Annotated in this window: 94 protein-coding genes and 2 tRNA genes (1 of these 96 running past the window's edge); 41 read left to right on the top strand and 55 right to left on the bottom strand. The window is 59.7% G+C overall.

Translation table 11 applies throughout. The features are described 5' to 3' along the window. Positions 1–114: 114 nt before the first annotated feature. The 7 genes from ACURWW_RS01405 to ACURWW_RS01435 form a co-directional block, all read right to left on the bottom strand. Positions 115–205 (bottom strand) — tRNA-Ser (locus ACURWW_RS01405). 286 nt (positions 206–491) lie between these two features. Continuing rightward, positions 492–689 (bottom strand): carbon storage regulator CsrA, encoded by a 198-nt coding sequence (csrA, locus tag ACURWW_RS01410; RefSeq protein WP_445615224.1) that lies wholly within the window; start codon positions 687–689, stop codon positions 492–494. Positions 690–934: 245 nt separating this feature from the next. Then, a complete protein-coding gene (locus ACURWW_RS01415; RefSeq protein ID WP_445615225.1) occupies positions 935–2,176 on the bottom strand; it encodes an aspartate kinase in 1,242 nt (413 codons plus the stop codon). A 270-nt stretch (positions 2,177–2,446) separates the two neighbouring features. Further along, positions 2,447–5,044 (bottom strand): alanine--tRNA ligase, encoded by a 2,598-nt coding sequence (alaS, locus tag ACURWW_RS01420; protein WP_445615226.1) that lies wholly within the window; start codon positions 5,042–5,044, stop codon positions 2,447–2,449. Between the two features lie 446 nt (positions 5,045–5,490). Beyond that, on the bottom strand, positions 5,491–5,841 hold the full coding sequence (locus tag ACURWW_RS01425) for a histidine triad nucleotide-binding protein (protein WP_445615227.1): 351 nt from the start codon (positions 5,839–5,841) through the stop codon (positions 5,491–5,493). A 14-nt stretch (positions 5,842–5,855) separates the two neighbouring features. Continuing rightward, positions 5,856–6,071, bottom strand: coding sequence for a Trm112 family protein (locus tag ACURWW_RS01430; RefSeq protein WP_445615228.1), 216 nt, complete (start codon positions 6,069–6,071; stop codon positions 5,856–5,858). Positions 6,072–6,165: 94 nt separating this feature from the next. Further along, entirely contained in the window at positions 6,166–7,008 is an 843-nt protein-coding gene (locus ACURWW_RS01435) for a M23 family metallopeptidase (RefSeq protein WP_445615229.1), read from the bottom strand. Positions 7,009–7,296: 288 nt separating this feature from the next. Here ACURWW_RS01435 and ACURWW_RS01440 point away from each other — a divergent pair, with 288 nt between their 5' ends. Next, positions 7,297–7,665 carry a SpoIIAA family protein gene (locus tag ACURWW_RS01440; protein ID WP_445615230.1) on the top strand — a complete coding sequence of 123 codons (369 nt, stop codon included), beginning with the start codon at positions 7,297–7,299 and terminating at the stop codon, positions 7,663–7,665. A 92-nt stretch (positions 7,666–7,757) separates the two neighbouring features. Here the strand turns inward: ACURWW_RS01440 and ACURWW_RS01445 are convergent, their stop codons facing one another. Beyond that, complete coding sequence (locus ACURWW_RS01445) at positions 7,758–7,985, bottom strand: ChaB family protein (protein ID WP_445615231.1); 228 nt, start codon at positions 7,983–7,985, stop codon at positions 7,758–7,760. Between the two features lie 205 nt (positions 7,986–8,190). Beyond that, the gene (locus ACURWW_RS01450) at positions 8,191–9,054 is read right to left on the bottom strand and encodes a PRC-barrel domain-containing protein (protein WP_445615232.1); all 864 of its coding nucleotides are present in this window, start codon (positions 9,052–9,054) and stop codon (positions 8,191–8,193) included. A 296-nt stretch (positions 9,055–9,350) separates the two neighbouring features. Between ACURWW_RS01450 and ACURWW_RS01455 the strand changes: the two genes are divergently transcribed. The 4 genes from ACURWW_RS01455 to ACURWW_RS01470 all read left to right on the top strand — a co-directional run bounded on the left by ACURWW_RS01455 (position 9,351) and on the right by ACURWW_RS01470 (position 14,160). Beyond that, positions 9,351–11,816 (top strand): NAD-dependent epimerase/dehydratase family protein, encoded by a 2,466-nt coding sequence (locus tag ACURWW_RS01455; RefSeq protein WP_445615233.1) that lies wholly within the window; start codon positions 9,351–9,353, stop codon positions 11,814–11,816. Between the two features lie 110 nt (positions 11,817–11,926). Beyond that, positions 11,927–12,145 (top strand): dodecin, encoded by a 219-nt coding sequence (locus ACURWW_RS01460; protein ID WP_445615234.1) that lies wholly within the window; start codon positions 11,927–11,929, stop codon positions 12,143–12,145. A gap of 13 nt (positions 12,146–12,158) precedes the next feature. After that, entirely contained in the window at positions 12,159–12,635 is a 477-nt protein-coding gene (locus ACURWW_RS01465; protein WP_445615235.1) for a hypothetical protein, read from the top strand. 154 nt (positions 12,636–12,789) lie between these two features. Next, complete coding sequence (locus tag ACURWW_RS01470) at positions 12,790–14,160, top strand: sigma-54-dependent transcriptional regulator (RefSeq protein WP_445615236.1); 1,371 nt, start codon at positions 12,790–12,792, stop codon at positions 14,158–14,160. Between the two features lie 325 nt (positions 14,161–14,485). Here the strand turns inward: ACURWW_RS01470 and ACURWW_RS01475 are convergent, their stop codons facing one another. Further along, positions 14,486–14,767, bottom strand: a complete 282-nt coding sequence (locus ACURWW_RS01475; RefSeq protein ID WP_445615237.1) for a PRC-barrel domain-containing protein — start codon at positions 14,765–14,767, stop codon at positions 14,486–14,488. A gap of 76 nt (positions 14,768–14,843) precedes the next feature. Here ACURWW_RS01475 and ACURWW_RS01480 point away from each other — a divergent pair, with 76 nt between their 5' ends. Genes ACURWW_RS01480 through ACURWW_RS01515 form a run of 8 tightly spaced genes read left to right on the top strand, consistent with a single transcriptional unit; the run spans position 14,844 to position 21,761 of the window. Then, on the top strand, positions 14,844–15,425 hold the full coding sequence (locus ACURWW_RS01480; RefSeq protein WP_445615238.1) for a Na+/H+ antiporter subunit E: 582 nt from the start codon (positions 14,844–14,846) through the stop codon (positions 15,423–15,425). After that, positions 15,422–15,673 carry a monovalent cation/H+ antiporter complex subunit F gene (locus ACURWW_RS01485; protein WP_445615239.1) on the top strand — a complete coding sequence of 84 codons (252 nt, stop codon included), beginning with the start codon at positions 15,422–15,424 and terminating at the stop codon, positions 15,671–15,673. Before ACURWW_RS01480 ends, ACURWW_RS01485 begins: the two co-directional genes overlap by 4 nt. Further along, positions 15,666–15,977 (top strand): cation:proton antiporter, encoded by a 312-nt coding sequence (locus ACURWW_RS01490; RefSeq protein WP_445615240.1) that lies wholly within the window; start codon positions 15,666–15,668, stop codon positions 15,975–15,977. The genes ACURWW_RS01485 and ACURWW_RS01490 overlap by 8 nt, the downstream gene beginning before the upstream one ends. Before the next feature lies 1 nt (position 15,978). Then, the gene (locus ACURWW_RS01495; RefSeq protein ID WP_445615241.1) at positions 15,979–16,869 is read left to right on the top strand and encodes a hydrogenase subunit MbhD domain-containing protein; all 891 of its coding nucleotides are present in this window, start codon (positions 15,979–15,981) and stop codon (positions 16,867–16,869) included. Continuing rightward, positions 16,866–17,192 carry an NADH-quinone oxidoreductase subunit K gene (locus tag ACURWW_RS01500; protein ID WP_445615242.1) on the top strand — a complete coding sequence of 109 codons (327 nt, stop codon included), beginning with the start codon at positions 16,866–16,868 and terminating at the stop codon, positions 17,190–17,192. Before ACURWW_RS01495 ends, ACURWW_RS01500 begins: the two co-directional genes overlap by 4 nt. Further along, positions 17,189–18,628, top strand: coding sequence for a complex I subunit 5 family protein (locus ACURWW_RS01505; protein ID WP_445615243.1), 1,440 nt, complete (start codon positions 17,189–17,191; stop codon positions 18,626–18,628). Before ACURWW_RS01500 ends, ACURWW_RS01505 begins: the two co-directional genes overlap by 4 nt. Next, positions 18,625–20,130, top strand: a complete 1,506-nt coding sequence (locus ACURWW_RS01510) for a complex I subunit 5 family protein (RefSeq protein ID WP_445615244.1) — start codon at positions 18,625–18,627, stop codon at positions 20,128–20,130. Before ACURWW_RS01505 ends, ACURWW_RS01510 begins: the two co-directional genes overlap by 4 nt. Continuing rightward, positions 20,127–21,761: a complex I subunit 5 family protein gene (locus ACURWW_RS01515; protein ID WP_445615245.1), complete on the top strand. Its 1,635-nt coding sequence runs from the start codon at positions 20,127–20,129 to the stop codon at positions 21,759–21,761. The genes ACURWW_RS01510 and ACURWW_RS01515 overlap by 4 nt, the downstream gene beginning before the upstream one ends. 37 nt (positions 21,762–21,798) lie before the next feature. Here the strand turns inward: ACURWW_RS01515 and ACURWW_RS01520 are convergent, their stop codons facing one another. Next, positions 21,799–23,250, bottom strand: coding sequence for an NAD-dependent succinate-semialdehyde dehydrogenase (locus tag ACURWW_RS01520; RefSeq protein WP_445615246.1), 1,452 nt, complete (start codon positions 23,248–23,250; stop codon positions 21,799–21,801). Between the two features lie 422 nt (positions 23,251–23,672). Between ACURWW_RS01520 and ACURWW_RS01525 the strand changes: the two genes are divergently transcribed. After that, the gene (locus ACURWW_RS01525) at positions 23,673–24,647 is read left to right on the top strand and encodes a lipid A deacylase LpxR family protein (RefSeq protein WP_445615247.1); all 975 of its coding nucleotides are present in this window, start codon (positions 23,673–23,675) and stop codon (positions 24,645–24,647) included. 20 nt (positions 24,648–24,667) lie between these two features. Here the strand turns inward: ACURWW_RS01525 and ACURWW_RS01530 are convergent, their stop codons facing one another. After that, positions 24,668–25,165 carry an MgtC/SapB family protein gene (locus tag ACURWW_RS01530; protein WP_445615248.1) on the bottom strand — a complete coding sequence of 166 codons (498 nt, stop codon included), beginning with the start codon at positions 25,163–25,165 and terminating at the stop codon, positions 24,668–24,670. A 223-nt stretch (positions 25,166–25,388) separates the two neighbouring features. Between ACURWW_RS01530 and ACURWW_RS01535 the strand changes: the two genes are divergently transcribed. Then, the gene (locus tag ACURWW_RS01535) at positions 25,389–25,556 is read left to right on the top strand and encodes a hypothetical protein (protein ID WP_445615249.1); all 168 of its coding nucleotides are present in this window, start codon (positions 25,389–25,391) and stop codon (positions 25,554–25,556) included. A gap of 97 nt (positions 25,557–25,653) precedes the next feature. On the opposite strand, the gene ACURWW_RS01540 is transcribed toward ACURWW_RS01535, so the two are convergent. After that, on the bottom strand, positions 25,654–26,583 hold the full coding sequence (locus tag ACURWW_RS01540; RefSeq protein WP_445615250.1) for a DUF4382 domain-containing protein: 930 nt from the start codon (positions 26,581–26,583) through the stop codon (positions 25,654–25,656). Between the two features lie 46 nt (positions 26,584–26,629). Continuing rightward, positions 26,630–27,283 carry a peptide-methionine (S)-S-oxide reductase MsrA gene (gene msrA, locus ACURWW_RS01545; RefSeq protein WP_445615251.1) on the bottom strand — a complete coding sequence of 218 codons (654 nt, stop codon included), beginning with the start codon at positions 27,281–27,283 and terminating at the stop codon, positions 26,630–26,632. A 155-nt stretch (positions 27,284–27,438) separates the two neighbouring features. Here msrA and ACURWW_RS01550 point away from each other — a divergent pair. Continuing rightward, a tRNA-Pro gene (locus ACURWW_RS01550) sits at positions 27,439–27,515 on the top strand. A 532-nt stretch (positions 27,516–28,047) separates the two neighbouring features. On the opposite strand, the gene ACURWW_RS01555 is transcribed toward ACURWW_RS01550, so the two are convergent. From ACURWW_RS01555 to ACURWW_RS01575, 5 genes are all read right to left on the bottom strand, one after another. Next, positions 28,048–29,049 (bottom strand): YhdH/YhfP family quinone oxidoreductase, encoded by a 1,002-nt coding sequence (locus tag ACURWW_RS01555; protein ID WP_445615252.1) that lies wholly within the window; start codon positions 29,047–29,049, stop codon positions 28,048–28,050. Positions 29,050–29,086: 37 nt separating this feature from the next. Then, complete coding sequence (sohB, locus tag ACURWW_RS01560; protein WP_445615253.1) at positions 29,087–30,157, bottom strand: protease SohB; 1,071 nt, start codon at positions 30,155–30,157, stop codon at positions 29,087–29,089. Between the two features lie 73 nt (positions 30,158–30,230). After that, positions 30,231–30,842, bottom strand: a complete 612-nt coding sequence (locus ACURWW_RS01565) for a cation/multidrug efflux pump (RefSeq protein ID WP_458618426.1) — start codon at positions 30,840–30,842, stop codon at positions 30,231–30,233. Positions 30,843–30,949: 107 nt separating this feature from the next. Then, positions 30,950–31,771, bottom strand: a complete 822-nt coding sequence (gene nudC / locus ACURWW_RS01570) for an NAD(+) diphosphatase (RefSeq protein ID WP_445615255.1) — start codon at positions 31,769–31,771, stop codon at positions 30,950–30,952. 9 nt (positions 31,772–31,780) lie between these two features. Then, positions 31,781–33,490 (bottom strand): pilus assembly protein, encoded by a 1,710-nt coding sequence (locus tag ACURWW_RS01575; protein ID WP_445615256.1) that lies wholly within the window; start codon positions 33,488–33,490, stop codon positions 31,781–31,783. A 351-nt stretch (positions 33,491–33,841) separates the two neighbouring features. Between ACURWW_RS01575 and nhaB the strand changes: the two genes are divergently transcribed. Further along, positions 33,842–35,338: a sodium/proton antiporter NhaB gene (gene nhaB / locus ACURWW_RS01580; RefSeq protein WP_445615257.1), complete on the top strand. Its 1,497-nt coding sequence runs from the start codon at positions 33,842–33,844 to the stop codon at positions 35,336–35,338. A gap of 30 nt (positions 35,339–35,368) precedes the next feature. Here the strand turns inward: nhaB and sthA are convergent, their stop codons facing one another. The 10 genes from sthA to ACURWW_RS01630 form a co-directional block, all read right to left on the bottom strand. Next, the gene (gene sthA / locus ACURWW_RS01585; RefSeq protein ID WP_445615258.1) at positions 35,369–36,757 is read right to left on the bottom strand and encodes a Si-specific NAD(P)(+) transhydrogenase; all 1,389 of its coding nucleotides are present in this window, start codon (positions 36,755–36,757) and stop codon (positions 35,369–35,371) included. Positions 36,758–36,848: 91 nt separating this feature from the next. Next, positions 36,849–37,106, bottom strand: coding sequence for a (Na+)-NQR maturation NqrM (gene nqrM, locus ACURWW_RS01590; protein WP_445615259.1), 258 nt, complete (start codon positions 37,104–37,106; stop codon positions 36,849–36,851). A gap of 63 nt (positions 37,107–37,169) precedes the next feature. Continuing rightward, positions 37,170–38,099, bottom strand: a complete 930-nt coding sequence (locus ACURWW_RS01595) for an FAD:protein FMN transferase (RefSeq protein WP_445615260.1) — start codon at positions 38,097–38,099, stop codon at positions 37,170–37,172. Between the two features lie 148 nt (positions 38,100–38,247). Next, the gene (gene nqrF, locus ACURWW_RS01600) at positions 38,248–39,468 is read right to left on the bottom strand and encodes an NADH:ubiquinone reductase (Na(+)-transporting) subunit F (protein WP_445615261.1); all 1,221 of its coding nucleotides are present in this window, start codon (positions 39,466–39,468) and stop codon (positions 38,248–38,250) included. Between the two features lie 76 nt (positions 39,469–39,544). After that, entirely contained in the window at positions 39,545–40,153 is a 609-nt protein-coding gene (gene nqrE, locus ACURWW_RS01605) for an NADH:ubiquinone reductase (Na(+)-transporting) subunit E (protein ID WP_445615262.1), read from the bottom strand. 3 nt (positions 40,154–40,156) lie between these two features. Further along, on the bottom strand, positions 40,157–40,813 hold the full coding sequence (locus tag ACURWW_RS01610; RefSeq protein WP_445615263.1) for an NADH:ubiquinone reductase (Na(+)-transporting) subunit D: 657 nt from the start codon (positions 40,811–40,813) through the stop codon (positions 40,157–40,159). Beyond that, positions 40,813–41,592: a Na(+)-translocating NADH-quinone reductase subunit C gene (locus tag ACURWW_RS01615; protein WP_445615264.1), complete on the bottom strand. Its 780-nt coding sequence runs from the start codon at positions 41,590–41,592 to the stop codon at positions 40,813–40,815. Before ACURWW_RS01615 ends, ACURWW_RS01610 begins: the two co-directional genes overlap by 1 nt. Further along, the gene (locus ACURWW_RS01620) at positions 41,585–42,787 is read right to left on the bottom strand and encodes an NADH:ubiquinone reductase (Na(+)-transporting) subunit B (protein WP_445615265.1); all 1,203 of its coding nucleotides are present in this window, start codon (positions 42,785–42,787) and stop codon (positions 41,585–41,587) included. The genes ACURWW_RS01615 and ACURWW_RS01620 overlap by 8 nt, the downstream gene beginning before the upstream one ends. 3 nt (positions 42,788–42,790) lie before the next feature. Continuing rightward, positions 42,791–44,134, bottom strand: a complete 1,344-nt coding sequence (locus ACURWW_RS01625) for a Na(+)-translocating NADH-quinone reductase subunit A (RefSeq protein ID WP_445615266.1) — start codon at positions 44,132–44,134, stop codon at positions 42,791–42,793. Positions 44,135–44,695: 561 nt separating this feature from the next. Next, the gene (locus ACURWW_RS01630) at positions 44,696–46,096 is read right to left on the bottom strand and encodes a glyceraldehyde-3-phosphate dehydrogenase (RefSeq protein WP_445615387.1); all 1,401 of its coding nucleotides are present in this window, start codon (positions 46,094–46,096) and stop codon (positions 44,696–44,698) included. A 384-nt stretch (positions 46,097–46,480) separates the two neighbouring features. Here ACURWW_RS01630 and mfd point away from each other — a divergent pair, with 384 nt between their 5' ends. Beyond that, complete coding sequence (mfd, locus tag ACURWW_RS01635; RefSeq protein ID WP_445615267.1) at positions 46,481–49,954, top strand: transcription-repair coupling factor; 3,474 nt, start codon at positions 46,481–46,483, stop codon at positions 49,952–49,954. Then, positions 49,955–50,833: a peptidoglycan binding protein CsiV gene (locus ACURWW_RS01640; protein WP_445615268.1), complete on the top strand. Its 879-nt coding sequence runs from the start codon at positions 49,955–49,957 to the stop codon at positions 50,831–50,833. It abuts the gene before it with no gap. Positions 50,834–50,882: 49 nt separating this feature from the next. On the opposite strand, the gene ACURWW_RS01645 is transcribed toward ACURWW_RS01640, so the two are convergent. From ACURWW_RS01645 to nagZ, 4 genes are all read right to left on the bottom strand, one after another. Then, a complete protein-coding gene (locus ACURWW_RS01645) occupies positions 50,883–51,095 on the bottom strand; it encodes a cold-shock protein (protein WP_445615269.1) in 213 nt (70 codons plus the stop codon). Positions 51,096–51,624: 529 nt separating this feature from the next. Beyond that, positions 51,625–52,395, bottom strand: a complete 771-nt coding sequence (locus ACURWW_RS01650) for an S-methyl-5'-thioinosine phosphorylase (protein WP_445615270.1) — start codon at positions 52,393–52,395, stop codon at positions 51,625–51,627. 47 nt (positions 52,396–52,442) lie between these two features. Continuing rightward, complete coding sequence (locus ACURWW_RS01655) at positions 52,443–53,000, bottom strand: hypoxanthine-guanine phosphoribosyltransferase (protein ID WP_445615271.1); 558 nt, start codon at positions 52,998–53,000, stop codon at positions 52,443–52,445. Positions 53,001–53,013: 13 nt separating this feature from the next. Further along, the gene (nagZ, locus tag ACURWW_RS01660) at positions 53,014–54,066 is read right to left on the bottom strand and encodes a beta-N-acetylhexosaminidase (RefSeq protein WP_445615272.1); all 1,053 of its coding nucleotides are present in this window, start codon (positions 54,064–54,066) and stop codon (positions 53,014–53,016) included. A gap of 253 nt (positions 54,067–54,319) precedes the next feature. Between nagZ and lexA the strand changes: the two genes are divergently transcribed. Then, the gene (lexA, locus tag ACURWW_RS01665; RefSeq protein WP_445615273.1) at positions 54,320–54,925 is read left to right on the top strand and encodes a transcriptional repressor LexA; all 606 of its coding nucleotides are present in this window, start codon (positions 54,320–54,322) and stop codon (positions 54,923–54,925) included. A 70-nt stretch (positions 54,926–54,995) separates the two neighbouring features. Here the strand turns inward: lexA and ACURWW_RS01670 are convergent, their stop codons facing one another. From ACURWW_RS01670 to ACURWW_RS01680, 3 genes are all read right to left on the bottom strand, one after another. Further along, entirely contained in the window at positions 54,996–55,520 is a 525-nt protein-coding gene (locus ACURWW_RS01670) for a DUF6586 family protein (protein ID WP_445615274.1), read from the bottom strand. A 30-nt stretch (positions 55,521–55,550) separates the two neighbouring features. Next, complete coding sequence (gene topA, locus ACURWW_RS01675; RefSeq protein WP_445615275.1) at positions 55,551–58,259, bottom strand: type I DNA topoisomerase; 2,709 nt, start codon at positions 58,257–58,259, stop codon at positions 55,551–55,553. A 426-nt stretch (positions 58,260–58,685) separates the two neighbouring features. Then, on the bottom strand, positions 58,686–59,207 hold the full coding sequence (locus ACURWW_RS01680; RefSeq protein WP_445615276.1) for a hypothetical protein: 522 nt from the start codon (positions 59,205–59,207) through the stop codon (positions 58,686–58,688). A 218-nt stretch (positions 59,208–59,425) separates the two neighbouring features. Between ACURWW_RS01680 and ACURWW_RS01685 the strand changes: the two genes are divergently transcribed. Together ACURWW_RS01685 and ACURWW_RS01690 are read left to right on the top strand one after the other, a co-directional pair. Beyond that, positions 59,426–59,860 carry a universal stress protein gene (locus tag ACURWW_RS01685; protein WP_445615277.1) on the top strand — a complete coding sequence of 145 codons (435 nt, stop codon included), beginning with the start codon at positions 59,426–59,428 and terminating at the stop codon, positions 59,858–59,860. A gap of 341 nt (positions 59,861–60,201) precedes the next feature. Then, on the top strand, positions 60,202–62,238 hold the full coding sequence (locus ACURWW_RS01690; protein WP_445615278.1) for a transglycosylase SLT domain-containing protein: 2,037 nt from the start codon (positions 60,202–60,204) through the stop codon (positions 62,236–62,238). Positions 62,239–62,241: 3 nt separating this feature from the next. On the opposite strand, the gene ACURWW_RS01695 is transcribed toward ACURWW_RS01690, so the two are convergent. Beyond that, positions 62,242–62,478: a glutaredoxin family protein gene (locus tag ACURWW_RS01695; RefSeq protein WP_445615279.1), complete on the bottom strand. Its 237-nt coding sequence runs from the start codon at positions 62,476–62,478 to the stop codon at positions 62,242–62,244. Positions 62,479–62,492: 14 nt separating this feature from the next. After that, positions 62,493–63,389, bottom strand: coding sequence for an FHA domain-containing protein (locus ACURWW_RS01700; protein ID WP_445615280.1), 897 nt, complete (start codon positions 63,387–63,389; stop codon positions 62,493–62,495). Between the two features lie 236 nt (positions 63,390–63,625). On the opposite strand from ACURWW_RS01700, the gene ACURWW_RS01705 reads away from it, so the two are divergent. Both ACURWW_RS01705 and ACURWW_RS01710 read left to right on the top strand, forming a co-directional pair. Then, positions 63,626–64,468: a PP2C family protein-serine/threonine phosphatase gene (locus ACURWW_RS01705; protein ID WP_445615281.1), complete on the top strand. Its 843-nt coding sequence runs from the start codon at positions 63,626–63,628 to the stop codon at positions 64,466–64,468. A gap of 7 nt (positions 64,469–64,475) precedes the next feature. Next, positions 64,476–66,812: an SUMF1/EgtB/PvdO family nonheme iron enzyme gene (locus ACURWW_RS01710; protein ID WP_445615282.1), complete on the top strand. Its 2,337-nt coding sequence runs from the start codon at positions 64,476–64,478 to the stop codon at positions 66,810–66,812. A gap of 21 nt (positions 66,813–66,833) precedes the next feature. Here ACURWW_RS01710 and ACURWW_RS01715 read toward each other — a convergent pair whose 3' ends face one another. The 3 genes from ACURWW_RS01715 to ACURWW_RS01725 all read right to left on the bottom strand — a co-directional run bounded on the left by ACURWW_RS01715 (position 66,834) and on the right by ACURWW_RS01725 (position 70,517). After that, positions 66,834–67,112, bottom strand: coding sequence for a hypothetical protein (locus tag ACURWW_RS01715; RefSeq protein ID WP_445615283.1), 279 nt, complete (start codon positions 67,110–67,112; stop codon positions 66,834–66,836). A gap of 124 nt (positions 67,113–67,236) precedes the next feature. Further along, on the bottom strand, positions 67,237–68,760 hold the full coding sequence (locus ACURWW_RS01720) for a GNAT family N-acetyltransferase (RefSeq protein WP_445615284.1): 1,524 nt from the start codon (positions 68,758–68,760) through the stop codon (positions 67,237–67,239). A 338-nt stretch (positions 68,761–69,098) separates the two neighbouring features. Then, positions 69,099–70,517: a DNA recombination protein RmuC gene (locus ACURWW_RS01725; RefSeq protein WP_445615285.1), complete on the bottom strand. Its 1,419-nt coding sequence runs from the start codon at positions 70,515–70,517 to the stop codon at positions 69,099–69,101. A 174-nt stretch (positions 70,518–70,691) separates the two neighbouring features. On the opposite strand from ACURWW_RS01725, the gene ACURWW_RS01730 reads away from it, so the two are divergent. The 7 genes from ACURWW_RS01730 to ACURWW_RS01760 all read left to right on the top strand — a co-directional run bounded on the left by ACURWW_RS01730 (position 70,692) and on the right by ACURWW_RS01760 (position 81,821). Then, positions 70,692–71,120: a tetratricopeptide repeat protein gene (locus ACURWW_RS01730; RefSeq protein WP_445615286.1), complete on the top strand. Its 429-nt coding sequence runs from the start codon at positions 70,692–70,694 to the stop codon at positions 71,118–71,120. Positions 71,121–71,152: 32 nt separating this feature from the next. Further along, positions 71,153–71,980 (top strand): glutamate racemase, encoded by an 828-nt coding sequence (murI, locus tag ACURWW_RS01735; RefSeq protein WP_445615287.1) that lies wholly within the window; start codon positions 71,153–71,155, stop codon positions 71,978–71,980. A 39-nt stretch (positions 71,981–72,019) separates the two neighbouring features. Beyond that, positions 72,020–74,761, top strand: coding sequence for a PD-(D/E)XK nuclease family protein (locus ACURWW_RS01740; protein ID WP_445615288.1), 2,742 nt, complete (start codon positions 72,020–72,022; stop codon positions 74,759–74,761). After that, entirely contained in the window at positions 74,758–78,207 is a 3,450-nt protein-coding gene (locus ACURWW_RS01745) for a UvrD-helicase domain-containing protein (RefSeq protein WP_445615289.1), read from the top strand. The genes ACURWW_RS01740 and ACURWW_RS01745 overlap by 4 nt, the downstream gene beginning before the upstream one ends. A gap of 198 nt (positions 78,208–78,405) precedes the next feature. After that, complete coding sequence (locus ACURWW_RS01750) at positions 78,406–79,470, top strand: 3-deoxy-7-phosphoheptulonate synthase (RefSeq protein ID WP_445615290.1); 1,065 nt, start codon at positions 78,406–78,408, stop codon at positions 79,468–79,470. A 229-nt stretch (positions 79,471–79,699) separates the two neighbouring features. Then, positions 79,700–80,401 (top strand): response regulator, encoded by a 702-nt coding sequence (locus ACURWW_RS01755; protein WP_445615291.1) that lies wholly within the window; start codon positions 79,700–79,702, stop codon positions 80,399–80,401. Then, on the top strand, positions 80,394–81,821 hold the full coding sequence (locus ACURWW_RS01760; RefSeq protein WP_445615292.1) for an ATP-binding protein: 1,428 nt from the start codon (positions 80,394–80,396) through the stop codon (positions 81,819–81,821). The genes ACURWW_RS01755 and ACURWW_RS01760 overlap by 8 nt, the downstream gene beginning before the upstream one ends. Positions 81,822–82,982: 1,161 nt before the next feature. On the opposite strand, the gene rluB is transcribed toward ACURWW_RS01760, so the two are convergent. The 4 genes from rluB to ACURWW_RS01780 form a co-directional block, all read right to left on the bottom strand. Beyond that, complete coding sequence (rluB, locus tag ACURWW_RS01765) at positions 82,983–83,798, bottom strand: 23S rRNA pseudouridine(2605) synthase RluB (RefSeq protein WP_445615388.1); 816 nt, start codon at positions 83,796–83,798, stop codon at positions 82,983–82,985. Positions 83,799–83,805: 7 nt separating this feature from the next. Further along, positions 83,806–84,807 carry an SMC-Scp complex subunit ScpB gene (scpB, locus tag ACURWW_RS01770; protein WP_445615293.1) on the bottom strand — a complete coding sequence of 334 codons (1,002 nt, stop codon included), beginning with the start codon at positions 84,805–84,807 and terminating at the stop codon, positions 83,806–83,808. 76 nt (positions 84,808–84,883) lie between these two features. Then, positions 84,884–85,768, bottom strand: a complete 885-nt coding sequence (locus ACURWW_RS01775; RefSeq protein ID WP_445615294.1) for a segregation and condensation protein A — start codon at positions 85,766–85,768, stop codon at positions 84,884–84,886. Positions 85,769–85,992: 224 nt separating this feature from the next. After that, complete coding sequence (locus tag ACURWW_RS01780) at positions 85,993–86,610, bottom strand: L-threonylcarbamoyladenylate synthase (RefSeq protein WP_445615295.1); 618 nt, start codon at positions 86,608–86,610, stop codon at positions 85,993–85,995. 401 nt (positions 86,611–87,011) lie between these two features. Between ACURWW_RS01780 and ACURWW_RS01785 the strand changes: the two genes are divergently transcribed. The 8 genes from ACURWW_RS01785 (at position 87,012) to ACURWW_RS01820 (ending at position 92,520) form a co-directional block, all read left to right on the top strand. Continuing rightward, complete coding sequence (locus ACURWW_RS01785) at positions 87,012–87,731, top strand: VC0807 family protein (protein ID WP_445615296.1); 720 nt, start codon at positions 87,012–87,014, stop codon at positions 87,729–87,731. Between the two features lie 15 nt (positions 87,732–87,746). Beyond that, on the top strand, positions 87,747–88,046 hold the full coding sequence (locus tag ACURWW_RS01790; RefSeq protein ID WP_445615297.1) for a YciI family protein: 300 nt from the start codon (positions 87,747–87,749) through the stop codon (positions 88,044–88,046). Positions 88,047–88,218: 172 nt separating this feature from the next. Next, on the top strand, positions 88,219–88,887 hold the full coding sequence (locus ACURWW_RS01795) for a TIGR04211 family SH3 domain-containing protein (protein WP_445615298.1): 669 nt from the start codon (positions 88,219–88,221) through the stop codon (positions 88,885–88,887). Positions 88,888–89,038: 151 nt separating this feature from the next. After that, positions 89,039–89,620: a peptidylprolyl isomerase gene (locus ACURWW_RS01800; RefSeq protein WP_445615299.1), complete on the top strand. Its 582-nt coding sequence runs from the start codon at positions 89,039–89,041 to the stop codon at positions 89,618–89,620. Beyond that, the gene (locus ACURWW_RS01805) at positions 89,617–90,381 is read left to right on the top strand and encodes a pyridoxine 5'-phosphate synthase (protein WP_445615300.1); all 765 of its coding nucleotides are present in this window, start codon (positions 89,617–89,619) and stop codon (positions 90,379–90,381) included. Before ACURWW_RS01800 ends, ACURWW_RS01805 begins: the two co-directional genes overlap by 4 nt. Then, the gene (locus tag ACURWW_RS01810) at positions 90,381–91,145 is read left to right on the top strand and encodes a TrmH family RNA methyltransferase (protein WP_445615301.1); all 765 of its coding nucleotides are present in this window, start codon (positions 90,381–90,383) and stop codon (positions 91,143–91,145) included. The genes ACURWW_RS01805 and ACURWW_RS01810 overlap by 1 nt, the downstream gene beginning before the upstream one ends. Before the next feature lie 290 nt (positions 91,146–91,435). Beyond that, on the top strand, positions 91,436–91,645 hold the full coding sequence (locus tag ACURWW_RS01815; protein WP_445615302.1) for a cold-shock protein: 210 nt from the start codon (positions 91,436–91,438) through the stop codon (positions 91,643–91,645). Positions 91,646–91,827: 182 nt separating this feature from the next. Further along, positions 91,828–92,520 (top strand): MgtC/SapB family protein, encoded by a 693-nt coding sequence (locus ACURWW_RS01820; protein ID WP_445615303.1) that lies wholly within the window; start codon positions 91,828–91,830, stop codon positions 92,518–92,520. Between the two features lie 49 nt (positions 92,521–92,569). On the opposite strand, the gene nfuA is transcribed toward ACURWW_RS01820, so the two are convergent. From nfuA to ACURWW_RS01845, 5 genes are all read right to left on the bottom strand, one after another. After that, positions 92,570–93,154: a Fe-S biogenesis protein NfuA gene (gene nfuA / locus ACURWW_RS01825; protein ID WP_445615304.1), complete on the bottom strand. Its 585-nt coding sequence runs from the start codon at positions 93,152–93,154 to the stop codon at positions 92,570–92,572. Between the two features lie 176 nt (positions 93,155–93,330). After that, complete coding sequence (gene asnB, locus ACURWW_RS01830; RefSeq protein ID WP_445615305.1) at positions 93,331–95,298, bottom strand: asparagine synthase (glutamine-hydrolyzing); 1,968 nt, start codon at positions 95,296–95,298, stop codon at positions 93,331–93,333. A gap of 3 nt (positions 95,299–95,301) precedes the next feature. Further along, entirely contained in the window at positions 95,302–96,354 is a 1,053-nt protein-coding gene (nadE, locus tag ACURWW_RS01835) for an NAD(+) synthase (protein ID WP_445615306.1), read from the bottom strand. A gap of 12 nt (positions 96,355–96,366) precedes the next feature. Continuing rightward, complete coding sequence (locus ACURWW_RS01840; protein ID WP_445615307.1) at positions 96,367–97,875, bottom strand: class I adenylate-forming enzyme family protein; 1,509 nt, start codon at positions 97,873–97,875, stop codon at positions 96,367–96,369. 205 nt (positions 97,876–98,080) lie between these two features. Further along, entirely contained in the window at positions 98,081–98,332 is a 252-nt protein-coding gene (locus tag ACURWW_RS01845; protein ID WP_445615308.1) for an acyl carrier protein, read from the bottom strand. A 690-nt stretch (positions 98,333–99,022) separates the two neighbouring features. Here ACURWW_RS01845 and ACURWW_RS01850 point away from each other — a divergent pair. Beyond that, the gene (locus tag ACURWW_RS01850) at positions 99,023–100,156 is read left to right on the top strand and encodes a hypothetical protein (protein ID WP_445615309.1); all 1,134 of its coding nucleotides are present in this window, start codon (positions 99,023–99,025) and stop codon (positions 100,154–100,156) included. A 43-nt stretch (positions 100,157–100,199) separates the two neighbouring features. Here ACURWW_RS01850 and ACURWW_RS01855 read toward each other — a convergent pair whose 3' ends face one another. The 5 genes from ACURWW_RS01855 to ACURWW_RS01875 all read right to left on the bottom strand — a co-directional run bounded on the left by ACURWW_RS01855 (position 100,200) and on the right by ACURWW_RS01875 (position 114,472). Further along, complete coding sequence (locus ACURWW_RS01855) at positions 100,200–101,048, bottom strand: alpha/beta fold hydrolase (RefSeq protein WP_445615310.1); 849 nt, start codon at positions 101,046–101,048, stop codon at positions 100,200–100,202. Positions 101,049–101,065: 17 nt separating this feature from the next. Continuing rightward, the gene (locus ACURWW_RS01860) at positions 101,066–101,836 is read right to left on the bottom strand and encodes an alpha/beta fold hydrolase (RefSeq protein ID WP_445615311.1); all 771 of its coding nucleotides are present in this window, start codon (positions 101,834–101,836) and stop codon (positions 101,066–101,068) included. Positions 101,837–101,866: 30 nt separating this feature from the next. Continuing rightward, positions 101,867–111,688, bottom strand: coding sequence for an amino acid adenylation domain-containing protein (locus ACURWW_RS01865; protein WP_445615312.1), 9,822 nt, complete (start codon positions 111,686–111,688; stop codon positions 101,867–101,869). 442 nt (positions 111,689–112,130) lie between these two features. After that, complete coding sequence (locus tag ACURWW_RS01870; protein WP_445615313.1) at positions 112,131–113,336, bottom strand: DegT/DnrJ/EryC1/StrS family aminotransferase; 1,206 nt, start codon at positions 113,334–113,336, stop codon at positions 112,131–112,133. Continuing rightward, a complete protein-coding gene (locus ACURWW_RS01875; protein WP_445615314.1) occupies positions 113,333–114,472 on the bottom strand; it encodes a glycosyltransferase family 2 protein in 1,140 nt (379 codons plus the stop codon). The genes ACURWW_RS01870 and ACURWW_RS01875 overlap by 4 nt, the downstream gene beginning before the upstream one ends. A 283-nt stretch (positions 114,473–114,755) precedes the next feature. Here ACURWW_RS01875 and ACURWW_RS01880 point away from each other — a divergent pair, with 283 nt between their 5' ends. After that, on the top strand, positions 114,756–115,343 hold the 5' portion of the coding sequence (locus tag ACURWW_RS01880; protein ID WP_445615315.1) for a glycosyltransferase. Its footprint extends 522 nt past the window's final position; the window shows 588 of its 1,110 coding nt (coding positions 1–588); it begins with the start codon at positions 114,756–114,758; the stop codon falls past the right edge of the window.

The following is a 115,343-nucleotide window of genomic DNA, read 5'->3' on the forward strand; positions in this document are numbered from 1 at the left end:
AATTCGTTCCCGACGAATTTGTCGAACCCTCTTGTCGGGTTCAAATCCCTCCCGCGGGGAGTTCAGTGGATTCTACGGAGATCGGATCGGCGAATAAGGGGAGTAGAACTGAAATGGCGGAGAGGGAGGGATTCGAACCCTCGATACCGGGTTAGGGTATACTCCCTTAGCAGGGGAGCGCCTTCAGCCACTCGGCCACCTCTCCGGGGTGCATGACGACGTGGAGTCTTCACGCAAAGGACTTTCTGTTTTAGCTGGCTCCGATGAGCATCCCGGGCCTGCTGGCGGCGTGGGAATCAGTGCTCTTCGAAAGGTGCGCGATAATAACAACATCTGCGCGAAATTCAAAGGTTCCGCTCGTTTTGATCTGTTTTCGGGTGAAATGTCGTTCAACTTTCAGCCGTGCTTGCCCCGCAGCGGCCTGAGCGGTGAGGATGTGGTTCGGCGGCCTCCTTCGGCGACCGCCCTCCGGACGGAGATCTAGCCAAAGATCAGCTGGATTGCTCTCCTGACTGTTCTTCCTGTTTTTCGCGCTGAATTCGTTGATAGATCTCTTCGCGGTGTACCGCGATTTCTTTCGGCGCGTTAACCCCGATGCGAACCTGGTTGCCCTTGACTCCGAGGACCGTGACAGTAACTTCGTCGCCAACCATCAAGGTTTCGCCAATGCGGCGGGTTAAAATCAACATTGCTAAATCTCCTTTGTTCATCCTGTGAGTACAGCATTGGCCCGTCACACCGATACTGTGCTTCCGCTTTCCGTTCCCTCTCAGCAAGCCCTAGTAAAGCATAGAACCTGCCTGCTTAACCAGAGGTCAGCCTTGGAGAGAGTAAAAGCAGTGCGGCTTGGTTTTGGATTGACTTGTTGTTATGCCGCTTCTCGTTATGGTAGTACTGATCCGTCATTGTGCAGAATTTTGGCGTTAAAATCCACTTATTCCGCTACTTCCGACGACTTCCTGTCCAGGTCAAAAGCGGTGTGCAGGCCTCTCACCGCCAGTTCCAGATAACGCTCATCAATGATCACTGAAATCTTGATCTCCGAGGTGGTGATCAACTGGATATTGATGTTGTCCGCCGCAAGTGCGGAAAACATGCGCGCCGCGACCCCCGCGTGAGAACGCATGCCCACCCCCACCAGCGAAACTTTTGCGATGTTGTCGGCGGTCAAAACCTCGCGGGCACCCACATCACTAAGAATGCTGTCCAGCACGGCCTTAGTCCGTGCCAGGTCATTGCGGTGGACGGTGAACGTCAAATCGTTGGTGTTGTTCGCCGCGGCGTTCTGCACAATCACATCCACTTCGATGTTGGCAGCGGCTACGGGGCCAAGCACCTTGGAGGCCATCCCAGGTTCGTCGGGGATTCCGACCAGAGTGATCTTGGCCTCGTCACGATTGTATGCAATGCCCGAAACCAAAGGCTGTTCCATAGATTCAACTTCCTCATCGAGAGTGATCAACGTGCCGGGACCGTCTTCAAAACTGGACAATACCCGCAGGGGAACTTTGTACTTGCCGGCAAATTCAACTGCGCGGATCTGTAACACCTTGGACCCCAGGCTGGCCATCTCCAGCATTTCTTCGAAGGTGATTTTCTCCAGGCGGGTTGCCTTGGGCACCATGCGCGGATCAGTCGTATAGACACCGTCCACATCCGTATAGATCTGGCATTCATCAGCTTTAAGTGCAGCCGCAAGCGCGACCCCGGTGGTATCAGAGCCACCGCGCCCAAGAGTGGTGATGTTGCCGTCTTTGTCCACACCCTGAAAACCCGCAACCACAATGACTCTTCGCGCGCTCAGGTCCGCCTGCATCCGATCCACATCGATATGCTGAATGCGCGCCTTGTTGAAGGCGCCGTCGGTCAACACACGAACCTGTGAGCCCGTGTAGGAGCGAGCGTCCAGTCCGCGTTTTTTGAGGGCCATGCTGAGCAGCGCGATGGTGACCTGTTCCCCGGTGGAAATCAGCACGTCCAATTCGCGGGGATCGGGATGGTCCTGAACTTCCTGGGCCAGCGCTATGAGCCGGTTGGTTTCTCCGCTCATCGCCGAAACCACGACAACCATGTCGTGCCCGTCCCGGTGGAAGCCTGCCACGCGGTCGGCGACGGCTTCGATCCGCTCAATTGAACCAACGGACGTGCCACCGTATTTCTGAACAAACAAGCTCATGTTCTGGCGTCTACTCTGAAGAGGTCGGAGAAATACGCCGGGCTTCCTTATTCCCAATTACTTCCATTCTGCCCCAGTTGGACGCAGATACTTATAGAAGCGAAAGGCTTTCACCCAAGCGCAAAAAGGCGGCCAATTTAACACTAAAAACTGACGCGTGTTAAGCATCCGCGCCGCAAATTTTGCCGCGCGGGGGGCTGACCAGAAAGGGGAAAAAGCGGCTTGGGGCGGCTCTGCGCCACCCCACACCGGTTCCTGCGGGAGAACAGATCAGCCGAGCTGGCTTTGCACCCAGCCCGGAACGGTTTTGAGGGCAGAAGGAAGCGCATCAACGTCGGTACCGCCACCCTGAGCCATGTCGGGCCGACCGCCGCCCTTGCCGCCGATGCGCTCGGCAACGGTGCGAACCAGATCGCCGGCTTTCACCTGGGCGGTGGCCTCCTTGCTGACGCCCGCCACAAGGCTGATTTTTCCGGAGTCCACCCCAGCCAGCAGCACCACGGCCCGGCCCAGCTTGTTTTTGAGCTGGTCAACCATGGAGCGCAGCGCCTTGTTGTCCAAACCGTCCACCTGAGCGGCGAGCACCTTGAGATCGCCAATCGAGCTGGCCTGTTGTAGCAGCTCTTCACTGGAAGAACTGCTCAGCTTGGCTTTGAGGGCGGTCACCTCCTTTTCCAGTTGGCGTTGACTCTCAACCAACTGTTCCACCTTGTCCACCACCCGATCGGGACCGGACTTGAGCAGGCGGGAGAGTTCCGCAATTTTCTCCTGCTGTTGATCGAACAGTCGCAGTGCCCCTTCACCGGTAACGGCTTCAATGCGGCGCACGCCGGCGGCAATACCGGATTCGGCAACAATGCGCATCAAGCCGATATCTCCGGTGCGACGCACGTGGGTTCCGCCACAGAGCTCCACCGAGAATCCCCCGCCCATGCTGAGCACGCGAACCTGGTCACCGTACTTCTCGCCGAACAGCATCATCGCGCCCTTTTCCCTGGCTGCGTCGATATCGAGAAGCTCTGTCTCCACGGCGGAATTGGCGAGTATCTGCTCGTTGACGAGCGCTTCGATCTCCTTCAACTCTTCGGGGGTCACCGCCTGCATATGAGAGAAGTCAAAGCGAAGGCGTTCGGAGTCCACCAGTGAGCCCTTCTGGGTGACGTGCTCACCTAGAACCTTGCGCAGCGCCGCATGCAGCAGATGAGTCGCCGAGTGGTTCAGGGCCGTGGCCTGGCGCACGTGAGTGTCCACAGTGAGCTGAACTTCATCGCCCTGGCGCAAGGTGCCGGACAGCAGCTTCCCGATATGCAGATGATGGTCGCCGCTCTTCTGGCAATCGCGCACCTCGAAGCGACCGCCTTTTCCTTCGATATAGCCGGTGTCCCCCACTTGCCCGCCAGACTCGCCGTAAAAGGGAGTCTGGTCCACAACGATAATGCACTCCTGCTCTTCGCGGACCTCCTCCACCACATCGTTGTCCACCAGCAACGCAAGCACACGTCCCTTGCCGTGCAACTCGTCGTATCCGCGGAACTCGGTTTTGCCGGCAATCTGCTGGGCACGGGTGTAATCCACGTTGAACTGGCCCGCGGCAGCGGACCGCTTGCGCTGCTCTTCCATGCAGCGCTCGAAACCGGCCAGGTCAAGGGTCAGATTGCGCTCCCGCGCAATATCATTGGTCAGATCGGTTGGAAAGCCGTAGGTATCGTGGAGCGTAAATACCAGTTCGCCCGGCAACTCGGTGCCGTTCAACTCCCCAAGCGCATTCTCCAGCACAGCCATGCCCTTCTCCAGGGTCTTGGCAAACTGCTGCTCCTCGGCCAGGAGCACCCGCTCAATATGAGCCTGCTGCTTGTGCAGTTCCGGATAGGCATCGCCCATTTCCGCCGCCAGTGCTCCCACCAGACGGTGGAAGAAGGTCTCGTTCTGGCCCAGCTTGTGACCGTGCCGAATGGCGCGGCGGACGATGCGGCGCAACACGTAGCCGCGCCCTTCATTGGACGGAATCACTCCGTCGGCCACGAGGAAGGCGCAGGAGCGGATATGGTCTGCGATCACCCGAAGGGATTTGTCCTCGAAATCCTGTGCACCGGTCACTTCCGCGACCGCTTTCAAAAGGTTCTGGAACAAATCGATTTCGTAATTGCTGTGAACCCCCTGCATCACAGCGGCGATCCGCTCCAGCCCCATACCTGTATCCACCGAAGGCCTGGGCAGGGGCTTCATGGTGCCGTCGGCAGAGCGCTCGTACTGCATGAACACCAGATTCCAGATCTCGATGTAGCGATCCAGGTCATCCCCTTCGCTGCCGGGCGGGCCGCCGGGCACCTCCGGGCCGTGGTCGTAGAAAATCTCCGAACAGGGGCCGCAGGGGCCTGTGTCCCCCATCTGCCAGAAATTATCCTCCTCCAGACGGGAGAATCGCTCCGGATCAACGCCGACCTTCTTGAGCCAGATGTCTGCAGCTTCGTCATCGCTTACATGAACCGTCACCCAGAGGCGTTCAGCGGGCAAGTTCAAGGTCCCGGTGAGAAACTCCCAGGCAAAGCGAATGGCGTCTTCCTTGAAGTAGTCGCCGAAACTGAAATTGCCCAGCATCTCGAAGAACGTATGGTGGCGGGCCGTGTAGCCCACATTCTCCAGATCATTGTGCTTGCCTCCGGCGCGCACGCAACGCTGGGAACTGGCAGCGCGACTGTAGGGACGCTGCTCCAGGCCGAGAAAAACGTCTTTGAACTGCACCATGCCCGCATTGGTAAACAGGAGGGTCGGGTCGTTCTCCGGGACCAGCGAACTGCTGGGTACTACGGTGTGGCCCTGGTTCTCGAAGTATTTCAGAAAGGCGTCCCGAATCTCGGCACTCTTCATAATCAATGTTCCACAAATTTGATCGGTTAAGGGGCTTGGGTAAAAGGCATGCAATGGTAGGGTTTAGCTCCATTGGACACAAGGGAGCCCCTGCAGGTCATGACCGTCCGCCAGAGCCATGTTCTGCAGAGCTTGACCGGAAAGGTTGCCTCACTTACTGTTGTGCTAGCAACCAATAGGTCTACCGGACCTTTCCGGTCCGGGTTCCACGCTTTCTCTCAGACAGCCATATGGCGGTCCGATCACAACAAAAACGATGTGGAGACGAGCTTATGAGTAGCCTGCAGCCCGGCGACGGGCAAACCCTGAAAACCCTCGGCATGATAATCGGCGCACTGCTGCTGGTGATGGGGCTGTGTATCGGCATCTCGCTGGCGATCTAGCAGCCTGCGATCCGCCCAACCCCTGCCCGGCCCTTACAGGGGATCGAAGGACCCGTGAATGGTTCAGAACCCCAGCTGCGCTTCGCTGAATTCCTTGTTACCCAGTATGTGCAGATGCAGGTGGAAGACCGTCTGACCGGCACCCTCGCCATTGTTGACGATAACTCGGAAGGCATCCTCGATGCCAAGCTGACGCGCGATTACGCCTACCCGGGTCATCAGGTGCCCGAGCAGTTCCTGGTCGGCCTCGCTGGCGTCGGCAAGCCGCGGAACGGGTTTGCGGGGAATCAGCAATACGTGGACTGGCGCTTTGGGGGCAATGTCTCTGATGCAGATGCAGAGGTCGTCTTCGTAGATCACGTCCGCGGGAATCTCCCCTTTCATGATCCTGGTGAACAAGGTCTCTTCGGCCATTCCGTCTCCTTAGACTATTGCTGAACGCGTTTCTGTCGCTGGCGGTGCGCCTCTCTCTCGGCCTCGGTGATCTGGCGCGCTTCACTCTCCATCATCACGGGGATTCCGTCGCGAATCGGGTACACCAGATTGCTGGACCAGCAGATCAGCTCCTGCTTTTCCCGATCGTACTCCAGGGGCGCCTTGCTCACGGGACACACCAGGATGCTGAGCAGTTTCTTGTCGATCATAAAGGTCCTTTGCCTGAGCCATACGCTGAAAAACGGGGACCGTGAATTCTACTGCATACGCGCAACAATTTTCAGGCCCGATCGGGACTTTGCCTCAGTCATCGAGCTCCGGCATGGGGCCGACCCGAAGCTGGGGGTCCAGCCGCTGGTTGAACCAGTTGATGCGCCAGTCCAGATGGGGGCCGGTGGCTCGCCCGGTGGCACCAACTTTCGCGATCAGGTCGCCCTGACGCACCTCCTGCCCTTCCTCGACCAGGATGCGGCTGAGGTGAATGAAGGTTGAGGAGACCCCGTGGCCGTGGTCAATGATGAGGGTGCCGCCCGAAAAGAACATATCGTCATAGGCCAGGGTAACCACGCCGTCCACCGGCGCCGCTACCGGGGTACCGTTCGGCGCCGCCACGTCCAGCCCGTAATGAGGCGTCCGTGGCTCCCCATTGTAGAAGCGCTGACTCCCGTACACTCCCGTAATCGGGCCCACCAGGGGCCACTGAAAGTCTTTCAGGAAATCCCGCCGTTCCAGGTCCTTGCTCCGTGCCGCGCGCGTCAGTGCGCTTTCCTTGCGGATGCGCGCAAGCTGCTCCGGCGGCGGGTTGACGGTCCGCGCGGGCACCCCTTCAACACGCTGGATATGATATTGGCGCTGCTGCACTGAAAATTCGTGACGCTGCTGCTTGCCTGCCGGATCCGTAACCAGCATGGCAACCTGCTCCGGCGCATCCCGGCCCAGCCCGAACACGAATGTACCGTCCGGATCCACCCGCAGAGTGCGGTCCAGAAACTCTACCCGGGAGCCCGGCGCCACTTTGCCTATCAGTAACTGCCCCTGGGTCCACTCTCCGGTGATTTCGAGGCTCATGGCCGGCGACGCGCCGAGGGCGGTGGCGAGCAGTGTGAATAACCAGATACATGCGGTGCGAAGGTGAATACTCATCATGGGAATCGTCGTTATCCGAGAACGGCGGGCAAAGGCCCGGAAAGTATGATCAATGCTAGCACAGGATGAGCATTCCGTCGGTCTCCGGCCTCACCGCCGGCGCCCCCCTGCTGTGACGGTTTTCGCATATACCCGCGCTTCAGCTGCAGATTGTCAGAAGCATTTCACTCACCGCCCGTGCTGAGTCGACGGCGGTCGATATCCCGAAGAGCTGATCAAGTCTGTCGGGGCAGCGAACCCGGCCACCGGTTAGCTGTCTCCTGAGTGCCGGTCCGCGTGGAGGTAGTCATGATTACTGTTGAAGTCGATCCCTCGATCAAAGTGGCCCTGATCAGACCGCAGGGGCTGATCAACAGCAATGACATGGAGACTGCGGTCGGGGTCGTGGAACCCTTTCTGGAACAGGAGGGCCACCTGGCAGGAATGCTGGTGGAAGCACCTCAGTTCCCCGGCTGGGATTCATTTCGCAAGGTTCTGCCCCGCCTGACGTTTTCGGGGGACGAGCACCACAGGATCAGGCGCGTTGCCGTGGCAACGGATACCGCCCTTCCCGGCGCGGAAGAGAGCCTGGGGGCGCATTTCAATCATGCCCAGGTGCGGATGTTTGGTTTCGCCGAGCGGGAAGCTGCGAAGCGCTGGGCGGCGGGCGAGCAGTAGCGAGCCGCACTGCGCTTCATCAACTGCGGACATATTCGCTCCACCGGAGCGGCCCGCGGCAGACCGTCAAGATGATGTCTTGAAACAGCGGGTTAGTCGGGAACCCACTGACCGTGTTCACTGCGGTGAAAGTCTGCTTCCAGGGAAGCGAGGGCCACCCGGTGGGCCGCCTCCTCCAGGCTGATCTTCCGGTCGCGATTGTCGGCCTTTGCATAAACCTGCCAGGCGGCATCGTAAGCTTTCTGATAGGTTTCCCGAGCCGGTACAGGAAGCGTTCTCAGCACGTTTTCCGGTAATTCCGCCATGCGGACGCTAGGCATAAATTTTCCTCCTAAAAATTTTCCCGACCAGAAAAAGATTCGGCAAGCCGCAGCTCACTGAATCGCCATGGAGAAATCGGATGCGGTGTCTTGGCGCTTGCTGCGCGGACTATTGTTGTTTGGGTCTCCTGTCTTTTTTATTTCAGCTGTTCAAGTTTTTCAGGTATTCAAATTTTTTAAGATGTTGAAGCCTGGTGGTGCCCAATCACTGGCTGTGCCCACCCGGCCGACGGTCCGCCTCATGTTGCTGCCGGGTGCCGGTGTGCCAATAAGGCTGACGGGAAAAATGACTGAATACCGCCAATTCATCATCGCGGCTAATCGGCATTTCAAATCGCGGTGCATCTTTGATGGCACTTCTGGCGACGTCCACGTACACCAGCTTTTCGTGCCACGACACCTTTTCTATCCATTGCGGCGCCAGCATGACACTCGGTCCCGGCAACCAGCGGCGGACATCGACCACCAGGTAGCGCACGGCCCAGTTCCTGGAATCCAGAACGAAATCCGCAACGTGCCCGATTTCGCCATCCGCCGCATGGATCCGGTAGCCGATGACCTCGTGCATGCTGCGCAGGTGCGATTCACGAATCTTGCGCTCGTCCGGGGGCTCCTGCCCGGGGCTTGCCTGCTGAAGGAGATCAGCGGGATAACCATGCAAGCCCCAGACATCGCCGCCAACCCAGTAGTAGGGATATCCGAAGTAGGCGTAGTATTCCCGCTCAAATCGCTCGGAGATGGGTTGGTCGGTCTCCGCACCGGGCGCATCTTCGATTTCCTTGCGAGACAGCTTGACGGGTATCTCGCGGGCTTCCACGTTCGGCTCTCCCATGGAAATGGGCGAAATCAGCACCCGTCGCCCCAGCACCCGAGCCGTGCTCGCTTCCATATACCGAAGGGTCCACTTCTCGTCATCGAACAGGAAGTCCTTGGACCGCCCCAGATCTCCGTCCCTGGCATGGAGAGTGAAGTTCTTCAATTCCGATTGCAGGAGCAACATCACCGCAGACCCATATGCAATTCCGACTTCGCTTCGGTTGATACGCGCGGACAGATCAATCGCTCCCATCTGGAAGCAATCAAGTCCCTAGCAATTAGCAACGGCTGTGTAGCAACGGCTGTGCCAGCAACAACGGCTGTGCCAGTGAAGCCGCCTGTCGGAGCCGGCGACAGAAGCACCTTCGGCAATACTGAGGAGCGAGAGACTGCGTGCAACAACTGACGTGAATGATCTTGCCCCCAGGACCTCGTAAGCTGACACGCCGACCTTGTAAGCTGACGCGCCGCTCCTGCAAAACTTACAACTCCCCACGCCTCACAGAGATTCCCGTCTTGGGACGGTATACTCCTTGCTCCACTCCAGAAATGGACAGGAACCCAACTTCAAGCAGGAAGCCCTATCTCCTCATTACCGGCTCAGGCGGGTTCATCGGCTCGGCTCTGGTCAACCACCTGGCCGGCCAGTACCACGTTATCGGCCTGGACCGAAGCGCCAATGAGTCCAACGAGCACTACACATCCCTGAGCTGCGATCTTACTGACGAGAATTCCATTCAGCAGGCACTGGACGAGGCGGCAGAACGGACGGACCATTTTGCCGCAGTCATTCATCTGGCAGCCTACTTCGATTTCAGTGGTGAAGAGCACCCTCTTTACCAGAAGCTCAATGTGAAAGGCACCCGCCTGCTGATCCGCCAGCTCCAGCGGTTCGAGGTCGAACGCTTCATCTATGCCAGTACCATACTGGTCCACCGCGGCGGCGAGCCCGGCGTTCCCATCGACGAGGATTCACCATTGGAACCCCGCTGGGCCTACCCCATCTCCAAACTGGCCGCCGAACAAGCCATCGAGCAGGAATGTGGGGACATGCCCTACGCCATCCTTCGGCTTGCGGGCCTGTATACGGAAGACTGTCAGTCCCCGATGCTCGCCCACCAGATCGACCGGATCTACCAGGACAAGATCACCGGCCATGTCTATGCCGGCGATCCCGACCGTGGCCAGAGTGCGTTACACATCGAGGACATGCTGAGCGCGCTTGCGGCTTGCATCGAAGCGCGTAACAGGTTGCCCAACCACTTCGTGGCGCTCATCGGCGAACCCCTGGTGAGCACCTACAGCGCCCTGCAAAATCGTATCGGAGATGAACTTCACGACGAGCCGGTCCATACCCTCAGTGTTCCCAAGCCGCTGGCAAAGATCGGCGCCTGGGCCCAGGAAAAAGCGGAGCCCCTGATTCCCGACGCCATCGACCAGGGGCAGAAGCCCTTCATCCGGCCGTTTATGATCGACCTGTCGGAAGATCATTATGAGCTGAATATCGCCCGTGCCCGCGAAGCATTGGGGTGGGAACCGCACCACTCTTTGCGCGACGAACTTCCGCACCTGATTGCCCGGTTCAAGGAAGACCCGAAACGCTGGTATCGGGTGAACAATATGACTCCACCCAACTGGCTGCAGGAAGCAACCGAGGCTGCAGAATCTCCGGACCAGGTCCAGGAGCGCCTGGACCGACTGGAAGAGCACCTCGAACACGAGCACCAGCAGTGGCTCTGGGCTTACGCTGTCTCCGCGGTACTAGGCGTGTGGCTGATCACCAGCCCTCCCACACTCGGTTACGCCGACACCCCCATGGCTATCAGTGACGTACTCAGTGGCGCCCTGATTCTGGTCTTCGCCCTGCTGTCGCTGTCACGGTACCTGGCCTGGGCGCGCTGGGGTGCAGCCGCGGTGGGCCTATGGGCGGCGTTTGCGCCCCTCGTATTCTGGACCCCGAGTGCGGCGGCTTACCTGAACGGTACCTTGGTGGGGTTTGCAGTTGCCGGCCTCTCCACCATTGCCAGGCCCACGCCCGGCATTGACCCGGCCGCGCGCCTGCACCGCGCCGCCGTCCCCCCGGGCTGGAGTTATGCCCCCTCCACCTGGCCCCAGCGCCTGCCCATTATCCTGCTGGCCGTGGTGGGCCTGTTACTGTCCCGCTACATGGCCGCCTATCAGCTTGGCCACATTCCCGCCGTGTGGGATCCGTTCTTCGGCGACGGCACTGAACGGATCATCACCTCTGAAGTGTCCGAGGCCTGGCCGGTACCGGACGCCGGACTGGGCGGGCTGGTGTATCTGGCCGAAATCCTCGCGGGAAGCATCGGCAGCCGCTACCGTTGGCACCAGATGCCCTGGCTCACCCTGCTCTTTGGTTTCCTGATTGTTCCCCTCGGCGCCGTCAGCATCTACTTCATCATTATTCAGCCCATCGTGATTGGCACCTGGTGTACAGCCTGCCTGATTGCCGCAGCCGCAATGGTGTTTCAAATCCCCTACTCCATCGACGAGATCGTGGCCACGGGTCAACTCCTGGTAAAGAGGGCCCGCCGCGGGGAACCCTGGCTGCGCATCCTTCTGTTTGGAACTCCGATGGACCGGGAATCAGCGGAATCACCGCTGACCCGCGAGCGCCTCACCACAGACCAGCCCCGCCGTGCCGCCGACGTGTCAGCACCCTGGACCTTGTGCGTGAGTGCCTTGATCGGAGTTCTGCTGATGTTCAGCCGGTTGACCGTGGGCGCCGAACCCGGGCTGGCCCACGCGGATCACCTGATCGGCGCCTTGGTGATTACCGTATCCGTTGCGAGTTTTGCCCAAAGCGCCCGCCCCCTGCGCTTCGTCAATGGTGTGCTGGGCGTGGCGCTGATTGCAGCTCCCTTCCTGTTCTCGGGCGGCAATCTGGCAGCGGGCATCCTGGATGTGGTCCTCGGGTTGGCCCTGATTGCACTGTGCATTCCGCGGGGCCGGATATCCAGCCGCTACGGCAGTTGGGACCGCTATCTGATCTGAGTTTGGCCGGCTTCTGCGGGCAAAAGCCGCTGGTCCGGATCTTGAATCGAATGCATCGCCCGCAGCGAACAACCGCCGCAGGCAGGGAGATCAGTACAAAGGAGCATCCAATGGAGCACACTTACAAACTACTGGAAGTCGCCGGCTCCTCACCCGACGGCCTCGAGCAAGCCATCAATAATGCGATTGAGCGTGTGGGAAAAACCATGCATGCCTTGCGCTGGTTCGAAGTCATCGAAATTCGTGGTGAACTGAGCGACCACGGGGTGAAGCACTGGCAGGTTCACTTGAAGGTGGGGTTGACTCTGGATGAACCCGGCGAATCCTGAGAGAGGTTCAGCAGTGACTAAAAGAGAGAACCGCGACAGCTATTTATCCGAAGAACAGGTAATGGGTCGCGTTATCGATACATGCGACAAAATCAGCCAGTTCCTTGCCACGTTGCGGGAACACTCGGACGATGCGCGCACCCAGCTCCACATCGACAACCTGATTCAATTGCAGGACGAGCTGACTGGCAGGATTGCCGAATACCGGCAGACCGCCCCCTCGAAAGTGAAGAACACCTACATGCAGTACGTGGACCCTGGCAGCGGCAAAGTGGACGAGATGATTGCGGAACACGGGGAGCAAACCTCCCTGGATGACGTGACCAACACGATTTTGGCGCTCAACGGGGAGTTGGCGCAAGAGCTGGAGCATGTCTCCATCAATGAGGGGATTGAGGAGTCGCGGGACGCTTTTGGTAACCTTCAGGCCCTGATCGAGGATACTTGCCACCGCATGTCTGTGTCCCGGAGCATGGCGGATGACATGTAGCATGGAGCTCAAGGGTTCCCACGGAGAAACTAAAATCCCGCCGGTTCGTCTATAACCCAGATTTCCGTTCTATATGAAGTGAAACCCGCTCCCTCGGCTCGGACCCGACCTACATTGCGCAGGCGACTGGAGAGAGTTCCGCTCTGGAGTTTCCATGGACAGACAACCTCTGGCCATACTCGTCGTTAACGGCGAGAACAGAATGGCGACCATTTCCGCCCAGCTTCGGGCCAGTGGATTTCGGTTACTCACGGCACGCTCGGTCGTCGAAGCCAATCGCCAGCTTGATCAGACACTGCCGGACCTGGCGCTGGTGGCTTTGCATCTTCCCGACGGCGAGGGTTTGAGCCTTCTCTCCCATCCCGCGCTCGAAAGCACGCGCAGTGTGATCCTGATCGCCGATGAAGACGACCCCGATCAGGTCCGCCGCGGCTTCCTCGCCGGGGCAGATTTCTTCTTTTGTCACCCGGCGGAAGAGCGCTACCTTGCCGCGCTTTTTGGCGACCTCGCAGCGGAGTACACCAATGACCACGTCACTCCCCTGCAGGGGGACCAACCGACGCTGGAGTCCTTCGCGTTACTGCGCGGCAGCTCGCCGGTCATGCACAGGCTCTACCGCATTCTGCGCAAGGCTGCCTCGAGCCAGGCAGGCGTTTTTCTGGTGGGAGAGCCCGGCACGGGCAAGAACCTGGTTGCGCAGAGCCTTCATTCCTTAAGCCCTCGCGCCAGTGGTCCCTTTGCAAGCCTCAACTGCGGGGCGTCCAATGGCGACAAGCTGGAGAAAGAACTCTTTGGCCAGGAAATTATCAATGGCGGCACGGAAGTTCGCGCTGGCTGTCTGGAGCGGGCCGACGGGGGTACGCTCTTTCTGGACGAAATCACCCGCATGCCCGAGGATCTGCAATTACAGCTGCTTCGGGTGCTGGAGACCGGACGTTTCTGCCGCGTCGGCGGCCGGCGCGAACAGACAACGGATCTGCGCATAGTGGCATCAAGCGCCCGTGATCCGGAAGCCGCCATTAAGGAAGGTGATCTGCGGCAAGACCTTTACTACCGGATCGCCGGTCTGTGCGTGCACGTTCCTCCCTTGCGTCTGCGCGGCAACGATATCCGCGGTCTCGCCGAACATTTTCTGGCCCTGTTCAATGAGGAAGCGGGTACAGCCAAACGTCTCACACCGGATTCGGCGGCATTACTGGATAGCTACGGGTGGCCGGGGAATGTGCGAGAGTTGCGCAGCATGATGCAACAGGCCTTCATCATGGCCGACGAGGAAATAACCCCTGAATATCTTCCTTCACTCCATACGGCAACAGCTGCCGGCGGCGACGTTCTCCAACTGAACATTGGCGATTCCGTGCAGGACGCCGAGAAGAAGCTGACCCTCGCCACCCTTTCCTTTTACAAAGGAGACAAACGCAAGGCCGCCCACACACTGGGCGTCAGCCTTAAAACCCTGTACAACCGCATCAACGCCTACCAGGCACCTACGGCCGATCATAAAAAACGCGCCTCCGCCGAGTAGCGCGCAGCCGCCGGTTGGATCAGCGGCGCTACAGTCCGCACTGTTGGGTTACGGCCTGCGGCCTAACCCAACCTACGCCAACCAACCAGACCCGTAGGTTGGGTTAGCGAAGCGTAACCCAACAAATCGCAGGTTGCAGTGAGCGTCTAATGGATCGCGTCCGGGCGACCGTTGAGGCCGGCCCGAATCAACAGGCGCTTGCCGGGGGCCACCACCAGCGTTGGGTTACGGCCTGCGGCCTAACCCAAGCTACGCCAAACCAACCAGACCCGTAGGTTGGGTTAGCGAAGCGTAACCCAACAAATCGCAGAGTTGCGTTGTGCGTCTAATGGATCGCGTCGGGGCCTCCGTTGAGGCCGGCTCGAATCAACAGGCGCTTCACTGCCGTACTGCCGGGGACCACCACCAGTCCCTGGGAGCGCTGATCCAATCTCATATCCCGCCAACTCAGGCGAACACAAATACTCCCCTCCTCCACATAGGGCCGAACTGAAACATAGTCCACGCGCCCACTGATCGGGTTCACGAGCATGTCATCCACGTGCCCGATCAACTCACCGCTGCCCGTGCAGACGGGTGCATGCATCAATTGACTCGCTGAGTTCACTGCCCCCTCGCTTCTGTTATCTAAATCGCCGGCAAGCCACCCCGGCTTTGCTTACAGGGAGGTGCAGGCAAGCAATATGCAGACCAGAGACACACCCCGCGAATCGGGCCCATGGTCTAACTCTTGCTTTTTCATGCACATGCCCCAGCAAACTTCGGCTACCCGCTCGTCTCCAGCGCCTCGTCGTTTCGGGTTCTGGGTCCTGGCTTACACACCGCTGTGGATTTTACTGGCGGCGGGAGGCGGCTGGATTTTCGGAGCGGCCAGCGTTCTGCTTGCCAGCGCCCTGGCAACCGCACTCGGTCTGCAACCCATGCGCATGCGCCTTGGCCGCTTACCCCTATTTGTGGGGTTTTTCCTGGCTTCTTCCGTCAGCGGCGCCATTGATGTGGCCCGCCGCGCGCTTTCACCCGCGCTGCCTATCGAACCTTCCTGGGAGCGGTACCAGTTCGCCTCGGGTGATCCGCGGATTTGCCTGTTGCTGTCGGCCGTGGTGGGACTTCTGCCCGGTACTCTGGCTGCAAAGGTGGAAGCCGGTGAAATGCACTTGCACGTATTGGATCGCCGCCAACCCTGGCGAGCGACCGTTGAGCAACTGGAGCTGCAATTGCGATCCCTGTTCGATGACCCGACCGGATCGAAGGAGCGCCCGCCATGAGCGCGGTTGCAGTTGTACTGCTGCTTTCCATCATCGCCGGAGTCTGGCGACTGCAACGCGGACCATCCGGTGCAGAGCGCATCCTCGGCGCGCAGATGATGAGCACTACGACCATCGCGCTGCTGTTGGTAACCGCGGAGTGGCAGCAGCAGGATGCACTGCGGGACGTAGCCCTGGTGCTCGCGTTGCTCGCGGCGGTGGTCATAGCCGCGCTTGTGCAACGGCTGCGAGGTACCGGCGATGAGTGAACTGTTGATATGGTTGAGCTGGCCTGCCCTCATCGCCGGGCTGTTCTTCTTCGTCTCCGGATCCGTCGGACTGCTGCGGTTCCCCGACCTGTTCACGCGTCTCCATGCAGTGACAAAGGCGGACACCATGGGGTTCGGCTTCGTGACGCTGGGCTTGATGCTCCGCGCCGACTCGTTGCGCGAAGTGCTTCTCCTGCTGCTCGTCTGGCTGCTGGTGATGGCTTCGGGGACCACCAATTGTCAGTTGCTCGCCCGCTACGGCGAGAGTGGCCACCCTCATATGGAAAACCACCGGAACGGTTGATATGGTCGACCTGATTATTGGCATTCTGTTGCTGGTCCTGGCAGCGGCCAGCGTTTACAGCCACAACCTGTTTGGCAGCCTGGCCCTGTTCGTGGCCTTCGGCATGCTGATGGCACTGGCCTGGGCTCGATTGGACGCCCCGGACCTGGCGCTGGCAGAAGCGGCAATTGGCGCCGGTCTGAGCGGGGCGCTGCTGTTTACAGCCCTGCAGAAGGTCCGACCGAGCGGCCGGCGGGACAGTCGGCCCCACCGGATCTCCGCCTCAGTTCTCGCGCTGCTGATTTTTGCTCTGCTGCTGTACGCTTTGACGCCGACACTGAACGGCCCATCCACTGTTCCGCAGCTAATCCGGGCTGAACTCCCCCGCAGTGGGGTCGACTACGAGGTAACCGCCGTACTGCTGAACTTTCGCGCCTGGGATACGGTGCTGGAAATGGCCGTGCTGCTCATGGCCGTGCTCGGGTTCAGAGCACTGCGACCGACCGGGACGGAAACACCGCCGCCGTGGCCCCTGCTGGCGGCCTGGAGCCGAGTACTCGCGCCAGTGGTTCTGCTCACCGGCGCCTACCTCTTGTGGCACGGAGCCTTCGCGCCGGGCGGAGCTTTTCAGGCGGGCGCGTTGATCGCTGCCGGGGCCGTGCTACTGCGCCTCGGCCACCTTCTTCCTCCTTTGCGCTGGTCCCTCGCTCCTGTCCGTGCAGCCCTGTACGCCTGTCTCATTCTCTTTCTTTCGGTTGCGGCCTGCACCGCCTGGCTGGGCGACGGCTGGCTGACCTACCCCGCGCCTTACGCGAAGGCGCTGATTACGGCGATCGAAGTCTCTGCCACCCTGTCCGTCGCTGCGGCGCTGACCTTGCTGGTGGTGGAAGAAGGCGACGAGTTGCAATCGTGAGCACGGAATTTCTTTATCTCGGCATTGGCGCGGCAATCTGGGCCATCGGGCTGCACGGACTGCTCATGGTGCACCACCTGCTGCGGCGGATTATTGCCTTCAATCTGATGGGCAGCGGTACGTTCCTCGTTCTGGTGGCGCTGGCCGCACGCACTGACCCGCCCGACCCGATGCTCCAGGCGCTGGTGGTCACCGGTCTGGTCGTTTCCATCAGCGCGACTGCCTTCGCCGTTCGCCTGGCCAATGCCCGTGCCCAACACGGATCCGAAGCCGCCCGCAAAGGCGCTGCAATGCAAAAAGGAAGGAGCCCTGATCAACGGTGAATTACGCGCTGCTCAGCCTCAGCCTGCCTTTTGCCGCGGCGCTGCTGCTGGGATTGCTGCAGGGTCTGCGCCCCTTGCCGCGCGCCGCTGGCTTGCTGGTTCTGATTGCCACCGTCCTCAGCCTGGGGGCCGCGGCTCTGGCATTGCAGTCCACCACGGGCGGCGAGGCCCGCCAGTTGCTCACCCTCGGGGGCTGGCCCAGCACCCTGGCCATTCGGTTGTTGCTTACTCCGCTCAAGGCCTTGATTCTGGTTTTCTTCGCGCTCGTTCACCTGCTGGTGGGTTTGTACGCACTGTGCTGCCGGCCTCCGCTTGCGGAGGCTTACTGGCCGCTTTCGGCGTTTCTCCACGCGGCGCTGGTTGCGCTTATCCTCTCCGCGGATTTGTTCAATGTGTACGTGGCCCTGGAGTTTCTCAGCCTGGCGGCCGTGGCCCTGGTAGGACTCAGCGGGCCCCGGGCCTATACGCCCGCACTGATCTACCTGCTGCTTTCGCTGGGCGCCTCCCTGTGTTACCTCATGGGCGTGGCAATTCTTTACGGCCGCTATGGTGTACTGGACATGTTCGTGCTCAGTGACAGCATCCGCGACGAAAGCTCCACCCGCATCGCTCTTTTGCTGATGACTGCCGGGCTGATGCTCAAGGGCGCCCTCTGGCCCCTGCACATGTGGCTGCCGCAAGCCCACACCCACGCCCCCACTCCGGTCAGTGCCCTGCTGTCGGGATTGGTGGTGAAGGGGCCGCTCTTCGTACTGTGGGAACTGTGGAGCAACGTCGCACCCGCGGAGCTGGGGCGGGACATCGGCCTGCTATTCGCGTTGGGAGGTGCAATCGCCCTGGTGGTTGGCGGCTGGTCCGCATGGCGGGCGCCCTTTATCAAGATGCTGGTGGCTTATTCCACCGTAGCGCAACTTGGCTACGCCATGATGGGGCTGGGCTTGCTGCTTTTTCTGCGTGACGGGCGGTACAACGTCGCGCTGTGGCTTTTTGTGCTCGCCCATGGTCTGGCCAAGGTATCCATGTTTCTTGCCGCCGGCGACCTGCAGGAGTCCCTCGGCAGCCGAAGAGTCACTGCCCTGCGCGGAGCCACCCAGACAAGCCCCCTGAGCATGACTGCGTTTGCGGTCGCCGGAACGAGTCTGATTGGCTTGCCGCCCACGGGAGGCTTTCTAGCCAAGTGGGTGCTGCTGGAGCCGATGTTCACCGAGCCCCGTCACTGGCCCTGGGCGTTCGGCGTCTTCCTGGGCACGTTTGTCTCCGCCGCCTATGTATTTCGGGCCGTGGGGCTGGGCTTCTCACGCGCGCCGGGATCTCGCCGGATCCGCCATACGGACCGTTCGGCCCAGTGGTTTGCATTATTGCCCGCCCTACTGGTCTGGGCCATGGCACTGATCGGCGAGGATCTGATTCGCTGGTTGTCGGGAGTCACCCTGTGAAGTGGACCAACGCGCTCCCCCTGCTGGTTGTCCTCAGTTCCCTGGTGCCGGGATTGCTGATCTTCGCTCTGCGCGAGTCCCAGCAAGCTTTGCGTACCACCTTGAACCTTGTGGGAGTGGCGGCCAAGCTGATCCTGGTGGGGATCATGTTGTGGGGCGTCAGCCAGGGCCTCGACTTCCAGTTCCAGCTCCCACTGGTTCCCGACGGTCCCCTGCGTTTGCACGGCGACGCCCTGTCCCTGCAATTTGTTGCCCTGTCGTCCGTCCTGTGGATGGCGACGACGGTCTACGCCATTGCCTATCTGCACTCGTCGCCTTTGCAATCGCGTTTTTTCGGTTATTTCAGTCTCTGCGTAAGCGCAACCGTGGGCGTCGCACTGGCCGGCAATCTGGTGACGTTTCTGTTTTTCTATGAACTCCTGACGCTCACCACCTACCCCCTTGTGGTCCATCGTGGCACCCCCGAGGCGCTGCAAGCCGGACGGGTCTACCTCGTCTACACAATCGGCGGAGGTACCCTGCTGCTGATGGGAACCGCTCTCCTGCATTCCCTGGTTGGCAGCCCGGACTTTGCCCCCGGCGGCTATCTGTACGGTTTGCTGGACTCAGCGCCCGGCACACTCATCGTGGCCTTTGCGCTGCTGGTTACCGGGCTCGGGGTGAAGGCAGCGCTCATCCCCCTGCACGGCTGGCTGCCGCGTGCGATGGTGGCGCCTGCGCCGGTCAGTGCGTTGTTGCATGCGGTGGCGGTGGTGAAGGCCGGTGCCTTTGGCATTGTGCGTATTATCCACGACGTCTTCGGCGCCGAGGTTCTGGTGGAGCTGAATCTGACCCAGTCTCTCATGGGTATTGCCGCTGCCACGATCCTCTTCGGTTCGCTGCGGGCCATGCAGCAGGGAGAAATCAAGAAGCGGCTGGCCTATTCCACTGTCAGCCAGGTGTCCTACATCATTCTCGGAGTGACTTTGCTCGGGCCGCTGGCCGCAGTGGGCGGTCTTGTCCATCTGGTACACCAGGGAGTCATGAAGATCACCCTGTTCTTCTGTGCCGGCGTGTTCTCGGAAACCCTGGGTGTTCACAGTATCCGGGAGATGAACGGCATCGGGCGACGCCTGCCGGTCACCATGTCGGCGTTTACGGTAGGGGCGCTGGGCATGATCGGCATTCCCCCCATCGCAGGTTTCATCAGCAAGTGGTATCTGAGCATGGGAGCGCTGGAAGTGGGGCAACCCTGGGTGGTGTGGTTGTTGGTGGTATCGGGGTTGTTGAACGCTGCTTATTTTCTGCCACTGATCTATCGCGGCTGGTTCGGCGCCGCCCCGGACCACTGGCCCGAGGATCGCTGGACCGGGCAACTTGAAAGCCACTGGATGCTGCTTTTCCCACTGGTTCTTACGGCCGCTCTGGCGTTGCTGATGGGGCTTTTGGCCGGCAGTGCCTTGAGCCCTTCGGGATGGAGCCGCTTCATCATCGAACAGGCTTTCGCTTCGGGGGCCCCATGATCGAGAGCCTCATTCTCATTTTCATACCGGGCGTCCCGGTACTGGCCGCAGCCCTCCTCCTGCTTGGCCCACGCATCATTCCCTGGCTGTGGCTGTCGGGCTTGCCGGCGGTGTTTGTGGCCCTTTTCGCACCGACCGCCTGGCAATTCGAGTACTTGTGGCAGGGCGCACACTGGCAGGCGGCACAAACACCGGAGCGAACCTGGCTGGCGTTTTCAGCGTTGCTGTGGATGGCGGCGGCCGTGTTCGCCATCCGCAGTACGGCAGCGGATGGCCACCGAATCCGGTTCTGGCTCTGCTGGCAACTGGCGCTTGCCGGCAATCTCCTCCTGATCATCGCTCAGGACGCGCTCAGCTTCTACGTGGGCTTTTCGGTCATGAGCCTCGCTGCCTATCCCTTGATCCTCCACTACGAGCGCCCGGAGGCTCGCCGCGCGGGGCGTTTGTATCTGCAGTTGGCCATACTCGGGGAAATGGCGCTACTCGGGGTATTGGCGATGAGAGCCCATGCCGCGGGAGGTGCAACCGCTTTTTCCGTATGGCAGAGCATCCCGGTCGATATCTCCACCACCTTGCTGCTGTTGTTCGCTTTCGGAATTAAGATCGGCTTCTGGCCCCTGCATTTCTGGCTCCCGCTTGCCCACCCGGCGGCACCATCACCGGCGAGCGCGGTCCTTTCGGGCGCCATGATTGAAGCCGGCATTTTCGGGCTCTGGCGCACGTTGCCGGGTGCCGATTCCCTGTTACAGGAGTCAGCCGGCTGGCTGGCGGCGCTGGCCCTGATCACGGCGTTCTACGGAGTGGCGCTGGGATTGTTGACGGACCGCGCCAAGGCGGTGCTCGCCTTCTCCTCGGTGAGCCAGATGGGCTATCTCCTGCTCATCGTGGCGCTCATGTGGCACTACCCGGAACAGGGGCCCGGCCTGGCCCTGCTGCTGGCATTGTTTGCTGCCCACCACGGAGCCGCCAAAGGAGCTCTGTTCCTGGCCGCTGGCCTGCCGCGCCTGCACACGGCGCACTGGATTCTGCTCGCCGTTCCCGCTCTCGCTATTTCCGGACTCCCGCTCACCAGTGGTGCCGCCGCCAAGGGCGAGCTGGAACACCTGCTCGCGCAAAGTCCGTTCGCCCTCGCGGAGGGACTGCTCCCCTTTGCCAGCACGGGCACGGCCCTGTTGCTGTTTCGAGCCCTCTGGCTGCTGCGGCGGGAAAAACAGGGGGGCGACGAGCCATCGATGATGCTTGTGCTCCCCTGGGCCCTGCTTTGTCTGACTCCTCTGGGCTTGCCGTGGCTGCCGCCATTCCAGTCAATGCTGATCCCCACCCTGGAGGCGGGAAAGATCTGGGAGCTGCTCTGGCCCCTGGGCCTTGCGGTTGTAGTGGTGGCACTGGCCCTGCGGCGGGGCTGGCAACGCCCCGCCGGTTACAACTGGACAACGCCGGCGCTGAACCTTTCATTGCGCCTCAAGCGATTGACTCAAAACCCTCCGGTCCCCTACTTCAGGCGCCGCCCCGACTGGCACTGGTGGCGTGACCAGGAGCGTTTATGGAACCACTTCATCAATCGCCGGGACATCGTGTCGGCCAGCCTCTGGCTGCTCTGTTTCGTACTGTTCCTGGGCTTTGTCTGGTAGGTTTTCAGTGCCAGGATTCTGGCAGCCGAACCGGAAATCAAAGGCTGATTGCCATGGTCTGAGTCTCGACGAACTCGTGCAGACCTTCAACGCCTCCCTCGCGGCCGAAGCCCGAGGTTTTCACTCCGCCGAACGGCGCTTCGGGCGTCGGCCCCGTGCCCGTATTGACGCCCACATGGCCGGCTCGAATGCGGCTGGCAACCCGCTCCGCTCGTGCGCTTTGCCCGGAAAATACGTAGGCCGCGAGACCGCGGTCGGTGTCGTTGGCCATGGCTACGGCCTGCTCCTCATCGAAGAAATCGGCGATCGCAATGAGAGGGCCAAAAATCTCCTCCCGACTGCAGGCCATCGCGCCAGTGACACCCCGGAGAACCATCGGCGGAAAGAACGGAGGCTGCGCTTCCGCCAATTCGCCCGGGTCCACGCCCGCTACAGGAATGGCACCCTTGTCCAGGGCATCCAACAGCAGGTTGCGCACCTTGCGGTAGGCCTCGGCATCGATAAGGGGACCCAGATCCACCCCATCGTCCATGCCATTGCCCACCGTGAGTCGTTCCACCTTCTTACCCAGCCGGAGGGCAAATTCCTCACTCACCGAGCTTTCCACAAGCACGCGATTGGCGCAGACGCAGGTTTGTCCCGCAGCACGAAATTTATTGGCAACCAGGTTTTCCACCGCATCGTCCAGATCGGCGTCGGCAAACACAACGAAAGGCGCATTGCCGCCCAACTCAAGTGCGAGGCGCTTCACCTGTGGCGCGGATTTTTCGATCAAGGAAGCCCCGACCTGGGTGGAGCCGGTAAAACTCAACATGGACACCTTGGGATTGCTGCATAGAGCATCACCAATAGGCCCGGCCCTGCCCAGAACAAGGTTGATCTTGCCGGCGGGGAGGGAAAGTTCGGTCTCGAGCAAGGAACACAAGGCAATCACAGTAAGCGGGGTTTTCACAGAGGGTTTGAGCACCGCGCTGCAATCGGCGGCCAGGGCAGCGGCAAGCTTTTTCGCCAGCATGGCGATGGGGAAGTTCCAGGGAGTGATCAGGGCCGCTACACCGACGGGCCGTGGGTAAATTTTCCAACGGCAACTCTTCGGCCGCTCGTGCAACTCCCTGCTTTCCAGCAGGTGCAGGTGCTCAGCGTAGTAGCGGAAAAACCCCGCTGCATACTCCACTTCCACCTGGGCCTCGGGCCAGGGCTTGCCCTGCTCAAGGGTGATGATGCGGCCAAGCTCCTTTTTGTTGTCGCGCAACAATTGGTCAATGCTGCTCAACCAGTGCGTCCGCTCCTTCAGGCTGCTGGATGCGGACAGTGCCGCGCGAGCGGCCTCCACCGCCCGATCCGTTTCCACTCTTCCCATGTTGGGCACCGCCGCGAGCAACTCACCGTCAGCAGGATTGTGGACTTGCACAAGCTCGCCGCTGTCGGCGCCAACCCAGCTTCCATCGACGAAACCTTTGAATTGAACAAGGAGGGGCGAATCAATCATCTGAGCCTCACGTCACTGTGTCTGCAAAGTAATTGCGTGCCATTCGCCAATGTGGTGGCCGCTGAGTCCACCACTCGGCACTTCTATTTTCCTTCAGTTTCAGTCAGGGATGGTATTTGCAAGGGCCACTCCCGTCTCTTCTTCAGAACTGCTCTGGCCTCGGCATGTTGCGAGCAGACGGTCGTCGTGCACGCGCGGGCACGCGCCCGGAATAGAGGGCGGCAACCCCAAGCCAAACGGAACGGTTTCTACAAATTGCCTGTGAATCTTACAGGGATTGTGTCTGGTAAACCGGCCAATCACTGCTGCACGAGGCGCACTTCCGTTCAGCTCTGATGCAGAGTTCAGACCGATGAAGCGCTTTTCGATCGGTCGCACCACCCGCTCAATCAATCTCACATCACGATTCCGGGGAACAATTGATGAAGTCGCGAGCATTGCTTGTTTTCACCTATTCCCTTTGCTGTGCCACACCGGCCCTGGCTGATGACGGTGTTTTCAACCTGGTGTTTGAAAACGACGCCTTCGCGAATACTGACCGCCACTACACGAGCGGAATCCTGTTCGACTACGTGGGGGCGCGGAACGACGCTTCGTCCCGAACCTCGCGATGGGCCCGGAGACTCCCCCAGGTGGAACAGGGTGACGACATCTACCTTGGGTTTCATCTCGGCCATCAAATTTTCACTCCCGACAATACGAGAACCACCGAGTTGATGGAGGACGAGCGGCCCTATGCCGGATACCTTTACGGCGGGTTCTCCCTGACGGCGGCCAACCCACGCGAGATGAATACGTGGAAGGTAAGCGTCGGTGTCGTGGGGCCGAAAGCCAGGGCGGAGGAGTTTCAAACCAGCATTCACAACCGGCTGGGCGTCAACGTGGCTCGGGGCTGGGACCACCAATTGGCGGATGAAACTGTCCTCCAGTTTGATTACCACAAAAGCTGGCGTCAGGTCTGGACCTATTCGCGCAACAACTTCGGCTTCGACCTCATGCCCTATAGCGGCTTTGCCCTCGGAAATGCATTCGTGCATGCCGACCTGGGATTCAGCTTGCGCTTCGGGCGCGGATTGGGGACGGACTTCGGGCCACCGCGCATGCAGCCCAGTCTCCCCGGGTCGAATTTTTTTCGCACCCACAATGGGGGCGGCTGGTATCTTTTCGCCGGCCTGGGTGGGCGCTACGTGGGGCGCAATATATTTCTGGACGGAAATACCCACGAACAGAGCCACAGCGTGGACAAAGTAGAATGGGTGGGAGATCTGCAGGCCGGGTTTGTTGTGAACTCGCCATCCTATCGACTGGCCTACACATTCGTCGCGCGCTCGCGGGAGTTCGAAGGACAGGAAGTCGGCGACAAGTTCGGGTCCATGACCCTGTCTTTCAAGTTCTGAGTCGCAGATGGCGCAAACAATCAGTCCTCCCGGGGCTCCTTGCGAAATCCGCGGACGTGCTTCAGCCGCGACATCAGGCGCAATGTGAGGAAGGTCATCAAACTGACCACCACCGCCACCTCGATCTGTTTCAGCGCCACCGCCATCCCCACAGCACCCGTACTCCACAAGCCGGCGGCGGTGGCCGTGCCGGTCACGATACCTTTGTCCTTCAGGATTGCTCCTCCACCGATGAAACCCATACCGGTTATGAGGCCCTGAATAACCCTCGCCTCGGCTTCTGAGGAGGTCAGTGCCTGAACCCCTGTAATGGTGTAGGCGCAGGCAGCAATCGCAACAAGGGGGAAGGTGCGCAGGCCGGCGGTCCGTTCACTGAGTTCCCGCTCCCAGGCAACCGGAAGCGCCAGCACGTAGGCGGTCAACAAATCAACAAGGTGAGCAATCGCAACAGGAAGGTCCAGATGAAAGATGGCGGCGTCCACGTAGTCAACTCCGGCGGCAGAATTTGGAATCCTCACTAGAGTTCCTGCAATTGCCTCGCCGGACAACGCCTTCCGTGTTGACGCAACTTGCTCCCGCGGCTTTGTTCCGGGCGCACCCATTGTGCGCGCATGTTCTCAGTCGGCCGCCTTCGCGGTCCGGGAACCGCTTCGCAGAAAGGGTACTGGCATGAGTTAAGCATAGCTCCACCTGAACCAGCGCCCTATGGGCGGAATCCACTCAGAATGAAGAGGAATGCTTATGAACCTGTTCAAATACCTTGTCCCCGCCTTTCTGACACTTTTCCTGTTTGGCTGCGACCAGGGCCCTGCGGAACAAGCGGGAGAGGACATCGATGAAGCTGTGGAAGATACCGGCGAGAGCCTTGAAGATGCCGGCGACGAAGCGGAAGATACGTTCAATCAGTAGCGAGGGTTTTCAGTCTGTTCGGCCCAGGCCTTCCGGACCGGAGCCCGGGCAGCGCGGAGAACGCTGCCATCCGGGCCCGGTGCGGCCTCAAAATCCCTCAAAATCCCTCAAAATCAATGGTCGTGGATTCTTCGGCGGTGATGTCGAACTCAATGACTTCGCTAAACAGCATGCTGACTTCATTGTCCAGTTCAGGGTCGTCCACCGAGCCATCGCAGGTAAAAACCGCGTTGTAGCGTCCGCGCGGCAGGAAAGGCGCGGTGAACTCCCATTGGCCGCTGGTTTCCCGCTGCACAAGAGCGGTCGAAACCGGGTCGCCCGAGTCCCCGCGCAGATCCTGGAAGGGAGCCGAGCCGCTGAAGATATAGACGGTGTTGCCTTCGTCATGGTTGACGCCATTCTCGCAGTCCGAGTCCCGAATCAGGCTTTCGTCCACGGTACCCGTCAGAGTGCCACTGCGCTCGGTGCGCACGATTCGCAGAACCGGGTGGAGCTCGTACGCATTATCTCCGCGGTAACGGAGGGATTTGCGCGCGTCGAAGTCGATGGTCAGGTCCAGGTCCGTGTCGTTGTCCACGTTCACATTGAATTCCACCTGTAACCCGTCCATCTCGTCATCCGGTATGGTCATCAGATGACGATCCCCCTCCACGTCTACAAAAAGGCGGGTTTCGTCGAGCAGCAGAGTCAGTGAATCGTAGTCGCCTTCGGGCAGCGAAATATCCAGGATCTCTTCCCGCATGTCGGGCTCTTCTATCAGGTCGAGAAGATCCACTTCCAGGGGACGATCCAGAGTCACCTCCAGGTCGTCAACATCCGCGCGCTGGAAGGAAACACCGGTGATCGTAATGTCCACGCTATCCACACCCGTTGCCGGTGCATCGGCGATCCACAAGCTCAGGTTGCCGTCGCCTCCGCCATCGCCGCTGGAAACGACCCCACGACAAGCGACCATTACCAGCAGACAGAGTGCCGCCAGCAAAATATTTCGTTTCCACGACACTTCCCGTGCAAATGATGCCCTCATGCTTCCATCCGTATGCCGTTGCAGAATGTGATTACGCTACCCGAAATCAGGCGGGCGGATAGCACACGCCAGTGCCACCCAGCCCGCAGTAACCCTGCGGGTTTTTGGCAAGATACTGCTGGTGATAGTCTTCGGCGTAGTAGAACTGCTCCAGGGGCCGAATCTCGGTAGTGACCGGCGAATAACCATTCGAGGCGAGTGCTTTCTGAAACGCCTCGCGACTCTCCTCGGCCTGGCGAGCCTGTTCAGCATTCAGAGTGTAGATGGCCGACCGGTACTGTGTTCCCCGATCGTTCCCCTGCCGCATCCCCTGGGTGGGATCATGGCTCTCCCAGAACGTTTTCAGCAGGTCCCGGTAAGTGATCTGCGCCGGGTCGAAGACCACCAACACCACTTCAGCGTGGCCGGTTCGGCCAGTACAGACCTCTTCGTAATGTGGGTTCGGTGTCAGTCCACCGGCGTAGCCGGCGGCCGTCGAAAACACCCCGGGAAGTTGCCAGAAGCGGCGCTCGGCGCCCCAGAAACACCCGAGCCCAAAGACCGCCTGTTGCAGGCCGGCAGGAAAAGGCGGTTGTATCGGATTGTCGTTGACCATGTGCCGGCTACTGACCCGCACGGGATCGGCCCGGCCCGGCAACGCCGCATCCGCACCTGGCAGTTGAGATTCATGGGAGTGCCACACAGGATACCTCCGTTCCATTAGCGACTCCGGGTGCGGCTCAAAATTCCGGTGGGCCCGGTGGTCTCACCCGAGAGCAAAGAAAATTTCGTCTGCGAATCTTAACACTGCCCTGCCATTTACAGTACAATGTGCGCCTCGCGAAAACAGCACAGCGTGTTCGCGATCTCAAATGTCGGAGCGTAGCGCAGTTTGGTAGCGCACCTCGTTCGGGACGAGGGGGTCGGAGGTTCAAATCCTCTCGCTCCGACCAATTTCCTTCCCGTGTCTTCCTTCCTTTTACCGCCCAACAGTTGCCTCAGAGCAGTGCTGCTGCCCGAGCTGGGGTCTTCCGGTCTGCGTGATACGACCGATTTTTCGACGAATTGAGCAGAATTCCAACCCAACTGCGGGGAATTTCAGCGATCCGTGTCGCCTCAACCTGCCTGAAACATTTTCCACAATAACTGTGGATAAGTTAGTGGATAGTTGTTGGGAAACAGGGCGGGAGGCCTGTAATTTCAGGCCTGTCTACAGATTGTATAAAATTTGTTCTTTATAAATTTATTCTTAAAAAACAATAGGTTAAGAATGTCAATCACCCGGGAGAAAAATCAGTCCCCACGGTTGCCGCCGGATCGCAGGACTTCGACCGATGTGTGCATAAAAAGTTAGTAGGCAGTAACCGTGGAACGGGCATAGCTACATTTCCGCGACACAGTCGCGGTTTTTCTGCCGCCCGGATGGAGCAGTGGAAGCACAATTTTCCATGCCAAAAGGTGGTGGGCGCAGGGGATTTCCGCGCCTCAGGCGCGGAGGTCAACCACGTAGCGGCCCACCGCGTGCCCATTGAGAATACGGGTAAGATGCTCCGGCACCTGATCCAGACTGATGCTCTCAGCCATCCTTTCAAGATTCGGGAGCCGGAAGGCTGTCGCGAGAAGCTGCCAGTTCTCCTCCTTCCGGGCCAGGGGCAGTTCCACGCAATCGACCCCCAGCAGATTCACGCCCCGGAGGATGAACGGGAGAACACTGGCGTGAAAGTCGGTCCCGCCGGTCAACCCGCACGCGGCGACGCTGCCTGAGTAATGCAGCGACTTGATGATATTGTTGAGAATCTCCCCGCCGACACAATCCACACCGTGAGCCCACAGGGGTTTTCCGAGTGGGCGCCGGGTGGCATCCGACAGAGTGCCGCGGTCCAGCACCTGATGAGCACCGAGACTGCTGAGCCATTCACTCTGCTCCAGTTTGCCGGTGAGAGCACAAACCTTGAATCCCAGGTGATTCAACAAGGCAACGCTAAAACTCCCGACCCCTCCGGTAGCACCGCTGACGATCACCGTGCCATCGCTGGCATCAGCACCCATATGCAGCAGCTTGCTCACGCAGAGAGCCGCCGTGAAGCCGGCCGTGCCGATGATCATGCTCTCCTTCAGGCTCAGGTTGTCCGGGCAGCGTACGGCCCAGCCGGCGGGAACCCGGATTCGCTGGCCCAGACCGCCAGCGGTATTCATCCCCAGGTCATAGCCAGAGACGATAACGGAGTCGCCCGGCTGGAAGCGGCCGCTTCGGTCCTCCAGGACCACGCCGGCTGCGTCGATTCCGGGCTGGTGAGGGTAGTCGCGCGTTACCCCCGGTCGACCGGCGGCGGACAGTGCATCCTTGAAGTTAAGAGACGAATAGTGCACATCCACCAGCAGTTCCCCCTCGGGAAGCTGGTCGGTGGTCCTTTGGACGATCCGTTGCTCGAACTGGTCTTTGCCGGTGGGTTCAACCCACAATGCCTTGAACTGCTGGTCGGACATGTCTGACTGGCCTCCTGGAAAAGGTACTGAATGCGGATCAGGAGAAGAAGCGGGTCGTCTGCAGTCGCCCCCACCAGGTGAGCAACAAGCGGTCCAGCGCCTGCTGGGAGGCCAGCCCGAAGCGCTCGGGCAGGGTTTTCCTGAACACATACTCCACTTCAAAAATATCCGCGTCGTCCACCTGAGCGGTCAGGTAGTCGTCGCTGGTTTGGACCTCGTCAATCAGTTGTTTTTCCACGGCTTCGCTGCCGTACCAGGTTTCACCGGTCGCCACGGCATCTACATCCAGTTTCGCGCGATTGTCGCGAATGAATGACTTGAAGAGCTGATGGGTGTCCTCGAGCTCCTCGGCAAACTTCTGCCGATCTTTGTCCGTATTTTCCGCAAACATGGTCAGCGTACGCTTGTACTCTCCCGCCGTTTCCATCTCATAGTCCACGGGGATGCGCTGCAACAAGCGATGGAAATTGGGAAGTTGCCCCACCACACCGATCGACCCGATGACCGCAAACGGGGCGGCCAGGATCCGGTCAGCCACACAAGCCATCATGTAGCCTCCGCTCGCAGCCACTTTGTCGACACAGACAGTCAGCGGGATTTTTCGACTTCGGATGCGACTGAGTTGGCTGGCTGCCAGGCCATAGCTGTGCACCAGACCGCCGGAGCTCTCAAGGCGCACTACAACTTCGTCCTCGGGGGTGGCAACGCTCAGGACCGTGGTGATTTCTTCGCGGAGATTGCTGGTGGCGCTGGCCTTCATATCGCCATCAAAGTTGAGAACGAACACCCGCTTGCGATCGGTCTTGTGGTCTCCAGAGGAGCGTTTTCTAAAGGCCTTTTTCTTTTCCGCTTGCTCTTTCTTTTCCCGCTGCTTGTCCAGTTTGCCTTGAAGTTTTACCAGGTGGGAGTCGAGCACGGCCTTGCGCAGGATATCCCCCATGTGCTTGTACCAATCATTGAGCTTGGTTACCTGGATGTGGCCGTGGTGCTCTCGTTTCCCGCCCCCCTTGTGAGTCAGGGCGCTGATCATGCTGACGATAACCACGATCGCGATAAGAATGGTTGCGGTCTTGGCCAAAAACAGGCCGTACTCAGTGATGAATTCCAAGAATGCTTTCCTTCTGTCTAAGTCAAACACCCGGCTCCAGGGAGCCGGGTGTCAGGCGTCAAAATCGATTCGTTTATTCCCAGTGTTGGAGTGCGGTCCGGGCCGGATCGTTCAATGGGCGGGCAAGGAGGCCCGAGTGCGAGAGCAGTATCTCGTAGAGCGCATCATCGGCCATAGGTACAAAGGTGGCGCTGCCGTACACCGCATCAATCAGGTTGAAGGCCCCGTTCTGGCGGTGAAAGAACTCCCACACGTCGACACCGGTGCGGTTATCGCTGAGGGCGTACACCGTCCTTTCCGCGCTGCGCTCCATCTCCAGAGAGTAATACCGTCCGCTGATGCGATCCAGGCGGAAGCCCGGCTTGATTCCGAGGGCGGCCAGGCTATCCGGCCACTTGATCAGGCGCGCATCCAGTTGCCATTGATCACCCGCCAGTTCGTAGCGGTTTTCCCGGCCATCGCTGTCCACGAGCAGAGCGCTGAATCGTTGGGGCCCAAGTTGTTCGAAACTGATGGTTGCCACGGATTTTTCCGCGACGATTTGCTTGTAGCTGTACAGGTCCAGGGCTGCCATGGTCAGCACGATGCCGACGGCCACCAAGGCCAGTCCGGACATCCCCCGCAACCAGCCAAACAGCCAGCCGGGACGCACGAGAATCTTCAGTGAGAAACCGACAACGATCAAGCCAACTATGATTATTGCTATGGCCAAAACGCTGTAGAACATATAGATGGGCCTCGATCTTCGCCGGGAAATCTGACGAACCCGTCAACAGCAAAGCCCGGGCTGTATCACCGGTTCCGGCTGTCCACAAAGTGTTTTATTAACATGCCGGACAGCGTACCCGCCGGCGGAATCAAGGGCAAGTTTTCGTAATGATACCAGCGAGCGTCGGCAATTTCCTCGTCATCCACGGCAATATCGCCGTGATCATATTCCGCATGGAACCCCAACATCAGCTGGCCCGGAAAGGGCCAGGTCTGGCTCCCGAAATATTGAAGCTCGCGCACCTGCAAGGCCACCTCTTCCGCCACTTCGCGGCGCAGGGCGGCCTCCACCGATTCTCCCGGCTCCACGAAGCCCGCCAATGCGGTGTAGAAGTTCCCCCTCGATTGTTTGTGCCGGGCCAGCAGGCATTCATTCCCCCGGGTAATCAGCACGATCACGCAGGGCGAAATGCGCGGATAGTAATGAAGCGCGCAGCGTTCACACACGCGTGCCCGTTCGCCCAGGTGAGCTACGGTGGGGCTGCCGCACTGCCCACAGTACTGGTGACTGCGGTCCCAGTTGAATACCTGGAGGGCACAGCCGACCATGTCGAATTCCGGGGCGCCGATGGCGCCGTTGCCGATCAGTGCCCGCAGGGGCACCCAGTGAAGGGAGGGAGGTGGCACCGCGTCCGGCGCTACGTCTACAGCGTAGACCGGTCGGCTGCCAAACAGACCGATGTAATGTTGCTCCCGGGGAACGAGCCCGGCGAAGCGCCAGGCGGCCTGGTCGAGGGGCCGCCACATGGGATCATCTCCCATGAGCAGCCGCCCCTCACTCACAACCACGTAGCAGGGCTCGTCCACATCGGCAGGAGGGGAAAATCCGGGAACGAAATCGCTCATGTGCCTGCCCTAGGGTTTGACCGCATGACCGAGCGCCGCGAGGCTTTCTTCGGCGATTTCCAGGATGGAATCCCCCGCGTTTCGGTCGCTTTTTACCGCGTCCAGATAGTACTCCAGACCAATGACCGCATCAGCAAAGGTTTCCAGCAGATGCTGCAGCGCGGCGGGCTGATCGTTGTGCAGCAAGGTATCGCTGACAAATTCCACACAGGCGGACACCACCTGGCTGGCGCGGGCCAGACTCAAAACAGCCATTCCGCCCCGAACGCTCGTCAGGGTCGCCGCAACATTCTTGATGTGCCCCCGATCGTAATTGGATTCAGCGAAAGCGTTCAGAGCCCGTTTCACCAAAGCCAGTCCACTCTCCGCCTCCTGCAGAACGATCAGTTCCGCTTCCGCCAGCTGGCTTGAAGCGATGACCTCCTGGCGGGCAATGGAGTTGGCCTGAGCCAGTTTCTCGTCGGAAAGATTGGAGATCTCCAGGCTGGAGATGGTGCTCTCGATATACAGAACCACATCCGCCACGTCGATCATGGTCTGGGGATCCGCCTCGCCCGGCGAGTCCCGCCAGGCTTCCACCTTGGCCATCTCCTCTTTCAGGGCATTGCTCGGCGAGATCAGGCCAACCACACTGAGGATCTCAGCCACTTTGCCCATCATACCCAGCAGCTCGTCGAAGTCGGAGATCGCGTCCACGCCGCTTTGAGATGCGCGCTCCAGAACATCCTTGATCTTGTTGAGTTCCTCGCGCATGACAGCGGCCACCGAGTGCACGGTGGTGGCGCTGGGCCCCAGGAGAACTTCCCCCTGGCGGCTGAGTTCCCGATCCAGGATGCCCGGAGGGTCGTGGGGGAAAGCCTCGAGGATTTCGGTGGCGCTCTTGGTACTGGCCCCGGAGATCGATACCAGGTACACGCAATCCTTGATCAAAGTGGCCGGAACGTCCTGATCCAGTGCCGCCCTGCCCTTGGTCTGAAGGGCTTTAATCTGCCGATCGATGGCGCCGAACAGCAACTTGCGACCGCGGTTGATCTCCATCTGTTCGGTCGCCATGACCTCAAGCGCAGTGGCAGCAACCCGCCACAAGGTGCCCATTGGCCGATCACCGGACACCGCTGCCAGGCGCTGCATGGCTCGCTGCATCATACCCAGGGAAGGCTTCACCAGCCGCCCCTGCAGCACATTGACCAGCCCGGCCTGATACATGTGGCGCAAGCGCCGCACCAGGGCGGTCAGATCTTCCCCCAGCGCCGCGCTTGTTTGCCCCGGCAAGGGCCTGGCCCGCTGCAGGTCGAGGGGGAAGAAGTAGCTTTCTTCCAATAGCGCCGCTCCACGAGCCTGGCGCAGATCATTGATAGTGGGAATCAGCAAAACGGGCAGCGCGCGGCGGGTCTGCAAGGTATACTCGATGTACCGGGGTATGACGAAGAACGCGTCGGTGAGCGCGCCCAGCCGCCGCTCCAGTTTTTCGTCGCCTACCGTGATCTCCGTCGCCAGAGCCAATGCTTCTTGCGCGAGCAGGTCAGCTCCCTTGAGCTGTACCAGACTCAGAGTGCCGGTGATCTGCTGCAGCCCTTCGATGCAACTCTGCAATAGCTCACTGCTATCCATGTCGGCAACGAACTGCTCGAGTTTCCCGGCAGACTGCTCGATGGTCGCCACCAGTTCGTCATGAACCAGACCAAGGGAACTCAGATTGATGCTAGCGCTTTGGCTCACCGGGTTTTCCTTTCAGTAATGCAATGCGTAAATGCTTAAGCTCATTCTCCCCGCTTGGCGCCAGGTATCTCACTCTGGAAGCGAGCAGGGACCGGGCGGCAGCAGGGGGCTCTAACTTATCAATTTATAGCAGAAAATCATATACGCGCTGGGGTCTTAGCGGATTTCCGCCGGGCGAGGCGTGATGCGCCGCAAAGCCGCTCAATTTCTGATCGGCCTGTTCGCACCCCGTGTAGGGCGCGCAAGCGAGGAAGGCGCAATGTCCGGTCGGTCAGCCACAGAATCGGCAGGCCCGGACTGTGCAGGACTCGCCCGCCCGAAATCGCCAAAATTCAGGATGCAACACTTCCCATGACCACTCCAATGTTTTCCGCCTTCTCCGGCAACTTTCTAGGCAACTCTCCAACGTGGTACAAGCAGGCGATCCTCGGCTTTCTGATCCTCAACCCCCTCGCCGTTCTCGTGCTTGGTCCCTTCGTTACCGGCTGGCTGCTGCTGGTGGAGTTCATCTTCACCCTGGCCATGGCCCTGCGCTGCTACCCGCTCCAGCCCGGCGGCCTGTTGGCGCTGGAGGCCGTTTTGCTGGGATTGACCACCCCGGAGATGGTTTATCAGGAAGTGCTCAACAACCTTACTGTCATTTTTCTGCTGATGTTCATGGTTGCAGGTATCTTCTTCATGAAGGACCTGCTGTTGTACATTTTTACAAAGATGTTTATCCGCGTCCGGTCCAAGGTGGCGCTCTCCCTCCTGTTCTCCGTGTCCGCGGCGACACTCTCCGCCTTCCTGGACGCTCTCACCGTAACCGCAGTGCTCATTGCAGTTTCAGTGGGATTCTACTCGGTCTACCACCGATTTGCGTCCGGAGCTCCCCAGCAACACGACTTCTCCAATGATTTACTGGTGCAGGAGTATCACCGATCGGATCTCGATCGGTTCCGTGCCTTTCTCCGCAGCCTGGTCATGCATGGCGCGGTGGGAACCGCGTTGGGAGGCGTCTGCACCATGGTCGGTGAGCCACAGAACGTAATCATCGCCCAGGTCGCGGGATGGGATTTCGGCGAGTTTTTCCTGCGCATGGCGCCGATCACCATGCCCGTGCTGGTCTTCGGCCTGAGCACGGTGATCGTCCTGGAGAAGGCCAAGGTTTTTGGCTACGGCGCCACACTTCCGGACACCGTTTACAAGGTCCTCGTCGAGTTCGCAGAAAGCGAGGACAAGAAACGCAGTCGACGGGAGCAGATGCAGCTGATTACCCAGGGCGTTTGCGCCCTCCTCCTGGTAGGGGCGCTGGCGTTTCACGTCGCGGAAATCGGATTGATCGGCCTCACCATCATAATCCTCCTCACGTCCTTCAATGGCATCACCGAGGAGCACAGGATCGGCCGCGCATTCGAGGAGGCGCTGCCGTTTACCTCATTGCTGGTGGTGTTCTTTGCGATTGTGGCCGTGATTCACGGGCAACATCTGTTCACGCCCATCATCAACTGGGTACTGTCACAAGAGGCGGAAAACCAGGCGCCCGTCCTGTTCGTAGCCAATGGCCTGCTATCCGCAATCAGCGACAACGTGTTCGTTGCGACGGTCTACATCAGCGAGGTCAGGTCTGCCCTTGAAGCGGGCGAGATATCCCGCGAACATTTCAACAATCTGGCGGTGGCCGTAAACACGGGGACCAATCTCCCCAGCGTGGCCACACCCAACGGCCAGGCCGCCTTCCTCTTCCTCCTCACCTCGGCACTGGCTCCACTGATCCGGCTATCCTACGGGAGGATGGTCATGATGGCGCTGCCCTATACATTGGTATTCAGCGTCGTGGGCATCACGGCCGTGGTAATGGCTTTTTGATTCCAGCACCATTCCGGATCACCGCGTCAGTCAGCGGCGATTAAGTCGGTTGATGCCTTCCAGGGCCGCAGTTCGGTAGGCTTCCGCCATCGTGGGGTAGTTGAATACCGTGTCCACAAAATAGTGGATATTGTTAGCCTCTCCGGGCTGCCGCATGATGGCCTGGCCGATGTGGATGATTTCCGACGCTTCTGCACCAAAACAATGGATGCCGAGTATCTGAAAGGTCTCGGTATGAAAAAGTATTTTCAGAACCCCCACATCCTCGCCACTGATCTGGGCTCGTGCCGTGTTCTTGAAATAGGCGCGTCCCACTTCATAGGGGACTCGGGCGGCAGTCAGCTCTCGTTCTGATTTGCCCAACGAGCTGATCTCCGGGAGGGTGTAGATGCCCGTCGGCGTTTCGGTAATCGAATCGCGTTTTTCCCCCAGGATGGCTGCAGCCACGACTCGCCCCTGGTTGTAGGAAGCACTGGCTAGGCTCGGCCAGCCGATCACATCACCAGCTGCATAGATATTGGCGATCGCCGTCTGATAGCTGCCGTTTACCTGTAACTGACCCCGGTGGTCTGCCTGCAGGCCTACATTTTCCAAGCCGAGGTTTTCCGTGTTACCCGCACGACCGTTGCACCAGAGAAGCGCGTCGGCCTTAAGCTTCTTGCCGGATTTCAGATGCATCTCCAGGCGATCCCGATCATCTGTAATGCACTCGAACTCCTCCCCGTGCCGCACCATTACGCTGTTGTCGCGCAGGTGGTAGCTGAGTGCGTCGGAAATCTCGTCATCGAGAAACGATAGCAATCGATCACGGCTGTTGATCAGGTCCACCTTCACGCCCATACCGGAGAAGATGGAGGCATACTCGCAACCAATCACGCCGGCTCCGTAAATCAGCAGCGTTCGCGGTGTGTGCTGCATCTGCAGAATCGTGTCGCTGTCGTACACGCGGGGATGGGTGAAATCCAGGTCGGCGGGATGGTAGGGGCGCGATCCAGTGGCGATAACCACGTTCTCACAGGTAAAAGTTTCTTTCGCTCCATCGGCGAACGTGACCTGGACCCGATGCGCATCAAGCAAATAACCGTGCCCCTTGAGCAAGCGGATTCTGTTGCGGCTGAAGTGCCGGGCGTGCATGTCCACCTGCTTGGGGATCACCTGACTCGCGGACTCGAGCACCTTCGGGAAACTGATCACCCGCGCATCGCCAATCTCGCGAAACAGAGGATTGGTGTTAAACCGAACCAGCTGCTTGATGGCATGGCGAAGGGCTTTGGAAGGAATGGTCCCCTTGTGAGTGCAATTGCCACCAACGGCTTGCTGGTTCTCTACCATGGCAACGCGCTTGCCCGCTTTCACGCAGGCCATTGCTGCCCCTTCTCCGGCCGGGCCGGAGCCAATCACTAATACGTCGAAATCCATTGTTTAATTGTTCTGAAAAGCGAGAAGAACTCAGGTCACGCAGGTACAGGGAGTCCGCGAGCGCAGAGGGGCTACGGGTCGTATAGTGGAATCAGCTTCGCTGATCCGCTGCTCCGGGGCGGCCCGCCGCGGCGTCATAGGCAAGGTCGGCGTTCGGTTTTTCTCCGGACTCGGCATTCTTTTCGCACCGGCCCGCCTCCCCACCGCAGATATCACAGGCGGTTTTCATACCCAACGCGCTCATGCCGCCGCACGAGCCTTTAATAGGCTCTCGGCCCATGATGACGCCAATGGACATTGCGCCAACCACCAGTAGCAAAATACAAACGCTCAGAAAAACAACCATCATAACTCTAACCAGACTGTAGGAGGATAAGGCGCGCTGTTCAGCTCAGCGCGATCGAACATGGTTTTATTCAGCATCCTTTGATTCAACATAGTTGCCAAACGCGTCGGATTGCCGGGTGAGGAAGTCATCGCCGCGTCGAATGATGAGGTAGAGCGCGATGTCCTCGTCAGCCGCGACCTCCAGCCCTTCTTCGGCCCCGAGCACTGAGAACGCTGTCGCCAGGCCATCTGCCCTTGCAGCGGTCTCGGCCACGACCGTTACCGAAGCCAGATTCTGTCGCACTGGCCGACCCACCCGGGGATCAAGTATGTGTGAGTATATTTGACCGCCCTGCTGGAAAAAATTCCTGTAATCACCGGAGGTTGCGACACCGCCCCGCTCCAGACTCAGGGCTTGCTGTACGCCTTCCGTCTCAAACGCAGGACGCTCAACGCCGATTTTCCACGTTTCACCGTACTGGTTGTGTCCGTTGACCAGCAGATCCCCCCCGACTTCGACGAGATGGTTACCGAGCCCCAATTCCTGCAGTTTGCGGCCCACGTAATCCGCTCCGTAACCTTTGGCAATCGCCGACAGGTCCAGGCTTATGGGCGCGGTCTTGCGGATTGCAGGAGGTTCGTCCCGCAGTTCCAGATGTTCGTAGCCGACCTGGGCCCGTACCCTGGCCAGAGCCTCGTCGCTCGGCACCTGTCCGTTTGTATCCACGGGTCCGAAGCCCCAGAGATCCACCAGCGGACCCACGGTTATATCGAAGGCACCACCGCTCAGATGGCTGATACGCTGCGCCTCCTTGAGCACCTCCATGAGCATGGGCGAGACGGGCAGCCACTCGTTCTGCGGCCCCCGATTGAGGCGCGACAATTCCGAATCCGGCAAATAGGTGGACATGCTCTCGTTGACTTCCGCCAGCCAGTCATCAATGGAGTCACCCAGACCCGGCGGCAACTCGGTGCCCCGTTCCGTCACCACCGTTACATGATAGCTGGTGCCCATGGTCTCACCGGCGAACCGCTCAGCACTGAAGCGGGGCGTATCGCAGGCGGCAAGAATCAACGCCCCCCAAAAGCACAAAAGCGAGGACAAAATCCTTTGCCTCGCTTTTGCGGTGATGCTTCCATGAAATGGTGCGGCCATCGGGTATCTAGCCACCGAAGTCATCGAGAAGAATGTTCTCATCCTCGACACCCAGATCTTTGAGCATCTTGATCACGGCGGCGTTCATCATGGGGGGGCCGCACATATAGTACTCGCAGTCTTCCGGCGCCGGATGGTCCTTCAGGTATTGCTCATAGAGCACGTTGTGAATGAAGCCCGTGAGTCCCGTCCAGTTGTCCTCGGGTTGAGGGTCGGACATGGCCACGTGCCACTGGAAGTTGTCGTGCTCCTCGGCCAATTTGTCGTATTCATCCTGATAGAAGAGCTCGCGCAGGGAGCGGGCCCCGTACCAGAAGCTGATCTTGCGCTTGGAGTGCAGGCGCTTGAGCTGATCAAAAATGTGAGAGCGCATGGGCGCCATACCCGCACCGCCACCGATGAACACCATTTCGGCATCGGTGTCCTTGGCGAAGAACTCCCCGAACGGACCGAAGACCTTGATCTTGTCCCCCGGTTTCAGGCTGAACACGTAGGACGACATGATTCCCGGGGGAATGCCCTGACTCTTCGGAGGCGGAGTCGCGATCCGGATGTTGAACTTTACGATACCTTTCTCTTCCGGATAGTTCGCCATGGAGTAGGCCCGGATCACCGGCTCGTCGTTCTTGCAGACCAGGTCGAAGAAGCCGAAACGCTCCCAATCAGGACGGAATTCCTCTTCGATGTCGAAATCCGAGAACTTCACTTCGAAGGGTGGAGCTTCCAGTTGCACGTAGCCGCCGGCCCGGAAATCCACATTTTCACCTTCCGGCAGCTTCAAAGTAAGCTCCTTGATAAAGGTGGCCATGTTGGGGTTTGAAACAACCTCACACTCCCACTGCTTGACCCCGAACACTTCTTCGGGAATGCGAATTCTCATGTCCTGCTTGACCGGAGTCTGGCAGGACAAACGCCAGCCCTCGCGCGCTTCCCGGCGTGTAAAGTGCGCCGACTCGGTCGGGAGCATGGCGCCGCCGCCCTCTTCCACGATGCACTTGCACTGGGCGCAGGAGCCGCCGCCACCGCAGGCGGAAGCGAGGAACAGCTCATTGTTGGCGAGGGTTTGCAGCAGCTTGTCACCGGCAGGCACAGTGAGGGTACGCTCATCGTTGACGACGATATTGACATTGCCACTGCTGACCAACTTGGAACGCGCAACCAGAATGATGGCAACCAGCGACAACACGATCGCTGTGAACATTGCGACGCCAAGGGTTATTTCATTCATACTTCGCTACCTGCAAATATTGTTAACTGTGAGCCGTTTTTGCGCTTACCAGGAGCCTGTGGTCTCTATCAGCAAATCAGAGGTCGATGCCACCAAAGGACATAAAACCGAGCGCCATCAGCCCCACCGAAATGAAGGTGATGCCCAGGCCCTGCAAACCCGCCGGCACGTCGCTGTACTTCAACTTTTCCCGGATACCTGCAAGTGCAACAATGGCCAGAGCCCACCCGGTGCCGGAGCCCAGACCGAAGGCGATGCTTTCGGGGAAGGAATAGGTTCGCTCCACCATGAACATCACGCCTCCGAGAATGGCGCAGTTTACGGTGATCAGTGGCAGGAACACGCCCAGAGCGTTGTACAGTGCCGGAATGTACTTATCCAGAAACATCTCCAGAATCTGCACCACGGCCGCGATGACGCCAATATAGGTGATCAGCCCCAGGAAGCTCAGATCAACGTCCGGCAGCCCCGCCCAGGCCAACGCGCCATCCGCCAGCAGATACTGAAGGAGCAGGTTGTTGATCGGCACAGTCAGGCCGAGCACCACGATGATGGCGATGCCCAGGCCGATGGCGGCGTCGATTTTTTTCGAGATTGCCAGGAAGGTACACATGCCCAGGAAGAAGGCCAGGGCCATGTTTTCGATAAAGATCGAACGAACGAAAAGACTCAGCAAATTCTCCACGACTTACACCTCCACCGGCTGAGTGTTGCGGGCAATACGGTACTCGGGCTCTTCCACCTGAGCCGGCTTCCAGGCGCGCAGTGCCCAGATCAACAGGCCGATAATGAAGAAGGCGCTTGGCGCGAGCAGCATCAGACCATTGGGCACATACCAGCCGCCTTCGCTGACCCGCGGGAGAATGGTGTAGCCGAGCAGAGTTCCGCTACCAAAAAGCTCGCGGGTGGTGCCCACCAGAACCAGGACAATGCTGTAGCCCAGGCCGTGCCCAACGCCGTCGAGGAAGCTGGCCGTGGGGCCATTCTTCATGGCAAAGGCTTCAGCCCGCCCCATGACGATACAGTTGGTAACGATAAGGGCCACGAATACGGACAGCTGCTTACTGATGTCGTAGGCCACGGCGCGCAGCACCTGGTCTACCAGGATTACCAGCGAGGCAATGATGGTCATCTGCACGATGATGCGGATGTTGCTCGGTATATGCTTGCGCACGAGCGATACGAACAGGTTCGAAAACGCAACCACTGCCGTCAGTGCGATACACATGACGAGGGTCACGCTGAGCTTCGTAGTAACCGCGAGGGCCGAACAGATCCCGAGGATCTGCAGGGCAATCGGGTTATTGTCGAATACCGGGTTGAAGAGGAGTTCTTTGGTCTTCATTACGCGTCACCTGCCTTTAAGTTGCGCAAAAACTTGGCGTATCCCTGCTCCCCCATCCAGAAATTGAGCATATTCTGCACTCCGCGCGTTGTCAGCGTCGCACCGGAGAGGCCCTGAACCTGATACTGGGCGTTGGGGTTGTCCGGCTCCACTTCGCCCTTGACCAGCTGGATGTCCACCTGCCCGGGCTCCTGCTCATAGACGCGCTTGCCTTCCCATTGCTCTTTCCAGCGGGGGTTGTCCACCTCGCCACCGAGACCCGGGGTCTCCTGGTGCTGGTAGAAGCCAAGACCGATAACTTCGTAGTTCTCCGCCTCCAGAGCGATGAAACCGAACAGTGTTCCCCACAGGCCATAACCGCGAATTGGCAGAATGATAGTTGTGGGTTCACCGCCGCTTCCCGGCACCTCATAGACGCGGGCGTATTTTTCCTGGCGATTGATGCTGGCGATATCCTCGTCGTCCGTCAGCGGCGTGGACATTTCCGGGTCCCGGCTGGCGGTCAGCTCGTCGTACTCGGTCGGATCCACTGCGTCCGTGTAGGTGCCCGATTCCAGATCCACGACCCGGGTATTCACCGCCTCGAACTGCTCCTGGACGCTGCGGTCCTCCTCGAGCATACCCGCAATGGAGAGGATGTTTCGCTGAATGTCCGCGCGGCGGTTCTGCTCCTGGTAGGGCTTCAACATTACCGCTGCGGTCGAGACCACCACCGCGCAAACGAGGCACAGAATGGTGGCAACCGTAAATGTCTTCTTGATCGTATCGTTGCTAGACACGCGCTAACCTCCGCTTGACGTTGGCCTTGATAACGAGATGGTCAATGAGCGGAGCAAAGAGGTTGGCAAACAGGATTGCCAGCATCATGCCCTCGGGAAATGCCGGGTTGACCACCCGGATCAGCACCACCATGAAACCAATCAGGGCGCCGAACCACCATTTGCCCACATCAGTCATGGAAGCGGAGACCGGATCCGTCGCCATGAAAATCATGCCGAAGGCGAAGCCGCCCAGTACCAGGTGCCAGGCCGGGGACATGGCAAACATCGGGTTGCTGTCGGAACCGATCATGTTGAACAGCAGCGCAGTGGCGATCATTCCGATCAGAACACCACCGACGATGCGAATGGAGGCAATCCCCATAAACAGGATGACGGCACCGCCCAGCAGAATGGCCAGGGTCGAGGTCTCGCCGATGGAACCGGGGATGCGGCCCAGGAAGGCGTCCAGCCAGCTCACCTGTTCCTGCAATGCAACCATGCCATCGGAAGCCGCAATGGACAGGGGCGTCGCCGCCGTGTAGCCGTCCACGCTTGTCCAGACCGCATCCCCGGACATGGAGGGCGCATAGGCAAAGAACAGAAATGCGCGCCCGGTGAGTGCCGGGTTAAGGAAGTTCTTGCCGGTCCCGCCGAACACCTCTTTCCCGATCACCACGCCGAAGCTGATGCCGAGGGCCGCCAGCCAGAGGGGAAGATCCGGCGGACAAATCAGTGCAAACAAGACAGAAGTAACGAAGAAGCCCTCGTTGATCTCATGGCCACGTTTGATAGCGAAAAGGACTTCCCAGAACCCGCCGACAATGAACGTTACTGCGTATATCGGCAGGAAGTAGGCAGCTCCGTGCCAGAAGTTGTCCCACCAGCTGTTGGGGTCGTAGCCCGCCAGTAGCTCGATGATCGGCCCATGCCAGTCGGTCACGCCGGCAATCCCCTGAGCTGCCATGATGGTGTTGGCGTGCCAGCCGATGTTGTACATACCGTAGAACATCGCCGGAAAGGTACACAGCCACACGGTGATCATGATGCGCTTGAGGTCGATACCGTCACGCACATGGGCAGTGCTTTTGGTGACATCACTCGGCTGGTAGAAGATGGTGTCCACTGCTTCATACAGCGCATACCACTTTTCGTACTTGCCGCCCTGATGGAAATGAGGTTCCAGTTTGTCGAGCCAGTTACGTACTACTTTCACGGCTTAGCCCTCCCGCTCGATTTTGCTGAGATTGTCCCGCAGGATGGGGCCGTACTCGTATTTGCCTGGGCATACAAAGGTACATAGGGCGAGATCTTCTTCATCCAGTTCCAAACATCCGAGCTGCTGCGCCGATTCCGTGTCGCCAACAATCAGAGCCCGGAGCAACTGCGTGGGTAATATATCCAGGGGCATGACCCGCTCATAGCTGCCCACCGGCACCATGGCACGCTCACTGCCATTGGTCGAGGTGGTAAAGCTGAACTTCTTGCCCTTGAGGAAGTTTGACAGGTAGATCGGCAGCGCCGAGAAGCGGTCACCGCCGAGCTTCAGGTAGTGGAGGAAGGGCCGATCGCGACCTTCCAGCAGTACGGACACCTGGTTGTGATAGCGGCCGAGGAAGGCAAAAGGTCCGTTTGCGTGGCGGCCCCCAAACACGGACCCGGAGATGATGCGGTTTTCACCCGGCTGCAGTTGTCCCGCGGTCAGCTCCTCCAGGTTTGCGCCCAGACGCGTACGAAGCAGGCGCGGCTTCTCCACCTGGGGACCGCCCAGGGCGACAACCCGTTCCGCGGAGACCTGGCCGGTAGTGAACAGACGGCCATAGGCGATGACGTCCTGATAGCCGATGGTCCAGACCGTCTTCTGGCTGCTGACCGGGTCCAGGAAGTGAATGTGGGTTCCGGCATTGCCCGCGGGGTGCGGGCCACCAAATTCGTGCACTTCAACCTGGCTGCCGCTCTTGATATCCAGCTGGGCATTGGCTCCTGTGCAGACAAACACCTTCCCGTCGGTCAACCGCGAAAGCAGCGCCAGGCCGTTATTGAAGTCTTCAAGCGCTTCACCGATGACAACACGCGGGTCCGCCGCCAGCGGCTGAGTGTCCACGGCGGTAACAAAGATCGAATGAGGCTCTGACTCCACATCCGGGACCTTGCTGTAAGGGCGCGTTCGCAGTGCGGGCCACTGGCCGGAATTGATGAGGTTCTCCCTCACCGTTTCTCTATCGAGGCTCCCCAGCTCCCCGGCTGAATAGCTGGCAAAGGTTTCGCGCTCATCCCCTTCCACATCGATTACGACCGACTGGAGGACCCGCCGGGCGCCACGATGGATGGCCGATACAGTCCCGGACGCGGGTGCCGTATAGATGACCCCCGGAGTCTTCTTGTCGGTGAAGAGGGGCTGACCCAGCTTGACCTTGTCGCCCACCTGGACGGCCATCGTGGGCTTCATGCCGTGATAATCGCTGCCGAGCACGGCCACGGAACGAACCGGTGGGGCCTCGGCGATGGACTGCTCCGGCTTGCCGGTGATGGGTAAATCTAATCCTCGACGGATCTCGATCATACGTCTAAGCCTAATCTAATTCGAAAACGGAGATTGAATGCTCATCTGTGAATCCGGCAGGAGCGATGAGCCGAGGGAAGACCTTCAGAAGGCAACGAGGCCATGCAGAACTTTCTTCGATGGACAGCATTAGCTGGCGAGCCTGAGAAATATCCAACACTGCTTCGTGCAACCCCAATGGAACTTCACCCTTGAGTGCAATCGATGTCCACGCCGCCGACATCCCCGCCGCGCCCATGCGCGGCACAGCCCGGGCACCCGCCCTCAATTCCGAATGCGCTGCAGCGAGATCCTTGCGAGGCTGCCAGTCCGGCAAAGGTGGTGATCGGCGAAACGCCCAGGCCAAAAATCGGGCGCAATTATAAAGATGACGCCTAAACCTTTCCAGTTTTAATCGCTTTTTTTGGCATTGGAAGTGTTTATCGCAACCACTTTGGTGCAAATTGCGCGCAATTGGCGCAAAACCCGGTGCACAGGGCCATCAAACCCGGTCGGGCAACACAAGAGGAGGAGTGCACGGGAGCCACCCGGGGAGGGGCTCCCGTGCAGAGAAGGCCGGGACTAAAGCTTGCTGTCCAGGGGGTACATCCGATACTGGACGCCGGCCATGTCTTCCAGGCAACGAACCACCTGGCAGCTATAACCGAACTCGTTGTCGTACCAGCAGTAGAGTACCGCGTTATCACCCTCTACGATGGTAGCCCGGCTATCGAAGACACAGGCGTGGCGCGAGCCTACGAAATCCGTCGAAACCACCTCCGGGGACTGGGTATAGTCGATCTGGCGTTGCAGCTCCGAATGCAGAGCCACATCCCGCATATGATCGTTCAACTCGTCCTTGGTGGTTGCCTTGCCCAGACGGAGGTTCAGAATGGCCATGGAGACGTTGGGTGTGGGCACACGGATAGCGTTGCCGGTCAGCTTGCCCGCCAGTTCCGGCAAGGCCTTGGACACAGCTTTGGCAGCGCCGGTTTCGGTCAGCACCAGGTTCAGAGGTGCGCTGCGGCCGCGCCGCTCTCCCTTATGGAAGTTGTCGATGAGGTTCTGGTCGTTGGTATAGGCGTGGACCGTCTCCACGTGCCCGTGGATCACACCGTACTTCTCCATCATGACCTTCAGCGGCGGAACGATGGCGTTGGTGGTACAGGAGGCAGCGGAGATAATCCGGTCATCGGCGTTGATCTCGTCGTTGTTGATGCCGTAGACGATGTTCTTGATATCCCCTTTACCCGGCGCGGTCAGAATGACCTTGCTGACCCCGGGACACTTCAGGTGCTGGCTCAGGCCGGCTTCGTCGCGCCACACCCCGGTGTTGTCCACAACCATGGCATTGGATATGCCGTACTGTGTGTAGTCCACTTCGCTCGGAGAATCGGCATAGATCACACGGATTTCGTTGCCGTTACAGATCAAACTGCTGTTTTCCTCGTCGATACGGATGGTGCCCTTGAAAGAACCATGTACCGAATCCCGACGCAGCAGGCTGGCGCGCTTGACCAGGTCGTTGTCGGACTTGCTCTTGCGCACCACAATGGCCCGCAGTCGCATGATATCGCCGCTGCCAGCCTTGTCGATCAGCAGACGGGCGACCAGGCGGCCGATACGGCCAAAGCCGTACAGAACGATGTCCTGGGGCGCCGGAATCGGGCGGTGGTCGGTGCCTACCAGCGCACCCAGCTCACTCTGAAGAAAGGCCGGTATATCGGCGCCGTTACCATTGTTCACCTTCATGTGCTTGACGGTCAGCTTGCCCAGGTCCACGTGGGCATGACCCAGATCCAGCTCCGAAAGCGCCTGCAGGATGGGAAAGCTCTCGAATTCCGACAATTCGTTGGACTCGATCTGGCGCACAAAACGGTGGGCCTTCATGATGTCGATCACCGAGCGGTTTACCAGGGAGCGACCGTACATGTAGATTCCTACATTGCGATCCCGATTCAGCTTGCCGATCAGGGGAATCATGGCTTCCGCAAGCGCTTCCCGTTGCTTCCAGTCTTTAAAATAATCGTCCGGTCTTGGTCGTTGCTTCACGTATGGCTACCTTCTCGTCGTAGGAAAACAAACTCGGGTGATTGCGCCCGCCCCGGCCCCTTTGGCGCGACTCGCGGGGGTCGATATTATCCCGGCAGGCTGGAGCTAATGCAACAGAGAAGCCCGTGGCACAGATTGCCGTGGCACAGATTGCGCATCCGGTTCTGCCCCGCTCCGCACGAATGGGTGAAACTCGTTACAATACCCGCCGCTCTCGGATCGACCCAATTCGTCGTCTCCCGTCTCCCCGGCCTGACCTAGGACTCCGTGGCCACTCGGGGGACATTCACCACAGCAGCAGACAGTGCAGGACCCATGACAGCAGAGAACCCCCTTCGACCGCCCTACCCCACCCGTGCCGGCGACCGTCGCCGCTGGGGGTCCCTGCACGGAAGCGCGGCAGCGCTCTGCGTCGCTTCTGCTGCCGGCACCCACGAGAGCCTGACCGTAGTCATCACCGCCAACAGTGCCTCGGCGGCCGCCCTGGAGGCCGAGCTGGGGTTTTATCTGAACAATGACGAGGGCCTCGCCCTCCCGCTGCTTCAGCTGCCCGACTGGGAGACCCTGCCCTACGACTATTTTTCGCCCCACGAGGACATCATCTCCGACCGGCTGCGCACCCTCTATCAGCTGCCCATGCTCAAGCGCGGGATCCTGGTCGTCCCGGTAACCACTTTGTTGCATCGACTGGCTCCGCCCGAATATCTACAGCAAAACAGCCTGATGCTGGAACGGGGCCAGAAGCTGGAACTCCTTGCCATGAGCCAACGGCTCCAGCGCTCCGGCTACCGCAATGTGGAGACCGTGTATGAGCACGGTGAATACGCCGTCCGGGGCTCGCTCCTTGACATCTATCCCATGGGCAGCCGTCTGCCCTACCGCATTGACCTGTTCGACGATGAAATCGAGTCTCTTCGCACCTTTGATCCGGACACCCAGCGGACTCTGGAACAGATCGACTCCGTCCGACTGCTGCCCGCCCGCGAGTACCCGCTGGACAGGGATGGGATTACCCGCTTTCGCAACCAATGGCACCAGACCTTCGACGTGGACCATCGGGCCTGTCCGCTGTACCAGGAGGTGAGCGCCGGCGCCGCCCCCGCGGGCATCGAGTATTACCTGCCGCTGTTTTTTGACGAGTGCGGCACCCTTTTCGACTACCTGCCCGAGCAGAGTCTTGTTTTCACCCTGGGGGACCTGGAAACCGCAGCCAACAACTTCTGGGAAGAGGCCAGCCGTCGCTATGAAAGCCGGCGTGTGGACCCGGAACGGCCGATTCTGCCCCCGGCCGCCATTTTTGTCGGCAGCGACGGGCTGTACGGCGCCCTCAAGGGCTACCCGCGGGTCGATTTGCAGGGCCCCGAGTCGGAGGCCGCAAAAACCACCGAGTTCGCCACGGCCCCGCTGCCGGACCTGACGATCAATGCCCAGCTGGCCAACCCCCTCAGCAAACTGGAAAATTTTCTGCTCGCCAGCGACGAGCGCATTCTGTTTTGCGCCGAATCCGCGGGCCGGCGGGAGACACTGCTTGGGCTTCTGAGCAAGATCGGGGTAACCCCCGAAACCTGTGATTCCTGGGAAGGGTTCCTGGCATCCGACGCGAGGCTGGCCATTACCGTAAGCCCCATGGACCGGGGGCTCGTTCTTGCCAGCCAGGGCGTCGCGGTGATTACGGAAGGCGAACTGTTCGGAAACCAGATCCAGCAGCGCCGGCGCCGCCGTCAGAGCCAGGAGTCGGCCGACCAGGTAATCAAGAACCTGACGGAACTCAGCATCGGCGCTCCCGTGGTGCATGTGGATCATGGTGTGGGTCGCTACCGCGGCCTGCAGATCATCGAAGTGGAGAATCAGGCCCAGGAATTTCTCGTGCTCGAGTACGCGAACAATGACAAGCTCTTCGTTCCTGTGGCCAACCTCGAACTGATCAGTCGCTACACCGGCGCGGATGAAGAGTCGGCGCCTCTGCACCGGCTCGGCGGCGAACAGTGGCAGAAGGCAAAACGCAAAGCAGCGGAAAAGGTCCGGGACGTAGCGGCCGAATTGCTGGATGTCTACGCCCGGCGCGCCGCCAAACCCGGCTTCTCCTACCGGGATCCGACTGCGGATTATGAAAAATTTGCCCAGGCCTTCCCCTTTGAAGAAACTCCGGATCAGGAGGCAGCCATCGAAGCCGTGCGCGCGGACATGTTTGCGCCTCAACCCATGGACCGCCTGGTGTGCGGTGACGTGGGCTTTGGCAAGACCGAAGTGGCCATGCGCGCAGCATTCATCGCAGTTCAGAACAACAAGCAGGTGGCTGTTCTGGTCCCCACCACCCTGCTGGCGCAACAGCACTACGCCAACTTCAAGGACCGCTTTGCGGACTGGCCGGTGACTGTGGAAGTTCTGTCCCGCTTTCGCAGTACACGTGAAGTGGAAGGAGTGCTGGACAACCTCCGTGCCGGCAAGGTGGACATCCTTATCGGGACCCACAAACTGCTGCAGTCGGGAATCGAATATCAGAAGCTGGGCCTGCTGATCATCGACGAGGAACACCGCTTTGGCGTGCGACAGAAGGATCAACTCAAAGCGCTGCGTTCCGAGGTGGACATTCTCACCCTGACCGCCACACCGATTCCGCGCACTTTGAACATGGCCATGTCCGGCATTCGCGACCTGTCCATCATCAGTACCCCGCCGGCCCGGCGCCTTTCGGTCAAAACCTTCGTGCGCCAGCATGATCAGGGCCTTGTAAAGGAAGCCATTACGCGGGAGGTTCTGCGCGGAGGGCAGGTTTACTACCTGCACAATGAGGTGAAAACCATCGAAAAGACGGCCCGCGAACTCCAGGATATTCTTCCCGAGATCCGCATTGCCATTGGCCACGGGCAATTGCGCGAGCGTGAACTGGAACAGGTCATGAGCGACTTCTACCACAAACGCTCCAACGTTCTGGTCTGCAGCACGATTATCGAAACCGGCATTGATGTGCCCAATGCCAACACCATCATCATAGACAGGGCGGACAAGTTTGGCCTCGCTCAACTGCATCAGCTACGCGGGCGCGTGGGGCGCTCTCACCACCAGGCTTATGCCTACCTCCTTACACCGCCCCCCAAGCAGATGACCAAGGATGCGGTCAAACGCCTGGACGCCATTGCCAGTACCGTTGATCTCGGAGCCGGCTTCGTGCTGGCGACTCACGACATGGAGATCCGCGGAGCCGGCGAGCTCTTGGGCGATGAACAGAGTGGGCAGATTCAGAACATCGGCTTCTCCCTGTATATGGAGCTTCTGGACCGGGCGGTGAAGGCGCTGCGGGAAGGCAAGACGCCGGACGTGGACCTGTCCCAGCCCGAGAGTGTGGACATCAATCTGCGCGTTCCCGCGCTGATCCCCGACGACTACCTGCCCGACGTCCACACCCGCCTGATCATGTACAAGCGCATCGCCGGAGCCCAGAACGAGGAGGAGTTGCGGGAGCTGCAGGTGGAAATGATCGATCGGTTCGGCCTCCTGCCCCCCGCGACCAAGAACCTGTTCCGCATTAGTGAGATGAAACTCCGGACGGCCGCCCTGGGCATTGCCAAACTGGAAGCCGGTGGCCAGAGCGGGCGTATCGAGTTTGCCCAGCACACCAGCGTAGATCCCCTGGTAATCGTCAAACTGGTGCAAACTCAACCACAAAACTTCCAACTCAGCGGTGCTAATCATTTAAAATTCAGCGCCGATATGGACAATAGCGAAGCCAAGTTCGACGCCGTCGAACAGGTCCTGGACCTCCTCTCCCGCAAAGAACAGGCAGCCTAAATGAATTCATCAAATTCCAATTGCCACCCTGTGCACACCATCGTGCGCGGTTTCAGCGTGATGTGCGTGCTGGTTCTCGCCGCCTTTCCGGCCTGGGGGCAGACCACTGCAAGTGAAGAGCGCTGGTACCAGGTCGAGCTGATTGTCTTTGAGCAGGGTGGCGACCCCCAGGACGGTCAAGAGAATTGGCGTACCGACATCGAGCTGGATTACCCCCTGCGGTGGCGGGAACTGCATGACCCCGATGCACCCACCACAGTAGAAGAGGGATCGCCGATCGGCGAGAGCCGGGGTGAATCCGGCAGTTCCGACGATGAGGCGTACGTGCTTCTGCCCGATGACCAGCTGGGTCTGAATGCCGAGCTACGCCGCCTCAGGCAAGGCCGACAGTACCGTGTGCTGTTCCACGGCGGCTGGAGACAACCTTTCGTGGAAAACCGCCGTGAGCCGAGCATCCTGATCTTCGGCGGGGAGGAGTTCGGGGATCATCACGAGTTGGAGGGCAGCATCAACCTCAATCTTCGAACCTATCTACATATTGAAACCGATTTATGGTTATCCCGATTTGCAACCAACTTCGGCCAGGAGCGCCCACCCTGGCCTCCCCTGCCCTGGCCACCCAACCGGCCCCTTGAGGCCGATCAGCTGTTCACCATTGATGACCGGGGCAGCGGTCTTTGGCATCAGCTCAATCAGGGTCGTGAAGATCAGTTCGACGAGATTTTGTCTCAGCCGTATGTGGTCGAGAACATTGTCGGGATGCAGCAGGAACGCCGCATGAGAAGCGAAGAGCTTCACTACATCGACCACCCGAAGATGGGCGTGCTCGTGAAGCTCACGCCGTATGAAAAAGAATCCGAAGAGAACAGAGTCGACTAGGTAATCGACCCTTCAGGTCCTGGAGCCCGCCAGGCGCTCCGGGGCCCTGCTACAGGCACACCACGTCTTCAGCCTGCAAGCCCTTCTCCCCCTTCTGCATGGCGAACTCCACCTCCTGACCCTCGCTCAGCGAGCGGAAGCCTTCGCCGCGAATATTGCGATAATGGACGAAGATATCGTCGCTGTGCTCACCGCAGGTGATGAAGCCGTAGCCACGGGCGTTATTGAACCATTTGACTGTGCCTTTAGATCGATCACTCATACTGCTACCTCTTATTGTTATGAAACTCCATGTACTGCTGCATCTCCATGTTGTTTCAAATGATACCGACCCCTTTGCTGAATCCGAACCCATTCGGCTCACCAGAAGGGAACTCACTTCCGCTGTGCGAAACAGGTCCACTCCCAGGACGTTCTTTTGTCGCGGCTGCCGCCTCGCGCTCCGAGACTAACCGACGAGGCTCTGCTACTCAAGTCACCCAACCGCGGAAAAGGGTGGATTTTTTTATCGAGTATTTCCCTGAGCTTATCGCTGTGCAAGGCCGCTTACCCGGGCCACCCGAACCAACGGTATACCGGCCTCGCCATCATCAGACCACCTGAACCTCACCGATCGAGGACCGACGTTGCTCGACATTCGGCGTTCCGCACGGTGAAAAAATAACAAAAAGGGTGGTTGGCGTGCAGCGTTTACATGCCTACAAACTTCTTTGTACGCCAAATTTTCGGTACCGCGAACCGGAACCGTCGGGCTGATGCCGCCAAATAGCTTGGAGCCTCACCGAAATGTCTTATATCCGCGCGTTCTGAGTAGCGAGGCTCGAAAGCACCATCCCGATCAGCTTCTTTGCATCCTCGACACCCACGGCGAGTTGACTGTAGACGCTATCAAGGCTCAATGGGACTGAATCGAGACCCGCGGCCCAATTCACAACCAGCCCCAGCGCCGCGTACGGCAATCCCAATTCCCGCGCGAGTATCGCCTCCGGCATACCGGTCATTCCCACAAGGTCACAGCCGTCGTTTCTCAGGCGACGGATTTCTGCGGCGGTTTCGAGCCGCGGCCCCTGGGTGCAACCATAGACCCCGTTGGGAATAATTTGCAGATTGCGTTCCCGTGCAAGGTCCAGCAGGCGCTGGCGCCACTCTGGACTATAAGGATGTTCGAAATCCGTGTAATTCACCTGTTCGCCGCAGTCGTCGAAGAAGGTGTGGTCGCGCCCCCAGGTGTAATCCACGATTTGATCCGGACACACCAGGCACCCGGGCGCCATATCCGCACGAATTCCGCCAACCGCGTTTATCGCAAGCACTCTCGCAGCTTTCAGCTCGTGCAGTGCCCAGATGTTCGCGCGGTAGTTGATCCGGTGAGGCGGAACCTTGTGGCCGGGGCCGTGGCGCGGCATGAATGCGAGCTTCACCCCCTCCAGCCTACCGACCGTGACAGGCGCCGCTTCACCAAAAGGGGTGTCACGAACTGCGGTCTGCGCGTCTTCCAAGGCGTCGAAACTGTTGAACCCGGAGCCGCCGATGACAGCGAGATGAACGGTGTGTGTAGCCATTTGGTTGGATCTTGTCTGCGTTGCGATTGCGCGCGTCTTGATTTGTGTTATTTCTTGTCGCGCACTGCATAGATGCCCGGCAGGTTTCGGCCATAGCCTTCCAGGTCCATTCCGTATCCGAAAACGAAGCGGTCCGGAACTGTCAGGGCGGTGAAATCTGCCTGCTTCATCGCGCGGTTCCGCGCGTGGTCCTTCTGGACCATTACGGCCGTTTTTACATCCGCTGCACCCCGGTCGCGGCACCAGCGGGTCAGTGCCTGAAGGGTATAACCTTCGTCAAGGATATCGTCAGCCAGCAATACGCGACGACCCTCGATCACTTCCCGGGCCTGCGCATGCCAGTCGAGACGCCCGCCCTGGCGTGCCTCGCCGTAGCGAGTCGCATGGATGTAGTCCCATCTGAGCGGCATGGACAGGTGAAACATCAGTTGGGTGGAGAACGCCACACCGCCATTCATGACACAGAGCATCAGCCATTCACCGCCAGCCAGTTGCGCGTTGATGTCCCTGGCCAATGCTGCAATGGCCTCATCAATCTGCCCTTGGGTGTAAAGTAAATCGCTGTTCTCGATCAGATGTCCGGCAGAAAAACGTTCACTGCTCATAGATGACGAACAATCACCCACGGCTTGCATCCTGCACTGCCTGCAACTCTGCCCGGCAATGCCGCCAGCGGGGGTCTGCCTGTAACGCAGACCAGTCCCAATCACGGCGCTTACGCATGGTGGACAGTCGTGGAGAAACGTCGGGCGGATTGCGCTTGAGACGATCAAGGACCTCAAGGGCACCACTGCGGTTATTGCAGACCAGCACCATATCGCAGCCGGCGCCAAGCGCCAGCTCGGCCCGGTCTCCATAGCTGCCGCCTGCGGCGGCGCCCTCCATGGAAAGGTCATCCGAAAAGATGACCCCTTCAAAGCCCAGCTGGCCGCGCAGTTTTTCCTGCAACCATGGCCTCGAGAAGCCGACGGGTTGTTCGTCCACGGCCGGAAAGACGATGTGCGCGGGCATCACCGCATCGAGGATCGCGCGTAGTTGCAGGAAGGGCTGCCAGTCCCGCGCTTCCACCTCGCGCCAGTTGCGCTCATCAATCGGCAGTACCAGATGGCTGTCGCCCCTCACCCCTCCGTGTCCGGGAAAGTGCTTGCCCGTCGCCGCCATTCCGGCCTCGTGCATTCCCTCTATGAAGGCTTCAGCAAGGCGACTTACTTCCTGCGGGTCGGCGGAAAAAGCCCGGTCAGCGATAACGCTGCAGTGCTCCTCATCCACATCGAGCACCGGCGCAAAGCTGAAATCCACATCGGCTGCGAGGATCTCCGCCGCCATCAGCCAGCCCGCATCCCTGACCCGTTCGAGGGTGGCGGCCGGATCCGCCCGGTAGCCGCACAGAAAGCTCTGCATGGGTGGCAGGCGTGTGAAGCCTTCGCGAAACCGCTGAACCCGCCCGCCTTCCTGGTCCACGGCCAGCAGAAGCTCGGGGCGTACCGCACGGATTTCGCCGACCAGGGCCTCCAACTGCCCGCGGGACTGGAAGTTCCGGCTGAAGAAAATTACCCCTCCAACCAGGGGCTCCCGCAGCAGGTTCTTTTCATCGTCTGTCAGGGTCAACCCCTCCAGGTCCAGCATAAGGGGGCCGGGGGGATGGGCGGAATGTGTCCGGTTGGCTGCCATGGTTTACTCTACGTCAGAAAGAGGCCGATAAACTTATACCAGTTTACCCCCTTCGTCATCCGCTTTCCGTGAAGCCCCGCCGCTTAACGCCGAGCGGTCAGCAGCTGCCTGGTCGCTTGCATCCGCCTGGGCACTGGATATAATACCAGTCACTGTACAAAGCACCAGATCCTGCTTCTTCCGTGCCTGGGGCCGTTGCGCGGAGCGCGCAGTGCCGCGTACAGCCTGCTGAAAACAAGGAGCCGACAAGAGCATGATCAGACTGACCGAACGACAGGAAGAAGTTCTTCGCCTCATCCGCGATTACATCCGCGAAACGGGTTATCCACCCACGCGGGCCGAAATTGCCGAAGAATTGGGCTTCCGTTCCGCCAACGCCGCGGAGGAGCACCTTCGGGCCCTGGCACGGAAGGGAGCCATCGAGATGGTGCCCGGTGCCTCCCGGGGCATTCGCATCCCGGATGAAGACAACGGGCTGCCGGTGGTGGGTCGGGTGGCAGCAGGCAATCCCATCCTCGCCGAAGAGAACATCGAAGACTACTGCGATATCTCGCCCTCTTTTTTCTCTCCCCAGGCCGACTACCTGCTACGGGTGAAGGGCTACAGTATGCAGGATGCAGGCATCCTTGACGGAGACCTCCTCGCCGTCCACCGAACCACCCAGGTGCGCAACGGGCAAATTGTGGTGGCCCGGATCGGTGAAGAAGTGACCGTCAAACGGTTCCGCCGGGAGCGAAACAAGCAGCAGGTGGAGCTGGTACCGGAAAACCCGGACTTCGACATCATAGAGGTCAACCTCAAAGATGACGACTTCTCCATTGAAGGTTTGAGTGTGGGCGTAATCCGCCGGGGCGGCTGATTTGCGGGGCGTTCCGGCCCTTGGTCTGGACCTCGCGCAGGGTTTGCCAGACCTTCGCTAGCAGACGGGCTTATTCCTCATGGAGTGACGCCCGTAACCGGTCCACAAGGCTTTGAGCCGCCCGACACCAGCTTCCAACCAATTCCTGCGCAGTGGCGTTATCCACCGTTGTAAGGTCGACGGCGGGAATCGAGGCCGGGTTCACAGAGTTGCCGTGTTCGCTCCTGAATCGCTGTGCCAGATACAAGGGATTGCGTCTGGCCCGAAGCAACTCCCGCAGCCATGAATCATTCTGCTTGCGCAGGTTCAGCAGTTCCCCCAACTCAGTGGCCTGTGGTGCGCGCTCAGCGAGGCCTTCCATCAGCTCCGGGAGCTGCTCCCCTGTGGGGTCCAGATTCACATTGTACTGCTCCGCCAGTTCCGCGACGAAATAGCTCAGTCCGCAGCACATTTGGCCGACGGCAGCATCCAGATGAGCATGCCGAGCGACCCGGCCGTTGATGTCATCCTGTTGCGCGTCGCTGGCTGCCAGCGCGATGCGAGCGAACGCCAGCTTCTGATTGACGATTGCGGAATAAAACAGTTCTCCGGCCATTCAGGCCTCCGTACAAGCGCCTGAGACGCATCAAACCTTGGCGCCGCTGCGCTTCCTGGCAGTACGCGTACTACCCGTTTTACGTTTGCTGGCTTTTTGCCCGGCACCTTTGACTTCGCCGCTGCTCACCCAGCGTCCATTTTCATAGAAGGCCTTCCAGCCGGTTGCCTTCCCTTCCACTTCCGACTGTACATACTGCTCCTTGGTTTTCCGGCTGTAGCGAACCACTGTTTTGTTCCCCTCCGGGTCTTCAGTGGGCGCGGAAAACAGGAAGTTGTACTTGGGGTCGATCTCACTCTTGTGCGGCAGAAGCTCCTCCACCAGCGGCGCACGCGTCTCCCGGTTCTTGGGGAACTGGCTGGCAGCCAGAAAGATGCCCGACGCTCCATCTCGCAATACGTAGGTATCGTCGACCTTCTCGCACTGCAGCTCGGGCATGGGCACAGGATCCATTTTGGGTGGTGCCGGCTCCCCACTGCGCAACAGCTTGCGGGTGTTCTTGCACTCCGGGTTGGTGCAGCCGAAGTATTTACCGAAGCGGCCCGTCTTGAGTTGCATCTCGCTGCCGCATTTGTCGCATTCGATCACCGGCCCTTCGTAGCCCTTGATCTTGAAAGCGCCCTCTTCCACCTCAAAGCCGCTGCAATCGGGATTGTTGCCACAAATGTGCAACTTGCGTCGCTCGTCCACCAGATAGCTGTCCATGGCAGTATTGCAGAGCTTGCAACGCCGGCGCGAACGCAACTGTTTGGACTCGGCTTCTTCATCCTCGTCCACGTTCACGGCTTCATCGCCGGAGACGAGATTCATGGTGTGCTTGCAGCGCTCTTTCGGCGGGAGGTTGTAGCCCGAACAGCCCAGGAAGACTCCCGTACTCCCGGTTCGAATCTGCATGTTGCGCCCGCACTGGGTGCATTTGATGTCCGTCTCAGTGGGCGTGTTGCGGCGCATGCCCTTTTCCGCGTCCTGCGCCTTGGCAAGCTCGGCGGTGAATTCACGGTAGAACTCGTCCAGGAGTGCGCGCCACTCCTTGCTGCCTTCTGCCACCTCATCAAGCGACTCTTCCATTTTTGCAGTAAAGCTGTAGTCCATCAGCTCGTGGAAGTTTTCCACCAGGCGGTCCGTGACGATGTCGCCCATCTTCTCCGCGTAAAAGCGACGGTTTTCAACTCGCACATAACCGCGGTCCTGGATGGTGGAGATGATGGCCGCGTAGGTTGAGGGTCGGCCGATTCCCCGCTTTTCCAGTTCCTTGACGAGGCTGGCTTCCGTAAAGCGGGCCGGCGGCTTGGTGAAATGCTGGTTGGGTGTAAGCTTGATCAGCTTTAGGTCGTCCCCCACTTTTACATCCGGGAGAACCACGTCTTCGTCTTTCTTGGAGATCGGCGGCAACACCTTCATGAAACCGTCGAAGCGCATGATGCGGCCACGGGTACGCAGCTCGTAGTCGTCGGCCTTCACTGTAATGGACGTACTGGTAAATTCGGCCGGCGTCATCTGACATGCGACGAACTGTTGCCAGATCAGGGTGTAAAGGCGCTCCGCGTCCCGCTCCATGCCGCTCAATTGAGTCGGCTGGACCTTCACGTTGGATGGTCGAATGGCTTCGTGGGCCTCCTGCGCGCCCTCCTTGCTGGAATAGCGATTCGGCGCATCGGGCAGATACTTTTTACCGTATTGGTCAACGATGTAGTCCCGCACACTGCCCAGGGCTTCCTGGCTCAGGTTCGTGGAGTCGGTTCGCATATAAGTGATGTAGCCGGCTTCATAAAGCCGTTGGGCCAGCATCATGGTCTTCTTCACACCGAAACCCAATCGCGTGCTGGCCGCCTGCTGGAGCGTGGAGGTAATGAAGGGAGCACCGGGTTTGGAGCGGGTGGGTTTGTCCTCGCGGGAAGCGACCTGGTAGCCGGCTTTTTCCAACTCCCGCACCGCTTTCAGGGCCTGCTCTTCGTTCTTTGGCTCGAAGGCTTTGCCCTGATGCTTCTTGACTTCGAAGCGGATGTTATTTGCCGCATCGGTTGTCAGATCGGCGAATACGTCCCAGTACTCTTCGGGGATGAACGCGCGGATTTCCCGCTCCCTCTCCACCACCAAACGGACTGCTACCGACTGCACCCGCCCGGCGGAGAGCCCGCGCGCGATCTTCTCCCAGAGCAGCGGAGACACCATGTAGCCCACCACCCGATCAAGAAAACGGCGGGCCTGTTGAGCATCCACGCGGTGTTGATCAATCGGACCCGGATGCTCAAAGGCTTCCTGAATCGCGGACTTGGTGATCTCGTTAAATACGACTCGGCGATACCGATCCTCCTGTCCACCAATGGCTTCGCGCAGATGCCAGGCGATGGCCTCTCCCTCTCTGTCCAAGTCCGTTGCCAGGTAAATCGTGTCGGCTTTGGCTGCCAGGTCCCGCAACTCTTTGACGACTTTTTCTTTGCCCGGAAGAATTTCGTAGTGCGCGTCCCATCCTTTCTCGGGATTGATTCCCATGCGGTTGATCAGTTGCTCACGGGATTTTTGCAACTTGTGTTCGGCTTTTTTCTCGGGCGACATTTTTCGGGTAATCGCCGCCTGTCGCGCACGCTCTTTGGGATCCACGGGCTTTTTCGCACCCCCACTGGTGGGCAGGTCGCGAATGTGTCCGACACTGGACTTAACAATGAACTCATTGCCGAGATAGCGATTGATGGTTTTGGCCTTGGCCGGTGATTCGACAATAACTAAGGATTTTCCCATGCTGCCCTTCTATTAAATAAACGGCGTTCAAGCAGTGCGTGACGCGAACGCTGTAACAATCTGACCACGCTGACGGAGCGCACGCCCCGCGCTCGAGCACCGATCAAGCGGATTCTGGCTCATTTCATTGCGCCTGCCGCTCCCGGAAACCGTCCCCCGGAACCCATGGGTGCGCATATATATAGGCTCAGATTTTGGGGGTCAAGTCAATTTCAGCTTCCGCTTTTGTCGCGAGGACGCCTCGAAGGCCTCTGAAGCGGGGGTTCGCGCGGGCCGCCCGAGCTCCGAACCCAAGCGCTGTAGCAAGAGCTAAGCGCTTGATTTGCCCCAACATCCGACACCACAGCCCCGTTGCGAGACGGGCACCATGGCTCTTTGGCTCGAATGGCCAAGACAGCGTCCTCGCATTGAAGTTCGTGGCACCGCTCAGGCCGCCCCATACCGCTTGAGCGATTCAAGGGTGGCCGCGAGTCGGTCCACCGCCTCCGGCGCTCCGCGTTCTCGCCAGTAGAGCCAGAGGCCGTGCGCATTGTTCTCCAGCGCCACCGCATCCGGGGGAAGATCGGACACCATGGCGCGCAAAGGGTCGTGCCACTTACTGTCCGCCACCATTCCTTCCTGCCAGTTCCAGTAGCCCTGGAAATGCCCCTCGTGGCTAATGCGTTCTTTAATAAGACGCCATGGATGGTTGGCGGGACGCCGTGCCAGTCCGTTGCCATCCTCCCCCGACCGGACCCAGGGGAGTCCGTAGCCGGCGACGGTCTCGGCAGAGTCTCGCTCGCTCGGCAGAAGATCCCGCAGGCTGACGATCCGCACTCTCAGGCCAAGCTGCGCTGCGCGATTGCGAAACCCTACAATCCGCCGCTGGGACGGCGTTGAGCGGAACCACATGATGGGTCCAACGGCCATTGCGGCTACCAGACTGATGATCAGAATCGATGTCCACATACTTTTTCCAGGTGCGCGGTTCTTGGGTCCAACTCACAGTCGTACCGTAGCGATGACTGCCGCTGGGGCGACGAACGAACAATCTTTTTCGAGCAGGTGCAAGGCCCATGCTTAGCCACTCGGGCCGCCGAGGAAGAGTTTTTCAGCGGCCTGCTAGGCAGCCTCAGCAAAAACCGATTACCATACCTGTTGACCACGCCAAAGAAAGGGGAAAAACAATGGCCCTGTACAATCATATACTCGTCGCTCTCGACCTCACTGAAGAATCCAATCAGATCCTGGATCGCGCCACCCGCATTGCCAACGGATCAAAAGTCAGCCTGGTCCATGTCATCGAGCCCCTCGCCTATGCCTACGGCGGCGATATTCCCATGGAACTTTCGGAAGTGCAAAACCAGCTTCAGCAACAGGCAAGTCAGCAGCTGGCCAAACTGGGAAAGGCCATCGGCGTGTCCAGCGAAGATCAGTACGTGGTAATCGGGCAGCCGACCTCTGAAATTCATCGCATGGCCGAAGAAAAAAACGTGGACCTGATCGTCGTGGGCAGCCACGGTCGGCAGGGGCTGGCCCTGCTCCTCGGTTCAACCGCCAATGGTGTGCTGCACGGGACCAAGTGCGACGTGCTGGCCGTGCGTGTGGACCACCACAAGTAGCCGCGACGGGCCGCAAAACCTCCCGCGGGCAACAGCGTTTGGCATACTCCTCCGGAGGCCGGTTCGGTCTCCGGGCGCTGAAAAGCCGGATACAGGAACCTGCCACTGTTAGCCGGCGCACATTTTGTGCGGGCAATTCTCACGCCTTTTAACACCGCCTGGAAACTGAACTACACTCACTGAAGCGCGACATCCAGGTTTGCAAATTGCGGCCGAACAAGCGACCGCGGTCACAGCATAAAAAACCAGATTCAGCCCCGCGATCGCCACATCATAACCATGGCGGTGCCGGACCGTTGCGCAAGACTCGCAGTTCCTCTAAATTACCGGTGAAAGGGCTTATGCACAGTCTCAGCAGGTTCGTACCGAAGTTTTCACCGCAGGCAGTACTCAACCGCCTCTTCGTGCCGCTGGTGCTGGGAACACTGGCCAGTGCCGGCCATGGGGCGCAAAACTCCGATTCGCCGTCCCTGGTGGCCCAACGGGCGGATTTTCTTGCCGCAGAGGACGCGCTGCGCACCAAGCAGCTGGAGCGCTACCGATCGCTGCACGGCCAGCTCGGGGACTACCCCCTGCAGCCCTACCTGGAATACAGCGAGCTGCGCCGGCGCTTGTATCTACTGCCGCACGAGGACGTCGACCACTTCCTGGAACGGCACTCCGGCACCTACATCGGAGAACGCCTCGCCCGTGAATGGCTGGAGACTCTCGCCAAGAACGCGCGTTGGCGGGACTATCAGAAATACTTCCCCCTCGCGAACACCAACCGCACTGAGCTGCGCTGCTACCACCTGCGCGCGCGCCTGAAGACGGGTGACGAAAAGGCCCTGGAGGAAGTCGCTGAACTCTGGAATGTGGGCCGTTCCCAACCCAAGACCTGCGATCCGCTGTTCAGGACCTGGATGGAGCGAGGCTACCTGAGCGGCGGCATCGCGTGGGAGCGCCACGGCAAGGCCATTGCAGCGGGCAACCTGTCTCTCGCTCGCTACATCGCCCGCAAAATGCCGGCAGAACTGCGCCCTCTCGCGGACCTCTATACCCAGGTCCATCGGCAACCCGAACAGCTCGCAAACCACGACAAATTCGCCGCCCAGACACCCGAAATCCACGAGATTATCCTCCATGGCATCCGGCGCTATGCTCTGCGTGACCCACTTGCCGCCCTCGGCCATTGGGAGCGATACGACGCCCAGCATTACTTTCCCGCCGAAGACCGCGCCCGCACCCAGGAATACCTCATTACCCATCTGGCCGTAGAGGGCCACGTGAAGGCAGCGCAGCGCCTGCTCAAGCAGACGGAGGAAGTGAGCAGCTCCGCGCTGATCGCCTGGCTGGTGCGTGATGCCTTGCGCAGCCTCGACTGGCAGCGCGCCTGGGATGCCATGCAACTCTTTCCTGAAGAGGAGCAGCAGAGCCCCCAATGGCTCTACTGGCGCGCCCGGGCACTCGAGAACCTCGAAATCGAGGATCCGCGTTATTCCTCGGCTGAACAGATATACGCCAGCGTCGCCCTCAGCCGGAGTTTCTACGGCTTCCTGGCGGCGGACCTGCTCGGCCGCGAGTATACCCTGGTGGATCGCCCCGTCAGCGTCTCGACAGAAACCATCGACAAGCTGCGCGGCCTCCCGGGTATCCGCCGGGCCAAGGAGCTTCTGGACCTGGATCGGATCAATCAGGCCCGGGGCGAGTGGTATTACGCAACCCGCAATCTGGAACCGATGGAGAAACTGGCCGCGGGAAAACTTGCCGCACAATGGGGCTGGTACCGCAAAAGCATCCAGGCAATGATTGAAGCACGCTATTGGGATGACCTTCAGCTTCGGTTCCCCCTGGCCTACGAAAAGGAAGTGGCCAGTGCTTCAGCCAGCACCAACATCGAACCCCATCTGCTCTATGCCATTGCACGCCAGGAGAGCGCCTTCGCCGCGGATGCCCGCTCGCCCGCCGGAGCCATGGGCCTCATGCAGCTACTGCCGTCCACCGCAAAGCGCACCGCCCGTGAACAGGGCATGCGTTATGATTATTGGGACCTCATCGACCCGAACCAGAACATCCAATTGGGCAGCCGGTATCTGCATGGTTTGCTGACCCGCTTCAATGGCAATCCGATCCTGGCCGCCGCTGCGTACAACGCCGGCCCCTATCGGGTGCAGCAATGGCTGGAGAATGGCGACCGCCAGCTACCCTACGACATCTGGATCGAGACGATCCCCTACAAGGAAACCCGCAACTACGTGCAGAATGTTCTGGCGTACTCGGTGATCTATGGGTACCGGATGGGCAAGCCGACCACCATGTTCAACCAAAGTGGCAGTGAGGGGATCACGATGCTGACCATTGGAGGCCTCGGCAGCGGCACCAGCGGCGGCGGACAGTAGCCCTCACACCAGCAGGTCAGCCACCTGCTCCACCCCGAACGGCCAGTTTATTTCACGGCCGTTCCGCGGGTTATATGCAACGGGTATGGTGAACTTGTAACGCTCCAGAAGCTCCTCGGATTCGGCAATGTCCCGCTCCTCCAACTGATAGCCGGCGGCCTCCAGAACGGGATGCATCAGGGCTCTGGCCTGCTCGCACAGGTGACAGCCGAGGGTGCTGTACAGAATGATTGTTTTCACAAAGATCGCCGCCTTCAGCCGCCCAACATTCCCTGCTGCCAGAGAAAACCCGCAATGCCCGCAGTGGCCACCAGCAGGCCGAACCCCCACCACAACCAGTTTCTCGAACCGTTACCCAGGTCGCTGTCCGGCCCGGCTTCATCGAGCGCCAGGCGCTCCGTAGCCAGGTCCGCATCATGGCGGCGTAAATGAGCGGCGCGGACATTGTGCGCTGAAGAGGCTCTGGGCGCAGTGGGCGAATTGCCGGATTTGACGTTCACCGCGGCCATGGGCCGGACCGTGGTGCGGTCAAGGTCCTCCGCTGCGGGGCCAATCACCCCGAAACTCAACGTATCGAAGCGCAGTTCGTCGCCCCGCCGCACCCGGGCTTCCACAACCTTCTGGCCATTGAGATAAGTCCCGTTTGCTGAGCCCAGATCCCGCATGTACAGCAGCCCGTTCTCCACGAACAATTTGACATGGCGGCGGGACAAGTGCGCCGCGGCGAGGGTGATATCGCAGTCGCTGGAGCGCCCGATCACGGTTTCCGCCTTGATGGGAAAAACCCGGTTTGCCAGCGCCGAATGGTTAGCTTTCAATGCCCAACCGGTGGTTTCATTGGCTGCGGCCCCGGCGGACTGGTACTGCTGCTTGGGGTCCATCACCTCGAGGCGCAGCTTGCCCACCAGCAGCTGGTCCTCCTTGTTGATCTCCATTTGCTCCGGAACCGGTCGATTGTTGACCTGGAGAGCCTGACCCGCAAGGTTGACCAGGGTAAGCTTTTCGTGCCGGACCAGGATCTCGGCGTGATGCGGCGCAACGCTGGGATCTTCCAACACCAGATCATTTCCAGCCGCGGAACCGATTGTGACTTTTGGCTCGACAAGCCAAACCCCGTTGTGTTTATTATCCGTGAAGCGGAGCTTCAGCATGCTGAATCCTCAATCTGTGAGCAATGCGCCGAAGGGCTTGCAGGCAACCGCGGCAAGGCTTTGGGAAGTTCGTCCCAGGGCTCGTAAAGTAAGCAAAACAGGCTGGGGTTTCAATAGCTTAGAATAAAAACTCTTTACCGGGATCGCCACTTCAGTAAGATGCAAGCCACACGATATGAATCTTCCCCGTGTGCTCCGGGGCAAAAAGTGATGCAACCCACAGTCCGGTATTTCGAATGTCAGTAAGCAAATCCAGCGCTGCCTCCGACAAGGGGTTGATCCGTCGAAACAACGAAGACAATTACCTCAGTCTGCCAGAGCATGGCTTGTGGCTGGTAGCCGACGGCATGGGCGGACACGAAGCGGGCGAAGTGGCCAGCGCCATCGTTGTGGAAACCCTCCAGGAAAGTGCGCGTAACGGCACAGGGCTGGTGGAGTCAATCCGGTCTGCGCATCGCGCAGTGCTCGAGGCGGTGGAAGAGGGCCGGGGCGCCGAAGGCATGGGTTCCACCATCGTGGCTCTGCACAGTGACGGGGCGGACTTTCAGGTAGCCTGGGTCGGTGACAGTCGCGCATATCTGTGGACGCCCGCGGCCGATGGCGGATGCCTGGAGCGGCTATCCACCGATCACTCCTATGTGCAAATGCTGATTGCCTCCGGTGCAATTGGCGAGCAGGAAGCCGCAAACCATCCGGACAAGAACATCATTACCCAGTGCATCGGCTCGCAGGATTGCGAACAGGTGCAGGTTGATACCGTGCGGGGACAATGGCGTGAAGGCCAGTGGATCCTGCTGTGCAGCGACGGGCTCAGCGATGAACTGAGCGATGAGGCGATTGCAGACATACTCTCCCACTCAGACACCTTGCGAGAAGCGGTTAACAGATTGATGCACGATGCCCTGGAGCACGGAGGGCGCGACAACATTACTGTTCAAATTGTCGAATCACCGCTTCCGGGCGCGGCGCGCAGGCGGCCCGCATGGCCGGACCTGCTGCAGAGCAAGCGAGTGCAGCCCGCCGTCTTCGCCGCTGCAGGGTTCATTGTGCTGCTGCTTGCATACCTGATGATGAGCTGAGACTGCCATGCAGATCCCGGGCTACCGCATTATCCGCAAGATCAATCAGGGAGGCATGTCCACCGTCTACCTGGCTGTGCAACTCAGCGTGGGTCGTCAGGTGGCGCTGAAGGTCATGTCGCCCGTCCTCAACGCCGATCCGGTTTTCAGCCGTCGCTTTCAGCGCGAGGCGAACATCGTCGGGCAGCTTTCCCACCCCAACATCGTTTCCATCCACGACATCGGCTGTTACCAGGGCCTGAACTACATCGCCATGGACTATCTGCCCGGCGGCACCGTTCACGAGCGGATGCGAGAAGGGCTGTCCAATGCAGAGGTGCTCCGGATCACGCGGGAAATCGCGCGAGCGCTGGACGTGGCGCATAACAAGGGCTACGTGCACCGGGACATCAAACCGGAAAACATTCTCTTTCGCGAAGACGGCACGGCCGTACTCACCGATTTCGGAGTCGCCCGCACCCTCAGCTCCGCTGCGCGGGTCACCAATGCCGGCACCGTGGTGGGCACGCCCCACTACATGAGCCCCGAACAAAGCCGCGGTCAGCCCATTGACGGTCGGTCGGACCTCTACAGTCTCGGAGTCGTATTTTACGAAATGCTGACTGGAGTAGTGCCCTATCGGGCAGAGGAAGCGGTCGCCATTGCTCTCAAACACCTGACCGCTCCCATCCCCAGCCTGCCGGCCCATTACGCCGTATTTCAGGGCTTGCTTAATCGGCTCCTGGCCAAAAACGTCGCGGATCGCTTTCAATGCGGCGCGGACCTTGCCGAAGCTATTGTCGCCATCGAAGAAACCCTGGCTGGTTACCCGGGGCGCGGCACCCCCCAGACCCAGCCCACGGAAATGAACGTATCCGTGCTCCTGAAAGCCCTGCTCCTGACCAGCATTGCGGCGCTGCGTGCCCGTGTGGGCCGGGGCTTTTCCGCCCTCGCCCGCCTGCGATGGTTGCGCGGAAACCGTTTCCATCGAAATCCGCCCAGTGGTGCGTTCGGGATTACGAGTAACGAGACGGCCCGCACCGAACAGCGAACACAGGTATCCACCACAGTTCGCCAGGCACTGGAGGTCGGCGAGGCGCGCCGCGGGATCCGAGCCCTGGCAGCGCGCTGCCTCGGCCTGTCACTGGTGGCCGCCGGGCTATGGACAGCCCTGAGTATGACACTGGCTGGCACCGACTTAGCCGCCGAAACCCGGATGCCGGCATCACTCCAGCAGGCCTTTGCTGCCACCGCTGAAGCGATCGCCGCTTCCCGCCCGTTTTGGCCTGCATCGCAGTCACCAGAGACTCCCGAAGAAAGCGCGCCTCCGATCAAGACCGACGGGGGCCGATCAGCATCACCGGACCAGAGCTCCGACGAAGCCACGGCACAACGGTTCTCCCTCTCGGTACTCCCGGAACCGGCAGACGCTCGTGTTCGCATCCTGAACATTCGGGAGCGCTACAAGGCTGGAATCCGCCTGAACCCCGGCTCCTACCATATCGAGGTCTCCAAGCCCGGCTACGGCACCATCAGGCGGTGGGTCCAGCTGAAGGAAAGGGATTTGCAGCTCAACTATTCGTTGAGCCGCGTCTACCAGCCGGGAGAAACTCTTGTGGATCGGCTGCCCGATGGCAGTGCCGGCCCGGAACTGGTGGTGATCGGCCCGGGCCGATTCTTCATGGGCAGCAACGGAGAGGGCAATGCCTCCCCGTCCCGCGAGGTGCAGATTGAAACCCCGTTCGCCCTGAGTCGACATGAGATCACCTTCGCCCACTATCAGCGGTTCGTCCGTAGTCAGGGAGCGATCCAGCCGAACGACGAAGGCTGGGGTCGGGGGAACCGGCCTGTGATCAACGTAAGCTGGCACGACGCCGCCGCCTACGCCTTATGGCTGAGCGAAGCAACCGGCGAGACCTACCGACTGCCAACGGAAGCAGAATGGGAATACGCCGCCCGGGCGGGGAGCACCTCAGACTACTGGTGGGGCGACGAGGACGCCGCAGGCAAAGCCAACTGCAAGCGGGGCTGCGACAGCGAATACACAGGGTTGTTTTCCAGCCGAACGGCACCCGTCGCCCGCTTTCCCGCGAACCCCTTCGGCCTCTACGATACCGCCGGGAACGTGGCCGAATGGGTTCTGGACTGCTACCGGGACCATTACCGGGATGCGCCCCTGAATGGCCGTGCCGTGGTCACACAGCGGTGCGCCCGGCGCCCGGCGCGCGGTGGCGCGGCCAGTGATCCGTACCGAGCCCTTGCCAGTCACGCGCGGGAAGCACACCGGCCCGAACAGAAATCGGCCATGATCGGCTTTCGGCTGGCAAGAGAACTCAAACCGAAACAGTTCAAACCCGCCCCTTAGTTCAACCCGGCCAGCGCTTTTCTACCGCCGTGCTGCCCGGCCCGGTTCTGCATCTTCGCAGAATTCCGTGTAAGACTTGGCGGTCCCATCGTCTTCATAGAACTGATCCAGATGGTCGTCGTCGACAATAATGCGATTGCGACCACAATTCACTTCCCATTTATCCAACCCCACGGGGGACGCATAGTTTGGGGCACGGAGCCGCTCGCTGCCTCCGGAAAACGTTCCGCAGCCTGCCAATGCCAAAGGCAGCGTCAACAGAATCACCCCCGAAAAACGGTTTAAATTGCGTACACTCATAGTTCCTACCTTCCAGTTGATTCCGTGGTTCCACCCGCTGCGGGAAGCTGCTCTTCCAACAACCCCCAAGGCTCTGAACCGGAAAAGGACGCCGGGGTTCGCTGAAGCACCGCAGCTTTGCGCATTACTTTTTAATCAGCACATCATAAAGATCCTTGCGCCGATCCTTCAGGTTGCGCACGGCCCCTTCGCTATGGAGGATCTTCAGCTTGGCGAGGTCAAGGTCCGAGAACAGCAGCATCTCCGTGTTCGGCGTTGCCTCGGAAAGAATCGCATCGTGGGGAAAGGGAAAATCCGAGGGCGTTAGCACAGCGGACTGACTGTACTGCACATCCAGACTGTCCACCTGCGGCAGATTGCCAACATTGCCGGCTATCACCACGTAGCACTCGTTTTCAACGGCCCGGGCCTGGGCACAATGGCGAACGCGCAGATAGCTGTTCTTGGTATCGGTCCAGAAGGGAACGAACAGGATCTCAAGACCGTTCTCCGCCAGAATTCTTGAGAGCTCCGGAAACTCCACGTCGTAGCAGATGAGAATGCCGACCCGCCCGGCGTCGGTCTCGAAAACACTGAGAGCGTCCCCGCCGTGGAAGACCCAGTCGTACTTTTCGTGGGGGGTGATGTGAATCTTGCGCTGCTCGTCGATCCGTCCGCTGCGATGGCAGAGATAGGACACGTTGTAGAGTCTTTCTCCGTCCATCAGGGGCATCGAGCCCGCAATGATATTGGCATTGTATTCGATGGCCATGTCCGACATGCGATCGCGCATCGGCTCGGTGAACTGCGCCAGGTAGCGGATCGCTTCCGTCTGGGATCCATGTTCCTGCAGCCCCATCAAGGGAGCGCTGAACAGTTCCGGAAACACAACAAAGTCGCTTTGGTAGTCCGACACCGCGTCCACAAAGTATTCCACCTGCTCGAGCATTTCCTCGAGGGATGCCACACTGCGAAGCTGCCATTGCACCGCCCCCACGCGCACGATGGTCTTGGGCACATCCAGCACCGACTGAGTGGGCTCGTACAGAATATTATCCCACTCCAGCAGCGTGGCATAACCCACCGACTCCTCGTCCTCAGGCAAGTATCGCTTAAGCAGCCGCTTTACGGTGAAATCGTTGGCAAGCTGAAAACTGAGAATGGGATCGTAAATCTCGCGGCCAGCGACTCGCGCAATGTATTCGGTGGGGTTCATTTGCGACTGGTACTGATGGTAATTGGGAATTCGTCCGCCTGCCAGAATCGACTTGAAGTTGTACTGTCGGCACAGCTCCTTGCGCGCCTCATAAAGGCGACGGCCGAGGCGCATCCCCCTGTGGCTCTGCCTGATCACCACATCGAGCCCGTAGAGAGCATCGCCCTCCCGATTACTCATCACCTTGTCGTTGCTGTCGACGATGTCTTCGTAAGTATGCGGGTTTGAAAATCGGGCGTAGTCCACCTGAACACTCAGCGCGATGCCCACCAGTTCGCCCTCATCCAGTATGCCGATCTGCCCTTCCGGAAACTCCTTGATCAAGTGCTCAAGCGTATGCCGAGGCCAGGCGCCGCCCAGTTCGGGGTATGCCTCATCCATCAAAGCCTTGATCTGCGGGTACTGGTCCATGGACAGGTTGCAGATCTCCAGGCGGGCTTCTTCGATTGACATAAAAACTCTCTTGGTTGCTTGGATTGGCGTTCAGAACAGCTTGGACCGCTGAGGTCCGCATTCTACTCCCCTTGAAACACGACGCGCGCCAGCGTCAGTCCCATACTCAAGGGTTCGCACTACACTGTGTGCCAGGTCATGGATGGGGTGCAACATCCGATGTCCGGGGCCGCGGCGAGACGAGTCCGGAACCGGGGCAGGGCCTTTCGAAACGCTCGCTTCAGGGAAGAAGCGAGCGAGCTACAGGAAGTATTCAACGCGTTTTCGGAAGGCCCTGCCCCGGTTCCGGACGGATTAAGAACTCCAAGCCAAGTTGCTCCTCGGTGCGGCACCAAGCCCTAATGCTGTTCATCGAGGTCCGCCAGATCTTCCTCTGCCTCGATCTCAGAGCCAATCTCCAAAGAAGGCCTGGGAAGCCCCCGTTTGGTCTTCGCCCCAAGTACTTCCAACTTCCTGATACGGTTGTACAGATTGCCATTACCGGTGTGGAGTCGCTTCCGGGTCAGATCGAAGGCCTTTTGCGTTCGCTCGATCGTCACGCCCAGTTCAGCCAGAGATTCAACAACCAGCGCAAACTGATCGTGCAGCTTACCCGCCAGATCCGCGATTCGTTCAGCGTTTTTGTTCTGCTTCTCGTAACGCCAGATGTTCTCCACCGTACGCAGCGTTGCCAACAGCGTCGTGGGGCTGACCAGAACAATGTGCTTATCGTAAGCATAATTGAAAAGACCGGGCTCCTCTTGCAGAGCAAGCATAAAGGCTGCTTCCACAGGAATAAAAATGAACACAAAATCCAGAGTGCGGATGTTGTCCAGCTTTTCGTAGTTCTTCCGGCTCAAGTCCTCCACGTGCGACTTGATAGACGCAATATGATTGCGCACAGCGCGGGCCTTCTCGTCCTCATCCTCGCTGCTGCAATAGCTCTCGTAACCGACCAGCGAAACCTTGGCATCAATGATAATGTCCTTGTTCCCGGGCAGACGCACAATCACATCCGGCTGACGGCGCCTTCCCGCTTCGTCCTTCAGGCTCACCTGGGTTTCATACTCGCGGCCCTTCTGAAGCCCCGACTCTTCTAACAAACGCTCAAGAATCACTTCGCCCCAGTTGCCCTGGGCCTTGTTGTTGCCTTTCAAAGCCGTCGCCAGATTGACCGCGTCCTGGCTGATCTGCCGGGTCTGCTTCTGCAACTCGCTGATCTGGCCCACCAGCTTGTTCCGCTCCGAGTTTTCGCGATGGTAAACATCCTCAACCTGTTTGCGAAAGTCCCTGAGCTGCTCCCGCAGCGGGTTGAGAGTGCCCTCCAGCGCATGCTTGCTGTTCTGACTGAACTGCTGCTGCTTGCTTTCGAAAATCTTGTTGGCCAGGTTCTCGAACTCCCGGGCCAGGTTTTCCCGTGCATCCTTCAGCAGGCGGAGCTGCTGCTCGTTGTGGCCTTGTTCGCTTTCCAGGCGGGTTTTCAGCGTGGCCCTCTCCTGTAGCGCAACACTGAGCTGCCGCTCCTTCTGTTCCAGTCTTTCCTGCAACTCACCCAGGTGACTCAGTCGCACCTCTGCCACCGCCAGGGCCCTTTCCTGATCCTGCAGTGTTTCCTCCAACTGCCGAACCCGTTCGGCCCCGAGCCCTGCAGCCTCCGCCGCCCGGCGCTTCTGCGTGTTGTCGCTTATGCGCCAGAGTATCCCCAGAATGAGAACGGCGCAGGCAAATCCGGCTGCTGCCGATGCCATGTGTACGATGTCGAGATTCAAATGAGACACTGGTTTACCTGACTGTGCGGCGAATTATGCTCTGGCGCACGCCGATGACTGTTGTTTTGTTCCAGGTCGCTGTTTTTTGCCGGCGTCTGGTCTATCATGAGGCGGCTGAAAGTCAGGGACAAGACTCCGACAGGGAAGGCGATGCGACGTGCCAAGCCAAGCTAAGAAAGGCCCATGACCGACATTCCGATTCTGGCCGATGATCTGGCCATGAAAGTGAAGCAGCTCTGCTATCGCGGCTACCAGCTTTATGATGATGGGGATTACCAGCGGGCACTGCGGACATTCTATCAGGCGTGGTTACTGCTCCCCAAGCCGCAGCATCAGTGGCGTGAAGCCGGATGGGCGCTGACCGCCATTGGCGATGCCTACTTCCGCACGGGGCAATTCAACCAGTCCTGTGAAGCCTTGCGCTCGGCACTGCTCTGCCCCGCCACCGATAACAGCCCCTTCGTTCACCTGCGCTATGGTCAGTCCCTGTATGAACTGGGTCGCGAGGAGGAAGCACTGGAGCAGTTGCGGCGTGCCCACGAGTTGGGCGGTGACCCGGTGTTTGCCCGGGAACATGTAAAGTACCAAACAGTATTGCAATCTGCCGAATGACAGGCGGATAGAACGATTGAGCGGATTATCCCTTGAGTGGTGCCCCCCATATTCTGGTTTTTGATTCCGGCGTCGGTGGTCTCAGCATCGTCGGCGAGATTCGCCGCGCCCTGCCCCAGGCGACCATCAGCTATGCCTCGGATAACGGCTACTTCCCTTACGGCACCAAGTCCGAGTCGGCCCTGGTGGACCGGGTTGACCGGGTCTTGCGCGCGCTGGTGAAAGAGACCCACCCCCACATGATCGTGGTGGCCTGCAACACCGCCAGCACAGTAGCCCTGCCCCACGTGCGGGCCCACTTCTCACTGCCCATTGTGGGCGTGGTGCCGGCCATCAAACCCGCTGCACAAACATCACGCAGCAAAGTCATCGGCCTCCTCGGTACCCCCGGGACCGTGACCCGGGACTACACCCGCCAATTGATCAACGATTTCGCGGCGGATTGCCAGATCCTGCCGGTGGGTTCCAGTGCGCTGGTGGAACTGGCGGAACTGAAGCTTCGGGGCCAGGAGCCGGATTCCAACCAGTTCCTAGAGGCGCTCCAGCCACTGATTCAATCGGAGCACTTTGCGGCCCTGGATACCGTAGTGCTGGCCTGCACCCACTTCCCCCTGGTGCGCGAGGAGCTGAGCGCAGCCCTCGGGAAGCCCGTTTCCTGGGTGGATTCCGGCGAGGCGATCGCACGCCGGGTCAGCTCTTTACTTGCCAGTGGCGAGCTGGCACATTCCGCTGAAGACGGCGCGCCGGGCCATCGCTGCTTTTTTACCTCCAGGCAGCCCGAAGTAGAGGAACTTCGCCCGGCCCTCGCCCGTTGGCTTCCCGGCACAATCGGTTTTGTGGAAGTCAGCGGCTCCCAGTAACCGTTCCCACCCAATCCTTACAACGGCGACCCGCGCGCAATGACTTCTTCGCTTTACGATATCACCCCCATTCGCGACGCTCTCGAAGGCGGCCATTGGGTTCTCACCCCCAACCAGCGCCTGCGTAACCGCATTCGCGAAGCCTTTGCCGCAAGCCAGGGGGCGGTCTGCCTGACGCCCAGGGTATACGCCCTCAACGAATGGCTGGACGCCTGCTGGCAGGAGCTGCAGGACAGGGCTGTCCCGGGGTGCGAAGCCGCGGTGATCAATGACCTGCAGGCCCGCAAGCTGTGGAAATCCGTCATCGAGGCATCCGAGCTGGGTGCGGCACTGCCGGCCAGCAACCGCCTGATCCAGCAAGCCAGCGAAGCCCTGCGAAACCTCGCCCTCTGGCGGATACCCCTGTCCCGCCTCACTGGCTTCGGAGATGCGAAGGAGTATCCGCTCCTGGATTGGGGCGAGCGCTTTGGGCAGCAACTCCACCGCCTGAACCTGATAACCCGGGAAGACAGCTACCGGAAAATACTGGAGGCGTTTGAAGCGGGAATCCTGCCCCGGATCAACACCATCTATCTGGAATCGCTGCCCGATCTGCCGCCGCTCACCCGGGCCGTACTGGAGGCGGCCGCAGCCCGGGTATTGCCAACGCCCCAAAAAAAGTTTGGCACCTCCCGGATCAATCGGGTGGCCCTTGACTCCGCGGACGCGGAGATTCGCGCTGCGGCCTTGTGGGCGCACCATGCTCACAACGAAGGTGCTCAGAGCGTGGGTATCATCGTCCCGGATCTGGGAACCAGCCGCGACCGGGTGGAACGTGTGTTCACCGAAGTCTTCGAGCCCCAGTATTACGCGCCCGCCGAAGCACGCTACACCCTGCCCTTCAACATCTCCACGGGAACGCCGCTGGGCGCAACCCCGCTGGTCAATACCGCGCTGATCCTGCTTAAGAGCTTTGAAGAGGAATCGAGTGGTGATCAGTTGCGTAAGATCCTCAACTCGCCTTTCTGGAGCGATTACGGAAGCGAGCAGGCCATTCGCAGCGCGGCGCTGGACGCATTGCGCCGCCAGGCGCGATTTTACTACTCGCCCACCCAGCTTCGCGTCACCCTTCAGTCCCTGGCCCAACAGCACGGGTGGGAATCGAGCCTGGCCCTGTCCCGGAGACTGCAGCAGGCCGGCAGCGAATGGCGGCGCGGCGGCAGAGCAATGGCCGGAGCCTGGGTGGACCGGATCCTGAGCGCGCTGGACCTGCTCGGATGGCCGGGCACCCGGTCGCTGGACAGCGTAGAGTACCAGCAGACCCGGCAGTGGTATCAATTGCTGGAAACTTTCGCCTCCCTCGATGTGCTGGAGGAGGCAATGACCGCGAGAGAAGCGTTGAGTGTCCTGCAACAGCTGGCCAACAGCACGCCCTTTCAGGCGGAAGTGAAGCACTCGCCGATTCAGATTCTGGGTAGCCTCGAGGGCGAGGGGCTGCGGTTCGATTGCTGCTGGGTCATGGGCATGAGCCACCAGAACTGGCCACCCAGCCCCAATCCCAATCCCCTCCTGCCCCTGCCACTGCAGCGCGCCGAACAGATGCCGCGCTCGTCCGTGGACAAGGAGATCGCCTTCGCCGAATCCCTGACCCGGCACTACCGGAACTGCGCGGACCAGGTGGTCTTCAGCCACCCTTCCCAGCAGGACGAGGCCCACTTGCTGCCCAGCGCGCTGATTGCGGATCTGCCGCCCGCTACCGCAGCCGACCTGGTGGATACCGGGAAGCTGACCACCCTCGGCCTGCCCGGTTACTACGAGGCGACCCGGCGAAGCCAGGCGCTCGAAGTGGTGGATTGCTGTCACGGCCCGGCCGTGAAGCTGGCGGAAGGGGAAACCGCGCGCGGGGGCAGTGCTGTACTCCAGCAACAGGCTCTGTGTCCATTCAACGCCTTTGCACTATTTCGCCTGGCTGCCAGGCAGGCGGACAATCCGAGCCTCGGCCTGAGCCCTGCACAGAAAGGCAGCGCGGTCCATGCCGTGCTGGCGGCAATCTGGAGCCAGCTCGGCGATCAGCAGACCCTGCTCACCAACAGCGCCCAGTTACCTGCGCTGGTGGCCCGGGCCACGGACCAGGTTTTCAGTGATCTGAGCCGCGATGCAGGCCTCGAGCTCGGGCCGTACTACGTGGATCTGGAGAAAAAGCGAGTAGCTGACCTGGTGCTGAACTTTCTGACCTTCGAGACCCGACGGGAGCCCTTCCAGGTGGTGGCCACGGAACAGGACCTGGAAGGACAATTCGCCGGGCTCAACTTCCGCATGCGCATCGACCGGGTGGATCGCAGCCACTCGGGGCACTACCTGATTATTGATTACAAGACCGGCATGTCTGCCAGCATCAGTCAATGGCTGGGAGACCGGCCAGACGAACCCCAGCTGCCCCTTTACGCGCTCTGCTACCCCGAGCCGGTCTCCGGGATCGCCTTTGGCTGCGTTCGCGCGGAAAAGCCCGGTTATTGCGGCATTGTTGATGAGGCGCTGGCCCCCTGGGATTCCCAGGTAAAAACGCCACCAAAACTGAGCAAGGACCACCAGCGCGAAGACTGGGCAAGTCTGCACTCGGAGTTTCGGCAGCGGCTGACGGTGCTGGCCAAGGAGTACCTGAGCGGCTACGCCGCCGTACAGCCGAAGAACCTCAACACAGCCATCCGCTACAGTGAGCAGCTCCTGCCCCTGAACCGCCTGCCGGAAGCCGGATTTCTGGAGTACTACATTTCACGACGTTCAGGGGAGAATCATTCATGAGTATTGCCGTCCCCGACAGCGCGGCCCGGCGCGAAGCCCTGGACCCCACCCGTTCCTTCGCCGTCTCCGCGCCCGCCGGCTCCGGCAAGACCGGCCTGCTCACCCAACGGGTTCTGAAGCTGCTGGCGCTCTGCGACTATCCGGAGGAGGTCCTTGCCATTACTTTTACCCGCAAGGCCGCCCAGGAGATGCACCACCGAATTACCACGGCCCTGCAGAAAGCCCGCGAAGGCCAGCCGACCGGCTCCCCCCATGAACAGCTCACCAGCGAACTCGCGCGGCAGGTGCTTGCCCGTGACGAGGAGCGGGGCTGGCAGCTGTTGCGCAGCCCCAGTCGGCTGCGCATCCAGACCATCGACTCGTTCTGCCAGTCCATCACCCGGCAGCTTCCCATCGCCGCCGGAGCCAGCGCCTACCTGGAAACCCGAGAGAACGCCGCGCCTCTTTACCGCGCTGCAGTCCAGGAGCTGTTTCGGCAACTGCGCGAAGACGGTCCACTGGCCGAGGCCGTCGGCATCCTGCTGCGGCACATGGACAACAATCTGCCGCGGGTGGAAAACCTGCTGGTTCAGCTACTGCAACAGCGCAGCCAATGGCTGGGCCCCCTGTACTATTCGAGAGGCAACAAGCACTACTTCGAAGCGAGCATTTTTGCCATCGTCCAGGACACCCTCTCCCGTACCCGCAAGAAGCTGCACGGCCACCTGGCGGAGCTGGGCGAATTGCTGCGCTTCTCCTGTGAAAACCGGATCCGCAACGGCGAACAGCTCCCCTTCACGTCAGGGGACGTGCAGCTCGCCAGAGAGGACCTGGAGCCGCAACAGGCACTCGACCTGTGGCAGGCACTGGCGGGTTTGTGCCTGACCAACACCGGCGGGTGGCGCAAAACCATCAACAATAAACTGGGTTTTCCGGCCCCCTCGTCCACCCGGGACGCGACTGAAAAGCAACTGTTCAGCGAGCAGAAAGAACGCCTGATGGCCGTGATCGGGGACCTGCGTGAGGACGAGGAGCTCACCCGGCTGCTCACCGACATCCGGGCCCTGCCGAATCTCGCGGTGGCACCCGAGCAGTGGCAGCTGCTGGAGAGCCTCACCCTGGTGCTTCCCGGTCTGGCAGCCATCTTCAATCTTCACTGCAGCAAGGTGGGCGAAGCGGATTTCACGGAAGTGGCCATTGCCGCGTCGCGGGCGCTTGGCGAGGAGGATGCCCCGTCGGAAATCGCGCTGAAGCTGGATTACCGAATCAAACACATCCTGGTGGACGAGTTCCAGGATACTTCCCGCCCCCAGCTGGAGCTGCTGCAAAAACTGACCGCCGGATGGGAGGCTGGCGACGGGCGCACTCTGTTTCTCGTCGGCGACGCCATGCAGTCCTGCTACGGATTCCGGGACGCGAACGTGGGCATCTTCATCCAGGCGCGCACCCGCGGAATCGGCACCCTGGCCCTTACGCCGCTGAACCTCACGGTAAACTTTCGTTCCGACACAAAACTGGTGGAATGGGTCAACCATTGCTTCGAGCGGGTGTTTCCGCCCCGGGACGACATCAACCGCGGGGCGGTCCGCTACAGCATGGCCGATTCCTGCGGCGCTGCGGCGACCGGGCTGATCGAAGCGCGCGGCTTTGTGGGCGCCGGCGAGGAGGCCCAGGCCCACTACCTTCGGGACCTGCTCGGTGAGGAGCTGGAATCCGGCTCCGGCAGCGTCGCCATTCTGGCCCGCAGTCGCAGCCACCTGCAGGATGTGCTCAGGGAGCTGCGCTCGGCAAACATCAGTTGGCAGGCGCGGGACATCGACGCGCTCAGCGACCGAATGGCAGTGATCGATCTGCTCTCGCTGACCCGGGCGTTGCTGAACCTGAGCGACCGGATTGCCTGGCTCTCGATCCTGCGCGCCCCGTGGTGCGGCCTCGACCTGCACGATCTTCATACCCTTGCCAACACCCGTGTGGAAGAAAACCCGTCCGTTGCGCCCACCGCCCAGCCTCTGCTGTGGGGACAGATTCTCCACTGCGAGCGCGTCGGCTTGTCCGCCCCTGGACTGGCTCTGGTTCAGCGTTTGCGTGAGGTGCTGATCGCCGCCCTTGCCCAGAAGGGGCGCAAGCCCCTGCGCCAGTGGGTCGAAGGAACCTGGCTGGCCCTGGGCGGCCCCGCGGCCATTGCCAATCCCGCGGAACTTCACAGCCCCCAGCATTACTTCGCCCTGCTGGACCAGCACGCCCGGGGCGGGGACATGGACGATTGGGACGATTTCGAGAATGCTTTGACGGCCCTGTACGACAAGTCGGACGAGCGCTCGCGACTGCAGGTCATGACCATTCACAAATCCAAGGGCCTGGAGTTCGACACGGTCATCATTCCCAAACTGAACAAGGGCACGCGCGGCGACGACAACCCCCTGCTGCTGTGGCAGGAGTACACCGATACCCGCGGGGCGGCCCACCTGCTGATCAGCCCCCAGGGTGCCATTGGTGGCGATGGGGATAGCCTGTACAGCTACCTGAAGCGGGAGCGCTCCCTGCGTCAGGAATATGAAACTGCGCGGCTGCTCTACGTGGCCTGTACCCGGGCCATTTCGAAGCTTTACCTGCTCATGGACCTGGAGCGCGACGAAAAAAGCGGCGAACTGAAGGCACCGGGCCGCGGCACTCTGGCCGGGCAGATATGGCCCATTCTCAGGGACCAGATTGTTCTGGTCGAGGAAGCGTCCCCTTCCCAGGGCGGCACCTCGGCCACCCACTACGTGCACAGCCACATCCTGCGGCTCCCAACCCGCTGGCAGAGGCCCGCGTGGCCCCGCGACGAAAGCCTGGGCGCCTACCGCGGCCCCGCATCATTTGACGACCAGGAGCTGCCCGATCGCTCCGCCCTGCTTGCTCGCACCGCCCGCTACGCGGGCACGGTGCTGCACCGCGCTCTGCGGACCGTGTGCGAGGAAGGTATTGGACAATGGCCGCCCCAGCGGGTTGAAGCCCAACGGCCGTTGTGGATTCAGCAGCTACGCCAGCTGGGTGCGGCCCGGACCGAAGCGGTACAGGGAGCCCAGCAGGTTGCCGAGGCGGTGGGCAATGCATTGGCGGATCCGGTGGGGCGCTGGCTGCTGGACAACCGCCATGACGAAAGCGCCTGCGAACTGGCCCTGCTGGCGGGCGGTGCCGGCTACCGGGAGGCCATCATCGACCGTACTTTTGTGGATGAGGACTGCCGCTGGATTATCGATTACAAGACCACGACCGGGGAAGCTGTTTCCGACCTGGGTATGGACGCATTCCTGGCCCAGGCCGAGGCTGAGTATTCCGGGCAGTTGCGACGCTACCGCACCATCGTGGGGAAACTGGACACCGCGCGAGGCCGGGAACGCCCGATACGCACTGCACTCTACTTTCCTCAACTCAAGCGACTGCACGAAGTGTTCTTCACAGAGGACCAGGTCCACCCCGCATGATTTGAATACATGGGGCCTGGTCCGCAGGATCAAAATCTCCGGCGATCGGGAGGCATATCTTCGAAATAAGCGGTCTGAATGCGGACCCGAATTCCCGCAGCCTTCCGAGCCGTGTAGAATTAGCGCTCAACCGCCTGCTAAGCCCCGAACCAATCACAGCAGCACACTCATGCACGAACAGTAAAAGCAGCCAGACCCATGACCCGAGATACTGAAAACCTTAATGTCGTCTCTCAGGAGGTATTGATTACCCCGAGCGACATTAAAAAAGCCCTTCCCCTGAGCGATCGCGTCCGTGAATCCGTGCTCATGGGCCGCCAGACCATTTGCGACATTCTGGACCGCAAGGACCACCGCATGATGGTCGTTATTGGCCCCTGCTCCATTCACAATGTGGAGGAAGCCAAGGAATATGCCCGCCGTCTCAAAGTTCTGGCCGATGAGGTAGCGGACACGCTGTATGTGGTGATGCGTGTGTATTTCGAGAAGCCGCGGACCACTGTGGGCTGGAAGGGACTGATCAACGACCCCTACCTGAACGATTCCTTCAAGATTGAGGAAGGCCTGCACATCGGCCGTCAGCTGCTCATCGATGTGGCCGAAATGGGCCTGCCCACCGCCACCGAGGCCCTGGACCCCATCTCTCCCCAGTACCTGCAGGATCTGGTCTCCTGGTCCGCCATCGGCGCCCGTACCACGGAGTCCCAGACTCACCGGGAGCTGGCCAGTGGCCTGTCCACCGCCGTGGGTTTCAAGAACGGCACCGACGGCGGCCTGACCGTGGCGATCAATGCACTGCAGTCCGTCTCCAGCCCCCACCGCTTTCTCGGGATCAACTTCGACGGACGGGTTTCTATCATCCATACCAAGGGCAATCCATACGGTCATGTGGTCCTGCGTGGAGGCGGCGACAAGCCGAACTACGATTCGGTCAGCGTTGCAATGGCTGAGCAGGAGCTCAAAGCCGCGGGAATTTCCACCAACATCATGGTGGACTGCAGTCATGCCAACTCCAACAAAAACCACGAGCTTCAGCCTCTCGTCCTGGACAACGTCACCAACCAGATCCTCGAAGGAAACCGATCCATTATCGGGGTGATGGTGGAAAGCAATCTGAACCCTGGCAAGCAGTCGCTCAACGATGACCCGTGCAAACTGGAGCATGGGGTTTCCGTGACCGATGCCTGCATCGGCTGGGACACGACGGAGCAATGCCTGCGCGACGCGCGCGAGAAACTGCGCGACGTGCTGCCCCGACGCTGATACCCACCTTCCGAGCCCCTTCCCGGGGGCTCTACCGAACTCCTTCTCAAATTCTCCAATTGCACGTAAACTTGTGTGTTGACGTCTCAGCCCGAATACCCGAAAGCGAAAAACCTTAATCAGTCACGCTGAACGCCTTTTGCTGCCGGCCCCGTCAGGCAGCCCGAGAAGCGCCGGTTACAGCAATCTTCCGGCGCCACAATCAATAACGACTCACTGACCTTCTGCTATGCCGAAAATACTGCTTGTCGACGACGATCTCGAACTGTGTGAGCTGCTCCGCGACTATCTTCAGGGTGAGGGGTTCGAGGTGGAGATGGTTCACGACGGAAGCCATGTGCTGGACATCACCAGTAAATGCACTTTTGATGTGATCGTGCTGGACGTGATGATCCCGGGACTGAACGGCTTTGAGGTCCTGCGCAAACTCCGGGACTACTGCAAAACACCCGTCCTGATGCTGACCGCCAAGGGCGATACGGTCGACCGCATCGTGGGGCTGGAGCTGGGTGCTGACGACTATCTGGCCAAGCCCTGCAATCCGCGCGAGCTGGTGGCCCGCCTGCGCGCCATCCTCCGACGCATCAGCGCCCAGGAGAGTACGTCCCGCACGGAGGACACCCTCACTGTGGACAAGCTGAAGGTCCATCTGGGCAGCCGCACCGTCTACTTCGACGGCGAGCCGGTCACCCTGACCGGCGCTGAGTTTGCGGTACTGGAATGGTTGATGCGCTCGCCCGGGCAGGTGATCAGCAAGGACATCCTCACGGAAGAGGCGCTGGGCCGGAAACTGACCCCCTACGACCGCAGCATCGACGTGCACATCAGCAACATCCGCAAGAAGCTCGCGGCCAAGAACGCCAGCAAGGATCTGATTATCAATATCCGCGGCGCGGGTTACATGCTCACCACCAGCGAACACGATGCCTAAAATTTACATCAAGATATTCATTGGCTTCTGGGCCATCAATATCTTGACGGTCGTCGGCCACAACATCTACGTGCACTGGGTCAATCCCAGCCCGGAAAACCAGCTGCTGGCCCAATATGAGAGCAGCCCCTACGACCGCTTTGCGGTACGCGGCCTGAACAGCACCATCGACGCCATTATGGACTACAACCTGGCGAGCCTCCGACGGGGGATTCCCCAGGTCGATGAGTGGATCTTCCGGCGCGTCTACATCGTCGACGAGTTGGGCATCGACCTCCGGGGCCGGGAAATCCCTCCGATTATCAACGAAATTCTGGGCATGGTCGGCCCCAAAAATCCCTTCTACATCACCAGTGAGCAGGAGCAGAGCTACGCAGCGCGATTCATCCTGCTGCCAGACGGCAATGAGCTTAGGGTGATCTCCTTTTCCACGCCCTTGTACGGTCGCTACGTCCAGTGGCGCCTTTACATCAGATCCAACTGGGTTCTGTACCTGATGTCCCTGCTGATTTCCGGGACTGCCTGCTACATCTTCGCCCGCCACCTGTCCCGTGACTTCCGCGCTCTGCAGGAAGCGACCAATGAAATTGCCCGGGGCGATCTGACCGTGCGCGTGGCGCCCCGCTTTGCAACGCGCAAGGACGAGATGGCGGATCTGAGCCGGGATTTCGACAACATGACGGTACGTCTGCAGAAGTCCATGCAGGAACAGAAGCGGCTGATCAAGGACGTATCCCACGAGCTGCGCTCTCCGCTGGCCCGCCTGCAGTTTGCACTGGGCATTGCCCAGCAACGCAGCGGCGGGAAGGTCCAGGAGGAGCTGGAAAAAGCCCGGCACGCGGCGGATTACCTGAACGATATCATCACCACCATCCTGTCCTTCCCCACTAATGAGGCCGAGAGCTGGGAGCTCACGGACATGGTGGACCTCAACGCTTTGCTGCAAACACTGGAGACAGACTTTGTGCAGGAGGCCAGTGAAAAAGGTGTGACCATCACCTTTAAGAGCGATGTGCAGGATGCCTTGGTGGCCACCTACAGCAACACCCTGATGGGGGTGTTCGAAAACCTGATTGGCAACGCCGTACACTACACCCGGCCGGACACCCTGATTACCATTTCCCTTCGCCAGCGGGCCAACGATTTCATCATTGCCGTCGCCGATCAGGGGCCCGGGGTCAAGGAGGAACAACTCAGGGATATTTTTGAGCCCTTCTTCCGCACCGATGAGGCGCGGGACCGGGCCAGCGGCGGGTACGGTCTGGGGCTGAGCATTGCCCAGCGCACGGTGCAATTACACCAGGGCAGTATCACCGCCCACAATCACCCGGAGGGTGGGCTGGTTGTGGAAGTGCTGCTCCCCAGGGCGGACTTCGAGTCCACTCAGGAGTCCGAGTACCCTGCGCCGCGAACAGCCTAATAGGCTGCTGGACTCTGCGCTCAGCTCTCCACCTCGTGACGAGCCGACGCATTTCAGAATGCGGATCCGGATCTCAAGGTCCGACGTTCTGAATCCGTTCGCGATCGGGTTGGACCTTTCGAAATCGCGGTAAATACGTCCATGTAGCTCCCTCGCGGCATCCATGCCGCCAGGGTTTCGAAAGGTCCAACCCGACCCCGAACTCACATTGTGCCCGCCGAGAAATTGTCGATCGACCTCGTCAACTGCTCGCCCAAGCCGAAGAGCGTTCGGCGTCCTTTTCCAGAAACCGTTTCCACTGCGTTGGAAAGCCGCACTGCGATGAGAGTTTGCGGTGGCGGGGAGGGGTTTCGAGACCCTCACGGCAGGGAAGCCGTGAGGGAGCTCCAGGGATGGATTCACGCGTTCTCGAAACCCCTCCCCGTCAGTGCAAACGGATTAAGGACTCTGCGCTCAGCCCTCCACCCCCGTGGCGACCCGACGGAGATTCGGCGCGGATCTCAAGGTCCGACGTTCTGAATCCGTTCGCGATCGGGTTGGACCTTTCGAAATCGCGGTGAATACATCCATGTAGCTCCCTCGCGGCATCCATGCCGCCAGGGTTTCGAAAGGTCCAACCCGACCCCGAACTCACATCGTGCCGGCCGAGAAATTGTCGATGGCCTCATTAACGGCCCGCCCGCCCAAGCCGAAGAGCGTTCGGCGTCCTTTTCCAGAAACCGGTTCCACTGCGTTGGGAAGCCGCACTGCGATGCGAGTTTGCGGTGGCGGGGAGGGGTTTCGAGACCCTCACGGAAGGGAAGCCGTGAGGGAGCTCCAGGGATGGATTCACGCGTTCTCGAAACCCCTCCCCGTCAGCGCAAACGGATTAATGACTCAGCAGTAACGTTCAGCTTTTGGTTTTCCATCGTTGGGTTACGGCCTGCGGCCTAACCCAACCTACACGGCCCGATAGCAAATAAAGGTTAAATCGAGTTTCATTTCCGCTGCAGTGGCAGGCCGCGCTGCAATGGGTTCTCGAAACCCCTTCCCGCATCGCAAACGGATTCAAAACCCCGCGCCGCCCCTAAAACTCTGAACGCGGGTTCGAGGTGCTAAAAACCGATTGGAATCGTTTTGAAAAAGTCCGGGACGGATTTCTTGAACAGGCTGCTAGCCCAGCTATTTTCGGGCGGCGCGCTTGCGGAGTTTACGCTGGTGGCGCCGATAATCCCGCTGCTCCTGCACTGTAAACGGCTCCGCGTTGCGCGGAATCTCGTAGCCGGCGGTGAGAGCCAGATCGGCGATCTCCCGGTGGTTGAGCTCCACCCATTGGCCAGCCCGCACATGACTGGGGATGAAGATGTTGCCGTAGCGAACGCGCTTAAGGCGATTGACTTTGACGCCCTGGGATTCCCAGAGACGGCGAACCTCCCGGTTGCGGCCCTCCATGACCACGCAATAATACCAGTGGCTGCTGCCTTCGGTTTCCCGTTCGACGATATCGGTGAAGCGGGCGACGCCGTCTTCCAGCAGGACACCGTCCAGCAGCCGCTGCTTCATGTCCTCGTCCACCTCTCCGTAAATCCGCACCAGGTACTCCCGGTCGATTACGGAGGATGGATGCATGAGCTTGTGGGCGAAATCCCCGTCGTTGGTGAAGAGCAGTGCGCCACTGGTGTTGATATCCAGACGGCCCACGGAGATCCAGCGCCCCTCGCGCAAACGCGGCAGGTGGTCGTAGACCGTGGGGCGCCCTTCCGGATCGGAGCGGGAGCAAATCTCCCCTTCAGGCTTGTTGTAGAGAACTACCCGCAGACGTTGCCTGCCGGGGGCTGCCGCCTTGACCACATGACCGTCGAAGACGATCTTGTCCTCTCGGGTGACCCGATCGCCTATGGTCGCGACCTTGCCGTTGATCCGGACCCGGCCCTCGGCGATTGCCGCCTCCATTTCCCGACGCGAGCCGAGGCCGGCCCGAGCCAGAACCTTGTGCAGCTTCTCGTCACTCGTGGAGCTTGGCGGGTTCGGATCCGTCTTCGCTGCTGTCGCTTGCTTCGGCTTCGGGCTCTTCTTCGCCGCTGCCGGTTTCGTGTGGTGCCGCTTCGTCTGTTTCACTGTCAATTTCCATCAATGGGGCTGCCTGTTCGCTGTCAGGCTCCGCTTCCGGTTCTTCGATCGGGCGGGGCTCCGGCTCCCGGTCAGCCTCAGGGATGCCGTCGGTGACGGACTCCTCGTCCCGATCCCCTGATTCTGTCGCCTGAGTGCCTGGATCTGTACCCGGCTCAGCTGCACCCGCATCTTCCGCCGTCAGTGCATCGGTGGAGCCCGCGTCGACCTGACCCGGTTCATCGCCTGGCTGCGCTTCAGCCGTTGATTGGCCGTTCGCTTCCTGACCATCGGAATCCGCGGGGAAGTCCAGCTGGGATTCCAGCTTTTCAAAATCCTGGATTTCCTTGAGCGTGGGCAGCTCGTCGAGGCTCTTCAGATTGAAGTAGTCCAGGAACTGCCGCGTGGTGGCATACAGAGCGGGCCGCCCCGGCACATCGCGATGGCCCACCACCTTCACCCATTCCCGTTCCGTCAGGGTCTTGATAATGGTGGAGCTGACCGCCACGCCCCGGATCGACTCGATGTCGCCCCGGGTAATTGGCTGGCGGTAGGCGATCAATGCAAGGGTCTCCAATAACGCACGGGAGTACTTCTGTGGCTTTTCTTCCCAGAGCCGGTTGACCCAGGGCGCCGTCTCCTGAACGACCTGAAAACGCCAGCCGCTGCCCACTTCTTTCAATTCGAAACCGCGACCTTCGCAGTCGGCCTGGATCTCCTCCAGGGCAGCGAGGATATCGCCCTTGGCCGGCTTCTGCTCCGGGTCCAGATCCTGATCGGGCTCGCTGCCTTCGGGCGCTTCAAACAGGCTCGCCAGCTTGGCGACGCTGAGGGGACCATCGGCCGCCAGCAGTGCTCCCTCGATGATTTTGCGCAGTAGAGTGCTATCAATATTCATGTTCTGACTGGAGTCGTTTCCGTTGTTTCCACAGCGGTGATTCCGCGAGTGTGGTCATTTGGTCTGTGGGGCGAAGCTACTGGGCGCGGGCTTTTACGTGGATCGGGCCGAAGGATTCGCTCTGGACGATTTCCACCATGGATTCCTTGATCAGCTCCATGATCGCCAGAAAGCTCACCACCACGCCCAGACGCCCTTCTTCCACCGTGAACAGGCTGACAAAGGGCACGAAGTTGTTGCCTTTCAAGCGGTCGAGGATCTGGCCCATCCGCTCACGGGTGGACAGCTTCTCCCGCTCCACGTGGTGACTTTCGAACATGTCTGCCCGGCGCAGCACCTCCGACAACACCAGCAACAATTCGCGCATTTCCACGTCGGGTTCCGGGCGGGTCAGTGTGTTGTCGGGTGGTGCGGCACTCGCCACGTGGACTTCGCGGCCGACCCGGGGCATCTCGTCGATATCTTCGGCAGCCTGCTTGAAACGCTCGTACTCCTGGAGGCGGCGGATCAACTGGGCGCGGGGATCTTCCTCCTCCTCTTCCTCTTCCTTGCTGCGGGGCAGCAGCATGCGGGATTTGATCTCCGCCAGCATGGCCGCCATCACCAGATACTCCGCGGCCAGTTCGAACTGCATGGCGGACATCATTTCCACGTAGGCCATGTACTGCCGGGTAATCTCGGCCACGTGAATCTCCAGAATGTCGAGGTTCTGGCGGCGGATCAGGTAGAGCAACAGGTCAAGCGGCCCTTCAAACGCTTCCAGGAAGACTTCCAGCGCATCGGGCGGGATGTAGAGGTCCTTGGGGAGTTCCGTGTAGGCCTTGCCCTGGACCACGGCGAAGGGCATCTCCCCCTGCTGGGGACGGGCAGACGGAGCATCTTCGGGGGTCTGGGAGTAATCGTCGTTGGACGCTTCCTGCTGCTGATCCACAACAGTTATTTCATCGCTCTCGCTGATCACGCAGATACCTTCGTTATTTTCCAGACAGCTACTCAGGCCGAGACACTGCGCCAGACAGAGACCCCGCTCGGGGCGGAGTGCGGCAGATTATACTTCGCGACTGTCGTTTGCAACAGCCTTGTGCGGCCGTCACTCGCTCCGGAAAAGCCGGACATTTTCTTGTTTTTCAGAATATTGCGTGCATCTGTTGGCTTGTATTCGAGCACCAGCCGGGGCCCGGCGTATCACGCTTCCGTGAACTCGCCACATCCCTGGCGGACCACCACGGGCGAATCACCCGTCAGATCCACCACTGTGGTCGGCTCCAGGCCGCAGAAGCCGCCGTCGATGACCAGCTCCAGTTCGTGCTCCAGTGTCTCTCTGATGTCGTAGGGGTCGGTCAGGGGGTGCTCATCCCCAGGCAGTATCAGGCTGCTGCTCATCAGCGGCTCGCCCAGCTCCTCCAGCAACGCGAGAGCGATGTTGTTGTTGGGAACCCGCAGACCGATGGTCTTGCGCTTGGGGTGCTTGAGCCGGCGAGGCACCTCGGAAGTGGCTTCGAGAATAAATGTAAAAGGGCCCGGGGTGTACTTTTTGAGGAGGCGGAACATGAGGTTGTCCACCTTGGCATAGGTGGCCAGCTCCGACAGATCCCGGCATACGAGCGTAAAATTGTGATCCTTGCCCAGCCGGCGGATCGCGCGTATCCGGTCCAGCGCCATGCGGTCACCCAGTTGGCAGCCCAGGGCGTAAGCGGAGTCGGTGGGGTAGGCGACCAGGCCACCCTGGCGGATGATCTCCGCGGCCTGGCGAACAAGACGGAGTTGGGGGTTTTCGGGGTGGATCTGAAAGAACTGCGCCAAGTGAACTTCTCCCTGACCGCCGCGCCAGCGCGGCACTTGTGCTGAACAGCCGGGCCGACCGGATAAAGGCGGCTCGCGGGACCCGGCCCAGTGTGCCAAAAGTCCCCTTCCTTTGCCAGAGAATGCGCTAATCCCGGGTGTCGTGGGTATTTGGCAGCGCGGTGCGGTATTATCCTGCCTTGCCGCTACAATGGAGGTTGCAACCGGCGCAGGCCCGAGCGCGGGTCATTGAGCATTTTCAACTGGCGGAGGTCCTAAGCAGACTGTTAAGGGACTCTTTTTCAACGGCCTGCCAGGCCGAAGGGGCTTGTGAATCAAGCGCCTGAGAGCAACTGCCAGTGTCCGGGCGGGTGGCCCCGATTAAAGTTCACCCAGAGTCTGTTTCACAAACCGAGAGCGTTATGACCGAAAGCACCACCACCGCCAGCCCCGAGCGGAACAACCCTCTTCTCGAGATTCTGATCAACGTAGTCATTCCTACGGTAATCCTCAGCTTCCTGAGCAAGGACCAGTACCTGGGCACCAAACTTGCCCTGATTGTCGCCCTCGCCTTTCCCATCGTATACGGCTGCAAGGATTTTATCGGCGCGCACAAAATCAACTTTTTCTCCGTGCTCGGCGTGGTTACGGTCGCGTTAACGGGCGGAATGGGCCTGCTTGAAATTGACCCCAAATACATTGCCATCAAGGAGGCAGCCGTTCCCGGCCTCATCGGCCTGGTGACCCTGTTCTCCCTGAAGACCCGATACCCGCTGGTCAAAACCTTTATCTATAATGACAAGCTCTTGCAGGTCCAGCGCATTGATCGCGCCCTGCGGGAAAACCAGACCACCAAAGCCTTTGAGAAGAGCCTCGCCAACTCATCCGTGCTGCTGGCCTGCTCCTTTTTCGTAGCCTCCGCCACCAACTACGCACTAGCCAAGATCGTGCTGGTAAGCCCACCCGGTACTGAAGCCTTCAACGTGGAGCTCGCACGCATGATGGCCCTCAGCTACCCTGTTAACGTGGTGCCGGCAATGATTGTTATGCTGTTTGCCGTGTACTACCTCTTCCGCTCCATTCGGAAACACACGAGTCTGAGCCTTGAAGAGATATTCAACGATCCTCAAAGCCAAAAATAAAACCAAGAGAGAATCATGCTTTACGCCATCATTTGCGAAGACGTAGCCGACAGCCTGCCTCTGCGTAAGCAGGCCCGGGCTGCTCACCTGGAGCGCATCCAGAAGCTGCAGGACGAAGGTCGCCTGATACTGGCCGGCCCGCATCCGGCCATCGACAGTAACGACCCGGGCGAGGCGGGTTTCACCGGCAGCCTTATCCTTGCAGAGTTCAATGACCTGGACGAGGCCCGGAACTGGGCCGACGACGACCCCTATGTAAGCGGCGGCGTGTTCAGAAAGGTCGAGGTCAAGCCCTTCAAGAAGGTTATGCCCTGACTTGCGAGCCCCGGCTTTCGCTGTGAGCAAGTTGACATTCCCGTTATTCCATTTAGAGCTTTCCCGGAGCTTCAGCTATCATTGGTGCGCGTTGCTACGGCAAGCTCTGGCCCTGGTCCAAAATCGTTGCAGCCGTTACCCGACCGGGCCCATCTCACAAATAGGTAATTCAATGAGCAAAAGCGCCCTCATTACATTTGTCCTGATTCTGCTTTTCAGCGCCGGCACGTTTGCCCAGACCCGGTACGTCTCCGACGAGCTGCGGATCAACATGCGCGCAGGTCAGGGAAACCAGTTCCGCATCACCAAGATCCTCCCCAGCGGCACCCGCATGACGGTGCTCGAAGAAGGCGAAACGGGTGAATGGGTCCATGTACGCACTCAAGCCGGCGACGAGGGCTGGGTGCGCGACCAATACCTTCAGGACCAGCCCATTGCCCGCGACCGACTGACCCAGGCCCAGGCTCGCATCCAGGAGCTTACCCGGGAGCGCCAGGAACTGGGGGGCCAATCGTCATCCCTGCAGGAAGAGAACCAACGGCTCAGCAGCGAACTTCAGACCTCCCAGGCCGAAGTCCAGCGGCTCAGTTCTGAACTGGAAGAGCTGCAGCGCATCTCCGGCAACGCCATTACTCTGAACCAGACCAACAAGGAGCTGATGGAAGAGCGTCAGCTTCTCGAAACCGAGATCGAAGTCCTGCAAGCGGAAAACGAGCGACTCAGCGACGACACCAAACAGACCTGGTTCCTTTATGGCGCCATGGCGGTTGGTATCGGCGTCATACTGACCCTCATCATTCAGGCCCTTCGCTCACGACGTCGCTACTCCGAATGGGGCTGACAGCCTCGATCCCAGCCTGGGCTTGAATGCGACCCTCACGCGGCACGGAAGCCGCGCCCCGTCCAGCGGGCCCACGCCACCTGATGAAAAATCCGGGCACTCTTGGTAAGCTGCGCACCCACATGTCCTCCGCAGCCTGCAAGGAATAGAAATGGTCGCCAAGCTGAGTCGAACCTTTGCCTGTGCCCTCCTCCTGATATTTGCCAACGCGTGTTTCGCCACCAATCCGGTGGTTCAACTGGACACGGATCTCGGGCCCATCACCGTGGAGCTGTATCCAGAGAAAGCCCCCCTGACCGTCGAAAACTTTCTTCAGTACGTGGAAGATGGCTTCTATAACGGGACAATTTTCCACCGTGTGATCCCCGGCTTCATGATCCAGGGCGGCGGGCTGACCTTCGACTTCGTAGAGAAAGAAACGCGCGACCCGGTCAGGAACGAAGCAGACAACGGATTGAAGAATACCGCCGGCAGCCTTGCCATGGCGCGAACCGCCGACCCGGACAGCGCCAGCGCGCAGTTCTACATCAATGTTGTGGACAATCCCCATCTGGATGACGCGCGCTTTACCGTATTCGGTCAGGTGCTCGATGGCTGGGAAGTGATTGATGAAATCCTGGAGCTCCCCCGGGGCCAATACAGTGCCTACCCCCACGCCCCCAATGAAATGGTGCGCATCCTGGAAGCCACTGTGGTCGAAGGTACTGTGGTGGAAGGTGAAGGGGCCCCATGAGCATCGCACTGAGCGTCAACCTGAACAAGATCGCGCTGATCCGCAACTCCCGGGACGGGAATTACCCCGACGTCAGAGCATTCGGCAGGCTGTGTCTGGATCAGGGCGCCGATGGCCTCACCGTTCACCCGCGCCCGGACCAACGTCACATCCGACCCCGGGATCTGGACGAGCTCTCCGAACTGGTGGCAGAGTACCCGGGTCGTGAATTCAACGTGGAAGGCAATCCCTTCGCGGGCCCCCTCGGCAGCTATCCGGGGTTCATGGAACTGGTCAGAACGACCCGGCCCCACCAGTGCACTCTGGTACCGGACAGTACCGAGCAGCTCACCTCCGATCATGGCTTCGACATGCGCCGGGACGGAGAACGCCTGATGCCCATCATCGACGAGCTTCGCGCTCTTGGCATTCGCGTCAGCTTGTTCATGGACCCTGAGCTGGAACAGATCCGACTGGCGCAGCAGGCTGGTGCCGATCGCATCGAACTGTACACCGGCCCCTATGCGGACGCTTTTCTCAACCAGGATCCAGGCCTCGAAGCACTCTACCAGCGGTTTCACGACGCGGCTGCCCATGCGACCGACCTTGGGCTCGGCGTGAACGCCGGGCACGATCTCAACCTTCACAATCTGCCGCGGTTCACGACGATACCCGGGTTGCTGGAAGTGTCCATCGGCCATGCCCTGACCGTGGATGCCCTGCATCAGGGCATGACCAACGCCGTATCGGCCTACCTCACTATCTGCAATGGCACCCGCTAGTGTCGCCACCTTTCGCGAAACCCTCCAACCTGCTGACCATCTACGGGCGTAAACCGGTTCAGGAAGCCCTGCATGACGACAGTATCGAGTTCTTCCGGGTGCATCTGGCGGACTCCAACAAGCCCAACGACGTGCTGAGGGACATCGAGAATCAATGCCGCCGGCGCGGCATTGAGGTCCGGCAGCACGACCGCATGGGCCTTTCAAGAATTTCCCGGAACCGCAAGCAGGACCAGGGCGTGGCCGCCGATATCATCGCGGGAAATTTCAGGGAGTTCGCGGATTTCCTCAAAACAGAACCCGGTGATTTCACCCTGATCGCGCTGGACCGGATCACCAACCCTCAGAACCTCGGGATGATCATCCGCTCGGTATGTGCCGGTTACGTTGACGGCTTGCTGTTGCCACGACGCGGCTGTGCCAAACTGGACTCCCTGGTAATCAAGGCCAGTGCGGGGACCCTGTTCAGAGCCCCGATACTTTTCTGCGATGAGCTTCCCGGCGCGTTACAGGCCGCCAGGAGCCAGGGCATACACGTTTTTGGACTGGCCCTGGAAAACAGCCGGGCCCTCGGCCACACCCTGGATGTTCCCCGGATCCTGGTCCTTGGCAACGAAACGGAAGGTTTATCGGAGGAAGTGAGCGCCCTGTGCGATCAGCGGATTCACATCCCCATGCGCAATGGAGTGGAGTCACTCAATGTGGCCGTGACCGCCGGTATATTGGCCTTCCACCCGACCATCGGCGCGAACGACCGTCAATAGTTCCAACCCTCCCACCGACTGCTCAGCCGTGGTAGCTGGTTCCGCTGTGCGGATCGGCCATAAACTGCCGTAAATGAGCCGTGAAAACAGGTAAAGATTGCCGTTTTTTCCACTTTTTCGGCTTTCTGGCCTATTGCCAAGCCCTGTGAGGCGCTCTAAACTCTTTCGGAGTGCGTTGGGAAACCCCCTCAGCTCAGAACTGACCTCGATTATCGAACAGCTCCTACCTGATCTCCCTCCCCACTCGGAATAAAACGCTGCAAAGCAGCATTAGAACAAAGGTTAAAGTAATGTCTGACAAAATCACCGGAACCGTCAAGTGGTTCAACGAAAGCAAAGGTTATGGATTCATTACCCGTGAGGGCGGTCCAGACCTTTTTGTTCATTTCAGCAACATCGTAGGCGACGGTTTCCGTACTCTTCAGGAAGGCCAGGCAGTCCGCTTTACTGAAGGTCAGGGCCAGAAAGGTCCGCAAGCTGAAAACGTAGAACCGGCTTAAGGGCTCTACAGAATACGGCGGCATTGCCGCCGTATTTTTCCTTCCCCCTCCTCTCTTCCCTCTTCGACTCTCCTCCCCCGTCCAGAAACCGGGCTATTTCCTGCTGAACGAGTGAATACTCGAACGGGACTATTGTCTCAATCGAAACGATTTCGCCACAGTTGGAGGTTATGTAGAAGTCTATGGATTCGGAACTGATCGAAGCGGGACTGCGTTTAATGGCCGCAACCCTGGCAGGCGGTGCTATCGGCGCGGAACGCGCCTACCACGGGCGGGCCGCCGGCTTCAGGACCCACATTCTGGTGTGTGTGGCTTCGGCCCTGCTGATGCTGCTGATGCAATATCAATGGCTGGCGGTACCTGCCGACCAGCTTGCCACGATACGGGTGGACCCCACTCGCATGGCGCAGGGCATCATGACTGGGATCGGCTTCCTCGGGGCTGGCGTAATCCTCCACGACCGGCAAACGGTACGCGGGCTAACCACCGCCGCCTCGATCTGGATCACCGCAGCGATCGGCATCATCCTGGGTTCCGGTTTCTATGCGATCGGCGCCGCAGCGGGAGTCCTGGTGCTCGGCACCCTCTCGCTGTTCCGCTGGTTGGAATCACATATCCCTTCGCGGCACTATGCACGTCTTGTAGTGAAGGCTCAGCTCGACGTCGCGGATTTGGAGTTGCGCCTGACGGAGATACTCGGCCGCGAGGGTTTGAAAATGGATGGCTATTCCTATGTGGCGTCCCGGTCACGGGATTGCCAGGAAATCCAGACCACTATCAGCGCTTTCAGCCCCCGGAAATTCACCACACTCCACAAAGCACTACTGGCCAACGATCTGCTGATCAGCTTCCGACTGCTGCCGGGCAATAGTTGAGGGAAGCACGCGCACAGGGCCTGATTAACGCGATGCTGAATGGCTGGACCTAATAGTACGCGTTGGCCCGGTCGGAATGGTCAGTGACGTCGCGAATGCCGGCAAGGCCCGGCACCTGCTCCAGCAGGGCCTTTTCCACCCCATTCTTGAGTGTGATATCGATGGCGCTGCAACCCTGGCAGCCACCGCCGAACTCCAGAACAGCCATACTGTCCTCGGTTACCTCGACAAGACTGACCTGACCACCATGGGCCGCGAGCCCCGGATTGATCTCGTTGTAAAGGACGTAGTTGATTCGATCTTCAATCGGACTGTCGTCGGTCACCTTGACCATCTTGGAATTCGGCGCGCGAATGGTCAGCTGCCCGCCCATGCGGTCCGGGGAATAGTCCACACTGGCCTCATCCAGGAAAGGCACACTGCGCGCCTCGAAGTAGGCTCGGAAACCATTCAGTTCCATCACTTCATCGTCGTCCTGCTCCTCTCCCGGCCGGCAATAAGCGATGCACGTTTCCGCCTTGGGTGTACCGGGGTTGGAAACAAACATTCGAATGCCGATGTCCTCGCAGTTCTGCTTGTCCAGCAGCTCTTTCAAGTACGCCTGCGCCGAATCGCTGATCTGCACATTTACCATGGAACCTGACCTAAATTTTCGCAATGGGTTCGTCGCTCGCAGCCGCAGGTCGTTGCCTGCAATTCCCACACGTTTGGCAGGGGGATGCCTGAGCGTAAAACCAAAGTTTATCATGCCCGGGGGTGAATTTGGGCCTGCCGGACAACCACAGCCGCCGGCGTCAAAGCACGTCTCGCTCAAGCGACCTTCTGCAGAGAAGGGTTGGGCTCGGCTACGGCAAAACGTTGGGGATACTCAGCAATAAATTGCTGATGCCAGCTCTGCGTAGAAAGAATCACCATGAAAGCCATGTTGTCTTTGTATCCGAGTGGGCGGCCCGCACGGATTTTCTTCAAAAGCAGACTCACCTTGCGGGGGTCGAAATAGCCGAACTCCGCCAGACGTTTTTCGTCCAGCAAATAGCGTACATAGTCGGGTTCGACCGACCCGAAAAATGCACTGCTCATGGGCGCGCGGTAGGGTTGCTTGTGGCGGTTCAGTACCGTGTGCGGAAGATCACCCGCCATCGCTTCCTTGAGGATGTGCTTCTCTCTGAGAACACGCATTTTCAGTCTCGGATGCAGGCGATTGGCAAACTCGATGACCCGGTGATCCAGAAACGGAAACCGCCCCTCGACCCCGTTCTGCATGAGCATTCGGTCGCCCTGTGCGCTGAGCAGGTAGCCGGACATTAGGGTTTTCATTTCGAGGTATTGAGCCTTGCAGAAGAAGGACCAGTCATGGAACGGCTCCGGCAGCGACTCGAGCAACTCCGCCTCCGGGGAAGTGCCCATGCGCGCACGGGCTTGCTCCGAGAGGAAGTGCCCTATCCTGGAGGTGGTATTGATCCGCGGCTGGTGGGAAAACAACGGATGCTCCGGCTGGTCAACTCCGCTGCCGAAGAAGTTTGCCAAAAAGCCGTGGGCCTTGCCGCGGGAAAGCTGCAAATAGGGATACAGCCTTCGCACCAGCAGTGGCCGCCAAGTGGATTCGGGATTCGCGGCCCAGAAGCGGCGCAGTTTCGCTTCCTTGAAGATGTCGTATCCGCCCAGCACCTCGTCCGCGCCCTCCCCTGTCAGCACCACGCGCATCCCTTCCCGCTTGACCAGGCCGGATAACAAGCCCATGGGAACGGGCGCACTGCGGACGATGGGCATTTCCGTGTGCCAGATCGTTTTCTCAAAGGCTGCGCCAATTTGCTCATGGTCACAGCGCACGCTGCTGTGCTCCGTGCGCAAAGCCTTCACCACCTCAGCCTGATAGCCGGACTCATCCAGATTCTGGTCGGCAAAAGTCAGGGAGAAGGTTCGCAACTGCGCAGTAGAGCATTGCCGGATCAAGCTGGTGATCACCGATGAATCGAGACCGCCTGAGAGGTAAGCTGCGACCGGCACATCGGCCCGGAGCCGAAGCTCGGTTGCTTCACTCAGCAGGCACCGGAGTTGTTCCGCGGCGCCGGCAGCGCCCAGCGGTTCATAGTCGTCCCGGGCGGGGAAGTTCAGATCCCAGTAGCGTCTTCGCGTCAGTTGACCCTGGGAATAAATCGCCATTTCCCCGGGAGGCAGCTCCCGGACTCCGGCGAACACGCTGTTCGGTGCGACAGGGGCCCAGAAATGCAGTAGCTGATTGAACCCATCGAGATCAAGACAGGGGCGTTCCTGTCGGCCTGCAATGATCGCCTTCACCTCCGATGCGAACCAGAGCCCGTGCCGGTCCTCGGAATAGAACAGCGGCGCGATACCCACTCTGTCCCGCACCAGCACGGCTGTGCGAGAGTTCGCATCCCAGAGACAGAAGGCAAACTGTCCGTTGAGATGGTCAACGAAGTCGAGGCCATACTCCTCGTACAAGTGGAGAATCACCTCGCAGTCCGAACCGGTGCGAAAGCGATGACCTCGCGCGGTCAACTCCGCTCGCAACTCCACGTAGTTGAAGATCTCACCGTTACAGGTCAGCCAGAGGCTTCTGTCTTCGTTGCACAGCGGCTGCGCTCCAGTCTCCAGGTCGATGATGCCCAGGCGGGTATGCACCAGCAACGCCTGATCGTCCGTGTAGAAGGCCGCTCCATCAGGGCCCCGGTGAGCAAGCTGGGCGGCCATTCTCGTCGCAATTCCGGCATCGCCCACGAGCCCGCGGTGCGTAACGTGGCCCCCAATCCCGCACATCGCCTACGCTCCCTGCTGCACAAGCTCCCGGCGCGGGGCTGTTTCCGCCATCTGCTTCGGGTTTCCAAGTGGCCCCGGTACATCCTCTACCAGTAACGGCGCCCAATGCAGAGGCGCGGTCGTTCGTCGCTTGCTGGCGATATCCCCATAAATGTACTCGGCTTCAGTTGTTCTGATGCCGAGCAACTCAGCCAGGTACAACGCCGACTTGTCGTTGTTGAAGCACCACAGGGCCACGTCCATTTCCTTATACGGCAAGTGGTAATAGAACTCGTCCTGCCCCTGTGACAGGCTGTAAGTGTCAGTGGTCGGGGCGGCGTTACAGATCTCCGCCGGCAACCCCATGTCTTTCGCCAGAGCATACACCTGGGTCTTGTAGAGATGGGCAATCGGCTTGAGGTCGGCCGAGCCGTCGCCGTTTTTCACAAAGAAGCCCTGATCGTACTCGACCCGATTCGGCGTCCCCACCACCGCATAGTTCAAACGGTCTCCGTGGAAAAACTCGATCGTTTTTCGGACCCGCTGCTTGTAGTTGGTGGCCGCGACAATGGTGAGGTATTCTTTGATACCCAATCGCTTCTGGTAACGATTTCCCTCGGGATCCTCCACCACAATGCGAAAGTGGTTTATGGCTCCCTCTACGCCTCCGCTGATGGCGATCTTGTTCTTCCAGCCGTCTCCGTAGTCCGGAAACAGTTTCCGAATGGCCTCGTCACGCCACTGGTAGCATCCGACGGCCTCGAGAACCCCGGCAATATCCTGTACCAGATATCGAACCCCAAGCTGCTCAACCAGCGTTCTGCCCCGTTGCTCACTACTGGAGGACGAGTCCCGTTCCGGAAGCAGCAGTGCAAAAGTCCTCTCGGCGCCAACCGCTTTGACGGCCAGCGCACAGGAGACCGCACTGTCGATTCCACCCGAGACCGCCACTACCAGCCCGCGCTTTTTCAGCTTGTTCCGGAGCATGGAGCGCAGCTTTCCCGCAATCCGTTCGGCCTCCGCATGAGCATCGAAAGCGAAAATTTCCTTGGCAATATGATCAATGTCTACCGTCACGGCTAGCCCCTCTTATGTGCAGTTTGCGGTGAGATCGAGTTGCATGAGTTTGAACCTTTGTACCTTGCCGGAAGCAGTCCTCGGCAAGTCGCTTGCGAACTCGACCTCCTTGGGTATTTTGTACTGGGCGCAATGCTGTTTGCAGTGCCGCAGGACATCCCGGGCTGACAGCTCCCTGCCAGGAGCGACAACGACGAACGCCTTGATGACCTGCCCCAGGATCGCATCCGGAATTCCCACCACAGCGACTTCCTGAACACCGTCCAGGGACGCGATGGCCTGTTCAATTTCTTCCGGCGCCACCCGATGATCGCCCGTTTTGATGATGTCCGACCGTCGGCCGACCACGGTGATAAAGCCGTCTTCGTCCTGGTGACCCATGTCACCCGTACGCAGCCACTCTCCAAAGAATCTTGCTGCGGTTGCCTCCTCGTTTCGCCAGTAGCCAAGCATGATGTTGGGACCACGGGCACAGATCTCACCTGTTTCCCCCCGAGGAACCTCCCGGCCCTGATTGTCCATGATCTTCAGGCTGACACCCGGAACCGGCACACCCACGGTCCCCAGCTTGTTCTCGAGTTGATCCGGCGGCAGATAGGAGAGTCGCGCGGTGGCTTCCGTCTGACCGTACATCACGTAAAACCTGGCGTGCGGCCACCCCTTGCGAACCTTTTGGACATCGTCGGGCGCCAGCGCGCCGCCCGCCTGTGTCAGATACCGCAGCCGCGGCAAAGGATGCCTGGACAGATCGCAACGGCGCATCAGAAGGCGGTATGTTGATGGAACGCCCGCAAATCCAGTAACGGACTCCTCCTGCATGTGCGCCAGCACCTGCTGTGGATAAAGCAGACTGTTTTCCAGCACCAGACACGCACCTGCCGCCAGGTGGCTATGGAGCACCGAGTTTCCGTAAGCGTAGTAGAACGGCAGGACGCACATTCCCCTGTCGTTCGCCGTGAGCTCCAGGTAACTGACGATTGCGCGTGTGTTGCTCACCAGATTGGCGTGACTCAGCATGACACCTTTCGGTTCTCCGGTGGTACCGGAGGTATAGACGATGCTGCAAAGCGCTTCATCGTCCGTCGTACCGCCTTGAGCCGTCCCCGGAGCGTCGCATTCGTCGATGGCAATGACGCGGCCATGCCCCGGATACTGGACCTGGCCTGCGCTCTTCCACAGCCCGTGTCGCAAAAGCTGTCCATTGTGCAATACCAGGCGAGCTTCCGCGTGTCGGATCAGATGGCCGACCTGCTCGGATTTCAAGGTCGTGTTCAGCGGCACCACCACCGCCTTGGCGCGAAGCGTCGCATAGTAGGCTATGACATAGTCGGCGCTGTTTTCCATTAGCAGCACAACGCGCTCCCCTGGGCACAGCCCCAACGCGCTCAAGGTGTGCGCCAGGTCTTCGATGCGATCCCACAGCTCCCCGTAGCAAAGGCGAATATCGCCTTGCGCGATGGCCTCCTGCTGCGGGTGCTTCCGAACGCGGCGCAGCAGTATTTCATCAAGATTCTCAGTCACCGTTGCGATTCGCTCCAATCCATGGCATTTACACGTTCAACACGGCGAGAGTTCGCAAGAACACGTTCGTCCTGTCCCTCCGCTGAACCGGAAAAGGTCGTGGGGCGTGCTACAGTGGTAGCGCAAGCCGAATAGAAACAATCAAGGCGTACGGCTCGTGGGACGCGAAAATGTTGTATACCCGCAGCCCTGGCAGGAAACAGCGTCACGCGGCCGCTTTCTTTGTATTCAGAAAACTTATCAGATTGTTGACGGAATCCAGGTTCTCGGGAATCATGTCGCCCTCCGCGACCTGAATACTGAACTCTTCCTCCAAAAAGAAAATAAGCTCCAGTATCCCGGTCGAATCCAGAATTCCTTTCTCGAGGAACGAATCATGATCGTTCAGAAGAGTCTGATCGTCGGAAAACAGATAGTTCTCAAGAATGAAACTGCGAATCTTCTCTCTATAAACCATTTTGGTCTCCGTGCACATTTCCATCGCACTTACTTCGACCAATCTATGGTCAAAGTCGCGCTTCCGCTTTGCGCTATTGCGCCGCACCGGGCGGCATCATGACGCCGTTTCGATTGTTTCCCTGGTTAGCACCCCGCGTCACCTTGGCGCCGACCCGGGTCGGTTCCATGTGCCGCGTGGCATAATGAGCCAGGCAATCCATAAGGCAACATTGATCCTGATTCTGTTCCGTTTTTTGTTTCGGTCCTCGGCAAAAAAGACAGAAAAATGAAGACCAACGCGGCCAAATCATTATCCCGCCTGACGCCGCACCTCCGATGTGTCCAGATCTTCCACCCACAACCGGGCCCCACAGAATGCTACGCGCCCACTTAGCTCACGAAGGTGGGATATTGGAAACGATCATCCGCTCGGGGTGTCTACCACAGGAATCTTCGGGTGGCCCGCGGTCACTTACTACACCGGGCACCCGTCCGGACAAGGATGTTCGGCCAAGCGAAACCACCTCATCGCGCGACTGCGCCAAACGCGGATCGCCGGGCATCCTTCAGCGTTCTTTGGGGCCTCTGCGGCAAGGAGCTCGCCATGATCTGGAGTCAAGCACATAGCAGGAGATTTGGGGCATCCGGTATCGGTGCGGAGAACAGCCGTCCGAGGCCCGCGGAACGACCAAATGCGGGTATACACAATTTGATGTTGGAAAAAGTGGAGCCTCTGGTCGCCCGTTTCCTGGCGATCGATTCGGCCGACATGCCCAGTCATTTCCACACAGCCAATAGTTCACACCTGGACCAGATCGTTCGGATCCGCCAGGGCTTTGTGCACAGAACCGCGAACGAGGACCGCGCCTACCTTCGCTGGCGATATCGATTTGATGACGATGACACCGGCCTCGATTTCAACGACAACCGAATCTGGGTGTTCTGCAAGGATCAGGAGATACTCGGATTCGTCGGCGTCGAGTCCGTTCGCCTGCTGGTTAATGGCGGCGCCACCAAGGCGATCAAAGTGATGGATCTCGTAGTCAGGCCCGAACTGGACCGCAAGGGCCTCGGGGTCTGGATGAATCTCAAACTACAGAGCATGGGACTTCCGATCATCGCGCTCGGCAGCAACAGGAACTCCCTGGGGATCATGTCCAAGCTGTTTCAGAGGATGCCAAACCAGAGCGTATACAAGAATATCCTCAACAGCCGGCGTTATTTCAGTTCGCGAATTCACAATCCGCTCTTGGCCGGCGCCCTGACCTCCATCTACGATCTGGGCTACTCACTGGTGCTCAGCGGGAAGGCGCTCGCCTCCAGGGCAAAGGTAGAAATGGCGCCGGTCCGACGCTTCTCCCGGGCGGACGATGCATCATTGGCGCAGATGCAGCACCACGGAATCGAGTTCCAGCGCACCTCGGACTACCTCAACTGGCGATTTTTCGACAATCCTCGCGACCAGATCGAGGTGCTCGGGCTGCGCAGGGAGGGCGATCTGGTCGGTTATATTGCGGTCGCTCTGCGGGAATCGCGCCAGCATCCGGGCATGAAGCAGGCCTTTCTACTCGACTGGCAGATACAGCCCGGCCGAGCCTGGGAAGCTGCACTGGTCGCGGCACTGATCGCTTGTCAGCGGCGCTTACGAAAGGAGGGTTTCGAGAGCATCTCGGCCTTCGGCTATAATGAGGGAAGCGACCGGGTTCTGCGACGAGCGGGCCTCCATTTGCGGAACGACGATACCAAGACCGTCAGCCTTTTCGTTCGCGATCCGGTTACGTTGAAAAGCCTGGGGCGTTATGAGCAATGGTTCATAACCGGCGCCGACACGGATTACGCTTGATACCACGGCTGGCGCGATCATTTCCACCGGAGCCGAAGAGATCTTAAGGCGATTGGCGCGAACCCGCAGTAATGCTTGCAATCCACCGGCTCAGGTCCCACACAACCTGCTGTTGATAGACTGGCTGCGTAAAGATGTGGGACGCATTCGGATAATAATCCACACTCAGGCGTTCCCCGAAATCAACGTTGCTAAAGCAGTCTCGATATTGTCGCGGGTAGCAGTAGTAGGGTTCCTGGCCGGTAAAAACGCATTTCAGGTGCACATCACGATCCATCAAGGCCTGCAGTTGCTTCGTAACCTGGCGCTTGCCAGGGTCCCGGGCAAAATCAGGGACTTCGAAATCCACCCTGCGCCCCGTGAGGACCGAATTCGTTGAGACATTCTCCGCGCTTCCCCCCAGAATTCGAATGAGGCGTTTGCGCCAGCGGCGTGGGGACAGAACTCGCTTGGCGTAATAACGCAGGTAACCTCGGGGCGTCGGATAGCTGCAGCCATCAAGTTGAGCAACTGCCATCACCCGCGTGTCCTTTTCGGCCGCGCGACAGGCAACCAGAGCACCGGAACAAAGCCCGTAAAGCACGAAACGATCCACATGGCGGGTCTCCTGGAGGTAATCCATAACTTCGATTACCTCGTCCACCGCGACCCGGTCAAAGTCCACCTGGCCGGTTCGCCGCGGCTCGCTATCACCAATCCCGGAAAAATCAAAACGCAGCGCCTTGATTCCAGCTTCTGAAGCCACAGCGCGCGCCACGCGCACCGAGAGCCGACAGGCACCGACCCGGTGCATGATTCCCGAGTTCAGCAGCAACAATGCCAAGTCGTCCCGATTCGACTTCCGCGGCTCAGTAAGAATGCCCGCGAGGGGCACTGGACCGCCAATAGTCAAGACGCTTTCCCGTACACCTACATCCAGCTCGAGATCTCCTGCAGTACCGGCTGGGGCATTAGAATCCCCCCTACATGGTCCACGTAATTCCAGTCGTGTTCCGCTGGCGTGTGTCGACTCTCGAAACCGTCGATCTGTTCCCACGTCTTCGCGAGTGTCTCGAATTGTCCGGCCTGGTGCGATTGGACTAGCAGTATCCGTCGACACGTGGGTGTAACCTCCCGCAAGTTGAGTGTTGAAAGGGTTTCCTGAAACGAAGGCGGCATACAATAACCATTGAAATGCAGGTTGCCGCCGGCATCCTCGAAGTTGGAAAGCTGCTTGTGTTCAGGTACTTCCGTAATCCGCCGATGGAGCTGGTCTAGGTATTCAGCCCCACTGACCAATGGATCCCACAGGACCAGCCCGGCAATGTTCTGGCGGCGAGCCCCCACTATGCCGGCCAGAAGACCGCCAAGTCGCAGGCCGACGAGGGTGATGGTGTGAACACCCGCCATATCGCGCAGCTCCTGGACTGCGGAGTCGATATCCTGCAACCAATCCTCGGCACTCACCTCCGCCAAATCACCGCTGGAATCCCCTGTACCACGGTAGTCGAACCGCAGTACATGGAAGCCCTTGCGAGACAGGGAAGACGCCAGTTGCCGATAAGCCCGGTGCGCCCGCATGTATTCCTGGCCGAAGGGATAGCACAGCACTACTCCCTGGTAGCAATCCCGGGTCATGTCCGCCGGATGGTAGACCCCCAGTAGCTGGCACGAGGCGGGACCGAAAAAGAATACTTCCATGCTTCCTCTCGTCACTAACGGAATGGTTGATCAGCGCCCCAGCAGCCGGCCTATGAAACCGGACTTGTTTCGCGCGAGGGGCGGCCCAAGGTCTTCCAGCGCTGCCTCTTCGGTTTTCCCGGCGTGGTCTCCAGCGCCGTCGTCCCCCGGTACCAGCTCCTCATTCGCTCGCCGTTCTCCGTCGACTCTTGCCGCAAGCTGCTCCAGGGAGTTGAGCAATATATCCACGGGGCTGAGAGTGACATCGAGTCGTTCTTTCACCCGTGCAATCATGTCGAGAGCCAGGAGCGAGTGACCGCCTACATCGAAGAACATGTCACTGGAGTTTTCCTGTGGTCGTTTGAGAAGGTCAGTCCAGATATCTGCGAGAACCCGCTCAGTCTCGCTACTGACTTTTGCGGGCACCTCCATCGGCTGGGTCTGCATGGGATCCGGGAGCGCGTTGCGATCGACCTTACCGTTGGCGTTCATGGGTAAGGATTCCAGCTTCGCAAAGAGTTGGGGAATCATGTACTCCGGCAAAAACCCTCGCAGGTACCGGCGCATTTGGGTGCCATTCAAAGAGGCCCCTTCGGCCATTCGCGCGTAGGCCACCAGGCGACGGTCGGACTCTCCATACTCGCGTACAGTCGCGACACATTCCAGAACCTGGGGATGCGTGGACAACACTGCTTCGATCTCCCCGAGTTCGATGCGAAAGCCCCGCAGTTTCACCTGCTGGTCTTCCCGACCCAAGTAATCGAGCTTGCCATCCGGGCGCCAACGCACAAGGTCCCCGGTGCGATACAAATGGCCATCGCCGAACGGGTTGTCCACAAAACGGTTGCGGGTAAGGTCAGGCTGGTGGAGATAGCCGTTCGCCAGACCCCATCCACCCACGTACAATTCTCCCGGAACCCCGATCGGGAGACGATGACCCTGGGCGTCCAGCACGTAGCATCGGACGTTCTCGACCGGGCGTCCGATGGGGATGGCGCCGGACAGGTCTTCTGCAACGATCCGATGTGCAGACGCGATCACCGTACTTTCGGTGGGCCCATACACGTTCCACACCTCCCCGGCAGTTTCCAGAAGCTCCCCAGCCAGGTCCGGGGGAAAGGCCTCGCCCCCGCAAAGAACCTTGAAATGCTCCCCAGGGAACCAACCAGCTGCCAGAAGAAGCCGCCAGGTCGTGGGCGTGGCCAGCATCAGCGATATCGAGTGCTTCTCGATCAGCGCCTTCAAACGATACCCGTCCAGGACCGCCTCCCAGTCGGCTATGTGCAGTTCCGCGCCGGCAATCAGTGGCAGAAAAAGCTCAAATACCGAAGCGTCAAAACACACAGTGGCAACGGCCAGCAGACGGTCCCGCGGGTCGACCCCGGGCTGCGCCACCATGCTGTGCAAGAAATTGATCAGGGCCCCGTGGGAGACCTCGACGCCCTTGGGTTTCCCCGTTGAGCCGGAAGTGAAGATGACATACGCAGGGTCTTCTGCCGCGGCCACCGCCTCCAGTTTCCGATCACTGCACGAGCGGATATCGCCAGCCTCACGATCGAGGTAGACCCGCTGACAAGGCAGTTCCCCCAAGCCGTGATCCAGGTCTCCCTCCGTAACAAGCATTGATATACCCGCCGCCAGGGCCATGTAACGCAGCCTGTCCGCAGGATAACCTGGGTCCATTGGAACGTACGTGGCGCCCGCTCTCCAGATTGCGAGAGGCGCCACCACCACCTCACAGGAGCGCTCCAGGAGTACGCCGACCAGATCATTGGACTGCACGCCACGCTCGGACAAATAGTTGGCCAAACGCCCGACGCGCTCATCCAACTCCCGGTAACTGAGGGATTCCCGGCCACAGCTCACGGCGGGCGAATCAGCGTGCCGTTGCAAATCAATCAAATGGTTCAGGTTCTTTTCGGCTCTACTCCGAACAGGACCCCGGCCCCACTCTTCGAGCAACTGGCGCTCGGAATCCGGCAGAAGATCGAGGTCCTTTACGAGTGTCTCGGGATATGCGATCCCATGGTTGAACAGGGTTTCAACTTCCTCCAGCCGGGCCCGTATGGTCTCTGCTTCCCAGAGATCCCGATTGAAGGTGCACTCGAAGCGTGCGCCGTCGCCATCCACGGTTATATTCAGATTGAGATCGAAGACTTCGAAGGATCGGGGATTGGAAGCCAGCTCGGCGTCGAGATCGGGAAAACTCCAGTCGTCGTCGCTGTTGAGGTCCACGTTGAACACGGTGGATATCAGTGGCGGTCGCGACGGATCGCGCTGCACGTCCAGGGACTGGAGAAGGGTTCCAAATGTGAGATACTGGTTGTCCAGCGCCGCCCGCATATCCGCCTGCACCGCTGCGATCAACGCCTCGAAGCTCTGATGCGGTGACACGGAAATCCGCATGGGCAAAACGTTCACGCAGTGGCCGACCACAGACAGGTCCTCCTTCGCTAATTGGCCCGCGAAGGGCAGGCCGAAAAGCACCTCTCTCTGTCCCGTCAATCGTGCGGCGAAGGCTACGAACCCTGCAATCATCACCGAAGTAAGGGTTGCACGGTGCGTCGATGCCAGCTTGCGTGCACGGGCGACAAATTCGCCATCGAGTTGTCGGTCAATGCGCAGAGCAGCATAGGACTTGACCGCCGGTCGATGGTTGTCAGTGGGCAACTCGAAATAAGGCGGTGTGGCCGAAACCTTCTCTTTCCAATAATTTAGACTGGCTCGCCGTTTTTCCTGGACCTCTTCGGAAAGCTCCCACTCAATGTAGCCCGCAAAACTGGATGAAGTCGCAGGGCCGGCTCCCCCCAGTTCCGCGCGATACAGTTCGCCCAGTTCCTTGGCCAGCATGTAGATGGACCAGCCGTCGCAGATGATGTGATGACAGGTCATCAGGAGAATGTGTTCGAGGTCGCTCAAGCGTATGAGCTGGAAGCGGCACAATGGCCCCTCGCGTAGATCGAAGGGGCTGGCTACCGCCGCAGCGCGAAGCTCGTCGCATAACTGCTCGGTGTCTTGGAGGGCCCGGGTGGAAAGGTCCACCACATCCAGCCGCATGGGCAGCTCGCCGCGCAGTGTTATTTCCCGGCCGTCCGCGCTGAACACCGCTCGCAGCGCGTCATGTCGGCTTACGAGCTCATCAATCGCTGCGGCCACGGCGGACTCCTTCAAGGGACCGCGAAGCCGCAGGGAAAGCGATTCGTTGTAGGCGCAGTTTGCGTCGACGTCCAACTGTGCGGCCAACCAGATTTCGCGCTGGGCTTCGGTGGACGGCAGAACCCGGTCCGGTAGCGGCTTTGCTGTAAGCGCTCGGCCCGTTTCCGGTTCCGGCGGCGGCACATCCTCATTCGGACTGCCCCCGGAGCGGTGCGTAGTCGGCGCCGTCAAGCTCTCGGATCCGTCGCGCACGAAGCTGTTCTGGAGCATGAAGTCCGCCGCTTCCATGAAACAGCGTTCCAGGAAGTCCATGTCTTCATCCCGGTGCGCCACCGTAATGAAGCAAGGACGCCCTTCCCAGACATGCACACCCAGCTCCCGCAGCTTGTAAAAGAACAGGCTCGCCAGAGGCTGGGAGTCGTCAAAGCCAATCTTGAACAGAGACCCAAAATTCTTCAGCTTGAAAGGGAAACCCAGGAGGCGGTAGTACTGATTGACCGTTTCACAGAACTCTGATGTTTTCTCGTTGATACTCCGTTGCAGCTGCGGTCCCAGCTCCTTGAGGTGCAGCAGCGCCGCCCGGGCCGCAGCCATAGCGAGCGGGTGGCGAACGAACGTCCCGGCGAAATACGTTACCCCGATCTCGGGAACGGATTCGTCGCCGTAGGTCCAGTAGCCACCATCGAGTGCGTCCATGTATTTCCGGCTTCCGGCGATGGCTCCTATGGGCATGCCGCCGCCCACAATCTTCCCATAGGTGGCCAGATCGGCGCGGATTCCGAAATATTCCTGTGCCCCTCCGGGACGAATCCGGAATCCGGTGATGACTTCGTCAAAGACAAGCGCCACATCACTTTCCGCGGTTGCGGCGCGCAGGGCGGTGAGAAAGCGACCGGGCTGCAAGTCCGGGCGACGGCTCTGCACCGGCTCCACCACCACTGCGGCCAGATCGTCCCCATGATCCCGGATATAGGCAAGGGCCTCGTCGCTGCCGTAATCCAGAACCACCACATTGGCTACCGCTTCAGGGGGGATTCCTGCGGCCGCTGGAATACTGCGGCCTCTTCCCGCGCGTACGATGACTTCATCATTGATCCCGTGATATGCGCCGTCAAACAGTACCACCCGCTGGCGGCCACTCACCGTGCGGGCGAGGCGTATCGCTCCCATGACTGCTTCCGAGCCCGTATTGCAGAAGGCTGCGCGCTCCATTCCCGTGAGCTCACACAGGAGTGCTGCCACTTCCGCGGCGAGCGGTGATTGCGGCCCGATCTCCAGCCCCGCCTCCACCTGTTTGTGAAGGGCTTGTTTGATAAAGTCCGGCCCGTGGCCCAGAAAGTTGCTGCCGAATCCGTTGACAAGATCCACATAGTCGTTGCCGTCCAGGTCCCAGAGCCGGCACCCGTCGGAGCTCTTTACCACGATGGGGTAAACCAATTCTTTGAACAGCGGTGTGAACCCGGAAACGGCCCGCGGGTCGGCCAGGTGCTGGCGATTGTTCTGGGTGAACCGCTTGGAGGTGGGAGTCTTGCCCACGTAGCTTGCCACGAACTGATCCAGGTTGGACTGGATGCTGGCGGGGAGTTGAGTGCGGCCGGTATCGATACGGGTCTGGGCGCCGAAGGCACGCCTAGGGGCATTCGGCCAAGCCACATCCGTGTCACGGGACGGAGCTTCGACCGGTTGCGTGGACCGTGCCGCAACCATCGGCGGGTGCTGAACCGGAGCGCGAACGGGCGTTCGGCCCTGCAGCATTTCCAGTTGCTGGGCCATGATACTCAACTGAGTCTTGATCACCAGCTCCACCGCATCATTTCCCGGCTGCACGCCAGCCATCTCCCCCGCCTCCGGCTGGGATTCGGCGGGCGCCGTCACTTTGGCGTAACACTGTCGCTGCTCTTCGCTCATGGCCTGCCACAGAAATTCCGCTACAGCGGACAGGTTGGAGTAATCCTCGAGCAACTGGCGGAAGCTGACTTCCACTTTGAAAGCGCGGCGCAGCTCACTGGCCACCTGGGTCAGCAACAGGGAATCGAGACCCATCTCCAGAAAGTGAGTCTCACCGGAGACCTCCTCGAGGTGGAGGCCGGAGACTTCGCCGATCAACTCGGCCAGCTGTGATTGCAATTGCGCGCGTTCGCTTGGCATGACGGATCCTTTGTCTGTCCCGGATGCAACAGTTCCTGTCGCGGGTGCCGGTGTGGTGGTGTGCGCGGGCGCAGTAATTTGTTGCGGCACCGCGCTTTGAGCCGGAGCCGTGGTTTGCTCCGGTGCAGAGGCTGGCGGGGCAATCCAGTAATCCTCCCCTTCGAAGGGATAGCCGGGCAACGGTACCCGCTGGCGCGGTTCAAAGGCGTAAAAGTTCTGCCAGTTCAGCGCCAGTCCGTCTGCCACGGCCTGGGCCACGGCACCGAGGAGTTCCGGCCAGGTTGAATCCGGGTCCGCGGCCTGCCCCAGGGTCGCCACTGCGCGGGTGTTGCGGGGTTGTTGATCCAGCGAGGCAATGTTCTGACTGAACAGGGTCGTCAGTGTGTTGCGCGGGCCCAACTCGAGCGCGGTCAGTGGCGCTTTATCCGCCAGCGTTTTCAGGGCTTCTGCACACCGAACCGGTGAACGAATCTGACTGGCCCAGTATTCCAGGGAGGCCGCTTCCTCGTCCCGTATCCAGTCGCCACTGCGACAGGACACAAAGGGAATCTTCGGCGGCAACAGTTCAATCTGTCCAAGACAGTCTCTAAACGCGTCCAACGCACCCTCCATAAGGCGCGAGTGGAAGGCGTGGGATGTGCGCAAATGGCGATGGGCGACGTTCTCCGCCTCACAGATTTTCGCAAACGCCTCAACTGCGGAGACGGAGCCGGCTACAACGCAACTGCGTGCGCTGTTGACTGCGGCAATGTCCAGGTCGAACGGCAGACGGGACGACAGATCGGCGCTCGTCATCTGAACCGATAACATGGCCCCTTCCGGCTGCGCCTGCATCAGCCGGCCCCGATGGTAGACCGCGTACAATGCGTCTTCCACGGACAGACAGGAGGCCACACAGGCGGCGACCCATTCCCCAATACTGTGCCCGAAGAGCGCGGCCGGCTCTATGCCCCAGGACATCCACAGTTCCGCCAACGCGTACTCCACCATGAACAGGGAGAGCTGGGTGTAGAGAGTACGCGACAATTTTTCATTGTCGGGTTCAACATCGAACAAGGCCGGATAAATGAGACAGCGAATGTCCTCCCCAAGAAGATTCTGGACAACCTCCGCCGAGCGATCGATGCTTTGCCGGAAAACCGGTTCCCCCTCGTAAAGGCACTGCCCCATTCCGATCATCTGCGCTCCTTGACCGGGAAACAGGAACACCGCTCGGCCCGCATCTTCGGAAAGCCGCAACCGCCGATATCCAGGACGCTGGCGCTGCTGCAGCGCGTCGTGGGCGGCCCGTGCATCGCTTGCCAACACGGCAGACATGCAGGGGAACAGAGCGCGCCCGGAGTTCAGCGTCCAGGCTACGTCGGCCAGATTTGTGGACGTTTCCTGCAGTCTGTGAGCAAGGGCATCTTCGACAAGAGTCAGGCCGCTGTCGCTGCGATGGGAAAGCAGCAGCAACTGCCAGGGCCGACCCGGTCCGGAAGCCGGGCGTAGGGGCGGCTCACTCACGATCACATGGGCATTAGTGCCACCCACACCAAAGGAGCTGACGCCGGCGATTCTCCGGTCCGCCGCCCACTGCTCCCGCTCCCGGTTTACCCGGAAAGCGGCCTGGTCCCAATCGATGGCGGGGTTGGGAGATTCGAAGTGAAGTGTGGGGGGAATCCATCCTCTTTCTACCATCAGGGCGACCTTGATCAGGCCCGCAATGCCCGCGGCCCCCGTAAGATGGCCGAAATTGCTCTTTACCGATCCCAGCACACAGCCACGGTCGCCTCCGGGGCCGAAGGCTTCCGTCAACGCCTTGACCTCAATCGGATCTCCGAGGGGTGTGGCTGTTCCGTGGGCTTCCACATATCCGATGGCGCTCGCGTCCAGTCCGGCATCGGACTGCGCCATTTGCACAGCCGTGCTCTGCCCGGACACACTGGGCGCGGAGAAACTCGCCTTGTTGCCGCCATCGTTGTTGATTGCACTGCCTTCGATCACCGCGTAAATGTGGTCCCCATCGCGCTGCGCAGCATCCAGCGGCTTGAGCAGCACAACGCCCGCGCCATCACTGAAGATGGTGCCGCTGGCTGTGGCATCGAAGGGCCGGCAATGGCCGTCCGCTGACAACATGGCGCCTTCCTGATAGAGATAACCGTCGCATTGGGGCGAGGACACGGACGCGCCTCCTGCAAGAGCCATCTCACATTCGCCGGCTCGCAAAGCCTGTACAGCCTGGTGCACAGCTACCAGCGAAGTGGAGCAGGCGGTGTGAACACTGAGTGCGGGGCCGGTGAGGTCGAGCTTGTGGGCAATGCGCGTGGCGACGTAGTCCTTTTCATTACCGGTCATGGTCACGAACGGGCCCAGCTTCTCCACGATATCCGGGCGCCTGGATACGTTGTTCTGGTAGTAGGAGTTGTTCGCCGTGCCGGCAAATACCCCAACCCGCTGTTGAAGTGCGGACGGACAGTAGCCACCGTCTTCAAGAGCATTCCAGGCCAATTGGAGCAGAAGGCGCTGCTGGGGATCGATGATCTCCGCCTCGCGTGGCGAGATCCCGAAGAAGCCGGCGTCGAACCGGGCCGGCCGATCGATAAGCCCCTTGGCCGGAACGAAATGCGGGTCATGCAATGGAGCCGTGGGCGATTCCGCTTCAATCTCCTCTGAAGTGAAGAACCGAATCGACTCGCGGCCTTCAAGAAGGTTCTCCCAGAATTCATCAGGGGAGTTGGCCTCGGGAAACTTCACTGCCATGCCGATAATGGCAATTCTTCTGGCTGCGGACCGGGAGCGAGGCGCCTCAGCGGACGACAATGGGGCCGGGCTACAACTCCGGCGTGCGCTAATCGAATCGACCAGAGCTCCGACGGTCGGATGTTCAAACAGGTCCACCGGCTGAAGGTTTATACCCTCTTGCTTCATGCGCTCGACAAAGCGCATGGCCAGCAGGGAATTTCCGCCCAGGTCGAAAAAGCTGTCCTGCCGGCCAACCGGCGCCACCTCCAGTAACTCTTCCCACAAGCCCGCCACCCGCTGCTCCAACTCCGTCGCGGGCTCTACAAAGCGGTTACCCAGATCCGGTCTTTCGCCAGGGGGCTCCGGCAAGCCGCGTCGATCGATCTTGCCGCTGGAGGTGCGCGGGAAGTCCTCCACATACACGAACATCGCCGGCTGCATATACTCGGGCAATGATTGCGAGAGGAAGTGTCGGAGTTCGCTGGTCGATACCCTTTCTCCCTTGAGATAGGCCACAATGCGCTTGTCACCTTGCCGCCCCGGGCGGGCCGCCACCACGGCCTGGAGAACTGCCGGATGTTTTCCGAGGGCGACCTCGATCTCGCCAAGTTCCACCCGGAAGCCGCGAATCTTGACTTGCCCGTCCTGGCGACCCAGGTATTCGATGTTCCCGCAACCGCGACGCCGGCCCACATCGCCAGTCCGGTACACACGCTTACCCGCCACTGTGATGAACCGCTCCGCGGTCAAGTCCTCGCGGTGAAGATAGCCCCGAGCGAGACATGCCCCGCCGAGGCAAATCTCTCCCTCCTCTCCTTCCGCCACCGCTTGTTGCTGTTCGTCGAGCAGATGAACCTGCACGTGGGGCAAGGGCTGCCCGATGGATGGAAGCCGCGGCCAAATCTCGGGCACGCCCTGGAGGGTGCAGGCAGTCACGACGTGAGTTTCCGAAGGGCCGTACTGGTTTTGCAGACGACAGCCCGGCAGCGCGCTGAAGAACGCTTCGATACTGTCGGTGATCTGCAAGGCCTCCCCCGCTGAAATCACCTCTTTCAGGCTCGCGGGGTAGAGCTTTTGTGACTCCGCTGCTTCTGCAAGGTACTGGAGAGCGACAAAGGGAAGAAACAGTCGATTGATGTGCCGGTCGTCGATGACCTTCAGAAGCGCCGAGCCGTTCAGGCGCAGTTCATTATCGATCATGACCAGGCAACCACCGGAACCGAGAGTGGCGAAGATTTCCTGGAACGATACATCGAAACCGAGGGGAGCAAACTGGAGGGTGCGCTCGCCCGGACTCACCACACTGTCGCCCACTTGCCAATCCAGCAAATGCACGAGCGGCTCGTGACGCATCGCCACGCCCTTCGGCTCACCGGTGGACCCGGAGGTATAGATGAGATAGGCCAGATCGTCGGGGTCGGCCGCATCGACTTCTGGCGCCTGCTCCCCTGACGACTCACTCAAAACATGGTCCAGACGAATCACCGGCCCCGACCAGTCAAGGTCGCCGAGCTTCGAACCCTTGGTGCTGAGCAGAATGCGCAACCGCGAATCCCTGATCATGAAGCGCAATCGGTCCGGGGGATACGCCGGATCGAGAGGCAGATAGCAAGCCCCCGCTTTGAGTGTCGAAACCACCGCCAGGATCATCTCGTAGGAGCGGTCGATGTAAATCCCGACGACGCTTCCACTGCCGACCCCCATTAGATGCAGGCGCGCGATGACCCTGTTGCTGTCTTCATCCAGCCTGCGGTAGGAGATCTCTCGATCTCCGTCAATAACAGCAATCGCGTCAGGCCGCAGATTCACGTAGTACTCGAAACCTTCCAGAATGGTTTTCGACATGTCCTTCACCCCAGGCAATGAACTGTCACAGATTTCCGTCGACCTCCGATAATCCTGGAAGCCGTCCCTTATTCACACATTGCGTCCATCCAGCTCCTTCCGATTCCATGAACGTTACTCGACCCGGTTAGATTCTTTCCCTGCCAAAAAAACATTGGCGCACAACGAAACTCCGTTCACCGACCCAGTGTGGAACTGCACCGGGCATCACTTCGTGAATTGCAATATCATTCTAGCGCCGGTCGAGAATAGTTTTGACAATCAGGGTGTTCAGGAAGGGAACTGCTTTCTGGTCTTTGGGGCCGATCTTAAACAGAGACTCATCTTTCTGTCCAAAAAGTGTTTTAAAAAGTGTCAGCAATGTTGAAGAAGACACGAAGATCGACAAACCATCAGTCGACGTTCCTAGGCGGCACCGACCGCCAACTCGACTTAATCGTTCTCACCTTCGGATCTCCGGTCGGGGCCGCGCGAGGCCGACCGCGACAGGAGCGACATCTCCCGGTCCATTGCCTGCGCCCGCGAGCACCCGTTCGCACAACTCTGCAATTCGATGAATATGAGCAAGACGGACCCCGGTGTGTAGAGGGAGGGTTATCAAGCGATCCGCAAACAGCCGGGCATTGGACAGAGGTCCGCGAGTCACGACCCGGCTGGGTACACCCTCGATCACGGGCAATGGATCCCGGTACATTGGCGAAGCGCCAAGCCCGCGATCGTTAAGCGTCGACAGGAGGCGATCCCTCTGATGCCGGTTTTCGCACAGCACCGGATAACGAAGCAACCGGTTCCTTCGGGATCTCAGGTTGACAGGGAGAGTCGTCAAGCCTGACAAGTCTCCCAGAATCCGGTCATAGCAGACCTCGCGCCACTGAGTTGTCTGCAAATGGCGCTTCCGGTTCGCGCCCACCAGCGCCTGCTGGGAAGCGGGCATGCGTGCGATTTCCTCAAGCAGCTCAAAGCGGGTCTCCCCCAGCCTCAACACCGGATTGCGATTCATCCAGAAGTAGCACCATGGCCGTCGCAGGATGTTATAGGCGATGATTCTGGCCCTGTAGGTCAGCGTGGCTGAAAAAGAATCCCTGCGAACGACTGCGATCTGTTCTTCGAGCCATCGGGGGTTCAAGCGCACCTTGTTGTGCACCAACAACAAACCGCCACCGAGCACACTGGCGGGTTTGCCGCGACCGAATGACGTGACGACATAATCTCCGCTCAGCCCTCCTTCCGGATGCCATTGGGCGTTGTCCTCAATCAGAGCAACCCCGGGAAGCCCGCTCCGCAGATCTTCGAGCCGCTCTCGAATTCCGAGGAAGTTCACCGCGACGATGGCCACGGTGTTGTCCCCGGAGCAGGTTTTCAGCGCGTCCGGATCATACCCCGGGTCATCGCCGCCAATATCCACCAGTACCGGGCTCAACCCTGCGTACACCGCCGCTGCTACCAGATCCGGGCAGCCATAAGCCGGCAGCAGCACCTCCGGATTCCTGATATCCGGGCGCTGGTGGCGCACGTGCAGGAGGGCCAGAGCCAGGGCCGCAGTGCCGGACTCCAGCCATAGCGAGTGGTAGCCGTCAAACTCCGGAAGCGGCGGCCCGGACCGGGTCGACACCGCATTGCCCACCGGCGGCAGGTCCGCGAGAATCATCGGGCCGAAGGATTCCAGACAGTCATTCTGGTGCCCGACAGGAAGCGGCAGGAAGCAGCCAGGATTGCGGCATTGACCTGAACGAAGAAATAGACCAGCCGCACCGCGCCACGACCCCGCAACCCGCTGCTGTAGTGCGCCGCAGCGGCCAGCGCATAGAGCGCCAATTGCGCGGCAAGGGTAAGCTGGTAGATCACGCCCTGGTTAATCAGTGCTGCGTTCACGGCAACCAGCGCGAGGAGGAACCAGGGCACCATCCAGCGCATCAATTTATGGCTGAACACCTGGAATGAAAAGAGGCCATAGCTGAACGGATTCAGAACATCCGGGTGGCGGGCCAGTGATGTCATTCCACGAATTACCGTGCGGATCTTGCGGGCGTACTCTTTGGTGGGGTCTTTCAGGTCCGGATAGTAACCCAGCACATCGGGAGCGGTGACTGCCCGATAGCCCAACCGCGCACTGTTCAGCGCCGTATTGAAGTCGCTCGGAGAATGGATATCCCAGTGCTGACAAACGTCCCGGCGAGCCGCAAAGAAGGATCCACTCAAACCCACAAGGCCCGCAAGCCGGGATTCCCGCTGACGCAACCACATTTCGTAGCGCACGTAGGCCCCTTCCCCGGCCACCTGACCACTTGCGGATATGAACCGGTCTTCGCTGCTAACGGCACCGATTTCGGGATCGGAAAAATATCGACTGAGTTTTTGCAGCGCGTCCGTCGGCATTTCCGTTGCCACATCGGAAAAAACGATGATGTCGCCGGATGCTTCGCGAATGGCGCATTGTTGTGCATGTTCCTTGCCCAGACGCTCAGGTGCCCTGACCAGGCGTACTCCGTCGTTTTCGAACTCACGGACAATGTCATCAGTTCCATCGTCGGAGCAGTCCGACGCCACGATGATCTCCAGACGTGACTTGTCAAAATTCAGCGCCAGGGCATTGTTCAGTTTTCTGCGTATACGCCGGGCCTCATTGTAGGCGGTAATAATGAGTGTAAAGCGCGGGGCAAAAGCCGGGTCCGAAGGCGCGTCCAGCTCCTTACCGGAACGGCCCAGAACCAACAGGAGGAGAGGGTAAATAAAGTAGCTGTAAAGAGAACAAAACAACAAGAGCCAAAAGGCAAAGACAAGCATGTTTTCGTCTCCGTTCATCGTTTGTAGGCCGTCCCGGGAACGGCGAGCGGTCAACCGTGGAGCAGCCAGGCGCGAAGCACTTCAATGACCTGACAGGTGGCAGCTTTGAATCCCGTGCGAGTCAGGAGTTCATCTGCCCTAGCAATTTTCATGACTGGCACGCTGCATCGTCTGAATTGACCCGTGTTGTGTCATTCGGTGTGAAACAATCGACCCTCCGTCTTATCTCAACAGGGGCCGGAGGGTCCCCCCGAATGATGGATTCACATTGAAGGAGCCAGGTATGATGCCCGCCCCGCCCAAACGGATTGTCCACATCATTTCCGGCGACCGCTGGGCCGGCGCCGAGGTCCAGGCATTCACCCTCCTGCGTCAGTTGCGGCAGCACGCCGAGGTTCACGCGATACTGTTGAATGACGGAGAGCTGGCGCGCCGCTGCAGGGCAGACCGCATTCCGATCACAGTACTGAACGAAAATCACATGAGCAGCGTCGGGATCCTTCGCGGAATTATTGCCTGCCTGAAAGCGATCCGTCCTCAGGTCGTGCATACCCATCGGCAGAAAGAGAATATACTCGGCAGCCTGGCCAATCTGGCATCCGGCCGGGCCCGTTGCATTCGCACGGTTCATGGAGCCCCCGAGTTCGCGCCCAATCTGCGGCAAAGGCTTCAGATCTGGCTTGATGTCCTTTGTGGGCGTCTGCTTCAGGATGGTATCATTGCGGTCAGTTCCGAGCTTAAAACCCGACTCGGCGCCTCATTCCCCGATCACAAGATTCATGTTATTCGCAACGGTATCGACCCGGAGGAAGTCCGTCGCGGGGTGGACACACCGGAGTTCCGCCGCAGCTTTCCCAATGCACGACACGTC

The sequence above is a fragment of the Gilvimarinus sp. F26214L genome (assembly GCF_054401055.1).

Excerpts from the sequence above, each read along its gene's own strand:
- csrA (WP_445615224.1), bottom strand. The coding sequence starts at position 689 with ATGTTGATTTTAACCCGCCGCATTGGCGAAACCTTGATGGTTGGCGAC.
- ACURWW_RS01415 (WP_445615225.1), bottom strand. The coding sequence starts at position 2,176 with ATGAGCTTGTTTGTTCAGAAATACGGTGGCACGTCCGTTGGTTCAATT.
- alaS (WP_445615226.1), bottom strand. The coding sequence starts at position 5,044 with ATGAAGAGTGCCGAGATTCGGGACGCCTTTCTGAAATACTTCGAGAAC.
- ACURWW_RS01425 (WP_445615227.1), bottom strand. The coding sequence starts at position 5,841 with ATGGCCGAAGAGACCTTGTTCACCAGGATCATGAAAGGGGAGATTCCC.
- ACURWW_RS01430 (WP_445615228.1), bottom strand. The coding sequence starts at position 6,071 with ATGATCGACAAGAAACTGCTCAGCATCCTGGTGTGTCCCGTGAGCAAG.
- ACURWW_RS01435 (WP_445615229.1), bottom strand. The coding sequence starts at position 7,008 with ATGATGAGTATTCACCTTCGCACCGCATGTATCTGGTTATTCACACTG.
- ACURWW_RS01440 (WP_445615230.1), top strand. The coding sequence starts at position 7,297 with ATGATTACTGTTGAAGTCGATCCCTCGATCAAAGTGGCCCTGATCAGA.
- ACURWW_RS01445 (WP_445615231.1), bottom strand. The coding sequence starts at position 7,985 with ATGCCTAGCGTCCGCATGGCGGAATTACCGGAAAACGTGCTGAGAACG.
- ACURWW_RS01450 (WP_445615232.1), bottom strand. The coding sequence starts at position 9,054 with ATGGGAGCGATTGATCTGTCCGCGCGTATCAACCGAAGCGAAGTCGGA.
- ACURWW_RS01455 (WP_445615233.1), top strand. The coding sequence starts at position 9,351 with ATGGACAGGAACCCAACTTCAAGCAGGAAGCCCTATCTCCTCATTACC.
- ACURWW_RS01460 (WP_445615234.1), top strand. The coding sequence starts at position 11,927 with ATGGAGCACACTTACAAACTACTGGAAGTCGCCGGCTCCTCACCCGAC.
- ACURWW_RS01470 (WP_445615236.1), top strand. The coding sequence starts at position 12,790 with ATGGACAGACAACCTCTGGCCATACTCGTCGTTAACGGCGAGAACAGA.
- ACURWW_RS01480 (WP_445615238.1), top strand. The coding sequence starts at position 14,844 with ATGCAGACCAGAGACACACCCCGCGAATCGGGCCCATGGTCTAACTCT.
- ACURWW_RS01485 (WP_445615239.1), top strand. The coding sequence starts at position 15,422 with ATGAGCGCGGTTGCAGTTGTACTGCTGCTTTCCATCATCGCCGGAGTC.
- ACURWW_RS01490 (WP_445615240.1), top strand. The coding sequence starts at position 15,666 with ATGAGTGAACTGTTGATATGGTTGAGCTGGCCTGCCCTCATCGCCGGG.
- ACURWW_RS01495 (WP_445615241.1), top strand. The coding sequence starts at position 15,979 with ATGGTCGACCTGATTATTGGCATTCTGTTGCTGGTCCTGGCAGCGGCC.
- ACURWW_RS01515 (WP_445615245.1), top strand. The coding sequence starts at position 20,127 with ATGATCGAGAGCCTCATTCTCATTTTCATACCGGGCGTCCCGGTACTG.
- ACURWW_RS01520 (WP_445615246.1), bottom strand. The coding sequence starts at position 23,250 with ATGATTGATTCGCCCCTCCTTGTTCAATTCAAAGGTTTCGTCGATGGA.
- ACURWW_RS01525 (WP_445615247.1), top strand. The coding sequence starts at position 23,673 with ATGAAGTCGCGAGCATTGCTTGTTTTCACCTATTCCCTTTGCTGTGCC.
- ACURWW_RS01535 (WP_445615249.1), top strand. The coding sequence starts at position 25,389 with ATGAACCTGTTCAAATACCTTGTCCCCGCCTTTCTGACACTTTTCCTG.
- ACURWW_RS01540 (WP_445615250.1), bottom strand. The coding sequence starts at position 26,583 with ATGAGGGCATCATTTGCACGGGAAGTGTCGTGGAAACGAAATATTTTG.
- msrA (WP_445615251.1), bottom strand. The coding sequence starts at position 27,283 with ATGGAACGGAGGTATCCTGTGTGGCACTCCCATGAATCTCAACTGCCA.
- ACURWW_RS01555 (WP_445615252.1), bottom strand. The coding sequence starts at position 29,049 with ATGTCCGACCAGCAGTTCAAGGCATTGTGGGTTGAACCCACCGGCAAA.
- nudC (WP_445615255.1), bottom strand. The coding sequence starts at position 31,771 with ATGAGCGATTTCGTTCCCGGATTTTCCCCTCCTGCCGATGTGGACGAG.
- nhaB (WP_445615257.1), top strand. The coding sequence starts at position 33,842 with ATGACCACTCCAATGTTTTCCGCCTTCTCCGGCAACTTTCTAGGCAAC.
- sthA (WP_445615258.1), bottom strand. The coding sequence starts at position 36,757 with ATGGATTTCGACGTATTAGTGATTGGCTCCGGCCCGGCCGGAGAAGGG.
- nqrM (WP_445615259.1), bottom strand. The coding sequence starts at position 37,106 with ATGATGGTTGTTTTTCTGAGCGTTTGTATTTTGCTACTGGTGGTTGGC.
- ACURWW_RS01595 (WP_445615260.1), bottom strand. The coding sequence starts at position 38,099 with ATGGGCACCAGCTATCATGTAACGGTGGTGACGGAACGGGGCACCGAG.
- nqrF (WP_445615261.1), bottom strand. The coding sequence starts at position 39,468 with ATGAATGAAATAACCCTTGGCGTCGCAATGTTCACAGCGATCGTGTTG.
- ACURWW_RS01610 (WP_445615263.1), bottom strand. The coding sequence starts at position 40,813 with ATGAAGACCAAAGAACTCCTCTTCAACCCGGTATTCGACAATAACCCG.
- ACURWW_RS01625 (WP_445615266.1), bottom strand. The coding sequence starts at position 44,134 with ATGATCGAGATCCGTCGAGGATTAGATTTACCCATCACCGGCAAGCCG.
- ACURWW_RS01630 (WP_445615387.1), bottom strand. The coding sequence starts at position 46,096 with ATGATTCCCCTGATCGGCAAGCTGAATCGGGATCGCAATGTAGGAATC.
- mfd (WP_445615267.1), top strand. The coding sequence starts at position 46,481 with ATGACAGCAGAGAACCCCCTTCGACCGCCCTACCCCACCCGTGCCGGC.
- ACURWW_RS01640 (WP_445615268.1), top strand. The coding sequence starts at position 49,955 with ATGAATTCATCAAATTCCAATTGCCACCCTGTGCACACCATCGTGCGC.
- ACURWW_RS01645 (WP_445615269.1), bottom strand. The coding sequence starts at position 51,095 with ATGAGTGATCGATCTAAAGGCACAGTCAAATGGTTCAATAACGCCCGT.
- ACURWW_RS01650 (WP_445615270.1), bottom strand. The coding sequence starts at position 52,395 with ATGGCTACACACACCGTTCATCTCGCTGTCATCGGCGGCTCCGGGTTC.
- ACURWW_RS01655 (WP_445615271.1), bottom strand. The coding sequence starts at position 53,000 with ATGAGCAGTGAACGTTTTTCTGCCGGACATCTGATCGAGAACAGCGAT.
- nagZ (WP_445615272.1), bottom strand. The coding sequence starts at position 54,066 with ATGGCAGCCAACCGGACACATTCCGCCCATCCCCCCGGCCCCCTTATG.
- lexA (WP_445615273.1), top strand. The coding sequence starts at position 54,320 with ATGATCAGACTGACCGAACGACAGGAAGAAGTTCTTCGCCTCATCCGC.
- ACURWW_RS01670 (WP_445615274.1), bottom strand. The coding sequence starts at position 55,520 with ATGGCCGGAGAACTGTTTTATTCCGCAATCGTCAATCAGAAGCTGGCG.
- topA (WP_445615275.1), bottom strand. The coding sequence starts at position 58,259 with ATGGGAAAATCCTTAGTTATTGTCGAATCACCGGCCAAGGCCAAAACC.
- ACURWW_RS01680 (WP_445615276.1), bottom strand. The coding sequence starts at position 59,207 with ATGTGGACATCGATTCTGATCATCAGTCTGGTAGCCGCAATGGCCGTT.
- ACURWW_RS01685 (WP_445615277.1), top strand. The coding sequence starts at position 59,426 with ATGGCCCTGTACAATCATATACTCGTCGCTCTCGACCTCACTGAAGAA.
- ACURWW_RS01690 (WP_445615278.1), top strand. The coding sequence starts at position 60,202 with ATGCACAGTCTCAGCAGGTTCGTACCGAAGTTTTCACCGCAGGCAGTA.
- ACURWW_RS01700 (WP_445615280.1), bottom strand. The coding sequence starts at position 63,389 with ATGCTGAAGCTCCGCTTCACGGATAATAAACACAACGGGGTTTGGCTT.
- ACURWW_RS01705 (WP_445615281.1), top strand. The coding sequence starts at position 63,626 with ATGTCAGTAAGCAAATCCAGCGCTGCCTCCGACAAGGGGTTGATCCGT.
- ACURWW_RS01710 (WP_445615282.1), top strand. The coding sequence starts at position 64,476 with ATGCAGATCCCGGGCTACCGCATTATCCGCAAGATCAATCAGGGAGGC.
- ACURWW_RS01715 (WP_445615283.1), bottom strand. The coding sequence starts at position 67,112 with ATGAGTGTACGCAATTTAAACCGTTTTTCGGGGGTGATTCTGTTGACG.
- ACURWW_RS01720 (WP_445615284.1), bottom strand. The coding sequence starts at position 68,760 with ATGTCAATCGAAGAAGCCCGCCTGGAGATCTGCAACCTGTCCATGGAC.
- ACURWW_RS01730 (WP_445615286.1), top strand. The coding sequence starts at position 70,692 with ATGACCGACATTCCGATTCTGGCCGATGATCTGGCCATGAAAGTGAAG.
- ACURWW_RS01740 (WP_445615288.1), top strand. The coding sequence starts at position 72,020 with ATGACTTCTTCGCTTTACGATATCACCCCCATTCGCGACGCTCTCGAA.
- ACURWW_RS01745 (WP_445615289.1), top strand. The coding sequence starts at position 74,758 with ATGAGTATTGCCGTCCCCGACAGCGCGGCCCGGCGCGAAGCCCTGGAC.
- ACURWW_RS01750 (WP_445615290.1), top strand. The coding sequence starts at position 78,406 with ATGACCCGAGATACTGAAAACCTTAATGTCGTCTCTCAGGAGGTATTG.
- ACURWW_RS01755 (WP_445615291.1), top strand. The coding sequence starts at position 79,700 with ATGCCGAAAATACTGCTTGTCGACGACGATCTCGAACTGTGTGAGCTG.
- ACURWW_RS01760 (WP_445615292.1), top strand. The coding sequence starts at position 80,394 with ATGCCTAAAATTTACATCAAGATATTCATTGGCTTCTGGGCCATCAAT.
- scpB (WP_445615293.1), bottom strand. The coding sequence starts at position 84,807 with ATGAATATTGATAGCACTCTACTGCGCAAAATCATCGAGGGAGCACTG.
- ACURWW_RS01785 (WP_445615296.1), top strand. The coding sequence starts at position 87,012 with ATGACCGAAAGCACCACCACCGCCAGCCCCGAGCGGAACAACCCTCTT.
- ACURWW_RS01790 (WP_445615297.1), top strand. The coding sequence starts at position 87,747 with ATGCTTTACGCCATCATTTGCGAAGACGTAGCCGACAGCCTGCCTCTG.
- ACURWW_RS01795 (WP_445615298.1), top strand. The coding sequence starts at position 88,219 with ATGAGCAAAAGCGCCCTCATTACATTTGTCCTGATTCTGCTTTTCAGC.
- ACURWW_RS01800 (WP_445615299.1), top strand. The coding sequence starts at position 89,039 with ATGGTCGCCAAGCTGAGTCGAACCTTTGCCTGTGCCCTCCTCCTGATA.
- ACURWW_RS01805 (WP_445615300.1), top strand. The coding sequence starts at position 89,617 with ATGAGCATCGCACTGAGCGTCAACCTGAACAAGATCGCGCTGATCCGC.
- ACURWW_RS01815 (WP_445615302.1), top strand. The coding sequence starts at position 91,436 with ATGTCTGACAAAATCACCGGAACCGTCAAGTGGTTCAACGAAAGCAAA.
- ACURWW_RS01820 (WP_445615303.1), top strand. The coding sequence starts at position 91,828 with ATGGATTCGGAACTGATCGAAGCGGGACTGCGTTTAATGGCCGCAACC.
- nfuA (WP_445615304.1), bottom strand. The coding sequence starts at position 93,154 with ATGGTAAATGTGCAGATCAGCGATTCGGCGCAGGCGTACTTGAAAGAG.
- asnB (WP_445615305.1), bottom strand. The coding sequence starts at position 95,298 with ATGTGCGGGATTGGGGGCCACGTTACGCACCGCGGGCTCGTGGGCGAT.
- ACURWW_RS01845 (WP_445615308.1), bottom strand. The coding sequence starts at position 98,332 with ATGGTTTATAGAGAGAAGATTCGCAGTTTCATTCTTGAGAACTATCTG.
- ACURWW_RS01860 (WP_445615311.1), bottom strand. The coding sequence starts at position 101,836 with ATGGAAGTATTCTTTTTCGGTCCCGCCTCGTGCCAGCTACTGGGGGTC.
- ACURWW_RS01865 (WP_445615312.1), bottom strand. The coding sequence starts at position 111,688 with ATGTCGAAAACCATTCTGGAAGGTTTCGAGTACTACGTGAATCTGCGG.
- ACURWW_RS01870 (WP_445615313.1), bottom strand. The coding sequence starts at position 113,336 with ATGATTCTCGCGGACCTGCCGCCGGTGGGCAATGCGGTGTCGACCCGG.
- ACURWW_RS01875 (WP_445615314.1), bottom strand. The coding sequence starts at position 114,472 with ATGCTTGTCTTTGCCTTTTGGCTCTTGTTGTTTTGTTCTCTTTACAGC.